Origin of the sequence: Bradyrhizobium sp., assembly GCF_052389815.1 — a bacterium.
Classification (GTDB): Bacteria; Pseudomonadota; Alphaproteobacteria; order Rhizobiales; family Xanthobacteraceae; genus Bradyrhizobium.
On sequence record NZ_JBQTHN010000072.1, the window covers coordinates 1 to 95,166 of the forward strand.

Below are 95,166 nucleotides of genomic sequence, written 5' to 3' on the forward strand. Positions count from 1 at the left end.
CGCGGAGAAGGCCGGGCGCCGGCTGCGCCCGCAGCACCGTGTGCAACGGTAGTAAGAAAACGCACACGGATTTGACAGGTACAGCCAGGACATCCCGACCTTCCCCGCGCAATGGTTTGGCGGCTTATACGTGATCTCCCCGGGGAACGGCCTTTTCTTGCCCCCGTTGCCGAGCCCGCACAGGCAGGCCGGATGGACGCCAGGGTCGCGGCGCCAGGACCACACGACTTCGCCGTCCGCTGCTGAACGTTTTCGCCCGGCGAGAATGAACCCGCCTGACGCCGCAACGGCCCATCGCAACCCGCACCACGTTTCGTGACGATCGCGAAACGTCCCTCACGGTGGTACGGGCTGCGGGGAAACTAGTTCTGATTTACGCAATAGTCAAGAGGCGTTCGGATTGTCGGCTCACAAATTCGTGAAAACGAAAGCTTCCGTCGCGCGGGCGAGATGACTTCCTTCGCCCAGCGGACGTGGCCGCCCTACGTCGCCGGGCGCGCTTTGCTTCACCGCAGAATTCACTACAATGGCGATTGGGTCCGACTTCCACCCCCGACGGACCCGTATCCTCGCCAGCGGACTATCTTGACGATCGATCAGAGAAGCCTTGTGACGGAAAAAGCTCGCGGTAGGGAACGATGAGACGGCTCCTCTCCCGGATTGCCTACGGTCTTTTCGTCACGGTAGTCGTGGTGGCCGGTTCGGAGCTGATGCTGCGGGCGGTTCGGCTGGATCCGTTCTATTACTGGAAATTCCGCTTCCAGTACGTGTCGCCGAAAGCCTATGTGAACCGGAACGAGGGGGTCTGGACTTACCGCCCCAACGCCGACCTGCGCGAGGTCGCCGTTTACGGCATGCCGTCGCCGCTGGCGCGCGAGCCGAAGCTGTGGGTGGAGTTCGATTGTCGCATGCGGTCGAACAATCTCGGCCTGCTGCAGAATGACGATGTCCAGCCGGGAAAGCCCACCACGATCGTCTTCGGCGACAGCTTCACGTCCGGTCAGGGCGGATGCCCGTGGTTTCACAAGCTGCAGGCCCGCCGGCCGCAGGACCGGCTGCTCAATGCAGGCCAGCTCGGCACCGGCTTCGGTCAGTGGTGGCGCATGTTCGAGTATCTGAGATCGCAGGGCGTGGTTGCCGAGCGCGTGCTGCTCATTGCGATCAGCAACGATTTCAAGCGCAAGACATGGGTCTGGCCGAGATCCGACTTCGAGTGCCTCGACCGTGGCAACTGCGTCTGGGACGGCGTGTACTCCTGGCAGCCGGTCCGCCCGGACGAGACCGACAGCGAACTGCTGGCGCGCACCCGCGCGCGCTACACCATGCGGTTCTCCAATTACAGCGCGGTCAGCTTCTGGTTCCTGTCGCTGGAGCAGTATTCCTACTTCCTGAAGTTTCTCCACATCGCCGTTGAGAATGTTGCCAACCTTGCAAAGTACGCAGCGGGCGGCATCCTCCCCGAGACCGAGGCCGCGCTGAAAGCGTTCAAGGCGCTCGGCGTTCCCGTCAAGGTGTTGCTGGTGACGCAGCGGGACGAGACGGGCACCATGGGAAACGAGGCCGATGCAACGGGTGCGGAAGCGGTCCTGAGGGCGTACGGCCTGTCTTACGACTGGTGTCGCCTGGACCACGACGATTTCCTGCCCATTGACGGCCATCCGCACGCGGCCGGCTACGACAAGCTCGTCGCCTGCGCGGACAAGGCGCTCGCCGAGAATTGACCCGGTGCATTCCGTTCAGTCGATCGCCTCGACGCCTTGCGCCTTGAGGCGTGCCAGATGGTCCCTCATTTCCTTCGGACGCTCGGGGGAGTGGCCCTGCCATACCGGGTGGCCCGAGCGCACAACATCCAGCCACCGATTGACGTATGTCATGCATTACCTTAAATTGACACATATGGAAAAGACCCAGGTTTATCTGCGCAAGGAAGAGCTCGAAGCCTTGCGCGAGGCCGCCGCCCGATCCGGCCGCAGTGTCGCGGACCTGGTTCGTGAGGCGATTCGTAAGGTCGTGCTGAAGCCTCAGTCCGCCGGGCCGGTGGCGCTGTGGGACGGCGAACCAAAGCGGACGTCGATCGAGCACGACAGCGTCCACGACGAACCCTGATGCGACAGAGAGAATCGGTGTTCGTCGATAGCGGAGCATGGATTGCTCTCGCGCTCTCGCGTGATCCGCTGCACGCGCAGGCGCGCGAGCAATGGGAGCTGTTGCAGGGAGCGGGCGCGAGACTTCACACGTCCATACCGGTCGTTATCGAGACGTTCACGTTTCTCGATCGGAACGCCGTGCGCGACGTGGCGCTGGCCTGGAAAGACTCCGTCTACAAGGCCGGTGCCATAACGATCCTGCCGTGCGAGCTGCGCGACCTCGAGCGGTCGTGGGATTACTTTCGACGCGCAGACTTGCACAAGCTGTCGTCGGTGGATGCAACGAGCTTTGCGATCATGAAGCGGGCACGCATACGCGTCGCCTACGCGTTCGATCATCACTTCGCTGTCGCCGGGTTCAGGCTCGTGGCATAGGCTGTCGAAGCGCCCCGGCACGGAACATGCTTTCCGGCATGCTTCACTTCACCGACACGAACGGCACGGCCGAGCCCGGCACCATGGTGGTCGGCAGCACGCCGTTCCAGCGTTCGGCCTGCACCAGGGTGACGAGGTTGGGGTTGCTGCCGAGCGCTTTCGCGCGGGCCTCGATGGCGGCGGCTTCGGCTTCGCCGGTGAGGCGGATGTTGGTGGCGCGGGCTTCGCCGTTCAGCTTGAGGGCGTCGGCCTGCGCCTGAGCTTCGGCGCGGACGGCGTTGGCCTTGGCGTTGGCCTGCGTGACCGTGATCTGGGCCTGCACCTTCTCGCGCTCGGCGTTCTGCTGCAGCTTCTGCACTTCGACCTCGGCCAGCATGCGCTGCTCGATCGAGTGCAGATAGTTGGCGGAGAATTCGATGTTCTCGAGCTGCACGCTCTCGACGATGATCATGGCATCGTCGCGCAGGCTCGCAATGATCGCATCCTTGATGGCGGAATTGAGGGGGCCGCGCTCCTGGATCGCCTTCACCGCGGTGTAGCGGCCGAACACGATCTTGACCTGCTGGTTGACGGCCGGGCTGACCACCTGGTTGACGGCGGTCTGCAGGCTGCCGAACTTGGCATAGAGCTCGCCGACCTTTTCCGGCGCCGCGCGCAGGGTGACGCTGATCTTCCGGTCGGCCGGCTGCTGGTCGAAGGAATAGGAATTCATCTTGTCCCAGGTGTAGGTGATGGTCTTGACGCTGATCTTCTGGACGCTGTCGATGAAGGGCACCTTGAAGCCGAGGCCCGGCTGCGCCGTGCCGATCACCGCGCCGGTGCGCAGGATGACGCCGCGCTCGGTCTGATCGACGGTGTACCAGCTGCCGAAGACGATGGCGGCGATGACGGCCACCGCGGCGACGATGGCGGCGATAAATCTGCTGTTCATGGGGGGCTCCTGGCCATGGTTGGCCGGATATACGTGAAGTGGCCTAACGATCATTGACGGGCGCGCGAACGCCCGCAGTGACCTGCATCACTGCGTCGCGCATTCGGGGCATTTGGTTCAGATTGGATGAGTAAAATCGTTAGAGTTTACGCCGTTGCCGCCGTCCACAGCATGGCGAAGCCGGCGGCGATCATGATGGCGTCCCTTGAGGAGCGCGTCTTCGCGCGTTTCCGGACGATGCTGCGAATCGCCGGAGAAGGATGAGGCCGCAGTGTGGCCTCATGGTTCGAGACGGCGCAAGCGCCTCCTCACCATGAGGGGCGACAGCTACTTCAACACCACCCAGGCCGGTGCGTGGTCGCTGGCACCTTGCTCGCCGCGGATGTTGCGATCGACGCCGGCCTTGTGCAGGCGGGGCGCCAGTGCAGGGCTGAGCAGGAGATGATCGAGCCGCAATCCCGCATCGCGCGGCCAGCGGTGCCGCATGTAGTCCCAGAAGGTGTACATCGGCTGCTTCGGGTGCCGCTCGCGGATCGCATCGAGCCAGCCCTGATCGACGAGTTTGGCGTACTCCGCACGGCTTTGCGGCTGGATCAGCGCGTCCTTGTCCCAGGAGCGCGTCGGATAGATGTCGAACGGCGTTGGGGCTACGTTGTAGTCGCCGGCCAGCACCACCGGGATGTCCTGCTTGATGAACTTCTTCGCGTGCGCGCGCAGGCGTTTGAACCAGGCGAGCTTGGTGTCGAATTTCGGCCCGGGCTGCGGGTTGCCGTTGGGCAGGTAAATGCTCGTCACGACGATGCCGCGCACGGCGGCCTCGATGTAGCGCGCCTCGCGGTCACTGGCGTCGCCAGGCAGGGCGTCGCGGATCAGGATCGGCTCGGCCTTGCGCGCGAGGATGGCGACGCCGTTCCAGCTTTTCTGCCCGCGCCACACCGCGCCATAGCCGGCCTTCTCGACGGCAGAGATTGGAAACTCGGCGTCGGTCGCCTTCAGTTCCTGCAGCGCGACGACGTCGGGTTTTGCGGCGCGCAGCCAGCGCAAGAGGTTGGGCAGGCGCTTGTTGACGTTGTTGATGTTGAAGGTGGCGACCTTCATGCCTTGTCGGCGGCTGCGGTCTCCGGGGGCACGGGCGGCGGGCCCGCCGCAGCTTGTGCCGCGTCAGGTGCAGGCGCATCAGCCGGCTCCACCTTGGCTTCGCCGCCCCTGTAGACGCGGGCGAAGCGGCGGCCGAGGCTGGTCAGCACCTCGTAGCCGATGGTGCCGAAATGATGCGCCAGCTCGTCGACGGTGATGCCTTCGCCGATCAGCGTCACCATTTGGCCGCGGCGAGCTAAGTTCTTGTCGAGATCGGTGACGTCGACCGCCATCAGGTCCATGGAGATGCGCCCCGCAATCGGACAGCGCTTGCCCGACACCACGACCTCGGCGCCACGGGTGCCGTCATTGGCGCTGGCCGCGCGGAAATAGCCGTCGGCGTAGCCGGCGGAGACGATGGCGAGGCGTGTCGGCCGCCGCGCCGTCCAGGTGCCGCCGTAACCGACGGTCTCGCCTTTCTCGATATTGCGGATCTGCACGATGCGCGCCTTGAGCTCGATCACCGGTTTCATCGGGTTGTCGGCCTCCGGCGTCGGGTTGACGCCGTAGAGCGCAGCACCAGGCCGGACCAGGTCGAACTGGTATTGCGGCCCCAGGAAGATGCCGGACGAGTTCGACAGCGCCGCCGGCACGCCGGAGAAGAGGTTTGCGATCTCGCGAAACGTGGTGAGCTGTCTGGGATTGACCGTGCTGTGGAGCTGCTCGGCGGAGACGAGATGGCTCATCACGAGGGTAATGCCGTGATCGCCGGCATTGATGCGGGGGATGATGGCCTGCGCTTCCGCGACGGTCAGGCCCAGCCGGTTCATGCCGGTATCGATGTGGATCGCCGCCCCGCCGTTCCAGCCGGAGCGGCGGCAGAACACGTCCCATTCCGCAAGCTCGTTGAGCTCGCCGATCACCGGCCGGCAGTCGATTTTCGCATAGGCCTCGCCGGAATTCTGGAAGAAGCCGTCGAGCACGTAGATGGCGGCCGAGGCGGGCACCGCACCGCGGACGACCTTCGCCTCGTCGAGCGTGGCGACGAAGAAGGTCTTGCAGCCGGCATTGGCCAGCGCCCGCGACACCTCGGCGGCGCCGCAGCCATAGGCGTTGGCCTTGACCACGCCGGCGCATTCGGCGGGAACCGCAGTTTTCTCCAGCTTGCGCCAGTTGGCGACGATGGCGTCGAGGTCGACGGTAAGGATGCCGGTCGCGGTGGCATGGGCCGCCGCGAGGTTGGCCTCGGGCGACAGCAGCGATTTCGGGTCGGAGGCGATGTTCATGCCGCATTTTAGGCGGCAGGGCGCGCGGGTTCAACCGCGCCCGACGTGGGTCAATAGCCGCGATCCGGCAGGTTACCGCCATGCGCGAGGTCGCCGAAGCGGGTGACGGAGGCGTCGAAGTGAAGCTCGACGGTTCCGGTGGGGCCGTGGCGCTGCTTGCCGATGATGACTTCGGCCCGCCCGAGCGCCCGCTCCATATCCTGTTGCCACTTCGAATGTTCTTCGGTGCCCGGCCGCGGCTCCTTCATGGCGAGGTAATACTCCTCGCGGAACACGAACATCACGACGTCGGCGTCCTGCTCGATCGAGCCGGATTCACGCAGGTCCGACAGCTGCGGTCGCTTGTCTTCGCGGCTTTCGACCTGACGCGACAGCTGCGACAGCGCGATGATGGGGACGTTGAGCTCTTTCGCCAGGGCTTTGAGGCTGGTGGTGATCTCGGTGATTTCCTGCACGCGGCTGTCGTTCGAGCGCTTGGCCGAGCCCGACAGCAGCTGGATGTAGTCGATCACGATGAGATCGAGGCCCTTTTGCCGCTTCAGCCGGCGGGCGCGCGCCATCAGTTGCGCAATCGAAAGGCCGCCGGTCTCGTCGACGAAGAAGGGCAGGGACTGCAGCTCGATGGCGTAGTCGCGGATCTTCTCGAAATCGGTTTCCGAAATGCCGCCGCGGCGGATCGAGCTGGAGGGAATGCCGGTGCGCTCGGCGATGATGCGGGTGGCGAGCTGTTCGGCCGACATTTCGCAGGAGAAGAAACCGACCACGCCGCCGTTGACCGCCCTGGTCGTGCCGTCGGCCTGCACCTCGCCGATATATGCCTTGGCGACATTGTAGGCGATGTTGGTGGCAAGCGACGTCTTGCCCATGCCGGGGCGGCCGGCGACGATGATGAGGTCGGACTGCTGCAAGCCGCCCATCTTGCTGTCGAGGTCGCGCAGGCCCGTGGCGACGCCGGACAGCTTTCCATCGCGCTGGAACGCCTTGGCAGCCATATCGACGGCTACCGTCAGCGCCTGGGAGAACTTCTGGAAGCCGCCGTCGTAGCGGCCGGACTCGGCGAGCTCGTAGAGCTGGCGCTCGGCATCCTCGATCTGGGCGCGCGGGGCGAAATCGACCGGCGCGTCATAGGCGACATTGACCATGTCCTCGCCGATCCGGATCAGGTCGCGGCGCAGCGAAAGCTCGTAGATGGTCCGCCCGTAGTCCTGGGCGTTGATGATGGTGGTGGCTTCGGCCGCAAGGCGGGCGAGGTACTGGCCGACCGTCATGCCGCCGATGTCGGTGTCGGCCGGCAGGAAGGTCTTTAGCGTTACGGGGGTTGCGACCTTGCCCATGCGGATCAGGCTGCTGGCGGTCTCGAAGATGGTCTGGTGCAACGGCTCGAAATAGTGCTTCGGCTCGAGGAAGTCCGAAACCCGGTAGAAGGCGTCGTTGTTGACCAGGATCGCGCCCAACAGGCTCTGTTCCGCCTCGATATTGTGCGGGGCGCTCCGGTAGACCGGGGTACCGGCATCGGGCGCAAGCTTGAGGACGTTCGAATCAGTCAAGGCCATGGACGAATTGTTCTGCGGATTTGGTCGTTATTGGGAATGCTTCAAGCCGGGCGGCGATAAAGCGCCTCCGGCGCGGCCGGAGGAAGGGTGTCCGTGCCTTATGCACGATTCCCACAAACGTCGGTGTGAATCCAATCCGGGCGACGTATTCGACTTGACGGGTTTTGACGGAAGTTGGACCGCGGTCGAACTCGATCGGGCCAGGTTTCGCGCCTGGGTTCCCGATTGCCGTCAGGCCGGCTGAACCTTTTCGCGTCCCGGCCGACCCACTCATGGGTGAGGGCGCGTTCGGGCAGGTCTTTCCCGCTTCGATCAGGTCAGGAGCAGATAGACCAGCGCGGCCAGCGCGGCACCCACCCCGACAGCGATCAGGATGTAATCGGTTCCGAGGTCGCGCTGTGGCTCGAGGTCGATCAAGGGATCATACGTTCCGTGGGCCATGGCCGACGTTTACGCCTTGGCGTGGAATCGTTTTGTGAAGCAGGTCACACCGAGTGCGTTTTCTTTGGTGTTGGGTGCCGGGAACGGTTTTCAGGCGCTGCAATTGGTTGAGCGGCGCCGGGACAGGGTCAGGTGAATGGGGCAACAGTTGCAGATTCCTCCTGGCGCGGCGGCCATGACGAGCGGCGCTGGCTGTCGACGTTGGTCGACGCCATGCAGGATGCCGCCGAGCCCGGCCGGCGTGCCGCGCCCTGCGACAGCCGGACGCTTGCCGCCCTGCGCAGCCAGCTCGCTTTGCCGGCACAGCCGCGCGGCGCATCGTCCCTCAGCTTGCGCAATTAAGCTCAGGTTCCGTCAGGCTTATTCGCCGGCAATCTGCAGCCGCGGACGGGAGTGGCGTTCCCTGCGGCGCAACCTGGCTTCCTCGTTGGCAATGTAATCGCGCGTGATCGGGACGACGCCCTGGCGCTTGCTGAGCTGGATCTGCATCACCATCAGGTTCTGCTTGCTGAACGCCATTTCCGAGCAGGCGAGATAAAACTCCCACATCCTCGCAAAGCGCTCGTCATAGAGCCGCACCGCTTCCTCGCGCCTTGCCATGAAGCGCTCGCGCCAGGCTTGCAGCGTCTGCGCATAGTGCAGCCGCAGGATCTCGATGTCACAGACCAAAAGGCCCGCGCGCTCGATCGCAGGCATCACTTCCGACACGGCCGGGATGTAGCCGCCCGGGAAGATGTACTTGGTGATCCAGGGGCTGGTGACGTCGGGACCCGTGGAGCGCCCGATCGAATGCAGCAGCATGACGCCGTCGTCGGTGAGAAGCTCGGCGCAGCGGCGGAAGAAGCTGTCGTAAAAGTCGACGCCGACATGTTCGAACATGCCGACCGACACGATGCGGTCGAAGGGGCCGGCGACGTCGCGATAGTCTTGCAGCAGGAAGCGCGCCGATCCCGCCAGGGTTTTCTCGACCGCGCGTGCATTGGCGGCCTGAAACTGCTCGGATGACAGCGTGATGCCGGTGACGTCGGCCTCGGTCATCTCGGCCAGATAGAGGCCGAGGCCGCCCCAGCCGGAGCCGATGTCGAGCACGCGGTGGCGGGGCCGTACCAGGAGTTTCGCGGCGATATGGCGCTTCTTGGCGAGCTGGGCGTCGTCCAGCGGTATGTCAGGCGCCTGGAAATAGCCGCAGCTGTATTGCCGGTCGGCGTCCAGGAACAGCGAATAGAGCCGCCCGTCGAGGTCGTAGTGATGGGCGACGTTCCTGCGGGCGCGGGTGCGCCAATTGAACTGCTTCAAGTGGCGCATGAAGTAACGCAGCCACCACCGCGGTTTTGCAAGGCCCGGCATGATTTCCGGCTGGTTCATCACGATGGCGAGCACGTCCGATATCGAGCCGTTCTCGACCACGAATGTGCCGTCCATCCAGGCTTCACCGAGTGCCAGCTCCGGATTGAGCAGAATCCGCCGCGCCGCGCGCGCGGTAGTGAAGCGCGCCGAGATCGGCTTGCCCGTGCCATCCCCGCAGGTGAACGTCGTCCCGCGCGCCGTGGTGAAGGTCAGACTGCCGCGGCGGATGAAATGACTAAGAACGGAACGCAATAAACGATCCATCGAAGCACCAACGGCGGGGCCAGTTGCCCGGCCGGCCCGATGCGACAACGAGCCTGACCCGCGCCGGTTCCAAACGATAATGGCAATCGAACCGGCGCGCTAGTGCGTTGTACTCAAAGCAGTTATTCGGGACTGGGGACTTCACGCAGATGCGTTACAAGTCGGCTTCCATTCGCAGGATAATCGGCTAAAAGGTGACCCGCTGCCGCCCACATCGCGTGCGATTGCGGGCCGATTGCGCTTGCTACGGAGAAGGACTGGGGATGTTGGGCCGAGCGCTCAGGTTGGCGACGGTGACGCTTCTGACCGGCTGTCTCACGGCGGTGGCGGTGCATGCGCAGGAAAATCTCGAGGCAGGCAAGTCGCCGGCACAGATTTTCGCCGGCACCTGCAATGCCTGTCACAAGTCGCCGCGCGGACTGCTGAAGAGCGTGCCGGCCTCCTCGCTGCCGAGTTTCCTGCGCCAGCATTATACGACCTCCATCGACATGGCCTCGGTGCTGTCCTCCTATCTCGTCGCCAATGGTGCTGCGGACACGCGCTACCAGAGTAAGGGCAAGGATGGCGCCAGAGACGGCACCAAGGAAGCATCGCGCACACCTGCCGAAGGCGCCAAGCATCGGCCGCCGCGGGCCGTCGAGACAACAGACCCGATGCGGCCCGACCTGATCCGGCCCGAGCCGCCGGCGCAGGCGGCCGTCGACAAGGGCAAGAAGGACAAGGGCAAGAAGGGCCGCCCGGAAGAGCCGGCGCGTACCGAGCCCGCCGCCGAGGCGCCGAAGGAAACCGCCAAGGGCGGCGAGGGCGAAAAGCCGGCGGGCGAGCCCAAGGTCGAATCCGCCAAGGTCGAACCGGCGAAGGAGGCCACCGGCGAGCCCGCCGCGAGTCGGCCCGATCCGGTTCCGGCCGTCACGCCTGCGCCCGCGACGAGTGCGGCAGCTCCTGCGACTTCGACGGCAACTGCGGCGCCGGGCGCATCCTCGGTGCCACCGGTGCAGCCGCTCGACGGACCATCCGAGCCGGCCGTCGAGCGGCCCAAGTCCATCATCGAGCTGCCCAAGCCGCCGGCCGTGGCGGCAGCGCCGGCGCTGCCGCCGGTGCCTCCGGCCGGGCCGCCGATGGTGCCCATCTCGCAATAGCCCGATGTCAGCTGCCTTGCGGTCGGCGCGACCGCTTGACTCCGACTAGAGTGATACTCTAGAGTGTTGATCTAGAGCTTGCCGGAACGATTCATGACCGCGACCGTACGGGACGATCTGTTGGCTGCCGGCCTTGCCGTGTTCGAACGCGATGGATTCGAGGGCGCAACGGTCGCGGCGATCCGCCAGCTCGCGCGCGCCTCCAATGGCAGCTTCTTCCATTTCTTCGGCTCGAAGAAGGAACTCGCCGGCACGCTGTTTCTGGAGATCCTGCAGCGCTACCACGCCAGCGTGGTGGCCGCGCTGGCTCCGGAGCTATCCGCGCGCGAGGGCATCGCGCGGCTGATCCGCGCCCATCTCGACTGGGTGGTGAACAACCGGCGCGAGGCGCGCTTTCTGTTCGAGATTTCGCGCGCCGAATGGAGCGAGCAGGTGCGCGACGCCCAGCGCAGCGAGAATTGGCGTCTGGCCGATGGCGTCGAGCGCTGGCGCGGCCCCCTGGTTGCGCGCGGCGAACTGTTTCCGATGAGCGCGACCCTGTTCTTCAGCCAGACAATCGGACCGGCGCAGGTGTTCTGCCGCGCCTGGCTGTCCGGCCGCGACCGGTCCGATCCGCGCGCGCAGGCGGACACGCTGATCGCCTGCGCCATTCGCGCGCTCGTCACGCCGGACAATAACGGAGAAGAACAATGACGCCGCAACCGGACGCCGAGTTCGCCCCGATCGCCACGCGAATCCGCGACAGCGTCGGCCGCCAGGGGTTCATGGCCCATGTCGGCGCGAAGCTGTCGGAGCTGGCGCGCGGCGCCTGCACGCTGGAAGTGGAGCGGCGGCCGGAGCTGCTGCAGCAGAACGGGCTGTTCCATGGCGGCGTCACCGCCTTTCTCGTCGACAATGCAACGACGATCGCAGCGGCCGCCTCGCGCGGCCAGGCGGCGCTGACGGCGGAGTACAAGCTGAACCTGTTGTCGCCCGCGGTCGGCGAGCGCCTGATCTGCCGGGCGCGCGTCATCAAGCCGGGGCGGCAGGTCGCTGTCGTGGCCGCCGACGTTTACTGCCTCACCGAGGGCGTCGAAAAGCACACCGCGACGGCGCTGGCCTCGATCGCGATGCTCGATGAAAAGGCGACCCCGCGAATCCAAAGCCCGGCCGCTTGAGGCAGCCGGGCCCGGACGGCAAACGAAAGAAGCGGCTCAGGCCTTCTCGGCGGGGGCTTCCGCCGGCGCGGCCTCCTCGTCGTGCTGGGCTTCCGGATCGAAGAACTCGCCGGCGGCTGCGATCGCTTCGGCGGCGGCGTCCTGATCCTCCTGGCGGGTCGAGATGTCCTCGCCGCGCTTGATGCGCTCGGCTTCATCGGCGCTGCGCGCGACGAAGACGGTGATGGAAGTCTCGACCTCGGGGTGAACGGCGATCGTCACCTTCTGCTGGCCGATCGTCTTGATCGGCGAATCCAGCCAGACCTGCGGACGGGAAACCTTGATGCCCTGGGCCTCGAGGCTATCGACGATATCGCGCACCGAAACCGAGCCGAACAGCTGGCCGGATTCGGCAGCCTGCCGGATGATCACGATCTCCTTGCCGTTGATCTTCTCGGCAACACTGCTGGCTTCCGACTTGGCCTTGATGTTGTTGGCCTCGAGTTCGGCCTTCATGCCGTCATACCTGGCGCGGTTTTCGGCGGTGGCGCGCAGCGCCTTGCCGCGCTTGAGCAGGAAATTGCGGGCGAAACCGTCGCGCACTTTGACGACTTCTCCCATCTGGCCGAGCTTGGCCACGCGTTCCAGCAGAATGACTTCCATTTTCGTTCTCCTTTGGATGATCGGTGAAAAAGGGGCAGGTTGAAACTCTATGCCGCCGGCAGCGGCGGCGGCCGCTTGCGCATGTAGCGCTCGCGGAATCCGAACAGGGCATCGGCAACGCCGAGAGCGGCCATCGCCAGCAACGGCCACATCAGCACGGCGACGACGGCGTAGGTGAGAACCAGCCATAGCGCGCGGTTGCTCACCGCCAGCGTCAGCGTGTGCAGCACGGCAAAACCGGTAAGCGCATAGGCCGTCAGCAGGGCGCCCGCGATCACCTTGGCGAGCACCGCGAGCAATCCGCCGGTGAAGCAGAATGCGAGCGCGACGCACAGCGCAACGAGCGTCATCGGCGGCAACGCGGTCGATTTCAGATCGGGCCAGGAACGATGCAACCGGCCGGAGGTCACCGCGATCTTGCCGGCCAGCCACAGATTGACCGTCATGACGATCAACGGGCCGGTCGGCACGCCTGCGGGGGCGAGGGCGGCCATCTTGTCGATGATGTCGTCGTCGACCGCTACTCCGCGCGCCGCAAACAGGCGGACCATCCTGGCGAAGCCCTTCTTCATCGCCGCCGCGATGGACTCGGCGTCGCTGCCGATCGACAGCAATGTCACGAAGGCGAGCAGGGCGGTGATGCCGGTCATCCACAGCAGCAGGCGGCCGGTCGGATACCATTCCATCGCGCTCGCCGGCGGCGCAGCGCCGTTGCCCGAGGATGCGGGGGCAGCCGGCCGTCCCAGCAGGGCGAGGTGACCGAGCCACCAGGCCGGCAGCGCGGCAGTCGAGGCAAAGGCAAAGGCGAACGGGAAGCCGAACAGCAGCCCGAACATCGCCGTGGCGGCGATGCTGCCGATCGCGGCGGTGAGCGGACCCCAGCCGATCGCTGCCACCATCAGCGGCAGCGGCGCGAGATTGAACAGGACGAGCGAGATCAGCGCGCCGGATTTGACCGAGGCGAACATCAGCGCCGAGGCGGCGCCGGAGGCGATGGCAATCAGAATAGTCGCGATCATCGGGTGTCCCGCTCCCTTCGAGCGGTTAGAGGCTTTTGGCCCCAACCATCGGCGACCGGACGACCCGGAAGCCTTATGAGGAAACCCCGCGGCGCGGACGCCGCGGGGAAGGAGGTTGTTAGTGGCGCATGATCTTTTCGGAAAACCGCTTCACACTTTTCCGGATCATGCGCGCTAGCGAATGACGTAAGGCAGCAGGCCGAGGAAACGCGAGCGCTTGATGGCGCGCGCGAGCTCGCGCTGCTTTTTGGCGGACACCGCCGTGATGCGGCTCGGCACGATCTTGCCGCGCTCGGAGACGTAACGCATCAACAGCTTGGAATCCTTGTAGTCGATCTTCGGCGCGTTGGTGCCCGTGAACGGGCAGCTCTTGCGGCGGCGGAAAAACGGACGGCGTGCACCGGCTTCAGCCATGGTTCTTACTCCTCAACCGTCGTCGTTTCGGCAGCATCTTCGCGCGGGCGGCGCGGGCCGCGATCGCCGCGGAAGCCGCCGCCATCACGATCGCCGCGGAATCCGCCGCCGTCACGGTCGCCACGGAAACCGCCTTCGCGGTCGCCGCGGAAGCCGCCGCCGCGGTCGTCACGCTCGCGGTCGCGATCGGCCTTGCGCATCATCGCCGACGGGCCTTCCTCGAGCTCCTCGACGCGGACGCTGAGATAGCGGATCACGTCCTCGCTGATGCGCTCCTGGCGCTCGATCTCGGCGATCGCCGCGGACGGCGCGTCGATGTTGAGCAGCACGAAGTGCGCCTTGCGGTTCTTGTTCATGCGGTAGGTGAGGGAGCGCACGCCCCAGTTCTCGGTCTTGGTGACCTTGCCGCCGGCCTGCTCGACAATGCCCGTCATCTGGGCGGTCAGTTCTTCCACCTGTTGGGTGCTCGCGTCCTGACGCGCGAGAAAGACATGCTCGTAAAGAGGCATGGAGTCCCTTTCCTAATGTTGGCGCGGCTCCCGGCGTCAAGCCCTTCGAGACCTTCGGAAAGGACTCGGGGGTAGCTCAGAAGGCGGGAACACGGGACGACGGACCGACTGGCCCTGCCACATCAACATCGCCTGAAAGGAGAGATTGCTGAGACCGTCCGTTCAGCTCCCGGCCGGGATCCACGGATGCGCGCCTTATAGTGATTTTGGCCGGGATGGCAAGGGAAAGGGGCCTTGGAGGCACTTTGGGTTCCATTCTCAAAAATATGGAAAACAACCCCATGCACCGTAGCGCCAGGCTCCGCGCCGGGGATACGAACATCAGCCTTGCAATAGTTGTTTGTATGACATACAAATAACCCAAGTAGGAAACAATGGCCCCGAAGCGGACCGAGACGGCTGCCGAGCCCGTTGCCGGCGATCCCAAGCACGCCGCCGGCGGTCCCAAGCACGCCGCAGGCGACCCCAAGCACGGCGCAGGCGACCCAAAGCACGCGGTGCGCGCCACGCGCACGGCCGGGCGCAGGATGCGCTCGTTGCTGCTGGACGGCGCCAGCCGGCTGTTCAAGGAGAAGGGGCTCGCCGGGACGTCGATCTCGGATATCGCCGCCGCCGCAGACGCTTTCCCGAGCCAGATCACCTATTACTTCCGCACCAAGGAGGCGCTGTTCGTCGAGGCCGCCTGCCGCGACATGCTCTATGTGGCGCGCGCCACCGAGCAGGCCGCGCTGCGGGCGCACACGCCGGGCGAATACACCCGCGCGCTGGTCGAGACGGTGACCGCAACCGATTCGGTTGCCTTCTTCGCCGAAGCGCTGGCGCTGACACGTCGGCGCCCGGATCTGGCGCCGCTGGTCGAGCGCACCATCGAGCGGCTGCATGCCGAGGGCATGCGCGCCTATGCCGATCAGATCGCGCGGCATGGCTGGCGCAGCCTGCGCGATCCCGATGCCTCGTCGCGGCGGTTCTGGGCGCTCGCCATCGGCGTGATGGTCGAGGGTTTTGCGATGGGACGCTCGCCTGAGGAAATGGCCTCCGAAATGCTGCGCGTGCTCGGCGATCAGGCCACCACGAAGGCTGCCGGCAGCGCCCTGCGTCTGGTCGGCAGCGGCGTCACCGAAGAAACGTCCGAAGGGGAGAGCGAGACATGACCGCGCTTCGCATGCGAGCCCGCGATTTCCTCAGCGAAGACGAACTGGTCGCCGTGCGCGAGCGTTTTACCTGGAAGGGCGTGGCGATGATCGTGCATGCCTGGGCGCTGATCATCGCGGCCATCGCGCTGGTGGCGTGGTGGCCCAACCCGCTGACTTACCTCGTCGCGGTCGGCATCATCGGCTCGCGCCAGCTGGGCCTCGCCATCCTCATGCATGACGGCGCCCATGGCTGCCTGTCGCCGGACGAGAAGACCAATCTGTTCCTGAGCCAGTGGTTCTGCGCCTATCCGGTGTTTGCCGAGACGCGCGCCTATCGCCGCTATCATTTGCAGCATCACGCGCGCACCCAGCAGGACGACGATCCCGACCTGATCCTGTCGGCGCCGTTCCCGATCACCAAGCTGAGCTATCGCCGCAAGTTCTGGCGCGATATTTCGGGCCAGACGGGCTACCAGCAGCGCAAGGCGCAACTCCTCAATGCGCTCGGACCTTCTGACTGGCCGCTGTCGCGGCGCGCGGCGCACTTCCGGGAAAAGCTCGGCCCGCAATGCGTGGTCAACGCCGTCATGTTCGTAGCGTGCGTCGCGGCCGGCGTCTGGTGGGCCTATCCGCTGCTATGGCTGGTGCCGCTGTTCACCTGGCAGATGGTGATCACCCGCATCCGCAACATCGCCGAACATGCCGTGGTGCCCGACTCTAGCGATCCCCTGCGCAACACCCGCACCACACACGCCAATTTCCTCGAGCGGCTGTTCATCGCGCCGTACTACGTGAACTACCATCTCGAGCATCACCTGTTGTTCTACATCCCCTGTTACAACCTGCCGCGCGTGCACGAGATTCTCTCGAAGAGCCCCATGGCCACGCGGATGGAAACCCAGCCCAATTATCTGGCCGTGCTGCGGCTGGCGACCGCCAAGCCCAATCATGACGACCGCCCGGGCCAGCTCGCGAGCAGCCAGCGCCGGGCGCGGGCCGGCGAGGCGGTCGGCGTGGACCAGAAGGCCGGCGGGTTCTAGGCGGGCGCCTATCACAATCGACAAGCGAGCGATGAACGTCTGACCCGAGCAATGCGACCAATCTCATTGATGAGCACCTGAGTTCGGGGCCCTCATAGAGATTGGAATCCGGCGATGAACCGTGGAACGAAAGGTGTTTTGCTCGTCGGCGGCCTAGCCGTCGCGATGGTCGCGACGTATGTCGGGCTGTCGGTGGCGTTCGCAAGGGCCGTTGATCCCAATCGCTATTGTGAGAGCGGTTTTTCTCCGTTGGTCGGTTGTACCTACCATTGGTCATCGACAAGCACCGGCCAAGGGACCCCGATATTCACCATCCCCTCGAGCTCGACGAGTACCCCGTCGAGTTCGCGTCACCCGTTCCGCACCGTCGAGGTAACGACGTGGGCCGTTGCCGATTGTCCGCAGAATTACATCGCCAGGCGCCTGCTCTGCGCCGTCCCCTCGGGCGCGACCACCGCACAGGCCGCAAGCGACGATCTCGCCACCGGTCTACCGCGGCCCAAGCCTTGGGTCCTCACCACGGGGAAGAAGACATCGTTCATCGAGGCGATTCACGTCGAGACGCCGCTCGATCTCGCAGGCACGCTCCGCTTCTATCGGGGCGAGCTCGGCAAGCGCGGCTGGATGGAAGATGGCGGTGCAGTCGTCGAGCCGGACAGGGCCGTGATCACGTTCACGACATCGGCTGGACCGGCGCTGCTCCGGCTTACCCATCAGCACGACAGGACGACTGCCGATCTGTCGCTGCGCAAGCGTGCCGCCGCTACGAGTGCCGACATCCTGCCCAAGCCGGGGCAGGTGAGACTGATGCTCGGCAACGCCACGGATGAAGAGGCCGTCATCACCATCAACGAACGGACCATCAAGTTGGCGGCTCGCGCCGGAAGCGAATTTATTGACTATCCCGAAGCCGGACGCAAATCGCCTGATAGCCCGGAGATCGATCTGCTGCCGGGCAAGTACAAGGTCGCCCTCAAGGTCGCGAGCGGCGCGGCGCAGAACCGGGAGTTCGAAGTCGCTGCCGACGAGACCTGGGGCCTGCTGGTCGGTCCGGCTGGTGTCCCGCTCCCCGTGCACCTTTATTGACGCGCGGAGGTCCGGGTTGCGCCGGAAGCTGGCCTGATCGCGCGCTCTACGTCACTGTTACAACCTGCCGCGCATGCACGTATTCTCTCGCGCAGCCCCATGGCCGCGCGGATGGAGGCCCAGCCCAACTATCTCGCCGTGCTGCGGCTTGCGCCCCCGCCAAGCCCAACCGCGAGGACCGGCCCGGTCAGCTCGCGAGCAGCAGCCGCGACAGACACCGCGAATGTTAGTCGCTTTCCTTACGCTGCGACAGGTTTGAAGGTGATATGGCCCCGCTGGGCCTTCTTGCCGCGTTTGTCGCGCGGTCGAGCGACTATCTCGATGTCGCGATCGAACGCTGTCAAAAAAGCAATCAGGCGGTCGACTGAGTATTCGCGGAAGTGGCCCTTAAACAGCCGCGAGACTTCGGGCTGGGAGATACCCATCAGGGCTCCTGCCTTTTGCTGCGTGAGCTTGCGTTCGGTGGTGAGCCGATGCAGCTCCGCGACAATCTGGGCCTTGAGGAAGTGATTTTCAGCATCGGGCAGCCCAACGTCCGCAAAGATGTTGCCACTGCCTTCGTAGACTTCAATCTTAGTCATTTCTTTGGCTCCCGTTTGGTTCGCGAAGCGTGATCGGCCTCTGCTGCTTTGAGGCGCCGCTTGATGAGATCAATATCGCTTTGGGGGGTCTTGATGCCGCGTTTCGATTTCTTCTTGAACGCGTGCAGCACGTAGACGGCTGCACCAAAGCGAACGGTGTATACGGCCCGGTAGGTGTCGCCGTCGAAATCCTCGACGAGTTCAACCATACCACTTCCGAGGCCCTTCAGCAGCTTCGCGGATGGGGGATGTTGTCCGAGCTGTGCAAGAAACAACTCAAAGCCGAATGAGTCTTGCACAGCCCGCGGAAAATCCCGGTAGTCCTTCCGGCTTGACCCGACCCAAAAGAGCGGGCGCGCTGGAGCAGGTAATATTTCCATTCTCGTCGTAATATGAGTATAAACTCATAATTTGTCAAACCCCAATCTGTGTAGCGGCCGGCGTATGGTGGGCCTATCCGCTGCTATGGCTGGTGCCGCTGTTGACCTGGCAGATGGTCATCACCCGCATCCGCAACATCGCCGAACATGCCGTGGTGCCCGATAGCCACGATCCCCTGCGCAACACCCGCACCACCCACGCCAATTTCTTCGAGCGGCTGTTCATCGCGCCGTACTATGTGAACTACCACCTCGAGCATCATCTCTTGTTCTGCATCCCCTGTTACAACCTGCCGCGTGTGCACGAGATTCTCTCGCGCAGCGCCATGGCCGGGCGGATGGAGACGCAGCCCAATTATCTCGCCGTGCTGCGGCTGGCGACCGGCAAGCCGAACCGCGAGGACCGTCCGGGCCAACTCGCGAGCAGCCAGCGCCGGGCGCGGGCGGGCGAGGCCGTGGGCGTGGACCAGAAGGCCGGTGGGTTCTGATTCAATTTGCCGACTCATCGATGGGGCCACGCGGAGCAGGGTGCTTGGGGGCTTACGTCTCTAAAGCGCGATGGCGTTTGATTGAATCGGTCGTCCGGCTGACTCAGTCCACCTCTCCCGTCGGGAGAGGTCGATTTGCGAAGCAAATCGGGTGAGGGGCGCCACTCCAACGAGGGACCGTAACCCCTCACCCGGCGCTGCGCGCCGACCTCTCCCGACGGGAGAGGTGATTCCCGATGCCGCTATAGTTCAACCTAACCCATCACGCTCTAGGCCGTGCTCTGAATCGCCAGACTCAAATGGTACCGCGTATGCCGCAGCTCGCCTGTCCTGGTAAGCGCCCCCTTCTCCACAAGGTCTTGCAGGTCGCGGGTCGCGGTGGCGCGGGAGGTCTTGCCGATCGTGATGTAGTTGTCGGCAGAGAGGCCGCCCTTGAAGCCGTCGATGCCCTCCTTGAACATGCGGGCGATTACCTTTTCCTGGCGTCCGTTGAGCTGGTCGCGGAATGTCTCGTAGAATTTGGCTTTGGCCACGAAGAAATCCACGCGGGCGATCGTGTTGCGCTGGGCTTCGAGGATCGTGCTGGCGAAGTAGGTCAGCCACGCCGTGATCTCCAGCTCCTTGTTGTTGCGCTCCAGCGCCGCGTAGTAATCCTTGCGCTTGCGTTCAATGGTGTAGGCCAGCGCAATCAGGCTCGGCCGGTTGAGGTTTTGCGCGAGTGATTTTTCTGCAAGAGCACGGCCAATGCGGCCATTGCCGTCTTCAAACGGGTGAATGCACACAAAGTAGAGATGCGCGATCCCGGCGCGCGTCAGTGGCGGCAGCGGCGTCTTCCCGCCTGGGCTCGTGTCGTTGAACCACGCGATGAAGCGGGTCATCTCGTCGTTCATGCGCGAGGCCGGCGGCGCTTCGAAGTGGACGCTGCGCTTGTAGTCGGGCCCGGAAACCACCTGCATTGGTTCCGCGTGTGTGCGGTAGCCGCCGATCGCGCCAATCTCGCGGTCACCCGAAAGCAGCATCCTGTGCCATGTGAACATCGTCGCATCGTCAAGGCTGTCGCCGAAGTTGCGGTAGAGATCGACCATCATCTCGGAGATGCCACGCTCCGCAGGATCGATGCCGGGCCTCTCCGCGCCAAGCCCAAGCTGGTGGCGAAGCGACGATTGCACGCTGTCCCGGTTCAGCAATTTGCCTTCAATCTCCGAGGTCTTGACCGCTTCCTCGCTGATAAGCTCGATTTTGAGGGTTTCCTGATCGTCAGCCCCCATGTGCTTACAGGCACCCACGAATTCTCCGGACTGGAGCAGGAATTGCTGCTCCAGAGGGACCAAAGCCTCTGATTTATATGAGAATTTTGGCCAGTCGGGCTGATCCCAATTCCACGTCATGAGCTATAGAATCCTCTTCTATAGCTCATTATAATACAATTTATGAGTTATAGGGCGGGATTATATCGCTCAGGACACTTTGGCTCTCGCGGACGGAGACGCCCCAGGCATCTGCCGCCATCCGGCTTCCACCACTCGTGCGAAAGGCAAGGAAGTGGCGCGTGCCGCCCCAAGCCGTTAAGGCGACCCTTCGGGCTAGACCCGCTGTCAGCGCCAGGCTTTTCCTCGGCAACCGTCAATGCCTCGTCCTGCATCTGCCACTGCCAAGCCCAACCGCGAAGACCGTCCGGGCCAGCTCGCGAACAGTCAGCGCCGGGCACGGGCCGGGCAGGCGGTCGGCGGCGACCGGAGGGCTGGCGGGTGTTAGGCTTTCTCCCCGATCATCATACCGCGGCGGCCTCTCGCCCGGGTCCGCCTGACTTTCCAGAGGCTTGAATCGCGACCGGACCTTGTCCAATTGTAGCCCATAGGTTACAATTGGGGAGGTTCGGGAGCGCGGATGGCGATAGTCAAAATCAATCCAATCAAAATAGACGGTCGCTGGAACTCAGGCGTTGCCTTGGATCTTCACACGACCAGCAGTACTCCGGTCGGATACAATGAGTTTGGCCATATGCAGTTCGACACCGTGCGACCGGAAATTGCCGAACTTCTCTATCGGCTGAAGAACCGCGCCGACAAGGGACGCGGCTGGGCCGATCATCGAGACCGCGGCCAACTTCCTCGCTGGGCATCGGGACAAGTTCGACAGCATCGTACCGGTCCCGCCGTCCCACCAGCGCGCATTGCAGCCGGTCATCGTCCTCGCCGACGGGATCGGAGCTGCGCTCGGGGTGCCGGTGCTGTCGTGCGTCACGACGACCCGCCCGACCACGCAGCTCAAGAACGTGACCGATCCGGAGGAGCGGAAGAAGCAGGTCGATGGCCTTTATCAGGTCGACGCGACGCAGACACAGGGCCGCAGTATCCTCCTCTTCGACGATCTCTTTCGGTCGGGGACCACCATGAACGCCATCACGGATCAGCTGCTCGGCCCAGGCCAAGCTGCGGTCGTCCGGGCCGTCACCATTACCAAGACACGGAGCAACCATTGAACACGATCTTCATAGGCGGCTCGCGACGCGTTTCCCGGCTTCCCTCCGAGGTTAAGAAGCGGCTCGACAATGTCGTCGCGAGCGGCCACCGCGTCATCGTCGGAGACGCCAACGGCGCCGACAAGGCTGTCCAGAAGCACTTTCACGACATACGTTATGACAAAGTCACGGTGTTCTGCTCGGGCGCATCACCGCGCAACAACCTTGGAACCTGGCTCACCCACCACGTCGACGCGCCCAAGTACGCGAAGGGTTTTCAGTTCTACGCGGCTAAGGATCGAGAGATGGCGCGTGAGGCAGACTTCGGCCTGATGATCTGGGACGGAAAGAGCCCGGGCACCGTGCTCAATGTGCTGCGCCTCGCCATCGCCGGAAAGATCGCAGTGCTGTTCAACGTCCTCGACAAGGACGTTGTCAACATCAGGTCCGTGGACGCGTTGAGGAACTTCATCGCACACTGCAGCGACGAGCTGCGCCGGGATATGAAGGAGCGCGCGACGCCCGACGAATGGCGGCTGGTCGAGGCCAGCGATCAGCCCACATTCCTGTCGGCGATGGAGAAAGCGCCCTCCGCTCAAAAAACCGAGGAAGGCTCGGACGAGACCGGCACCTCCTCGCCGGTCCAAGCTCCGGCGCTCGACGAGGTCGTCAAAATACTCAACGAAGCGCTCGCACGCTCGGATGCGACCGCGATCAAGGAAACGCTCGGCCAGATCGCGCGCGATCGCGGCATGAGTCAGGTCGCGCGCGAAACCGGACTCGCTCGCGAGAGCCTCTACCGATCGCTCGACCCCAAAGGGAATCCGGAATTCACCACGGTCCTGAAGGTGCTCTCGTCGATCGGCTTACGGCTCGAGGTCAAGCCCGAGAAGGCGGAGTCGAAGCGCGAGCCGGTTGCTTCGCACGGTTGAGCGCGGCGTGTCCTATCGGGCGCCGCCACGCGAGAGAGTTAGGGCGCGTACTCATAAGTAGGCCCTCCCGATGCAGGGTCGGACATCGGCGGAGGGCGAAGGTACATGATTGCCGAGCGCCACCTCCCGGGTCGAGTTTGTGGCGGCTTGACATAGCCGCCGCAGTCGGTGACTTACGCCCCCAATCTCAGGGATTTCGGGACGTTCAGGGAGCGCCGATGACGGCAGCATTCACATTTCCGGGGCAGGGATCGCAGGCGGTCGGCATGGGCAAGGCGCTGGCCGAGGCCTTTCCCGTGGCGCGCGCCGTGTTCGACGAGGTCGATGCGGCACTCGGTGAGAAGCTGACCGCCATCATCTGGGACGGCCCGGCCGAGACGTTGCAGCTCACCGAGAACGCCCAGCCGGCGCTGATGGCGGTATCGATCGCGACCTTGCGGGTGCTGGAGAGCGAGGCCGGATTTTCCGTGGCTAAGGACGCCGCCTTCGTCGCCGGCCATTCGCTCGGTGAATATTCCGCGCTGGCGGCGGCGGGCAGCCTCAGCGTCTCCGATACCGCGCGGCTGCTTCGCATCCGCGGCCTTGCCATGCAGAAGGCGGTGCCCGTCGGCGTCGGCGCGATGGCGGCGCTGCTCGGGCTCGATTACGAGACGGCGGTCGCCGTCGCCAATGAAGCTGCGCAGGGACAAGTCTGCCAGGCCGCCAACGACAATGGCGGCGGGCAGGTGGTGGTCTCCGGCGACAAGGCCGCCGTCGATCGGGCGGTCGAGATCGCGAAAACCAAAGGTGCAAAACGCGCGATGCTGCTGCCGGTGTCCGCGCCTTTCCATTGCGCGCTGATGCAGCCGGCCGCCGACGCGATGGCGAAGGCGCTCGCCGACGTCACGATCAACGCGCCGGCTGCGCCGCTGGTCTGCAATGTGCTGGCCGCGCCCATCAGCGATCCCGCCGAGATCCGCCGCCGCCTGGTCGAGCAGGTCACCGGCACCGTGCGCTGGCGCGAGTCGGTGGCCTATATGGCTGGCCATGGCGTGACGCGCTTTTTCGAGATCGGCGCCGGCAAGGTGCTGAGCGGCCTCGTCAAGCGTATCGCGGAAGGTGCGGTCGGCGTTTCCGTCGGCGGACCCGGCGACGTCGCCGCGGCTCGGGAAGCATTGGCGGCTGCGAAATAGGCCTGAGGGCCTGATCGGAGTCGGTTTTCGTCATGCCCGGCCTTGTGCCGGGCATCCACGTCTTTGTCGCCGCAAGTAAGAAAGACGTGGATGGCCGGGACAAGCCCGGCCATGACGACGAGTTGGTATAAAAGGCGCTGAAATTGGCAGCTTTTTGAGTCAGGTATTGAGGAGAGTTTTCATGTTCGATCTGACTGGCAGGACGGCGCTCGTCACCGGTGCAACTGGCGGCATTGGCGGCGCGATCGCATCGGCGCTGCACAAGCAGGGCGCGACGGTCGCGATATCAGGTACGCGCCGCGAGGTGCTCGACGGCTTTGCCGCCAGGCTGGGGGAGCGCGTCCACGTGCTGCCCTGTAACCTGTCGAAAAGCGATGAGGTCGAGGCGCTGGTGCCGGCGGCGGAAGCCGCGATGGGGCAGGTCGACATCCTCATCGCCAATGCCGGCGTCACCCGGGACAACCTTTTCGTGCAGCTGCGCGACGAGGACTGGGACGACGTCATCCAGATCAACCTGACCGCGACCTTCCGCCTGGCGCGCGCCGCCACCAAGCTGATGATGCGAAAGCGCTTCGGCCGAATCATCGCCATCACCTCGATCGTCGGCGTCACTGGCAATCCCGGACAAGCCAACTACACCGCGTCCAAGGCCGGCATCATCGGTCTGATCAAGACGGTCGGCGCCGAATATGCCAAGCGCGGCGTCACCGCCAATTGTATCGCGCCCGGCTTCATCAAGACGCCGATGACGGATGCGCTCAACGACAAGCAGCGCGAGACCATCCTGACCAAGGTTCCTGCCGCAAGGCTGGGGACGCCGGAGGATATCGCCGCTGCGGCGGTTTATCTCAGCTCCAACGAGGCCGGCTACGTGACCGGGCAGACCCTGCACGTCAACGGCGGAATGGCCATGTTTTGAGCCCGATTGCGCCCGGTTGCGGCCGCGCAGGAGGCGCCCGCGGCCCGGTTTGGCCCTTATAGTCAAGGGTTTGGAAGTATGATAACCGGACGGCGCAAGGGATGGGCAAAGAACGCCTTGCAGGAATTTGAAACCCTGTATATTGGCGGGGCAAATCCTGCCGACGTTTGCCGGGTCCTGAGGACAGACCGGGGCGAATCAGCACGCGATTGCGAAGGAAGCTAAACGACCACGATGGCTCTATCGTCTTCGGGATGTCTTGAGGGTGTTTTTGGGGTCGGGACCAATGGAACAAGCACGAGGTTGAACGATGAGTGAGATTGGCGAGCGGGTTAAGAAGATCGTGGTCGAGCACCTTGGTGTCGAGCCCGACAAAGTGGTCGACGGCGCGAGCTTCATTGACGACCTCGGCGCCGACAGTCTCGACACCGTCGAGCTCGTGATGGCGTTTGAAGAAGAATTCGGTTGTGAAATTCCCGACGATGCCGCGGAAACCATTCTGACCGTCGGCGACGCGACCAAGTTTCTCGAGAAGAACGCCAAGAGCTGACGCCCTCGCGGCGCTGACAAAGCCGGTGGGCCGAAAGCCCCCCGGTTTCTTGTTGTCGGCCGCCATTTCCAAGGCGCGGAGTTTGACATGAGACGGGTGGTCGTCACGGGGCTCGGCATGGTCACGCCGCTCGCATGCGGCGTGGAACCGACCTGGACGCGGATCCTTGCCGGCAAGAGCGGCGCGAAGAAGATCGACACGTTCGAGGCGTCCGACCTGACCTGCCAGATCGCCTGCATCATCCCGCGCGGCGACGGCTCGAACGGCAGCTTCAATCCCGACCAGTGGATGGAGCCAAAGGACCAGCGCAAGGTCGACGATTTCATCATTTATGCGATGTGTGCTGCACGGCAGGCGCTCGACGATGCCGACTGGCATCCGTCCACCGAGGAGGAGCGCTGCGCCACCGGCACGCTGATCGGCTCCGGCATCGGGGGCCTCTCCGGAATCGCCGACACCGCGATCGTCCTGAAAGAGCGCGGTCCGCGCAAAGTGTCGCCGTTCTTCATTCCGGGCCGGCTGATCAATCTCGCCTCCGGCTATGTCTCGATCGAGCACGGCCTGAAAGGTCCGAACCATTCGGTGGTGACGGCATGCTCGACCGGCGCGCACGCGATCGGCGACGGCGCCCGGCTGATTGCGCTCGGCGATGCCGACGTGATGGTGGCGGGCGGCACGGAATCGCCGATCTGCCGCATCGGCATGGCCGGCTTCTGCGCGGCGCGCGCTCTCTCGACCGGCTACAACGAAACGCCGGAAAAGGCCTCGCGCCCCTATGACAAGGGCCGCGACGGCTTCGTGATGGGCGAGGGCGCAGGCATCGTCGTCCTGGAAGAATATGAGCACGCCAAACGGCGCGGCGCGAAGATCTATGCCGAGGTGACCGGCTACGGCCTGTCGGGCGATGCCTATCACATCACCTCGCCGACGCCGGACGGCGACGGCGGCTTCCGCAGCATGTCGGCGGCATTGAAGCGCGCCGGCCTCACGGCTTCCGATCTCGACTACATCAACGCGCACGGCACCTCGACGCCGGTCGGCGACGAGATCGAGCTCGGCGCGGTCGAGCGGCTGCTGGGCAACGCCGCCTCCAAGGTGTCGATGTCGTCGACCAAATCGTCCACCGGTCATTTGCTTGGAGCGGCCGGCGCGATCGAGGCGATCTTCAGCATTCTGGCGATTCGCGATAATGTCGCTCCGCCGACGATCAATCTCGACAACCCGTCGATCGAGACGGCGATCGACCTCGTGCCCCACACGGCGCGCAAGCGCGAGATCAACATTGCGCTCTCGAATTCGTTCGGTTTCGGCGGCACCAATGCCTCCGTTATCCTCCAGCGCGTGGTCAACTAAAGAAGCAGCGTGGAGTTAATCCACGCTTTTGCCGTATTCGGCGCTGACTCCTAGTTGCGGGCGTATGCTATTGGCTGGGCAGTGATTTGCCGGCCACGATTGAACCGGCAGGAACCAGGTTGCATCGATGAGTGAGAGGCCGCCCATTTCGCCCCGCAGTCCGCGCGCCGCGCTCGAGCCCGAGCAGGTGCCGCCGCCGCCCAAGCGGAGCGATCGCGCGCGCAACCCGTTCGTGGTGGTCGGCAACGCGATCTTCACGATCCTGATCCTGCTGATGATCGGCGCCGGCGTCTCCTACTATTACGGCAGGCAGATGCTGGAATCGGCAGGACCCCTCAGGGAAGACAAGGTCGTCAACATCCCTGCGCGCGCCGGCAAGCGCGACATTTCCGACGTGCTGCAGAGAGAGGGCGTGATCAACGTCAATCCCTGGATATTCATCGGCAGCGTCTATGCGCTGAAGGCGAGCTCCGACCTGAAGCCGGGCGAGTATCTGTTCCAGAAGAATGCGAGCCTGCGTGCCGTCATCGCCACCATCGTCGAAGGCAAGGTGGTGCAGCATGCGGTCACCATTCCCGAAGGCCTGACGTCGGAGCAGATCGTGGCACGGCTTTCCGACAACGACATCTTTGCCGGCAGCGTGCGCGAGATTCCGCGCGAGGGCACGCTGCTGCCCGAGACCTACAAGTTTCCGCGCGGCACCACGCGCGAGCAGGTGATCCAGCGCATGCAGCAGACGCAGAAGCGCGTGCTGGCCGAGATCTGGGAGCGCCGCAATCCGGACATCCCGATCAGGTCGCCGGACCAGCTCATCACGCTCGCCTCCATCGTCGAGAAGGAAACCGGCAGGGCCGACGAGCGCAGCCGCGTCGCCGCCGTCTTCACCAACCGGCTGCGGCAGAAGATCAAGCTGCAGTCCGATCCGACCATCATCTACGGCCTGGTCGGCGGCAAGGGCACGCTGGGGCGGCCGATCAAGCGCTCGGAAATCAGCCAGCCGTCGCCCTACAACACCTATGTGATCGAGGGCCTGCCGCCCGGACCGATCTCCAATCCCGGCCGCGCGTCGCTCGAGGCCACCGCCAATCCGGCACGCACGCGCGACCTGTTCTTCGTCGCCGACGGCAGCGGCGGCCACGCCTTCACCGAAACCTACGACGCGCATCAGAAGAACGTCGCCAAGCTGCGCGCCATGGAAAAGCAGATCCAGAACGACACGGTCGAGCCGGCCGAAGAGGCCCCGCCGCCTGCCGCTGCCGGCGCGCCTCCCGCCGCCGACACCAATCCGACCGCCGGCACCGGCACCAGGCCTCCGGCGGCGAAGCGGCCGGCGCGGCCTCCGGCCCCCGCGCAGGCGCCGGCCCGGCAGGGTGCGGCGCAGTCTCCCGCCGCGCCGTCGGTGGTGCAGCGCTAGCCCTCGCATCGCGCACGGCCAAGCCGATTTCACTTGTCGTGAAATCGTCCTATGGTCGCGCGACCCCTTGAGTCTCTCATTCCCCGTTCGGAGAATCTATCGCGATGGCGCTGTCGAGCATGACCGGTTTTGCCCGCAGCCACGGCGCCAGCGGTCCCTATACGTTCGAATGGGAACTGAAATCGGTCAACGCCAAGGGCTTCGATCTGCGCCTGCGGCTGCCGCCCGGCTGGGACGAGATCGAGGCCCCCGCCAAGAAGCGCGCGGGCGAGCTGCTCGTGCGCGGCACGGTCTACGCCAATCTCAACGTCAAGCGGACCAACGCCGTGGCGCAAGTGCGGATCAACGAGGACGTGCTGGCTGCCGTGGTGAAGGTCGCCGGCCAGGTCGCCGGCAAGATCGATGCGGTGGCGCCCAGCGTCGACGGCCTGCTCGCCATCAAGGGCGTCATCGAGGTGATCGAGCCCGAAGGCAACGAGGAGGAAGACAAGGCCGCCAGGGCTGCCGCGATGGCGGCGTTCGAGCAGGCCTTGACCGAGCTCGTCGAAATGCGCCGTCGCGAGGGTGCGGCGCTCGGCCAGGTTCTGGGCGCGCGCGTTGACGAAATCGAGCAACTCGCCAAACGCGCCGAGGCCGCGCCCGGGCGCAAGCCGGAAGCCATCCGCGCGCGGCTTGCCGAACAGGTCGCAGCGCTATTGGAGGCGTCGGATCGTTTCGACCAGGACCGGCTCGCCCAGGAAGCGCTCCTGATCGCGACCAAGGCCGACATCCGCGAGGAGCTCGACCGCATCGCCTCCCACGTCGCGCAGGCGCGCGACATCCTCGGCAAGGGCGGACCGGTCGGCCGGCGGCTCGATTTCCTGGCGCAGGAATTCAACCGCGAGGTCAATACCTGCTGCTCGAAATCCAACGACATCGAGCTCACCAATACGGGGCTCGCGATGAAGAACGTCGTCGAGCAGTTCCGCGAGCAGGTGCAGAATCTGGAGTGAGGCGATGGCGGCGGGCAGCCAAAGTGCTGACGGGGTGGCGCGGCGCGGGCTGATGTTCGTGCTGTCGTCGCCGTCGGGCGCCGGCAAGACCACGCTGTCGCGCATGCTGATGGAGATGGTCGACGGCCTCCAGATGTCGGTCTCCGCGACGACGCGCGCGCAGCGGCCGGGAGAGGTCGAGGGCAGGGACTACTATTTCGTCGACCAGAAGCGTTTCGACGAGATGGTCGCAAGCGGCGACCTGCTGGAATGGGCGCTCGTGTTCGGCAAGAGCTACGGTACGCCGCGCGTGCCGGTAGAGACGGCGCTCGCCGAGGGGCGGGACGTCTTGTTCGACATCGATTGGCAAGGCACACAGCAGCTGCGCGAGAAGGCCGGCACCGACGTCGTCAGCGTCTTCATCCTGCCGCCGTCGGCCGCCGACCTCGAGAAGCGCCTGCACACCCGCGCGCAGGATTCCGAAGAGGTGATCCGCTCCCGCATGGATCGCGCCAGCCATGAGATGAGCCATTGGGCGGAATACGACTACATCGTCGTCAACCGGAACGTCGACGATGCCTTTGCCGAGGTGCATTCGATCCTCAAGGCAGAACGGCTGAAGCGCGCGCGGCGCGTCGGCCTAACCGGGTTCGTGCGCAACCTGCAGCGCCAGCTCGAGAAATGATGGCTCAAGCGGCGCGGCGGCCGCTTCCTTGCGCGCGCATCCGCTTTCTCTTGCGGTAGAGGTCGCCGGGCCGGCGCGGCGCGTCCGGCACCTCCAGCGTCGGCATCGGCGCGCTCGGTGTCAGGCGCGTGCGGCGGGAGGACAGCCAGGCGAAGAGCAGGCTGGCCAGCACGCCGAGGACCGACAGCCCGCCGGCGATGACGGTGATCAGCATCGGCAGCGACATCGGCTTTTCCGCGATGGGAACGGGCGGCACGACGCGCGGCATGACCGGCGGCTTTGCCGGCGCCGTTGCTGGAGCGGTGCGCACCTGCGCGGTCTGGTCGGCCGGTGCAGCCGGCGGATTCGCTGCGCCGTTCGCCATGGTCGACATCGGATCCGGCCAGCGCGTTGCGGCGGCCGGCGCCAGCATGTTGCCTGCGGTTCGTGCGGAAGCGGGATCGCCATTGTCGGTGACAGGCGCGCTTGCGGCTGGCGCGGGCGGGCTTTGCAGCGGCGCTGGCCTTGCTTCCTGCTCGACAGGCGCGCGCGAGAATTCGGCGCGCGCGTCGGAAACCGAGCGCGTCTCTGCCGGCTTCTTGCGCGGCGGGGCGGGAGCCGGTTCTTCCGTAGCGGCGGTTGATTGCTCGGCTGCCTTGCCTGCAGCCTTTTCGGTGCCGTCCTTCAGAAACCAGCAGTGACGGCCGGTGCCCCGTTCGACACGATAGCGCCAACGGGTGCCCGGCGGGGCGTACTCGCGGGGCGACGTCAGGCACGTATCGGCCTTCTGTTCGGCGCCTTCGGGAGCAGCGGTTTCGGGAGCGGCGAGGCCATTCGCGCTGGAAATAACGGAGGCGAGGATCGCCGCCACGAATTTAGCAGCGCGGGCTTTCATGAACACCTCCGGGACGCGACGCAACGCAGTTTACGCACCCCTTCTCTGCGAGAATCTGGGTGGCAATGAGCCGCAAATCCGGAGTCGTTAAGGCTTAATTAAGACCCCGCCGGCGTGTGCCGGCGGGGGCCGAAAATCGGGCGAAAAATGCGTGAAAAGGCCGTTATCCCTGGAGCATGATCTACCCGAAAACCGGTACCGCACTTTGCGGGATCACGCCCTAATTCTTCAACATGATGCGGCCGACGACGCGGCCGGCGCGCAGCTCGTCGATCCACTTCTGCACGTCCGCCATCGGCTCCTCGCGCATCGGCGTCGGCCTGATCTTGCCGGCGCGCGCCAGCGCCATCAGTTCCTTGCCCTCGGCGAGCGTGCCGACCATGAAGCCCTCGATGGTCATGCGCTTGTAGACCCACTGCACCATCGGCAGGCTGAAATTGCCGCCCATCAGGCCGGACACCACGATCTTGCCGCCGCGCGCGACAACCGACACGGCAAACGCCATCGACTTCTCGTTGCCCGCGAAATCGACGATCTCGTCGAACCCGCCCTCGGTCTCCTTGATCATGCGCTTGACCACGTCGGGCTCGGCGGGATCGTAGGCGACGGCTGCGCCGTTCTTCAGCGCGGTATCGCGCGCCGCCGCGCTGAGATCGGCAACCGCTATCGGCTGCTTGAACATCGCCTGCGCAAACGACAGGCCCATCATGCCGACGCCGCCGAGGCCGATCAGCAGCAAGTTGCGCTGCCGCGGCCGGTCCGCCAGCCGCTTCAGTGCGCCATAGGCGGTGACGCCGGAGCACATCAGCGTCGCCGCCTGGTTCACCGGCAGCGGATCGTATTCGAGCAGATATTTCGCGTCGGGCACCAGCACATGGCTGGCGAAGCCGCCGTCGATGGAGACGCCGAGGAAGCGCTGCTTGACACAGAGATTCTCGTCGCCATTGGCGCAATCGCGGCACTGGCCGCAGCCGATCCAGGGAAACACCGCGCGCCTTTCGCCGATCAGGCCCGCGGGCGCGTCGGGGCCGACTTCCTCGACGACGCCGGCGATCTCGTGGCCGAGCGTGAAGGGCAGCACCATGCCGCGGGTCGTATCCAGCTTCTTGCCGCCGCCGAGATCGGCATAGCCGTCCTGGATGTGCAGGTCGGAATGGCACAGCCCGCAGCGCTCGATGCGGACCAGCACCTCGGCCCCCTTGGGCTTCGGCGTGTCCACGATGGTCTCGCACAATGGCGCATCGAACTTGACCAATGATTGCCGCCGCATCAGCGCCATCTCGTTTTCTCCCTTCGGGCTAATCTTGTTTTGCGGCCCGTATATCGGCCAATTCGCGCGCCATGGCAACAAAGCCTGATATCGGGATGGTCTCGGCACGGCGCGTCGGATCGACCTGGGCTGCCGCTGCGAGCCGCGCCGGGTCGAGGCCGAGCGATTTCAGGCTCTGCCGCAGCATCTTGCGGCGCTGGCCGAACGCGGCGGCCGCGACCTGCTCCAGCGCGCGGCGGTCGCACGCTTCCGGCCTTTGGCGCGGCACCAGCCGCACCACGGACGAGGTGACCTTCGGCTGCGGCACGAACGCCGACGGCGAGATGTCGAACAGGATTTTCGTTTCGGTGCGCCAGTTGGCGAGCACGCCGAGCCGCCCGTAGGCTTCCTCGTTCTCGTGCGCGACGATCCGCTCGGCGACCTCGCGCTGGAACATCAGCACCATCATGTCGTACCAGGGCGGCCAGGGCTCGACGGTGAGCCAGTCGATCAGGAGCTGCGTAGCGATATTGTAGGGCAGGTTGGCGACGATTTTCGCGCGTTCGCCGGCAAGCATGGGACGCGGATCGAAGCGCTGCGCATCGGCGCAGACGATGTCGAGCCGGCCGGGATAGCGCCTGGCGATGGCCTCCAGCGGCGCCAGCGCGCGCTCGTCGCGCTCCACCGCAATCACGCGCCGCGCGCCGAGCGCGAGCAGGGCGCGCGTCAGGCCGCCCGGTCCGGGGCCGACTTCGATCACGGTGGCGTCTTGCAGCGGATCTGCCGCCCGCGCGATCCGGGCGGTGAGGTTGAGATCGAGCAGGAAATTCTGGCCGAGCGATTTGCGCGCGGAGAGGGAATGTTCGCGAATGACCTCGCGCAGCGGCGGCAGGTCGTCGATCGCGCTCATGAGGGATGCGCCGCCGCCATGCGGGCGGCGAGTTTAAGCGCGGCGATCAGGCTCGCAGGACTAGCCTTGCCGGTGCCGGCGATGTCGAAGGCGGTGCCGTGGTCCGGCGAGGTCCGTACGAACGGCAAACCCAGCGTGACGTTGACGGCCTCGTCGAAGGCGATGGTCTTGATCGGGATCAGCGCCTGGTCGTGATACATGCAGATCGCGCAGTCATAGGTTTGCCGCGCCGCCGGATGGAACATGGTGTCGGCCGGCAGCGGCCCGCGCGCCTGGATGCCGCGGTTGCGCAGGGCGGCGACCGCGGGCGCGACGATCTCGTCGTCCTCGGTGCCGAGCGTGCCGAACTCGCCGGCATGCGGATTGAGCCCGGAGATCGCCAGCCGCGGGTTGGCGATGCCGAAGCGCGATTTCAGGTCGGCCACCGCGATGCGGGCGGTTGCGACGATCATCTCGCTGGTGAGCCGGGCGATCGCCTCGCGCAAGGGGACGTGGATGGTCACCGGCACCACGGCAAGGCCGGGCGACCACAGCATCATCACCGGCTGCGGCACGCGGCCGTCGCGGCTGGCAAGCTCGGCGAGGAATTCGGTATGGCCGGGATGCTTGAAGCCGGCGCGATACAGCACGCTCTTGGCGATGGGATTGGTGACCACGGCGCTGGCGCGGCCGGCCGTGACGTCGTCCACGGCTTGGCGGATCGAGGCCAGCACGGCATCCGCGCTGCTGCCGTCGGGGCGGCCGGGCGCGGCGGTCGCCGTCTTGCCCGTCGCGACGACGGGCAGGGCTTTGGCAAAGGCCGCGCCCGCCTCGGCGGCGGCGACATCGGCGAAATCGGCCTTGAGGCCGAGATGCCTGGCGCGGTCGGCGAAATAGCCGCGGTCGCCAAGCAGGTAGAATGGCGGAAGGTCGGCCTCGCCGCGGCGCAGCCACGCCTCGATCGCGATGTCGGGTCCGATGCCGGCGGGCTCACCGGAGGTCAGGGCAAGGGGCTTTGCCATGATCAACGATATTCGATCATTGCCGCCTTGCGGACTTCCTGCAGGTAAGATTTCGATTTCGCCTCGTATTTCTCCACGAACATCTTTTCGCGGACCTCCCGCTTCTTCGGCGTATCGATCATCTTCTTGTTGCGCTCGCACAGGGCCACCATTTCGATGCCCTGCCTGGTCGTCTCGGGCGGCGTCAGGTGGCCGACGGGCGTCTTCTCCAGCATGTCGCGCAACGCTTCCGGCAGGTCGGCCGACGTCTTGGTGACGAATTCGCGGACCGCGGCACCACGCATCGACTTGAAGTAGTTGATGGCATCGGCGCAGCTCGTGACGCGTTCGCGCAGCGATTCGGCTTCCTTCCTGCGCTGCTGGTAGGCGGATTCGGGCGAGCCGCGCGGTACGATCAGCACGACCGGTCGCATCTTGTATTCGGAAGCCTCGACTTCGAGCTTCTCCTCGCCGGTGCCGCGCACGGCGGCGGCGACGTCCCGCTCGCCGACCTGCAGGCTTTCCTTGAAGCGGCCGCGCACCAGGCTGCCCCAGACCATGTCCGCCTTGATGCGCGAACGCAGCGTCTCGGGCCGCACGCCGCGCTTCTCCAGCACCTCGGTGAGCTGACTCGCGGACAGGCGCATGCGCTGCGCCATCTGGGCGTAGGATTGGTCGACGTCGCTCGTGCCGGGATCGACTCCGAAGCGCTTGGCTTCCTTGATCTTCACCTTTTCGTCGATCAGCTCGTTGAGGATGTCCTGGCGGTTCGGCTGCTTGTTGGTGGTCATCAGGTTGAGCTTGCCGCGCTGCTCGATGTCCATGCTGGTGATCGGCTCGCCGTTCACCATGACGACGACGGTCTGCGCGCGCGCCGGCGCGCCGCAACCGATCGCAGCAAGCAGGATTGCGGCAAATAGGGTTGAGAGGCGGAGCGAGGGCATGGCGATCATGTTCCTAAGCGCTGTTCGACCTGTTCGATCCGGGCCGCCATGGGCGGAAAGTCCATCCCCTGGGCAGATGCTACTGAAGACCGCTGCCGCTACTCGAGCCCGACGAGGTGGCAATGGTACGCAAGCCGATCTGCAGCATGAACGTATGGTTCAGGGTCGGCGGCGTGGAACCGGCGGAATAACTGTACGACGTCAGGTAGTTGGCGGCCAGCACGAAGCAGTCGTCGACGTAACCGGCGCCGATGATGTATTGGTTGATCTTGTTGGCTTCGAGATCCCAGCGCGCCCCGCCGGAGATCACCCAGTTGGTCGCGATCTTCACCGAGGCGTTACCGAGCAGACCTTCGCGTCGGGTCAGATAGCCGAGCTCCGGTTGTTCTGCATAGTTGCCGTACAACATCGACACCGACCAGCGGTCGAAGGTGGCGCGTCCCTCTGCCTCGAAGCGGTTGACGTTCATCGTCGCCTCGTCGAACCGCGCGCGGGTCGAGAAGGTGTAGGTGCGGTTCGGCGAGTAATTGACTCGCGCCACGTAGTCGGAGCGCTGGGTGGCGAGGCCGGAGTCGAGGCCGGTATTGGTCGCGTCCACCACCGCGAAGGAGTTGAGGCCGAACAGCTGGTAGGACTGGCCGAACAACACGTTGATCGAACCGCCGCGGTCGAACTGCGTCGTGGCCTGAACGCCGACATTGGCGCGACCGCCGCCTTCGATGCGGTCATAACCGGAGAACTTGTCGACCGCGAACAAATTGCTGGCGTCGAACACGAGGCTCTGCGCGTCCTCGTTGGGCAGCCGGCCGGCATAGCTCTCGTTCGGACGAAGAATGACCTGCGCGATCGGCTCGACGATCGTGGTGCCCCATGGCTGAACGTTGATGAAGGGGTAGCGGTACTCGAGACCGACGGTCGGCATGGCGCGCAGCGCCTGGGTGTCGCCGACCGGCAGGAAGTTGGAAACGCCCGGCTGGTTGGAGATCGAGGAATCGATCGCATCGGCGCGCAGGCTCGCGAACGGCGTCCAGATCTGGCCGATCGGATCGGTGATCGATTTGCGCCACTGCACCTCCGCCGTTGCGCGCGTGTAGGTGCCGGGCATGCCGCGCAGCAGGCACTGCGAAGGCAGCCGCGCCAGCGGATCGGCTGAGGCGTTGAGGCAAAGCCCGTTGGTATTGGCGAGAGTCGTGATCGGGTCGAACGCCGCGGTCGTGCGAGTGAGACTGGTGAAGTTGGTCCGGTAACTGAGCTCGCCGCCGAAGATGTTGTGGTTGACGACGTTGTTGTAGTCGATCACCGGGTGGATCACCGGAACCTTGTCCTGGTTGCCGGAGAAGCTCAGGAAGTAGATCGCGCGCGCGTCGAAAAAGCTGCGGTTGCCGACGCCGGTGAGATAAAGCTGCGAGATCGCTTCCGTCGGCAGGCTCATGAACGAGCCGAGCGGGTCGCGGTACTGGGCGAGGCGATAGTCCGAGAAGAAGTAGTAGTCGGACAGCAGCACGCCTTCCCAGCCCCAGACCCATTTGTCGTTGATCGCGAACTGGCCCTTGGTGTCGATGCCGCCGCGGAACTCGCGGTCGCCGGGCTGGCCGGCGTAGGCGCCGGGGTCGAGCTGGTAAATGCCATAGGCCCGGATCTGGTAGGAGCCGTCCAGCAGGCGCTGGCGGAATTCGGCCTGGCCCAGCACGCCCTGCCTGGTGGTGATGCGCGGTGTGATGGTCAGGTCGTAGTCCGGAGCGAGCGCCCAGTAGAACGGCGTGTCCACGCCGAAGCCGTAGCCGGTGGCCGAGTTGTAACTCGGCATCAGGAAGCCGGTCTTGCGCTTCACGGTCGGGTCGGGGGTCGCGAAATACGGCAGATAGGCCATCGGCACGCCGAAGAACTCGAGCTGCGCGTTCTCGAAATACAGCATCCGTTCTTCTTGGTTGTGGATGATGCGCGCGCCCTTGACCTGCCACAGCGGCGGCTTCTTCGGATCGTCCTTGCAGGGCGCGCAGGCGGTATACACGCCGTTCTCGAACACCGTGTAATTGCCGGCCGAGCGGTCGGCGCGGCTCGCCGCCATGCGCGTCTGGTCTTCGGTATCGACGCGCAGCGAATCGACGAAACCATCGCGGTAGTCGTCGCTGAGATCCATGACGTTGGCGTAGGTGATCTTGCCTTCCGCATCGGTCAGGCGGATGTTGCCCTCGGCATGCAGGCGCTTGGTCTTCTGGTCGTAGACGACCTTGTCGGCCTCGACGCTGGTGCCGTTGTAGTACATCTGCACGTTGCCGACGGCGGACACGCGCTGATTGTTGTAGTCGTAGTCGACCTCGACGGCCTGCACGAGCATCTGCCCGTCATTCGGCGCCGGCGGCCGCGGCGGCTTGGGCGGCCGCGGGTTGTAGGTGAAGCTCTGGGCTGAGGCGGGCGCGACCAGCGCAACATCGATCGCGCCGGCAAGAGTGAATCCGCCGATCAGGATCAGGAGCGCGGCCATGCGGCTACGTCGACGGCGCACGGGACTGCGCCGCCCGAACGCAGGCGACCTCAACTGGCGGGCGGCGACAACGGCCACTACCCGTCCTCCTGGTACAGCAAGGCCAAGAAACCGGTGAGGCCACCCACGCAGACGGGCAACCACGCCGCAGCGATGGGGTGCATCAGCTCAGCCTTGCTCAAATCTTCAGTTACTTTCGAGAGAACGTAGAGCAGAAAGCCCGCACCCACGCCACTCAAAACCATCTTCTGCACGCCGCCCATCCGGAAGAAGCGCAGGCTCACGGAAGCGGCCAACATCACCATTGCAGCCAGCAAAAATGGCTGTGCGATGAGCTTGTGGTACTGCAGGCGGTAGCCTGCCGTCGCAAAACCCGAACTCTCGGACGAGCGGATGTAGCTCGGGAGTTGCCAAAATGACACAGTTTCCGGGGTGGAAAAGCTGTTGCGGACCTGAGCCTGGGTGAGGGTGGTCGTGATGTAGAACGTGTCTTCCTCAACCGGCGGTGAGTCCAGCGAGAATCGGCGCGCCGATTTGAACACCCAGCGGCCCTCCTCCAGGGTCGCCTCGCGGGCCTCGATTCGTTCCTTGAACTCCAATTTGGTGTCGAAGCGGAACACCGTGAGGCCGGTCAGGCGGACGCCCTGCTGCTCGCTGCGCGCCGCGTTGATGATCCATTGGCCTTCGTTGTTGACCTGATTGAGCCAGAAGCCGGAGGCGTCCTGGATGCCGCCGCCGGGAGCGGAGCCGAACAGCTCGGCCTCCATCCGCTTGGACAATTCGCGCAAGGTCGCCGACATCGGGTTGTAGGCGACGGTGGCGAGAACGCCGAGCACGATCGAGCTCGCCAGCGCCGGTGCGATGAACTGCCAGGCCGACACGCCGGCCGCCCGCGCGACCACGAGCTCGAGCCGCCGCGACAGCGCGAGATAGCAGGTCATCGCGCCGATCAACACGCAGAACGGCATCATCTTTTCCAGGAGCTGCGGTACGCGGAACAGCGACGTCTGCGCCACCGTGATGGCGGATGCCGAGGCAAGTCCCGACGTCTTGCGCACCATCTCGATGTAGTCGACCAGCACCAGGAGCAGGAAGATCGACGCAAACACGCCCACCGCCGCGACCACGAAGCGGCCGGCGAAGTATCGCCCGAGCGTATTGGTCATCATGCTCATGCGGTGGCGGGCCTCCCAACGAGGCGCGTCATGCGTTCGACGGTCCTGTTGATCGCCTCGATCAGCGGCGCCGGCGCATCGATCACGTAGCCGCGCACGATGATGAACATGCCCACCGCGATCGCCGCCACCATCATCAGGTACTGCGCCAGCGCCGCCGACGGCGTCTTCACGGTCATGACCGAGCAGGCAAACCCGGCCATGCGCAGGCCGAACACCGCCAGCACCGCGCTCGTGATGGCGAAGCCGCGGCTCTGCCGCGTGGTGCGCGGCGTGCCGAGGAAGGCGAACGTCAGCACGGAGAAGGCGAAGGGATAGATCGGCGCGAGGAAGCGGTCGTGCAGCTCGGCGCGGAATTGACCGCCGAGCTGCTTGAACACGGGATCGTCCGCCGCGGGCGACAGCAATTCCCACAGATAGCGTTCGCGAATTCCGAGCGAAGTATCGCGGCTGCGGTTGGAGAACTGCGACATGTCGAAGGCGTAGCGGCCGAATGCGACCAGCGCGGGATCGCGTTTTCCCGCTTCGAAGCGCTCGAGGTTGCCGTCCTCGAGCACGAGGAAGGAGCCGTTCTCGTTGCGCAGGATGGTGCCGTGATCGGCGATGATGGTGACGCGCTCCTTGGGGTCGCGGCGATCGTCAACGAAGATGCCGGCAAGGACGCCGCCGGGCTGGCGCTCGCGAATCCGGATGGTGAGGTTCTGGTCGAGCTGGGCGAAGCGGCCCGGCTGCAGGATGTTGGTGAGCACGTCGGCGGTGATCTCGGCGTCCCACTGCTTGATCCTTCGCAGGCCGTCGGGGGCGAGATAGGAAGCGATGAACGCGACGATCAGCGACACCACACAGGTCGCGTAGAGGAACGGCAGGAACAGCCGCAGCGGCGAAAAGCCCGCGGCGTTCATCACGATGATTTCGGAATCGGTGGCCAGCTTGTTCAGCGTGTGCGAGATCGAGATCATCAGGGCGATCGGCGAGATGATCAGGATCAGCGCCGGGATGACGAGGCCGGTGATGCCGAGGAAGGTCAGGATGGTCTGGCCCTGGCTCGTCATCAGGTCGATGCCGCGCAGCGCCTGGGTAATCCAGATCACGCCGGTGAGGCTGACCAGGACCACCGCAAACGACGCCAGCGTCGTGCGGAATATATACCTGTCGATCGACCCCATCACCTAGGCACGTCCCCACCTCGCAGCCGAACGCACGGCGTCAACCATCCCGAATTCCGGGTTCCCCAATGGTCGCGCCGCGCACCGTCCAGCCGGCTTACTCTCTCACTACCATCCCGTTGATCTGTCAACAAAATGGCCGAGGGAAGGCACCCCGTTTCCGGATGGTAAATAAATCGCTTGACGTGGCCTGCCGGCCACGGTGGCGCTTGGCAGCGCCTTGCGCGGCAGGCCATAGTGCCGGCGTGCGCCCGGCGAATGCCCGTCGGCCGCCGAAGGCGGCATTTTGCGGCCCTTTCCGGCGGGTTTTTCGACCCGGCGACAACCCTGATCTGGAGGATTTACCTATGTCCGACGCCGTCAAGGTCGGCTTCGTTCCGTTGTCCACAGCCGCGCGCGGCGTCCTCGTCGCCTTTTGCGACGAATCGCTCAAGTTCGGCCCTGCCACGCGCAAGGCGCTGGGGGAGGCCGCCGGAACCGTCAAGCGGGCGGCGGCTGCCAACCAGTTCAAGGGCAAGAGCGCATCGTTGCTCGACATCCCGGCGCCCGAGGGAATCAAGATTCAGCGCTTGATCGTGGTCGGGACCGGCAAGGGATCCGGCCTCAAGGAGACCGATTTCCTCAAGTTCGGCGGGCTCATAGCAAGCAAGCTCAATGCTGCCAGCGACCACGTCACGGTGCTGGCCGAGCTGGCCGAGGGTGCCATGACCACGGAGCAGGCGGCGGCGGTGACTTCGGGCGTGCGGCTGCGGGCCTACAAGTTCACCCGCTACAAGACCAAGAAGAAGGACGGCGAGGATTCGACCCTGCGCGCCGAGGTTTCGATTGCGGTCGATGACGTCGGCGCGGCGCGGAAAGGCTACGCGCCGCAAGCCCACATCGTCGACGGCGTGATCATTGCGCGCGAGCTCGTCAACGAGCCGCCGAACGTGCTGTTTCCCGAAGAATTCGCCCGCCGCGCCTCGCAGCTGAAGAAGCTCGGCGTCGATGTCGAGGTGCTCGACGTCAAGGCGATGACCAGGCTCGGCATGGGCGCGCTGCTCGGTGTCGCGCAGGGCTCGGCGCGGCCCGGCCGCACCGTGGTCATGCGCTGGAACGGCGGCAAGCGCGGCGATCAGCCGGTCGCCTTCGTCGGCAAGGGCGTCTGCTTCGACACCGGCGGCATCTCCATCAAGGGCGCGGCCAGCATGGAGGACATGAAGGGCGACATGGGGGGAGCGGCCTGCGTGGTCGGTCTCATGCATGCGCTCGCTGCGCGCAAGGCCAAGGTCAACGCGATCGGCGCCATCGGCCTCGTCGAGAACATGCCCGACGGCAATGCGCAGCGCCCCGGCGATATCGTCACCTCGATGTCGGGCCAGACCATCGAGATCATCAACACCGACGCCGAAGGCAGGCTCGTGCTGGCCGACGTGCTCTGGTACGTGGCGAAGAAGTTCAAGCCGAAGTTCATGGTCGACCTTGCCACGCTGACCGGTGCTATCATGGTCGCGCTCGGCACCGAGCATGCCGGCATGTTCTCCAACAATGACGAGCTTGCCGAACGCATCGGCAAGGCGGGCGAGGCGACCGGCGAAAAGGTCTGGCGCATGCCGCTCGGTCCCGAATACGACAAGCTGATCGATTCGCAGTTCGCCGACATGAAGAACACCGGCGGCCGCCATGGCGGCTCGATCACCGCGGCGCAGTTCCTGCAGCGTTTCGTCGACGGCACGCCGTGGGCGCATCTCGACATCGCCGGCACCGCGATGGGGGCGCCGAAGTCCGACATCAATCACAGCTGGGGGTCCGGCTACGGCGTTCGTCTGCTGGAGCGGCTGGTCGCGGAGCATTACGAAGCGAAGAAATGACCGAGATCCTGTTCTATCACCTGCAGAGCATGTCGATCGAAAACGTGCTGCCGTCGCTGCTCGAGAAATCGCTGGAGCGCGGCTGGCGGGTCGTGGTGCAGTCGACCTCGCATGAGCGCGCCGAGGCGCTGGATGCGCACTTATGGACCTATAGCGACGATTCCTTCCTGCCGCACGCCACTGCCCGTGCCGGCGATGCGCAGGATCAGCCGATCGTCCTGTCGGTCGAGGACGACAATCCGAACGGGGCCAGCGTCCGCTTCCTGATCGACAACGCCGCACTGCCCACCGATACCGACCGTTATGAGCGGGTGGTGCTGGTGTTCAATGGCGACGATGTCGAAGCGCTGGACGCCGCGCGGCAGGCCTGGAAAGACTGCAAGGCGAGGGGCTTCGACGTGACCTACTGGCAGGCCGATGAACGCGGCCGCTGGCAGCGCCGGGAATAGCCGGAATAGGAATTCGGGCAATTAATGATATTCTGCGGTTTACGGCGACGGCCTTGCCGGTAGCCATGGTCGTGCCGCAAAGTGATGTTCGGACAAGAGCTTAATGGGTCGGGATAGCCGGTCCGGGGGAACCAGCTTCAACGTGCGCAACGGAAGACTTTGCCGGAACGGCCTGATCGCGCTGCTGGCGCTTGCCCCCGCTTTGGCGGGCTGCAACAGCTCGCTCGACCAGTTCCAGTCGGAATTCCTGTCCAAGGATGCGCAATGGTTTCAGCGCTCCGGGCGCCTGTTCATCCGCAATATCTCGATCGACTCGCCGCCCTTGACGCCCGAAAAGCCGGTGACTGCTGAAGAACTCGTCAGCGCCGACGGCGCCGGCCCGGGCATGGCGCCGCCCGCCATGGCGCGGGCCGACACGGCGGCGGGCGCGCCGCCGCCGGTCGGCGGTACGGTGGCGCTGCTGCATACCGAGTGCGACGTCATTCGCGGCATCGGCGCGCCCGACAGCGTCGACATTTCGACCGCCCCGGGCGGCGGCCGGATGGCGGTCGTGACGTATCTGCGCGGGGCTCGCGCCGGCATCTACACCTTCACCGGCGGGCGCCTGACTTCCGTCGAGGCCGCACCGGAGCAGCCGGCGCAACCCAAGGCCGCCAAGCCGAAGGCCAGGAAGAAACCGGCCTGACCGTTTTCGTCTGGAGCGCGATCGTGCTTGGTTGAATCGGCTGTCCGGCAGACTCGGTTCAGTTCAACCTAATCTCATCACGCTTTCAGCCCGCCGCCTGTTCGAGCAGGGAGCTCGCCTCCAGCCACTCTTCTTCCGCGCGCTGCAAGGCTTCGGCCGCGCTCGCACGCGCTTTTGCGAGTTGCGCCGCCTGTTTCGGATCGCGGGTGAAGAGGTCGGGCAGTGCAAGCGCGGCGTCGATCTTCTCGATGATGCCGCCGATGCGCGCGACCTCGGCTTCCGCGTTTGCCACCTTCTGCTTCAGCGGGATTCGCTTTTCGCCGCGATTGCGCTGCGGCTTTTCGCGTTCCTCGACGCTGCGCTCCCGCGCCCCATCCGCCTTGCGGTCGGCCGAGAGCACGAGGCGCCGGTAGTCTTCGAGGTCGCCGTCATAGCTCGCCACTGTGCCGTTCGCGACCACCCAGAGCCGCTCGGCGCAGGCCTCGATCAGGTAGCGATCGTGCGAGACCATGATGACGGCGCCATCGAAGTCGTTGACGGCTTCGGCGAGCGCCGCGCGGCTGTCGATGTCGAGATGGTTGGTCGGCTCGTCCAGGATGATCATGTTGGGGGCGTGGAAGGTCGCGAGGCCCAGCAGCAGGCGCGCCTTCTCGCCGCCGGAGAGGCTTTTCACCAGCGTATCGGCGGCCTTGCCGGAAAAGCCGATGGCGCCCGCGCGTGCGCGGATTTTCGATTCCGGGGCGTCTGCCATCAGCCGCCGGATATGGTCGTAGGTGGAGCCCTCGAGATCGAGCTCGTCGAGCTGATGCTGGGCGAAATAGCCGACCGACAGCTTGTCGGCGCGGGTGACCTGGCCGGAGAAAGGCGCGAGCTTGCCGGCGATGAGCTTGACCAGCGTCGACTTGCCGTTGCCGTTGGCGCCGAGCAGCGCGATGCGGTCATCGGTGTCGATGCGCAGGGTGACGCGGCCCAGCACGGGCTTGCCGGGTTCGTAGCCGACCGCGACATTGTCGAGCGCGAGGATCGGAGGCGAAAGCATCTTTTCCGGCTTGGGAAAGCCGATCTCGTGCACGTCCTGCGTGACCAGCGCGGTCACCGGCTTCATCCGCTCCAGCATCTTGACGCGCGATTGCGCCTGCCGCGCCTTGGAGGCCTTGGCCTTGAAGCGGTCGACGAAGGCTTGCAGCCGCTTGCGCTCGTCGGCCTGCCGCCTGGCCTGCTTGGCGTCGAGGATTTCCTTCGCCGCGCGCTGCTCCTCGAAGGAGGAGTAGGTGCCCTTGTAGAGTGTGAGCTTGCCGCGATCGAGGTGCAGGATCTGGTCGACCGAGGTGTCGAGCAAATCGCGGTCGTGGCTGATCACGATCACGGTGCGCGGATAGTTGGCGAGGTGATCTTCCAGCCACAGCGTGCCTTCGAGGTCGAGATAGTTGGTCGGCTCGTCGAGCAGCAGCAGGTCGGGCGCGGCAAACAGCGTCGCGGCGAGCGCCACGCGCATGCGCCAGCCGCCCGAGAACTCCTGGCAGGGCCGCGCCTGATCGGCCGTCGAGAATCCCAGACCGGACAGAATGGCGGCGGCGCGGGCAGGGGCCGAGTGCGCGTCGATGTCGACCAGCCGGGTCTGGATCTCCGCGATCCGGTGCGGATCGTGCGCGGCCTCCGCCTCGGAGAGCAGCGCGTCGCGTTCGATATCGGCCTCGAGCACGGTGTCGATCAGGCTCTGCGGTCCGTCGGGCGCTTCCTGGGCGAGGCTGCCGATGCGCCAGCGCGGCGGCAGCGCGATGGTGCCGCTCTCGGTCGGCACCTCGCCGCGTATCGCGCCGAACAGCGTCGACTTGCCGACCCCGTTGCGGCCGACAAAGCCGACCCGCGCTCCGGGCGTGATCTGCACGGAACCGTGGTCGATCAGGAGACGCCCGGCGATACGGACGGAGATGTCGGTGAGGGTCAGCATGCGGCCTTGTCACCGGAGCCGCAGGCAAACGCAACCTGTTTATGGCCGAAAAGCCGTTCAGGTTTGGTCAGGGCCGGCCGCGGAGGTCGCGCCGGCGCAGCTCGTCGAGCAAATGCTTCAAGTGGTCCGAAAGCGCGGTCTCGGGCTTCATGTTTTGCTGAAGGCGTTCCCCGATGGCGTCGCAAATCGACCTTGAGGTCCTGTGATCGATCTTCTCCTGGTCGTCATCCCATTTGGCAATCATCGCGAGTCTCCACGTCGCTCTCCCTGAAGTTGAAGGTTCGCGGTTTCATGCAAACTCAAGTCACGACCGCGCGAATTGTTTCCGCCTGCAGAGCGCCATGCAGCCGGTCCCGCGGCAATTGTTCGAATGGTTCCATCGCCGTCAAAAAAAAGCCCCGGCACGTGGCCGGGGCTTCGCACTCGACGGAGCCGTCGAATCAACGGCAGCGATTGACCAGCCGCCACTGCGCGCCCCAGGGGGTGGCGACCAGGCGCCGAACGTAGCAGCCGCCATAGGCATGGCTGCGGTAGTAGGCGGGACCGCCGATCACGACGCGGGGGCCGCCCCAGCGGTGCCAGCCGCCGTGCCCGTCGCCGTGCCCGCCGCCAAAGGCGGAGGCTGAGGTCGGCGCCAGGGCGGCCGCGCCGAGCGTGGCCGCGGCGATGGCGACAAGCGAGAGTTTGCGTAACATTGGTCCACTCCTTCGAAAGCTGGCGCAGCCAGTGCCGCGCGCTAAATTCGTCGTCCCGCGACAGCTCGGGCCGGGTTGGCCCAAAATGTCCGATTGGTCGATAGGCTATGCTTATCAGGCTGAACGGCGCCGGCACGGCTGTGTCAGAAGCGGTTCATCACGGTGAAATCGTCGTAACCCGGTTCATTCCGGGCGCGTCACCGGGTCGCTTGCCCAAGGCGGGGGCCGCCGATATAAGCCGGCAAACTCCCGTGGCATCCCAAGGAAACATTATGGCGACCGAACGCACTTTTTCGATCATCAAGCCCGACGCGACTGCGCGCAATCTCACCGGCGCGGTCAACGCCGTGATCGAGAAGGCGGGCCTGCGTGTCGTGGCGCAGAAGCGTATCCGCATGACCCGCGAGGAGGCCGAAACCTTCTATGCCGTGCACAAGGCGCGGCCGTTCTTCGGCGAGCTCGTCGAGTTCATGACCTCCGGTCCGGTCGTGGTACAGGTGCTGGAGGGCGAGGGCGCGATCGCCAGATATCGCGACGTGATGGGGGCGACCGATCCGTCGAAGGCGGCGGAAGGCACCATCCGCAAGCTGCATGCGAAGTCGATCGGCGAGAATTCGGTGCACGGTTCCGACGCGCCGGAGACTGCGGCGATCGAGATCGCGCAGTTCTTCTCCGGTAACGAAATCGTCGGCTGACCGGGCCGGCATCGATCCGAAGGCCGTATCAGACGGCCGTTCAACTCAAGGAGAGGGGCGCGCTTTGGACTGGCTGTTGCAGATTTTCGATCCGGCGAACATCGGCGCGTTCTTCTCCCAGTTCAAGAACGAGATGGCGACCGGCGCTTTCTGGGTCGCTCTCGGCAAGATCATGTGGATCAACATCCTGTTGTCCGGCGACAACGCGCTGGTGATCGCGCTCGCCTGCCGCGGTCTCGAGCCCAAGCAGCGCTTCTGGGGCATGATCCTCGGCGCCGGCGCCGCCGTGCTGCTGCGCATCATCTTCACCTTCATCGTCGTGACGTTGATGGCGCTGCCGTATCTCAAGCTGATCGGCGGATTGGCGCTGCTGGTGATCGCGGCCAAATTGCTGGTTCCCGAAGGCGAGGACGAAGAGGGAGTCGAATCGGCCTCGCATCTGTGGGCAGCGGTGCAGGTCGTCGTGGTCGCCGACATCGTGATGAGCCTCGACAACGTGATTGCGGTCGCCGCCGCCGCGCAAGGCAGCGTGCCGCTCCTGGTCATCGGTCTTGCGGTCTCAATTCCGCTGATCGTGGCCGGCGCAGCGCTCATCATGGCGCTGCTGACGCGCCTGCCGATCCTGGTCTGGGCCGGTGCGGCGCTGCTCGGCTGGATCGCGGGCGACGTGATGGCGACCGATCCGGCGATCGCGCCCCAGCTCAACGCGCTGTTCTCCGGTCCAGTCGGCAACAAGCTGGATTCGATCCTTGCCACGCTCCGTCTCGCTCACGGCCACAGCGCCGAGTTCGTGATGGCCGTGCTCGGTGTCGTGGTCGTGCTGGTGGCCGGCGGCATCTGGCGCAAGCGCGCGCTGGCAAAGATGGCCCATCCGGAAACGGCGATCTAGCGCCGCACGATCGATCCGGAGCGGCCGACCAGCCGCGCAAGCTGCTTGAAGCGGCTGCCGACGCGGTCGGCGACGAGATCGACCATCTGGTGCTCGAACACCAGCATCAGATTGCGGCCGCGGCTGCGGAAATGGGTGGCGGGCAGCACGCCGGGCCGCGCTGCCGAGATCAGATGGGCGACGCGGAAGGCTGCACCCAACAGCCGCGCGCGTTCGTCCATCGCCGGCGGCAGCAGGTCGCGGATGGTTTCCGGCGGCTCGTTCTGCTCGGAGAGGCCGGCGTAGCGGTAGAACACGGCGAGCGCGACGAAGGCGCGGCCCTGGTGGCTGATCGAACCGAAATTGCCGTTGGTGATCAGGCTCAGCGTTTCCTCGCCGCGATGATCCGGATGCACCCGCCATCCGATGTCCGATAGAAGGCAGGCCGCGTGGCGCAGCCGGCGATCTTCCGCGGTCTCGCGCAGATGGATGACCCGCACCAGCCGGTCGGTCCAGGCGATCAGCTCCTCGGCATGGCGCGCCGAGCGCGACAGCAGGCGGTTGAGGTTCTGCGCGGCGCAGATCAGGCCGTCATCGGCGCGATCCTGCGGCGGCAGCATCTCGTAGAACAGGCCTTCGCGCACGCCGAAGGTGGAGAACACGATGGTTTTGGGCCTGGCGACCCGGATGACGTATTCGAGCACCAGCGCGGCATAGGTGAGCAGCGGCCGCCGCGCGTCGGACACCACCTCGATATCGGCGAGCCGGTTGGAGGCCGCCAGCCGGCGCAGCCGCTGCGCGAAATCGAGCGCGTCGGGTGCGGGAATCGAATAGCCGTGCATCACCTTGAGCGGGTAGCCGCTCTGCACGATGTGGATGCGCGCCAGCGCGCGCCAGGTGCCGCCGACCGCATAGAAGGTGCGGCCGCGGCCGCCCTTGAGCAGCTCGACGCCGGAAATTGCGCTACGGACGATGTTCTCGGCGCGCTTCAGCGATCTGTGCGAGGAGTCCTGGAGGGCGAGGCTACCGAGCGGCAGCGTCACGCCGTTACGCACGCGGTTGCCTCGCACGTCGATCAGTTCGACCGAGCCGCCGCCGAGATCGCCGACGATGCCGTCGGGATTGTGGATGCCGGAAATGACGCCGAGCGCCGACAGTTTTGCCTCGCGCGGGCCGGAGAGAATTTCGATCGGCACGCTGCAAATGCGCTCGGCCCTGGCGATAAACTCGGCGCCATTGGTGGCGTCGCGGCAGGCTGCGGTGGCGATCGCGTGGACTCGGCCGACCTTCTGGATGCGGCACAAGGCGCGGAAGCGGCGCAGCGAAGTCAGCGCCTTGGCCACCGCATCGGGGGCGAGCAGGCCGGTGCTCTGCACCTCACGCCCGAGACCGCAAAGCGCCTTCTCGTTGAAGACCGGGACGAGGCTGCGGCTTAGCTGCTCATAGACGACGAGGCGCACCGAGTTCGAGCCGATGTCGATGACGGCGACGCTGGAAGCGCGCTTGCGCGGCCGCTTCACGGCCACAGCTCCTTAAGGGGATTGCTGACGCTCGGTGCGGCGGGTGAGCCGGCGCGGCGAAGATTCCTTGAGCGACTTTCCACGGCCGGACAGACTCGGATTCGTCATGAAATAGTTGTGCAGGTTGAAGGGCTCTTCGCCTTTCGCGGCCTTCATACGCGTTGACGACCCGTCCGGCAACAACTGCCAGCTCTGCTCGGTATCCTTCAGGTTGGCGACCATGATCTGCTCGAGAACCTGCTGATGCACCGTGGGATTTTGCAGCGGGCAGAGCACCTCGACGCGGCGGTCGAGGTTTCGCGGCATCATGTCGGCCGACGAGATATACACAGCCGCCTTGGCGCCGGGCAGGCCCTGACCCATACCAAAGCAGTAGATGCGGCCATGTTCGAGGAAGCGCCCGATCACCGACTTGACGCGGATGTTGTCCGAAAGGCCGGGAAGGCCGGGCCGCAGGCAGCAGATGCCGCGCACCACGAGCTCGACCGGCACGCCGGCCTGCGAAGCCTGGTACAGCGCGTCGATGATGTCGGGGTCGACCAGCGAGTTCATCTTCATCCAGATCGCGGCCGGTCTGCCGTGCTTGGCGTGATTGGTCTCGCCGCGGATATGTTCGAGGATGCGCTCGCGCAGCGTCAGCGGCGAGACCGCCATCTTCTCGATGTCGATCGGCTCGGCGTAGCCGGTGATGTAGTTGAACACCCGCGCTGCGTCGCGCCCGATCGCGGCATCCGACGTGAAGTAGGACAGGTCGGTGTAGATGCGGGCGGTGACCGGGTGATAGTTGCCAGTGCCGGTATGCACATAGGTGGTGAGATTGCCGCCTTCGCGGCGTACCACCATCGACAGCTTGGCGTGGGTCTTCAGCTCGATGAAGCCGTAGACCACCTGCACGCCGGCGCGTTCGAGGTCGCGCGCCCAGCGGATGTTGGCCTCCTCGTCGAACCGCGCCTTCAGCTCGATCAGCGCGGTGACGGACTTGCCGGCTTCGGCGGCTTCCGCTAGTGCGCGCACGATCGGCGAATTGTTCGAGGTGCGGTACAGCGTCTGCTTGATCGCGACCACGTCGGGATCGCGCGTCGCCTGCTGCAGGAACTGCACGACGACGTCGAACGACTCGTAGGGGTGATGGACGATCAAATCCTTCTGCCGGATGGCGGCAAAGATATCGCCGCCATGGTCGCGCACACGCTCGGGATGACGCGGCACGTAAGGCGGGAATTCCAGATCGGGCCGGTCGAGCCTGGTGAGCTGCGACAGCTCGTTCATCGCCAGCACGCCGTCGACCAGGAACACCTCGTCGTCGGCGGCCGACAAAGCCTGCTGTACGAACAGGCGCAGCTCTTCCGGCATCTTGGCGTCGATCTCGAGCCGGATCACCGACCCGCGGCGGCGGCGCTTCAGCGCCGTCTCGAAGGTGCGGACGAGGTCTTCCGCTTCTTCCTCGATTTCGATTTCGGAGTCTCTGACGATGCGGAACGCGCCCTGGCCCTTCACGGTATAACCGGGGAACAGGCGGCCGATGAACAGCGACGTGGCCTGCTCCAGCGAGATCAGCCGCACTTGGCCTTCCTTGGCCGCGGGCATGCGGATGAAGCGGTCGATCTTGCCGGGCATGCGGATCAGCGCGTTCATCGGCTTGCCGTCGGCGCTGCGCACCAGCTGCAGCGCGACGGTGAAGCCGAGGCTCGGGATGAACGGGAAGGGATGCGCGGGGTCGATCGCGAGAGGGGTCAGCAGCGGGAAGATGTTGTGGAGGAAATGGTCCTCGACCCACGTCCGCTCGGTCTTGGTGACGTCGCGGCCATCGACCAGTACGATGCCGACTTCTGCGAGCGTGTGATGTAGCTCCGCCCAGATCGCCTGCTGATCCTTGGCGAGCTTCGACACCGTCTCGTCGACGAGGCGGAGCTGCTCCAGCGGCGTGCGCCCGTCGGGGCTGCGTTCGGTGATGCCCTCACGGACCTGCGCCTTGATGCCGGCGACACGGACCATGAAGAACTCATCAAGGTTATTGGCGGAAATCGACAGGAACCTGACCCGCTCCAGCGCCGGGTGACCCGGATTGACCGCCTCCTCGAGCACCCGGCGGTTGAAATGCAGCCAGGAAAGCTCGCGGTTGATGAACCGTTCCGGGCTCGCAGCGATCGACGGGGGCGTCTGGACCTCCGGTTCTTTCTCTTTAGTTACAATGGTTTCTGCGGAGTCCATCAGATTCGATCCGAGCTTGGGAACGGTGCGCCGCAATATGGGGGACACGTCCCCCGGACCATGTGATATTGCGATGACGTTTAGATGACATTGACGTTCCGACCGCGCATGCCGTCAAGGCGCGGATTGCCCCATCGTCAGGCGTTGCGCAGCAGCTCCGCCGCCAGCGCCCGGGTCACCGGCCGGCCGAGCCGCAGGGCCTCGCTGTCCAGCAGGTCGATCGCCCGGCGGGCTGCGCCATAGGACCGCTCGATCCGGCTGGCGAGATAGCCAACCAGGCTTTCATCGACGGCGAGCTGGCGGTCGGCGCAAAACTTGACGATCAGGGCGCGGAACAACAGATCGTCGGGAGCAGCCAGCATCACGACGGGCACCGCGCGCAGCCGCGAACGCAGGTCGCGCAATTCGATTTCCAATGCCGACGGCGCGACGCGCCCGGTCATGAGCACGAAGGCCGCGTCTTCCCGCGCCAGGTTCATCAGGTGAAACAGCGCGCGCTCGTCGAATCCGCCCGCCTTCAAATCTTCCACAACCAGCGCGCCGGTGGCGAGTGCGTTGGGCACGGAGGCCGCGGCGAGCGCATGCGCCGAGATGGTTCGCGCGCCGGATTGTTCCGCCCAGATCGAGGCGAGGTGGCTTTTGCCGGAGCCTTCCTCGCCCGAAAGCCACATGATGCGGTTGGGCCAGTCCGGCCAGCGCTCGATCAGCGCGAGCGCAGCTTCGTTGGCGGGCCCTTCGAGGAAATTGTCGCGCGTCAGGCTTTCCGCATGCGGCAGCACAAACGCAAGCTGTCGGGGTTGAACGCTACCTGCCACGCGGTCGCTCCATGCCGGAATACCGGCAGTGCCTATTTGGGCGCTTCGATCGTGCTCATGTGCCGCACCCACTCCACGAGATAGAGCGAGACGGAAACCAAAGTAAAGACCGTGACGAATCCCATCAGGATCACGTCGTAGGGTGCGCTTGGACGATCGAAGGCGAGCGATCCCAAGATCAGCGCCGCGAACGCAACCTGCGCGACCGTATTGAGCTTCGACACCATCGAGGGCTTCATGGGCACGGGCTTGTCGAACAGCCAGGACACGATCACCGCCGCCACGATCATGATGTCGCGCGACACCACCAGGATGACGATCCAGCGCGGCACCGCGCCCCAGATGCCGAGCGCGACAAAGATCGAAACCAGCAGAGCCTTGTCGGCGAGCGGGTCGAGCAGCGCGCCGAGCTCGCTCGCCATATTGAAGCGCTTGGCCAGAAAGCCGTCGACGGCATCGCTGACGCCGGCAACGACGAACACCGCGAACGCGATCGCCATCTGGTTCGAGGCGATGGCCCAAACGATAACCGGCACCAGGATGATGCGGCCCAGGGTGATGATGTTCGGAATATTCAACGCGGAGCTTCCCGGCTACCGGCCGGGTGACCCCCGGGCGGGAGCCAACCGGCTGTTATCTACATAGTACATCGGCCTGACGCTTGCGAGCCATTGCACCGGGCCTGAATCCGACGTAACCAGCCGCCAACACTCGGGAAATGGCATGGCGGACCGCAAGAACGGGCTCACTTACGCGGATTCGGGCGTCGACATCGACGCCGGCAACCGGCTGGTCGATCTGATCAAGCCGATGGTCCGCGCCACCGCCCGCGCTGGCGCCGATGCCGAGATTGGCGGCTTCGGCGGGCTGTTCGATCTGAAGGCTGCCGGCTTCAAGGACCCGGTGCTGGTCGCCGCCACCGACGGCGTCGGGACCAAGGTCAAGATCGCGATCGACACGGGACTGCATGGCGGAATCGGCATCGATCTGGTCGCGATGTCGGTCAACGACCTCGTCGTGCAGGGGGCCGAGCCGCTGTTCTTCCTCGACTATTTTGCCTGCGGCAAGCTCGATCCGGAAGCGACCGCCTCGATCGTCGCCGGCGTTGCGGAAGGATGCCGGGAAAGCGGCTGCGCGCTGATCGGCGGCGAGACCGCGGAAATGCCGGGTCTCTACAAGGATGGCGACTACGACCTGGCGGGCTTTGCCGTCGGCGCCGCCGAGCGCGGCACGCTGTTGCCGCGGCCCGACATCGCCGCGGGCGATGCGGTGATCGGCCTTGCTTCTTCCGGCGTGCATTCCAACGGCTTTTCGCTGGTGCGCAAGATCGTCGAGAATTCCAAGATCGCCTGGGACGCGCCGGCGCCGTTCTCGCCGGTGATGACGCTGGGCGGCGCGCTGCTGACGCCGACGAAGCTATACGTCAGATCCTGCCTGCGTGCGATCCGCGAGACCGGCGCGGTGAAGGGGCTTGCCCACATCACCGGCGGCGGCTTCACCGACAACATCCCGCGCGTGCTGCCAAAGCACCTCGGCGTCGGCATCGATCTGGCGCGGCTGCCGGTGCTGCCGGTCTTCAAATGGCTGGCGGCGCAGGGCGGCATAGCCGAGCTGGAACTGCTGCGCACCTTCAACTGCGGCATCGGCATGATCGCGATCGTCAAGCCCGACGCCGTGGAGAAGGTCGTCGAGGTCTTCGCCGAGAGCGGAGAAACCGTGGCGCAACTCGGCGAAGTGATCGAGGCCAAAGGCGAGCATCGCGTGGTCTATAGCGGTCATCTCGATCTGGCGCCGTGATGAAACGCCGCGTCGCCATCCTGATCTCGGGACGCGGATCGAACATGGCCGCGCTGATCGAGGCCGCCAGCGCTGGGGATTTTCCCGCCGAGATCGCCGTGGTGATCTCCAACCGTGCCGATGCGGCAGGACTGGAACGGGCGAAGGCGAGCGGGATCGCGATCGAGATCATCGAGAGCAAGCCGTTCGGCAAGGACCGCGCCGCGTTCGAGACGACGCTCGAGGCGAAGCTCGGGCAGTATCGCATCGACCTGATTTGCCTGGGCGGCTTCATGCGCCTGTTCACCGCCGAATTCGTGCAGCGCTGGTACGGCCGGATGCTCAACATCCATCCTTCGCTGCTGCCGTCGTTTCCCGGCCTCGATCCGCACGGTCAGGCGCTCAAGGCCGGCGTGAAGATTTCCGGCGCAACCGTGCACTTCGTGATCCCGGAGACTGACGCCGGTCCCATTGTGATTCAGGGCGCGGTGCCCGTGCGAGACGATGACACGGCGGAGGCGCTGTCGCAGCGCATCCTCACCGTCGAGCATCGCATCTATCCGGAGGCGCTGCGGCTGCTCGCGAGCGGCAGGCTCAGGCTGGAAGGCGAGCACTGCCGGATCGCGGGTGGGGCGGCAAGCAGCGACCCCCTGATCTCGCCACTGGCGAAGTGACGGCTTCCCACAAAAGGAAATCCCTCGGCAAAGCCGAGGGATCATCAGAACCTGCGCGGATCGTGATAGTTAGGAGACCTTGAGGTTTTCCGCGGACTGTTTGCCGCGGTTTTCGACAAGGTCGTACTCAACCGTCTGGTTTTCATTGAGGGTGGTGAGCCCGGCACGCTCCACGGCGGAGATGTGGACGAACACGTCCCGATCGCCACCCTGAGGCTTGATGAACCCATAACCCTTGGCCGGGTTGAACCATTTCACGGTGCCTTTGAAGTTCGGCATCGCCAGTCTCCTGATCTGGACGAAAAAAGACGCGGTCACGTTTCCCAACGTGCCACGCCACAAACGGCTTCCGGGTGTTGTCTTGTATTTCGAAGTCGCGAAAACGCACAGTCGAGCGGCCTAGATCCGATTGTAAGGACAATTGCAACACGAAACCCGCGCATAAGCAAGCACATGGCCGGCTGTTCCAAACCGCCGTATCGCCTGAACAACCTGTGGCAGACGCACCACAATGCCTGCCATTCGGGTCGCAGAGGGGCTCCCAAGATTGACGCCTCCGGCGAACTGGGGGCAAATCGGCCGCGGAACGGCAGGAATCCGGCGTCGCTCAGGCCGGCGCGTCCGGTAGGAATGGAATTGATGCACTGCGCATTGCGGCCTTCGCAAGCAGGGTGGACCGGGGCCGGCCGCGGAGTGGCCCGGGTCATTGCGGTCGCCTTTGCGTTGCTCGTGGGGGCGATGTCGTCGGCGGAGGCTCAACTGGTGCCGACGCCCGCGCCCACACCCACGCCGGGAATCACCATCGTCAGCTCCGACATTTCTGCCGGTCAGGCCGCGACCAATCTCGGCAGCAATTTCCTCGAGCGCCTCGCCAATCAGGCAACCAATGGCTCCGACCGTATCGGGCGAAACAATCCCTGGGGCGGCGGCGCATCCGAAGCGGCGGAAGCGCCAAAGTTTCGCGCCTGGGTCGAGGGCTACGGCATCTCGTCCAGGACCGACGTGCAAGGCGATTTTGCCGGCGATCGCCGCACCACCAGGGGCGGCGTCGTGGGCCTCGGTGCTACTCTGGCGCCCGGCGTCAATGTCGGCTTCTCCGCGGATTACAGCCGCAGCAAGATCGACGTCCCGCTCGCGTTTCAGTGGGCCACGCTCGACCTGACGCAGGTGGGCGGGAGCCTTTCCATCGACAAGGGACCGTGGACGTTTGCCGGCGCGATCGTGCACGGCTTCGGCCAGATCAATTCGAACCGCGATACCGGTTTCGGCATTGCCACCGCCAACTACGGCGCTCTCGTCAACGGGGCGCTGGGCGAGGTGAATTATTACTGGACGAAGGACCAGTTCCGCATCGTTCCGAAACTCGGGATCGAATATGTGCGTTCCTCAACGGGCGCATTCACCGAACAGGGCACGAACTTCTTCCTGGTGACGGCGACCGGAGCATCGGCCGATCGGGCCCGCGTGCTCGCGGGCGCCGAGGTCGGACATTACTGGATCTTCGATCGGACTATTCTTGATCTCTCGGCCTATGGAAAGTTCATCGATAATTTCCATCAGGGATTCAGCGCAGTGACTGTCAGCATCCCGGGCTTCCAGCCCGTCAGCGTGCAAGGCATCGGCGAAAGCCGCTATGGAGCGGATGCGGGCGCGGCGGCCTCACTCAGCCTGACGAACAATTTCCGCCTCTACGCCAGGTATGACGGCAAGTTCCGCGAGCACTTCGAATCTCACCAGGGCACGGCGGGCCTCGAAGTGAGGTGGTAGCGGGCGCTGATCATGCGCTACCGGGCCCGGTCGCCGCATAGCCGCGCAGGCCAAAATTCTCCCTCGTTTCCTTCATCATCGGCACCAACTCGTTCGGGTGGATGAATTCGTCGCGGAAGCAGGGATGGATCGTTGGATCGAAGATCTTCCTGAGCCAGTCGATGACGATCTTGTGGCGCTCGGAGCTGCGGAACTCCTTGTGGTAGGTGATCCAGAGGTCGGTGTGATGGCTGACGCCCATGTCGACGGGGACTAGCGGCGCGCCGAGCGCGATCGATGCCGTCGGCAGGAAGCCGACGCCGGCACCGCGCTCGACCGCATACAATACGCCGATCGAGGAGTTGGTCTTGATGCCGACCACGCCTTCCAGCGAGGTGAGGCCGAGGACGCGCGCATAGGCGGTGTCGTCGACCTGCGGCGCATTCTGCTTGATGATGCGATGGTCCTTCAGCTCCGCCAGCGAGGCCGGCACGCCGAACAGCTTGCGGTAGCCTTCCGACACGAACGGGTAGATGTGGAGGCGGCCGATCCGCGCCGCGATCAGGTCCGGATTGGCGGGCCGCTCGAACTGGATCGCAATGTCGGTTTCCAGCCGCGCGACGTCGGCCTGCTCCATGGTGCAACGCAGGTCGACCGTGATCCTGCGATAGGTCTTCTGGAAATCGATCAGCCGCGGCAGGATCCAGAAATTGCCCGGCCCTTCGGTGACCGCGACCCGTACCGTTCCCGCGGTGCTGCCGGACGAACGCTGCGCATGGCGAAAGATGTTGAAGGCATGCCGCTCCATTTCCGTCAGATCGGCGATCATCGCGAGGCCTTCCTCGCTGATCGTCAGTCCGCTCTGGTCGCGCAGGAACAGCCGGCATCCGATCCGTTCCTCGAGCCGGTCGATCCGCCGCATCAGCGTGGTGCTGGTCACGCCGAGGAGGTCGGCTGCGTTGCGGAAGCTCCTGTGACGTGCGCAGGCCAGAAACGACTTCAGGTCATCCCAGGATGCGTCCAGGGCGTCTTCGGATCCGCGCTGCGTGGACGCAGCACCCCGGTGCAATACTTGCTGCATACCCCAAATCCCCGCACGCGTACGTTGCTCAACGAGGGCTGGAGCAACGATAGAGGCGCAACCTGGTCATGGAAAGGCCCTGTTTTACCGCGCGGCACGAATTCGATTCCCTGCCGGCCACCGCCAAGGTCGAGGTCCGGCCGGCGGCCTACGTAGAAATACCGGCCATATCCGCGATGGCGCGCAGCATGGTGCCCGGGGTTCAAGTCGGGGAACAGGGCTTGCTGCGGCATCACCTCCACGACCGCGAAAGCATCCTTGTCTTCGCGAAGCAGGGCCGCCTGCTCGGCGGCATGGCGTTCCTCTATCTCGGCGCTCGCGGCCATGAAGCGCTGATGTCGGGCGAACTGACGCCGACGCATCCGGATTTCGATCTGCTGGCCAAGCGCGATGAGCAGGTCGCCGCCATCTACATCTGGGGAATGGGTGCAATCGGCCGCGGCCTCGCCGGGCTCGGCAAGATGTCGGCCTTTCTGCGCCAGCCGCGCTACGCCAATGCGAACTGCTTTGCTCAACCGTCGACCGCCGCCGGCCGCGATCTGATGATCGCGACGGGCTTTCGGCCGATCGCGAGTTTTCAACCGGATCTCTGGTGCTACGAACGGCCGTGGAAACGGCTGCCGGTGGATACCTGCGGATTCAATTTGTCACGAGGGAGCATTTCCGATGCACGGCACCAGACCGCCTAAGCCGCCCGCACGCGCCATTTCCGTTCGACTCGCGCGCGATCCCAACGACCTCATGACGGTGACCGCAATCCGCTCGGCGGTCTATCTTGCCGAGCAGGATTGCCCGATCGAGGAAGAGTTCGACGGCAACGATCTCTGTGCGGCGCACTTCCTCGGCTATATCGGCAATGAGCCGGCGGGATGCCTGCGCGTCCGCTTCTTCGGCGAGTTCGCCAAGATCGAGCGGCTCGCGGTTCGCCACCAGTTTCGCCGCACCCGCGTCTCGTTCAAGCTGGTGCAGGCCGCCGTCGACTACATCAAGCGCAAGGGATTCAAGAAGATTTACGGCCTCGCGCAGGACAGGCTGGTCAATTTCTGGGCGCATTTCGGCGGCCGGCCGCTCGAGGGCGGGCGCAAGGTCACGTTCTCGGATTTCTCCTATACCGAGATGGTATTCGACATCGAGCCGGGTCCCGACGCGATCACGCTCCAGAGCGATCCCTATGTGATCATCCGCCCCGAGGGCGACTGGGACCGGCCGGGCGTGCTGGATTTGTCGGCCGAGCGCGAGGTGACGTCGCCCTTGCGCAATCTGGCCGGGGCATGATTCCGGGCGCCCCGGCGCTGAACCCAGCGGATCCGCCGATCCTTGTCTGCGCCGACCTGCAGGTCCAGCATCTGTGCGGCCACGGCAGTGCGGGCGACGCAGTTGCGCGCTGCCTGGCGCTGCTCGAATTGTGGCGGGCGCAGTGGTGGCCGGTGCTGCACCTGAAGCGGATCGCGCAGGCCGCATGGTTCGATCGGGGCTCCCAGCTCACCGAATGGGCCGCCGAGTTCCGGCCGCAGCCGGGCGAGATGGTGTTCGAGCATCCGCTGCCGTCGGCCTACAGCTCCTCGCGCTTTGCCGACTACATGGCGAGCATGCGGAGCGTTCATTGCCTGGTGGCGGGATGTTCCCTCGACGAAACCATATTGGCGACCGTCATCGAAGGATATCATCGCGGTCACCGCTTCTGCGTGGCCGGTGACGCCGTGACCTGCGCGCATTCGGCCGCTGATGGTGCCGAAGAGCATTGCGCATCGATGCTGCGGGCGATCGGCAAATTCGCATGCATCGAGCGTGGCGTCGACCTGATCGAGGCGGCAGCGAGCGAGGCCTGACGCGCCGGTGTCAGTGCTGCCGGTCGACCCTGACGACGCGTCCTTTTTCGATCGCCAGCGCCAGCTTGCCATGCTTCAGCGACAAGGCCGCTTCGCCGAACAGCTCACGGCGCCAGCCGTGCAGGGCGGCGACCTCGGCCTGGTCGTCGGCCGCGATCTGCTCGAGGTCGTCGACGGTGGCGATCACCTTGCTTGCCACCGCATGCCGCTCCGAAGTCATGCGCAGCAGCACCTTCAGGAGCTCGACGATCGCAGCGCCGTTGGAATTGTTGCGCGGCTTTTCCAGCTTCGGCAGGGAGTGCGGATCGCGGGCGAGGCCGCGCTGCACGGCGGCGATGATGTCGCCGCCCCATTTCGAGCGGTCGAAGCCTTTCGGCAGCGAGCGCAGGTTGGCTAGCCTTTCGATCGATGTCGGGGCGTGGGTGACGATGTCGCCGATCGCATCGTCCTTCAGCACGCGGCTGCGCGGCACGTCGCGGCTCTGCGCCTCCTTTTCGCGCCAGGCCGCGACCTCCATCAGGATCGCCAGCTCTTTCGGCTTGCGCACCCGCGTCTTCAGCCGCTCCCACGCCCGTTCGGGGTGGAAGTCGTAGGTGCGCGGCGAGGTCAGAACCTCCATCTCTTCGCTGACCCAATTGTTGCGGCCGCGCTTGCGCAAGTCGTCATCGAGCCTGGCGAAGACGTCGCGCAGATGGGTGACGTCGGAGACCGCGTAGTGCATCTGCTCCTTGCTGAGCGGACGGCGCGACCAGTCGGTGAAGCGATGCGTCTTGTCGGGCCGGTGCCCGGTCACGCGCTCGACCAGCTGGTCGTAGGCGATGCTGTCGCCATAGCCGAGCACCATGGCCGCCACTTGCGTGTCGAAGATCGGGTGCGGGATGATGCCGGCGAGGTGAAACACGATCTCGATGTCCTGCCGGGCCGCATGAAACACCTTCAGCACGGCCTCGTTGGACATCAGGTCGAAGAACGGCTTGAGGTCGATCCCCTCGGCCAAGGCGTCGATGACGACGGCCTCGTCGGGGCTCGCCATCTGCACGACGCAGAGCAGGGGGTAATAGGTCGACTCCCGCAGGAACTCGGTATCGACGGTGATGACGCGGTGTTTGGCGAGCCGCCCGCATGCGTCCGCGAGCTCCGAAGTCGTCGCAATCAGATGTTGATCCATGCACAGTCCATGACGCTCCCGGCGCTGCCGGCCGGTCCGTCAGCGGAACCCGCAGCGGGCGGGGCCGGACAGGCGGACCGAAAGGCAGCGCTGGAATTTGCCTTCCTGTGCCCAACGGTTTCCGAAGCGCGTGTCGGGACGCCCGAGGCGGGCTTCGGAAACCGGGGCACAGACCAACGCGTCGGCCGAAAGCGCTGATAAGTCAAGGGCCTTTGGGGAAATTTGTGAGGATTGCATGCGGTCCGGCCGGCTTTCTGCCCGGCCGGACCGAGGCATCGCGTCCGCCGATGGCGGCCGCAATGTTCGCGAGCGGATTGCTGTTGCGCGTGATCAGTAGTGGCGGACGTGCCTGGACGGGCGGCGTCCGGAAGGGACGGCCAGCACCGCAAGGCAAAGGGCGATCATCATCAGACCCATGAATTCGAAGGCAAGCGCGTCCATGGAAATTCCCCCAACAGCGTCGCTAGACTTGTCGGGGTCGCGTTGAGCGTTCCTTAATTTGCCGCCTTGGCCGAGGCGCGCGCGATTCGATGGTGCACGCTCCCTTAACAAGCGCGGTTAATGCTTCAGGTGCCGCAGAAGGTCTGCGTCACGCGCTGGTCCGCCTCGGGCGGCTCGGCATATGCCGCAAAGGCGGCCTGGTCTTCGAACGGCATCGACAGCACGGTCAGAAGCTCCTCGAAGGGGGCGTAATCGTCGTCCCGCATGGCCGCCTGGATCACGGCCTCGACGCGATGGTTGCGCGGAATGAAGGCCGGGTTGACCCGGTGCATCGCATCGCGCCGCTCCGCCGGCGCTTGCTGCTCAAGCGCGGTGCGCTGGCGCCATCGCGCGGCCCACTCGTCGAACATGGTGGGATCGATGAAGAGGCCGCGGACGTGTTCGTCATTGTCGGCATCAAGCGCGGCATCGCCGAGGCGGCGGAATGTGTTGGTGAAGTCCGCCTGGTTCCTGGTCATGGAGTCCAGAAGATCCTGCACCAATGCCTCGTCGCCGTCGCGTTGCGTGAACAGGCCGATCTTGGCGCGCAGACCCGCCTGATAGGCGGTGGTGAACTTGTCGGCGAATTCGCCGAGCGCAAATTGCGCCTGCTCGATGGCCTTGTCCTGTTCGTCGGAGAACAGCGGCAGCAGGCATTCGGCGAGCCGCGTCAGGTTCCACAGCGCGATGCGCGGCTGGTTGCCATAGGCGTAGCGGCCCATCTCGTCGATCGAGGAAAACACCGTCGCCGGATTGTATTCGTCCATGAAGGCACAGGGGCCGTAATCGATGGTCTCGCCTGAGATCGAGGTGTTGTCGGTGTTCATCACGCCGTGGATGAAGCCGACCAGCAGCCATCGGGCGACCAGATCGGCTTGCCGCGCAATCACGGCGTCCAGCAGCGCGTGGTAGGGACGGTCCACCCCGGCGAGCTCCGGATAGTGGCGGCCGATCACGTGGTCAGCAAGATGGCGTACGCCGTCGGTATCGCCGCGCGCGGCGAAGAACTGGAAGGTGCCGACGCGGATATGGCTTGCCGCAACGCGAGTCAGCACAGCGCCCGGCAGCACGGTCTCGCGTATTACGCCTTCGCCCGACATCACGGCGGCAAGGCAACGCGTGGTGGGGATACCGAGCTTGAACATAGCTTCGCTGACGACGTATTCGCGCAGGACCGGCCCGAGCGCCGCGCGCCCGTCGCCGCGGCGTGAGAACGGGGTCGGGCCGGAACCCTTGAGCTGGATGTCGCGGCGGATGCCGTCCCTGTCGATGACCTCGCCGAGCAGGATGGCGCGGCCGTCGCCGAGCTGCGGCACGAAATGGCCGAACTGGTGGCCGGCATAAGCCATGGCGATGGGTTCTGCGCCCTCGGGCAGGCGTTTTCCCGAGAGGATCTCGGCGCCCTCCGGCGTCGACAGCTGGTCCGGATCGAGCCCGAGCTGGATGGCAAGCTCCCGGTTCAGCTTGATCAGGCGAGGGGCCGCAACGGGGGTTGGCGCCACGCGGGCGAAGAAATTCGCCGGCAGGGCCGCGTAGGTATGCTCGAACGGGAAATGCAGCGTCATGGGCTGAAGATAGGCGCGGGAGGGGCCTTTTTCGAGCCCAAAACAGGCCCCTCATTCGGTTGCCGCACCCCGTTCCGTCGGGTAAACCCTCCCGCAATTCGGGACCGGCTTTAGCCCCCGATTCGATCCCTCCGACAGCTGTTTTCTGGAAATTCCATGCATCGTTACCGGTCCCACACCTGCGGCGCGCTCCGCGAGAGCCACATTGGCGAACAGGTCCGCCTGTCCGGCTGGTGCCACCGCATCCGCGACCATGGCGGTGTGCTGTTCATCGACCTGCGCGACCACTACGGGCTAACGCAAGTCGTCGCCGACCCGGACTCGCCGGCGTTCAAGACCGCCGAAAAGCTTCGCTCGGAATGGGTGGTGCGGATCGACGGCAAGGTGCGGCGGCGTCCCGAGGGCACCGACAATCCGGAACTGTCGACCGGGACCGTCGAGATCTACGTCAGCGAGATCGAGGTGCTGGGCGCTGCGGACGAGTTGCCGATGCCGGTATTCGGCGAGCAGGAATACCCTGAAGACATCAGGCTGAAATACCGCTTCCTCGACCTGCGCCGCGAGAAGCTGCACCAGAACATCATGACCCGCGGCGCGATCATCGATTCCATGCGCAAGCGGATGAAGGAGGCCGGCTTCTTCGAGTTCCAGACGCCGATCCTGACCGCGTCCTCGCCGGAAGGCGCGCGCGACTTCCTGGTGCCCTCGCGCATCCATCCCGGCAAGTTCTACGCGCTGCCGCAGGCGCCGCAGCAGTACAAGCAGCTCCTGATGATGTCGGGCTTCGACCGCTACTTCCAGATCGCGCCGTGCTTCCGCGACGAGGATCCGCGCGCCGACCGCCTGCCCGGAGAATTCTACCAGCTCGACGTCGAGATGAGCTTCGTCACGCAGGACGACGTGTTCGCTGCGATGGAGCCGGTCGTCACTGGCGTGTTCGAGGATTTTGCCAAGGGCAAGCCGGTCACCAAGGGCTGGCCGCGGATTCCCTTTGCCGAGGCGATCCGCAAATACGGCACCGACAAGCCCGACCTTCGCAATCCCATCCACATGCAGGAAGTCTCCGAGCATTTCCGCGGCTCCGGCTTCAAGGTTTTTGCGCGCATGCTGGAAGATCCGAAGAATCAGGTGTGGGCGATTCCGGGCAAGGGCGGCGGCTCGCGCGCATTCTGCGACCGCATGAACTCCTGGGCGCAGGGCGAGGGCCAGCCGGGTCTCGGCTACATCATGTGGCGCGAAGGCGGCGAGGGGGCAGGTCCGCTCGCCAACAATATCGGGCCCGAACGCACCGCCGCGATCCGCGATCAGCTCGGCCTGAAGGAAGGCGATGCCGCGTTCTTCGTCGCCGGCGATCCGGACAAGTTCTGGAAGTTCTCCGGCCTTGCGCGCACCAGGCTCGGCGAGGAGCTGAACCTGATCGACAAGGACCGGTTCGAGCTCGCCTGGATCGTCGACTTCCCGATGTACGAGTACAACGAGGAAGACAAGAAGGTCGACTTCTCGCATAATCCGTTCTCGATGCCGCAGGGCGGCCTCGAGGCGCTGCAGACGCAGGATCCGCTCACCATCATGGCGTTCCAGTACGACATCACCTGCAACGGCTACGAGATCGCCTCGGGCGGCATCCGCAACCACCGGCCCGAGGCGATGGTGAAGGCGTTCGAGATTGCAGGCTATGGCGAGAAGGACGTCGTCGAGCGCTTCGGCGGCATGTACCGCGCGTTCCACTACGGCGCCCCGCCGCATGGCGGCATGGCGGCCGGCGTCGACCGCATCGTGATGCTGCTCTGTGGCACGACGAACCTGCGCGAAATCTCGCTGTTCCCGATGAACCAGCAGGCGGTGGACCTGATGATGGGCTCACCCTCAGAGGTCGCGCCGAAGCAGTTGCGCGAGCTTCACATCCGGCTCAATCTGCCGCAAAACTAAGACAAATCTCCGATATCTTGCATCGGGGCGGAGGAAGTCCGCGGGGGAAGCGTGCATGTCGTATTCTGATGAACTCCATGCCGCGGCATTGGCCTATCACCGGCTGCCGCGGCCGGGCAAACTCGAAATCCAGGCCACCAAGCCGCTCGCCAACCAGCGCGACCTGGCGCTGGCCTATTCGCCGGGCGTGGCCGCCGCCTGCACCGAGATCGCGAAGAATCCTTCGGAAGCAGCCTCCCTGACCGCGCGTGCCAACCTGGTTGCGGTCGTCTCCAACGGCACCGCCGTGCTGGGCCTCGGCAATATCGGCCCGCTTGCCTCCAAGCCGGTCATGGAAGGCAAGGCGGTGCTGTTCAAGAAGTTCGCCGGTATCGACGTCTTCGACATCGAGATCGCCGCCGATACCATCGAGCGCGTGGTGGAGACCGTTGCGGCGCTGGAGCCGACCTTCGGCGGCATCAACCTGGAGGACATCCGCGGGCCCGAATGCTTCGAGATCGAGGCGCAGCTGAAAGAGCGCATGAAGATTCCGGTCTTTCATGACGACCAGCATGGTACCGCAATCATCGTCACGGCTGCGATCGTCAATGGGCTGCTGCTCAACGGCAAGAAGCTGGGCGATGTGAAGATCGTCGCCTCCGGCGCCGGCGCCGCTGCGATCGCGACCCTCAACCTCCTCGTCTCCATGGGCGCCAAGCGCAGCAATATCTGGGTCTGCGACATCGACGGCGTCGTGCACGAGGGGCGCAACACCCAGATGGACCGCTGGAAGGCCGTCTATGCCCAGAAGACGGACAAGCGCACGCTCGGTGATGTGATCGGCGGCGCGGATATCTTCATCGGCTTGTCGGCGCCGAACGTGCTCAAGCCCGACATGGTCAAGCAGATGGCCGACAAGCCGCTGGTGATGGCGCTCGCCAATCCCGTGCCGGAAATCATGCCCGAAGAGGCGCGGGCGGCGCGCCCGGATGCGATGATCTGCACCGGGCGATCCGACTTCCCGAACCAGGTCAACAACGTGCTGTGTTTCCCCTTCATCTTCCGCGGCGCGCTCGACGTCGGCGCCACCGCGATCAATGAGGCGATGAAGCACGCGGCAGTCGACGCCATCGCCCAGCTGGCGCGCGATCCGCCGTCCGATGCGGTCGCGCAAGGGTTCGATACGGGGGAGACGCAAGGCTTCGGTCCGGGCTCGCTGATTCCGAGCCCGTTCGATCCGCGCCTGATTTTGCGCATTGCGCCGGCGGTGGCAAAGGCGGCGATGGATTCCGGCGTCGCGTCGCGGCCGATCAGGAATTTCGAGGAATATTCCGCGCAGCTGCAGCGCTACTCGTTCCGCTCCGGCCTCACCATGAAGCCGGTATTCGCCAAGGCGAAGGCCCAGCCGGTGCGCGTGGTCTACGCCGAAGGCGAGGACGAGCGCGTGCTGCGCGCGACGCAGGTGGTGCTGGAAGAGAAGATCGCGCGGCCGATCCTGGTCGGACGTCCGTCCGTGGTCGAGGCGCGGATCGAGCGGTTCGGCCTCTCGATCAGGTCGGGCCGGGATTTCGACCTCGTCAATCCCGAAGACGATCCGCGCTACCGCGCCTATGTGCAGTCCTATATCGACATTGCGGGCCGGCGCGGCGTCACGCCCGATGCCGCGCGCACGGTGGTGCGGACCAACAACACGGTGATCGCCGCGCTCGCGGTGGCGCGCGGCGAGGCCGACGCCATGCTCTGTGGCGTCGGAGGCCGCTATATGAGCCATCTGCGCCATGTCCGCGACATCGTCGGATTCCTGCCCGGCGTCAGCGAATATGCGGCGCTGGCGCTGCTCATCACCAGCAAGGGCGCCTATTTCATCGCCGACACCCAGGTGCGGCCGAATCCGAGCGCCGAAGAACTGGCGGAGGTGGCCTCGCTCGCCTCGCTGCATGTGCAGCGATTCAACATCAATCCGAAGATTGCCTTCGTGTCGCATTCCGATTTCGGCAGCTATGACACGGAATCGTCACGTAAGATGCGGCGGGCGACGCAGCTGCTGAGGGAGAAGCATCCGGAGATCGAGGCCGACGGCGAGATGCAGGGCGATACCGCGCTGTCGGCCGCGGCGCGGACGCTGGTGTTGCCACAGTCCAATCTGGAAGGCGACGCCAACATTCTGATCATGCCGAACCTCGATACGGCCAACGTTGCCTATCAGATGATCAAATCGCTGGCCGACGCCTTGCCGGTCGGCCCGATCCTGATCGGGCCGGCGCGACCGGTTCACATCCTGACCAAGTCGGTGACGGCGCGCGGCATCCTCAACATGACGGCCGTCGCCGCCGTGGAGGCCCAGGAGCGGGCGGGCCGCCAGCAGCCGAGCTTGTTTGGCTGAACAATGTCCGAACCGGGGAGCGATTTGCGGATTCATTGATGATTTGAAAAGCGGAAGCGGAACGCCCATAATCGTAGCCGCGACGTCCGCTTTTGAATTTTGAGAGGCCTGTCATGCCAGCGTTGATTACTTTCGGGCGGATTTTGTTTGCAGTGCTGTTCGTCTATACCGGCGCCACAAAGCTGTTCGCCGTCCAGGCTACCTCCGATTTCATCGCCTCCAAGGTACCGATCCCGGCGCTGTTCGCGCCCTACATGGCGCAACTCGAGAGCGTGACCGGAATGACCACGCCGCAAATGCTGGCGATCGGCGTCGGTGCCTTCGAGGTCATCGCGGGGCTGATGATCGCGCTCAATTTCCTGGCGCGGTTCTTTGCGATCCTCATGATCATTTTCGTGCTGGTGGCGACCTTCTACTTCCACGATTTCTGGAACCAGGCGCCGCCCGAGAACGGCAAGACGCTGATCGAAGCGCTGAAGAACCTCTCGCTGATCGGCGCGCTGTTCATCATTGCCGGCTACGGCAAGGGCCCGCGCTCGGTCGAGCCGGCTTACGGGGACGTATAGCGACTAGCCGCGCCGCCACGGTGTGACGCTGACGCCGTCGGCGGGATCGAGCATTTGGGCTTCGCCCGGCTTCAGCCCATGTGAGCGAAGGACTTGCTGCGGCGTCCGAGGGCCGACGCCCGGGAAACAGGGCTCACCGCCGGGCAGCCGGACGTTGACTGCCACCGAAAGCCAGAACGCATCGTAGCGGTCCATGAACATGTCGAACACGGCGGGACCGCCGATGATGGCGATGGTTCCGGCGGTGACACCGATGCGCTCGCTGGCCTGCTCGAACGCGATGCCCGCCGGGTTCCAGAGCAGGGCCTTCGGATTCGATGGATCAGGCTCGGTCGAAGCAACCCTGCGGGTCAGGATGATTCGCTTGCGCTTCGGCGAGTTCGGCTGATCCTCATGGGAATTGCGTCCGTGCACGATCAGCGCGGCGCGGTCGAGGGCGGCGGTGAAGAAGCGCTTGTCGCCCTCGAACTTCAGTTCGTCCGGCATGACGTTCTGCGCGTTGGCCAGCATGCCATCGCCGGAGACGATGACATAGCCTTCGAAACGCAACGCCGGCATCGCGGATGCTGGGTGCGTGACTATTCCGAGACCGTCGTCACGACGCTGCTGAGCGGGCGAGAGCTCATGGTCGGCAGCTTGAGCTCCTTGATGACGGCTTCGTCATATTGCGGCAGGGTCTGAACGGGCGTCTTGGCGCGCATGGCGACGACCTTGTAGCCGCCCTCCTTCAGCCGCTTCAGGAGGTCAGGAAGTATTTCCGCGGTGTGCTTCTGATAGTCGTGCATGAGAAGGATGCCCTTGCCCTTCTTCTCGAGCCCCTTCATCACGAGATCCATGGGCTTCGATCCGCGGTACTTGAAGTCGAAGGAATCGATATCGCAGGAGAAGCTCGCAATGTTGCGCTCGCCGACATAAGTGAGCATTTCCGGCGGGTGCTGCAGGGCGGGGAAACGGAAGAAGGGTGCCGGCGAAGCGCCGCCCAGCGCCCATTTCACCGCGCTGAAGCCCTTCTCGATTTCCTCCTTGCGCTGCTCCTCGCTGAGCTTCTTGTTGACCAGCGGTATATGCGACCACGTATGCGTGCCGACCGTGTGGCCGGCCGCGTACACTTGCTTGATGATCTCCGGATAGTAGGTCGCGTGCTTGCCGATGGTGAAGAAAATGCCGGTGGTGCATTCCTCGGCAAGCGCCTTGAGCACCGCGGGTGTGTTGTTGAGCCACGGCCCGTCGTCGAATGTCAGCACCACTTCCTTCTCCTTCAGGAAGTCGAGTTCCTTGAAGTGCTCGAAGCCGAACCCCGGACCGCCTGTGGTGTCGATCTCGACGGTACGGCTGACCCCGAGCGCGTTGGGATTGGTGCAGGCCGCGCGTGCGGGCTGTCGCGGTTGTGCTGCTGCCGCGGCCGGTGCCGGGGCGGTTGCGGCGGCTGGCGCTGCAGCAGCGGCCGGCTTGGCTGGCAGCGCTTGCGACCACGCAGCGCTGGAGGCGAGCAACGAGACCATGCTCGCAACTATGAGACCTGCCGCAATACGCATGTTGTTTTCCCTGAGTTTTCCCTTTGCCGGGGCGACTGGCGTCAGCCGGCCCGGTCAATTCCTGCCCCCGTCGGATACTAGCCTAGTTGGAGAGGCTCCGCCAACGCAACGACGCCGAAGACACAGCGAAGAATTTGTCGGCAGCCCGGTTAACTACGGGACCTCAGGAAGCCGCGAGCGCCCGGGCGACCGAGGTCATCACGCGCGTGTCCGTCGGCTCGACGTTCTGGGGAAAGACCTCGGCAATATATCCCGCGCGGTCGATCAGGTATTTGTGGAAGTTCCAGCGCGGAACCTCCCTGGGCCGCGCCTCTGCCGCCCATTTGTAGAAGGGATGGGCGTTCGGTCCCTTCACGACGACCTTGCCCGCGATCGGGAAGGTGATGCCGTAGTGATGCTGCGCGGTCTCCGCGATCTCCCTGGACCCGCCCGGCTCCTGTCCGCCGAAATCGTTGGAAGGCACGGCGATGATGACGAGGCCGCGGTCGCGAAACTCGCTCCACAATTGCTGCAAGCCCGCATATTGCGGAGTGTAGCCGCATTGCGAGGCGGTGTTGACGATGAGCAGCGGACGGCCGGAATATTCAGCGAGCCTGATGTCGCCGCCCGACAGCGCCGGGAACGAGAACGCATAGGCAGATACCCTGCTCATATTGTCCTGGCTCACGTTGCCTTGGGCTCGCGCAGTACGGGAGCAGGAGGGCTCGGCGGCTGCGACCAGCGCTGCGGCAATGAATGTCCTGCGATCGATCATGGCCATCCCCAAACAGGATTGACGGGTAGCGAACATAGCGCGCCGGCGTGCCGGCGGCCTTCAACAAGCCGTTACGATCTGGCCGGGCACCAGGGCAGCGGGAGCAACGGCATGTAGTGGTTGTTCCACTCGCAGATCGACTGCGGACCGGTGCGCTTGAAGGCGAATTTCGCTGGCTCGGCCTGGCCGATGGCCAGATGCAGGCCGAACAGGGCCATCGCCGTCGCGTAGGTCCATCTGGCGAAGCGCAGGTCGCTTAGCCGATCGAGCAGGATGGCGCCGGACAGGATGATCAGGGGATCGGTGAAGATGAAGTATTCCGACTTCAGACCGCGCCGCACGCCCAGCGTATCGATTCCGATGGCGGCAAGCAGCAGCGTCAGCGCCTGCAGCGCAGTGAGGCGTTCGCCGCGCCGCCAGGCCATCACGATGCCGGGTACGATCAGCCAGGTCAGGAAAACGGTCGGACGCGCCGAGGAATGCAGCACGAAGGTGTAGCGGGCGAGCACCGAGCCGATACCCTCGATCAGCAGGCGGACGATGCCTGAAATTCCCGCACCGCTCGCGACGTCGCCGGTCGCGGCGTCGGCGAAGGTCAGCATTTTCTCCAGGGGATTGGCGATCGCGATCACGTTGCGGCTGTCGTGGGCGAGATAGAGCAGCAGCAGCGTGAGTGAGGCGCCCGTGACGATCGCAAATGTCGAGGCGAGCGTTTCGGCGGCACTGACCCGCCAGAGCGCGGCATAGGCGATCATGCAGGCGCCGATCAGCAGCGCCAGCGCCAGCTGATAGACGCCGTAGCGCCCGAGCAGGAGCGGGCGGAAATGCGCGGCATCGATCAGTGTGCGGTCGAAGCCGGTGGCGATCAGCGGCCAGGCCATGGCGACGGCGATGCCGGCGATGACGGCGCTGGCCGCCGTGACCAGCCACGCGGCCGGGCCGCCGCGCCAGAACGCGACGCTTGCGCTATCCCGGCTGCCGAACGGCAGGATCATGAGCGGCAGAGCGCCGATCGCCAGGATCGCCTGCACCTTGTTCTCGAGGCCGAGCATGCACAGCACCGCGGCAAGTCCGAGCGCGAGCGGGCGGCCGAGGCTGGCGCGCCGTCCGGCGGCGATGAGGACCATCAGCGCGAAGATCACCGGCAGCGCGGCAATCAGCTCGCTGCGCAGGATCCGCGAATGCACGGCCATCCCGCCGGAAAACGCGAACGCCAGCGTCGCCAGCAGCGCAACGCGCCTGTCGCGCACCATGGCGCGCATCAGCGCGGCGAACAGGAGCACGCTGCCCGCCGCGATCAGGAACGCCAGGACGCGTCCGGCGCGCACGGCACGCGTCATCGCGGCATCGAAGGCTGCGACGTCGGTCGCCGATGGCATTGACGACAGCGACCACGCATCGAGCAGGCCGAGGGCGTGCAGAAACCCGAACCAGTGCTTGACGGTGAGGATCGTGAGGTAGGCGGTGTGGTCGAAGAAATGCTGCGGCTTGCCGTCGTTCATGGCGAGCGCGTTGTAGATCACCATGAAATCCATGTCGGCGTTGCGCCAGTAGACGATGGCATAGCCGAACAGGAAGAACGACAAGGCAAGGCCGGCGACGATGGCGATGAGCCCGCCGCGCCAGCCGAGGAAGGTCAGCCGGTCGAACGCATCCTTGCGCGCGCCGGCCGAGGCTGCCGTTGCAACGGGAGAGAGCTCATCCATGGCGGCGGTTTAGCACAGAAGCCAAAGCCCGCCAGATGAGCGCTAGCGCAGGCGGACGATGAAGTCGGTGCCTTCGCCGGTTTCACCCTGGTTGATGCCGTGGTCGGAGACCATGATCGAGCCGCCGGTCGTGAGCGCCTCGGCGATCTTTGCCATGACATCCGGCGGGATCGTGATGCGGTCCAGCGCCTCGGCCGGGCTGTTGGCGTTCGGCACGGCCGGCTTGACCGTCGGCGGAACCGCTCGGGCGACCTTGCGGCGCCGCGTGGCGCGCTCGTCCTCGTCGGCCCGATGCGCGTTGCGCGCGGTGACCGGCAGCGACACCACCGACCAGCGCAGCGCATTCGGGTCGCTCTTGTCGACCTCCGCGGTGAACACATGCGTTCCCAAAAGCTTGTCGCTCGGCGCGATGGTCACCGGCACGTCGAACACCGGCTTGAAGTTCTGCCGCACATAGAGCTTGCCATCCTTGCGGCTGATGAAGACGGCGACCTGGCCCTCGCGCTTGAGCTCAGACTTGGCTTTCTCCACGCCGGGCAGGCGTGAGGCATCCTTCTTTGCCGGCGCCTCGGTGACGGCCTTCTCGGCCGGCGCGGCAGCCGCGGCGGGTTCGGCCGGCTTCGGCTCGATGGTCTTGATCGGCTCGGCTGCGGCCTCGGCCTTCGGCTCGGCGAGCTTCTGCTCGGCATTCGCGCTTACCGAGGCCGGGCTGGACTTAACCTCGCCGGTCACGATCTCGGCGGGCTTGGCTTCCGCCGTGTCGTCGGAAGTCGCCGCATCTGCCGCGTTGGCGGTTGCCGGCTTTGCCTCCACGGCCTTTGCGACCTCCTGCTTGATCGCAGTCTCGGCCGCGCCGGACGCGCCGGCGGGCGAAGCGTCCGACATGGTCACGGCCGCGTTGGCCGTCAGCACGCCGCTGGCGTCAGCCGTGTGCAGGCGCGCGTGCCCGACGGTCGAGCGAAGCTCGAGCCGGGCGTCGGCGGTATCGGCGGGCTTGCCGGCTTCGTGCGCGGCGTCGGCGCCCTTGTCGGACTTTACGCCGAGCGGCGCTTCGACCTGGGGAGCCTCCTCGACGACCGGTTGCGGCACGACCTTTTGCGTGACCAGCAGCGGGTGAGAGAAGGGCGCCGGCGTGATCTCGCCCGGCGTGACCAGCACCCGCGCGCCCATCCTGGTCCAGACCCACATCTTCTGCGCGAAGGCCATCGGCATGCGTATGCAGCCGTGCGAGGCCGGATAGCCCGGCAGCACGCCCTGGTGCATTGCCACACCCGACCAGGTGATGCGCTGCATGTAGGGCATCGGCGCGCCGCTATAGATGTTGGAATGATGCATCTTGTGCTTCTGGATGATGCTGAACACACCCATCGGCGTCGGATGAGACTTGGTGCCGGTCGAGACCGGGCCCTCGGCGAACAGGCCGTTGGAATCGTAGACGCGGATCTTCTGCTGCTCGATCGAGATCGAGATGATGAGCGGGCCCTTCGGCTTGGCGCCGGCAGCGTTTTCCTTCTCCGCGGCCTGGGTCTTCTTGTCGATGATCGTGCGCTTGACCTTCGGCTTGCGCGGCTGCGGCGGGTAGTAGTAGCCCGGGTTGAAATCATTCCAGTAGTACAGCGCAGCTTCAGCTGGGGAGGCGCCGGCGATTGCGCCGGCGGCGGTCAGGATAATGGCGACGCTTGCAGTGGAAATCCGATGTCCGCTCACGCGAGTAATTCCCTAGAATCCGATCGCAGTCTTGCAGTTTGTTGTCGCAGACGCCATCCGCGTTCACCAGCGTAAGGCTTAAAATCGCTGCGGTTTTCGTTCCAAGCGTAGCAGAAAAGCCTCACATTCTGTTAAACCACCACTGGTAGCAGGCAACCTTCGCTCTTCCGATGCGGCACCGCAGCACTACATAGGCCGCGAGCATCACCCTTGGAGCGTTTCATGCCAGCCGAAGCTACCTGTCCAGATGACAACCTGCCGAAGGAGAGGCGCCCGTTTGCGGTGGCCTTCGCCCTTATCCTGACGGCACTCTCCGCATCGGGCCTCGCGGCACCAGCGCAGGCTGCGGACGAGCCGGACCTCGTGTTCCGCCGCTCAACGGTGTTCAAGCTGCTCAGCCCCAACGACAAGCTTGCGACGTATGGCGTCGACGACCCCGAGGTCGAGGGCGTGGCCTGCCACTTCACCGTGCCGGAAAGGGGCGGCTTCAAAGGCTGGCTGGGCCTGGCCGAGGAAGTCTCGGACATCTCGCTGGCATGCCGCCAGATCGGTCCGGTCCGCTTCAAGAACAAGCTGGAGCAGGGCGACGACATGTTCCGCAAGCGCCGCTCGCTGTTCTTCAAGAAGATGCAAATCGTTCGCGGCTGCGATGCCAAGCGCAACGTACTGGTGTACATGGTCTATTCGGACCGGTTGATCGAAGGCTCGCCGAAAAATTCCACCTCCTCGGTGCCGATCATGCCCTGGGGGGCCGCCGACGCCGCGGTGCAGAAATGCGGTGAATTCGTCCAGTAGGTTAGGACCGGACGCGAAGATCTTGCTTTAGCGCTGCTGCGGCGCCTTGCGGGTCCGCGGTCCGGCGCGCACCCTTGTGTCGCGGCAGCCCACGAGGTGCAGCAGCTGCTGCGGCGAGGAGACATTGCCGTGGTAGCTGAAGCTGCCTTGCTGCGACATGGCCCCGCAATCGGTCGGTTGCCCTGCCTGCATCTGCTTGGCGATACCCACGCCCGACGAGCCCTTACCCTGCATCTGCTCAACAATCGGCTTGCCGATCTTGCGCGAGGTCTTACTGCCAACATCGTTGTTGCCATTGCCCACGACGGCGATCCCTGTGCTGATAAAGAGATGTTGTTGACGAACCGGATGTAACGCGCAGTCTGCCCACAAAGTTGCACGCTATCTCTTAGGTCGCTCGGGAATCGGATCGGGTTCAGCGCTGTCCACAGCAAGTCACAATTCGCTCGGCCATTGACCCAGCCGGTTTGGCCAATGGCCGACGACGCAAATGTCATCATGCGCATTCTCTGAAATCATTGGATTTTTTGCCGCAATATTTCGTCGTGGCCGCGGCGACGAAACAATTCTCCCCGTCACGAAACCATTTTCCCCTTGTGGTGCAGATATCCGGAAACAGCCCTTGGCTATCAAGCTGCCCAACCAAGCGGCGCCGATCGCCGGACCCGGAGACAGATCGATGCGGACCCTCAGCTTCATCCTTGCCTTCGCCTTCGTGCTCGCCGGTCCCTCGATGGCTGGATCGGCGGACGATTTGCCGGCTGCCGGCGCCTTCGCCTATAACGGCGCGCCCGCCGCCAATTCCGCGCCGCTCGTGCTTGCAGCGCGCCACTAGGTCCGAGCCGATCAAGTAGAGTCCAAGGCCATCATGCTCCTTCGTTCCTGCATCGCCGCGATCGCCACTTCGCTCATCCTCATCGGCTCGGCACAGGCGCAGATGCGCTCCCAGCCAAGGCTTCCCGATCCGCGCGGCGAGTTCGTGCGTCAGTGCGCGCCTCACATGGTAGGCCGCTGGGCGCATCCGGAATCCGTATGCGGCTGCCTGCACGACTATGCCGCCGCCACCGTCGAGGACAACGACCTGCGCGAAGCGCTGTTGCGCGGTATCAGCGAGACCGGCGTGCCGACCATCGAAACCCACTGGGTGCCGCCGGCCAAGCAATCGCAGATCGCGGCGACGTTCACCAAGATCGCAAAGCCCACCTTGCAGTGCATGTTCGAGCCCGCCCTGCCGCAGGCGAGCTCCGGCGGCTAGTCCGCTCGACATCCCCACAAGCCCTGCTGTAACCGTTGCCCCGACGCCGCGCCGATGCGTGCGGCCGAATCGAGGGAACGCGCATGTGGCGGGTGAGGATCCTCGCGCCGGTTCTGGCGCTGCTCGCCCAGTCGTTCGCCGCGCACGCCGCGCCGGACGAGGAGCTGCTCGGCAAGTCCGCCGGCTATCCCATCGGCACCCGCGCAACATGGTTTTACGACGAGCGCGTGCGAGTCGGTTCGTTCAGCCGGCTCGATGAAATCCTTCCCTACAACACGCTGCTGAAATCGGCGGTGCCGATGCCCTTGCCGAAGGCGGCCGACGCGCCGGCAATCGAGTATCTTTTCGCGGGCAGGGTGTATTCGATCGACGACTTCCTCATCCGTCAGCGCGTCACCGGCTTCCTGCTGATCAGGAACGGGGAGGTCATCGCCGAGCGCTATCAGTACGATCGCCGGCCGCGCCTTTGGCGAGAGTACCATCCGCAACATGCTGCGCATGGCCGCCGGCGTGAAATTCACCGAGGTGTATGACGGCAACGACGACCTGGCGCGTTTCACGCGGATTCGGGTCACGCAAGGCTCCGTGGCGGCGCTGAAAGCATTCGATGCCCGCGAATCGGCGCAGGGCGCGCGCTTCCATTATGCCTCCAGCCAGACCGTGGCGCTGACGGTGCTGCTTCGCGCGGCGACCGGAATGTCGCTGAGCGAATATCTGACGGCACGGCTGTGGCAGCCGATGGGCGCCGAGGCCGATGCGACCTGGGTGAGAACCCGTGACGGCACCGAGGCCGGCTCCGGCAATTTCAACGCCGGCCTGCGCGACTACGGTCGCCTCGGCATACTGCTCGCCAACGACGGCGCGCTTGACGGCAAGCAGATCGTTCCGAAGGACTATCTGCTGGAGGCGACCGACTGGCACCGCCAGCCGGATGCGTTCAAGCCGGGGATAGCGACGCCGTTCTTCGGCTATGGCTATCAGTTCTGGACGTTCCCCGGCGAGAAGCGCAAGTTCGCGCTGCTCGGCGTCTACGGGCAGTCGATCTTCATCGATCCCGGGCTGAAGCTCGTGATGGTCATCACAGCGGCGGCGAAGAACGCCAGCGTCGGCAAGGAATCGTTTGCCCGCGAGCGCGGCGCGCTGTGGCGCGGCGTCGTCGCGAAATACGGCAGCTGGTAGGCTCAGCGCGTCTTCGGCCCCAGCCGCGGCACGCATTTGCGGGTGCGCATCACGCCCGATGTCGTCATTTGCGCGCCCTTGATTTCCTTGATCTGGCCGGTCGGGCAGGAGCCGTCATCGACCATGACGCGCTGGCCGAGCCTGAGGTCGGCGATGTCCTGCTCGCGCGAGACGATGGTTTGCTGCGCCCACGCCTCCGTGCAGAAGGCAAGGCCGCCGAGCAGCGCGAGTGCGATACGCGAGTTCGTCATGTTCACTTGTTCTGGATCTTCAGGCCGTCGGGTCCGACATTGATCTGCAATCCATCCGGCTGCTTCTTGGCCTGGTAGAGGTTGAAGCCGAGCACGGCCACGGCGACGGCGAGCACGCCGATGATCAGATAGAGCACGTTCTTGTTGTCCGACACCCGGTTGTCCGCCATCCGGCCTCTCCGCGAGATGCTGCGGCGAATTGTATGGGCACGTCTGTGATTCTGAAAGGCGGCGCGGTCTCCACAAGGTCGGGGCAAATGTGCTTTGATCGCCCGATCGTGCCGCGAAGGAAAACAAACGAAAATGAACGCCGATACCCAACAGCGAATCCTCGATGCCGTCGACGCAGGTTTCGACGCGCAGCTTGCCACCACGGCCGACTTCGTCGCCATCCCCTCGACCCGCGGCGCGGAGGGGCCGTGCCAGGACATGATCGGCGACCTCTTGCGCCAGCGCGGCTATGAGGTCGACGACTGGCACATCGACATCGACGAGTTGAAAGATTTGCGCGGCTACGGCCCGATCGCGCATGATTTCTCCAGGGCGCGCAGCGTGGTCGGAACGTACCGGCCTGCGACCAACGCCGGCAAGTCGCTGATCCTGCAGGGCCATTGCGACGTGGTGCCGGCGGGGCCGCTCGACATGTGGGAGACGCCGCCTTTCTCTCCCGTCGTCAAGAACGGCCGGATGTACGGCCGCGGCGCCTGCGACATGAAATCGGGCACCATCGGCGCGCTGTACGCGCTCGATGCGATCAAGGCGGCAGGCTTGAAGCCGACCGCGCGGATTCACTTCCAGAGCGTGATCGAGGAGGAGTCTACCGGCGTCGGCGCGCTCTCGACCCTGCAGCGCGGCTATCGTGCCGACGCCTGCTTCATCCCGGAGCCCACCGGCGGGAAGATGGTGCGCTCGCAGGTCGGCGTGATCTGGTTTCGCCTGCGCGTGCGCGGCATTCCCGTGCATGTGGCGCAAGCGGGCTCGGGCTCCAATGCGATCATGGCGGCCTATCACCTCATCCACGCAATCCAGAAGCTCGAGATCGACTGGAACGAGCGCGCCAAGGCGGACAAGCATTTCAAGACGCTGGTGCATCCGATCAACTTCAATCCCGGGATCATCAAGGGCGGCGACTGGGCTTCCAGCGTGCCGGCCTGGTGCGACGTCGATTGCCGCATCGCCGTGCTGCCTGGCTGGTCGATCGCCGAATGCCAGAAGGAAATTCTGGCCTGCGTTTCCGCCGCCTCGCGCGATCACCGCTTCCTCTCCAACAATCCGCCCGAGGTCGAGTGGTCCGGCTTCCTGTCGGAAGGCTACGAGCTGACCAATTCCGCCGAGCCGGAGGCCGCGTTCGGCAAGGCGTTTTCCGCCGTCTATGGCGGCCAGGTGCAGGACCTCGCCTTCACCGCGCTGACGGACACGCGCTTCTACGGCCTCAACTACAACATCCCGAGCCTGTGCTTCGGCGCCAGCGGCGAGGCGATCCACGGTTTCAACGAATTCGTCGATCTGGACTCGCTGCGGAAGTCGACGAAGGCGACCGCGCTGTTCATCGCGGAATGGTGCGGCGTGGAGAAGGGATAGAACGCCGGAGCACCTGAGCCGCCGTGGAAAAGTAAAAGGCCTCCGCAAAACGCCGGAGGCCTTCACTTCACGAGGGGTACATCCGCCCTCGCTACACTCGATTATGCCTTTGCTTCTCTGGCGAGGCGCTCGGCTTTCAAGCGCGCATAGTTCGCGCGGAATGCAGCCTCGGCCCGTCTGCGTTCTTCCAGTGCCTGTCTTGCTTCGACGCGTTGCTTTTCCCGCCTCGCCTCCCGCTCCACGCTGGAGGCGGCTGGCTTCACCCGTTTTTCATAGGTCATGTCTGTCAACGCATTGTGACAAGAAAAGTTCCCTGCGGCAGCAGCTCTGCTGCCGCGCTATCGAGCCCAAGCTTGTTGAAGTTGGCGTGCTAGCGAACCGACTTCGAGCGTTGCCTCGCGCAATCTCGCGATCTCAAATCAGCCGACATTCAGCGCCTGGACCGAAGACTGTTTCACGACGGAGAACGGCTTCCGAGCGGTGCGTGGGGTGAAGTGGCAGTTGACGACGATGGGGTCGTGATCGCCGAGCGATTCCTTCTCGCGAACCAGGCCGGCCATCACCGCGCGCATGTTGAGCAGGTCCTGCGCCACGAAGGTGCAGTCCCGGTCATGGTTTATCTGGTCGCGCATGGCGGCCTCAGCCTCCATCATGCTGACCCTTAGGGCTTTGATCATTTTCCGTATTTCGTTGACGCGATTGTTCATGTCGGCCTCCATTTCGCAGGGAGCGCAGCATAAGAACAAATCGTGAACAGTTGGTCAAGAGGGCAATGCCGGAAAACGTTGCGCGCAGCTAGGAGGTCGCCGGCCACAACGCCTTCACGATCGCATCGAGCCCGTCCGTCAGCGCGGCCGGTCCCGGCTGCAGGATCAGCGCCGACTTGATCTCGACGATGCGGTTGTTGGCGACCGCCGGGATGTCGCTCCAGCCGGGGCGTCGGCGGATGCGGTCGGGCGCGACCTTCTTGCCGCACCAGGAGGCGAGGATCACGTCGGGCGCGGCTTCGCGCACCACATCTGGCAAGATGATGCGGTCCCTGGCGGCCTGCTGCAGGCGCAGCTTCGGCAGTGCGTCCTCGCCGCCGGCGATCTCGATCATTTCGGAGACCCAGCCGATGCCGGAGATCAGGGGATCGTCCCATTCCTCGAAATAGACCTTTGGCTTCGGCCCGGGGCGCGGCGTCGCGGCGATGTCGGCGAGTCGCTGCTCGAAGCCGCGCGCAAGCTGCTCGGCGCGCTCGGCCGCGCCGACCATTGCGCCCAGCGTGCGGATCATCGCCAGAATGCCGGCGACGTCGCGCTGGTTGAAGACGTGGATAGCGATGCCGGCGCGGACGAGATCGGCGACGATGTTTGCCTGCAGGTCGGAGAAGGCGAGCACGAGGTCGGGCTCGAGGGCGAGGATCTTCGGGATGTCCGCGGAGATGAAGGCCGACACGCGCGGCTTCTCGCGCCGCACCTGCGGCGGGCGCACGGCGTAGCCGGACACGCCGACGATGCGGTCCTCTTCGCCGAGCAGGTACAGCGTCTCCACCGTCTCTTCGGTGAGGCAAACGATCCGGCGGGGAGGGAACTGGCGCATCGATGGACCCGGAAGTATCGCCGCCCCGTCACGGCGGCCATTACCTCCGACGTCATTGCCTGATTTACCCGCGCCGTCCATCCTGCGGCTACGGTCGATCGAACAAGAAGACGGGAGGAACGATGTCGCTGCTGGAGAAGCTCAATTCGATGAAGATGCCCTTTGCCGAGCTGAAGGGCGTCAAGTTCGTCGAAGCCGACAAGGACCGCGTCGTCGCCAGAATGCTGGTGCGGCCCGACCTCTGCACGCTGCAGCACACCATCCATGGCGGCGCCATCATGGCGCTGGCGGATTCGGTTGGCGCCGCGGCGACCGTGATCAACCTGCCTGCGGACGCCAAGGGCACCACGACCATCGAAAGCAAGACCAATTTCATCGGCGGGGCGAAGGAAGGCGCAACCGTGATTGCGACGGCCACCCCGGTGCACCGGGGCAGGCGTACCCAGGTCTGGCAGACCCGGCTGGAGACCGAGGACGGCAAGCTGGTGGCGGTCGTGACGCAGACCCAGATGGTGCTGTGATGCGGGTTCCCTGTGTGTCACAAATATGAATGAATCATTAATCCATTTTTGCCGAAAATTAAGGCATTACAGGCACTTGAATCAAATGATGCGCCGCACAATATTGGGGTCCTAGGGATTCGAACGCCTCCTCGAGGGCCACCACGAGGAGTTTGAACTATGAGACACCAGACGTTGGCCGATTTGACGCGTCCCAGCGGGACCGTTCGAACCCTGAGCCAGCACGAAGAACTACCCCTTCTGCGCGACCATCTCCTGCGGCTGGACCGAACCAGCCGCCATGACCGCTTCCACGGCTTCATGGACGACAGCTTCATCAAGCGCTACGCCGAAAAATGCGCCAATGACGGCACGGTGGTGATCGCTTATCTCGAGGACGGCGCAGTGCGCGGCGCGGCCGAACTGCATCCGCCGGAGCAGTCGGGCGACGGCATTCCCGAGATCGCATTCAGCGTCGAGAGCAAGGTGCGCCGGCAGGGCGTCGGCACGGTGCTGTTCCGCAAGCTGATCTCGGTGGCGCGCGCCAAGGGCTACAAGAGCCTGCGCATCACCACCGGCGCCGGCAACGACGCGATGCGCGCGCTCGCCAACAAGTTCGGCGCGCATTTGAGCTTCAGCCACGGCGAATCCACAGGAGTGATCGACCTGAGCCGGCCGAGCCAGCTGGAGCTTGCGCCATCGCTGGTGGTGACGCCGATCGAGGCGGCGCAGGCGATCGCGAATTTCAACCGCGCCTACTGGCGCATCCTGTTCCGCATGTATGGCTGGGGCCGCGAACGCGCGGCCTGATGCGAGGACGCGCTCTGAAATTGGTCATGCCCGGCCTCGTGCAGCCTCGTGCCGGGCATCCACGCCCTTGTCCAGATCAAGCAAGAAAGACGTGGATGGCCGGGACAAGCCCGGCCATGAAAAAAGGGCCATTCGCCGATCTGGCGGATGGCCCCTTTCGTTGAAGCTTCGAATGAAAGCTTAAGTCACGACGCGCTTGCGGATGACGCGGCGCTCGACGACGATGGCGCGCTGCGCGCCCTGTTCGCCGGCAAAGACCCGCGTGGTGCCGGTGCGCGCGGCAATGCGGGTGGTCTTCTTCACCTCGGCCAGGACCGGCTCGTAGTCCATGCCCATGAGGGAGGCCGCAATCTCCGCCTGTGCTTCCTGGTCCTCGGTGATGCCGGCAGCGGCAAAAATGGCTTCCTCCAACGTTGGCGGATCGCGCCGCACGCGTCGGGGGCCGTATTTGGTTTGCCAGTCTTCGCTCATCGGGGCCTCGCAAATCGATCGCCGATATCTAGGGAGCCATATGTTGCATTGCAATATGAATTTGGCGTGGCAACGCTGCCATGCGCTGAAGCTTCGGCTCGCAGAGCCGAAGCTCCAGATTCTTGATTTGACGCGTTTTCTTCACGCGAACCGGTCTCCACTTCGCTCGAAAACGCTCCTAGAGCTTTTCTACTTTAGTCGCATCGTAGATATCGATCGTCGTGGGGCCGGCTGCGAGCGCGTGCAGCGCGCGGACGAAGTCGCGTGAGGCGGGGACGGCGAAATGCGCGAGCAGAGCGGCGCGATCGGCCCATTGCTCGAAGAAAACAAGCTTCAGCGGATCCTCGCAATCGACATGCACCGCATGCGAGATGCAGCCGGGCTCGGTGCGCGAGCGATGCACATGCTCGAGGCTGAGCCGTCGCACCTCGTCGAGCGTCTCGGGTCTTGCTGTCACACTGCCGGTCACCACGATCATTTGTTCCCCCATATCATCGCGCCGCGCCGGCAGCTTGCGGCAGGTCAACCGACTGCTGCGGCCATCGCTTCAGCGCCGCGCGTCCGGCGTCGGTGAGCCCGTAGATGCCGCGCTCGGCGCGGTCGAACCATCCATAGACATTGTGCAGCAGGATCTTGCCGGCATCGGGAACGTGGACGCGCAGGTCCCGCACGCGCTGCGGTCCTTCGGACAGCGCGGAGGCACAGGCCAGCGCCTGCTGGCGATAGGCGGTCATGATCGGTGCGCGCGTGCTACCGCCGATAGCGGGATCGCCGATGCGCTTGGTGTGCTCGGCGACGAGGCGCGAGCGCTTCTTCAGGTTCCGGCGCGGGGCTGATGTCGGCGGCTTGACGATCACCTCGACGCCGCCGCCGGCTGTCACCGCCAGCATGCCGAAGCCGAGCCGGCGGCAGAGATTGCGATAGCGCGCATCGCTCTCGCGGCCCTTGCCGCGCGCCGAGAGTCTTGCGGCGAGCCACACCTCGTCGGCGGCGCCGGCGCGGTCGACCGCCTGCAGGATCAGTTCGAGATTGAACGACTGCTTCAACTCGCCGATCACGACGATAGGCGGGTCGCCGCCGCTCAGCGCCACCAGATCGCAACCGCCGACCTCGCCCTTGACGGTGAAGCCGAGCTTTTCCAGGAAGCGTTTGACGGGAAGGTAAAGCGCAGTTTCCAAGGCGAGCTCCGGTGGCGGCGCGACTCACTGGAGGCGATTCTAGCGGAAAATTGCCGAAACCGTTGCCCCGGGGGCGTCTCTCCTTCGGTCGTACCGGAAAGCTGGGACGCCTACCCGATTATTCGATCATAGTCAGCGTGCGGTCCGATCCAGAACCACACGTAGGCGTCGTCGGTTTGGACCGCTAATGCGCGGTACCGCAACCCAACGCGAACCGACCAGTATTTTCCAACCCTCTTGAATTGGAGAGATGGGTGGCGGGGGTCGCGCTTCAGAAGGTCGAAGTTTGCATCGGCCACCGTTCGGATCGCGGTCGGCAAAGCCTCGTAGGCCGCCCAAAACTTCCTAGAAGCGGTGTGCTTCACAGATCCCGCGTGCGCCCGGCGCGATGGTCGGCGAGCGCTTCTTCGGCGAGTGCATCAAGCTTTCCAGCTTGAGCGTCGCGCTCGATGGCCGCGTCGAAACGTTTGGCTTCGAACGCCTCGAACCAGGCGCTAAAGCGCGCCAATTCGCGCGGGTCCAACCGTTCGACAGCCTTTTCAATTTCTTCAGCGGTGGTCATTCACGCAATATAACATTCGCCTCGGCTGCCGGAAAGACGCAGCTAGTACCCTCTATCGTCGAAAGGTGATTCAGAATTCGTTGGTACGTCCAGCGCTTAACCGTGTCACTTAGCTCTGATTCCGGGTACTAGACCCGACCCGTCACCGGGATCAGCGCGCCCGTCACGGCGCTCGCCGCATCGCTCGCCAGGAACAGGATCACCTCAGCGAGTTCCTGCGGGCTCACCCATCTGGAAAAATCCGCCTTCGGCATGCTCTCCCGATTGGCGTTCGTGTCGATGATCGAGGGCAGCACGGCGTTGACGGCGATCCTGCCCTTGTGCTCGGCGGCCAGCGCCTCGGTGAGGCGATGAACGCCGGACTTGGAGGCGGCGTAGGCGCCCATGCCGCTTGCTGCGTGCAGCGCGCCGAACGCGCCGATGTTGACGATGCGCGCGGCGGGCGAGGACAGCAGGTGCGGGACCGCGGCGCGAGAGGCGTTGAGCGCGGTGGTCACGTTCAGCGCGTACATGCGAGCCCAGGTTCGGGGATCGCCGCCTTCGACCGTCTCGAAGGCGAAGCCGCCGGCGATGTTGATCAGCGCGTCGAGCCTGCCGAAATGCGAGGCCGCCGTATCGATCGCCTGCTTCGCCTGCGCCGCGTCGGTGAGGTCGACGCCGCCGAGATCGAGAAGCTGCGAGGTCGGGGCGGCCTGCGCAGCGGCATAGTCGACCGCAGCGACGCGCGCACCGCGTGCCAGTGCGATTTCGGCGACGACCTTGCCGAGCGCGCCGGACGCGCCGGTCACCACGATTGTCTTTTCCTGCAGCATGACGTCCCCGGCCGGAGTGTGAGAAGGCTTGCCAGCCGCAAGTCTCGCCGATTGCGGGCATGCGATCCATAAAATTTGCCGGAGTTTTGTAAGCCGACGGCAGAATCGAACCGGTATAGCTCGTGGTCCATCACGTCAGGGGACTGGTAGCGTCATGATGAGAAACTTGCCCGACCACGGCCTGCCGCTGGTTCAGCTCAAGGAGCAGCGCCGCGACCTGGTGGTCGCACTGCAGAACCGCAATGGTCCCGTCAGCGGCTGGGAGCTGATGCAGATCGCCGCGATTCAGCAGGCCATACAGGCGTTCGAGGAGGTCATTGCCGACCTCGATGCCGAGCTGGAAGCCGCCGCCTGATCCAGGGCGGAGCCCTCAGGTCTCCAGATAAAGTTCCCGCAAAACCGCGCGTTCGGCCGGGCCTATGCCGAGGCCATCGCGCAGATAATTGTCGAGGCTGCCATAGCCGGCATCGATGGTCTGGAAGGCCGCGGCCAGGAACGAGGCCTGGACCGTGCCGAGGACCTGCCGCACTTCGACGGGCAGATCGCTGCTGACTGTGGGATCGCGGCGATAGAACTGGTTGGTCAACAAATAGTCTTGCGCGATGACGTCGTCGGAGACGCCGAGCGTGTGCAGGATCAGCGCGCAGGCAAAGCCGGTGCGGTCCTTGCCGGCGGTGCAGTGGATCACCAGCGGTGCGCGGTCTTGCAGCAGGTGCGAAAACAGTGCGCGGAAGCGCGGCGTGTTGTGCGCGACATAGCCGCGATAGGATTCCTGCATCACCTCCAGCGCATCGTCGGCCGTCGACATCCGCCCCGAGGCATGGATCGCACGCAAGGCCGCGACCACGGTCGGCTCGACCGGCAGCGAATGCGTCTCGATGCCGTCGAGGCCGCAGAGCGCCTCGACGCGCTCATCCTTGCCGCGGAAATCGAAAGCGCTCCTTACGCCGAGCTGGCGCAGCACGGCGACGTCGGCTGATGTCAGATGCCCGAGATGGTTGGAGCGGAACAGCTTTCGCCAGCGCACCATGCGGCCGTGCTGGCCGGCATAGCCGCCGAGATCGCGGAAGTTGCTGGCGCCGGCAAGGTTGAGATGGCGGGCAGGGGCTTCTTGCATCGAATGGAACTTGATGGATGGCCGAATGACGCGTCGGGCAATTGTACCGAGTGCTCCGATCTGGTCTATACTCGCTGCACGCAGGGGGAAATATGAATTCCGGCTGGACGACCATTCCCGGCGCGCTGCTTGCGCTCGCCATCATGTTCGGCGCACCGGCGGCATCGGCGCAGGGCACGACGTGGAAAAATTATCGCTGTGCCGACGGCACCGAGTTCATCGTCGGATTTTTCGGTTACGACAAGCGCGCCCACATGCAGGTCGACGGCAAGGCGGTGACGCTGCAGAAGCGGGTGGCGCTGGGCGGATCGCGCTATTCCGGCGGCGGCGTGACGCTGAGGGTCACCAAATCGGGCACCACGTTCAAGATTGGAAAACGGCCGGTCACGAGCTGCGAGCTGACGTGAAAAAGGGCCGAAACCTCGCTGTTTCGACCCTTTTTATCTTGCGTATCGCGCCTGAATTTTCACGCGCGGTTTGACGGAATGTGCTGTCGGCATCAATGGTCGCGTCCGGGCTTGGATTCTTCGATCGCCGCCTGATGGTACCAGCTGTCGCTGCACAGGGCTTCGTTGACCCGCGGAGCGCTGGCGAGGTCGGCCTTGGCATCGGCATAGCGGCGGCCGCCGAGGGCAGCGCGGCCTCCTGATGGAAACTGGTAGATCGTCGCAGAACTCTGACTTGAATCTGGATTCAACATTCGGTCTCTCCTTTCGTGAGACGCTGGGTGGATGATGGTGCGCCCGACTCGTTCGTGAGTGGTTACCGATTCCGATATCGTTCTGGTCCTCCGCTGGCGCAACCTGCTGAAGAAAAAGTCACTCGCTGCTTAAATCATGTGCGGTCGTCTGCTTGCTTCCTGTGAGGCAGATCAAGGCTTGCCAACGCCCCAGGCATGTCAGCGGTTGCGGGCCGGGCCGTCATACCGAAATGGGTTGCGCCGCGACTGCCGCGCCATTGGGCGGGAAGGGCGGTCGAAGAGGCGGATGCCGCCAAAAGCGGCGGCTTTCGGCCGCTATCGGCATGATTTCGGCCGCGAAATTTGAGATGCGCCGCGCCGCTATGTCGCAGCGCAAATCTCGGAAGGTGCGTCGACGTGGCTGTGGACAAGCGCTGCCGCAGTGCAGCGGCTGGCATTTTTATTGCTTTGAACGGACTGGCCGATGGTGGCCGGGTACACCAGTGGGGGCCAACGCTTCGGTCCCCATCTAGATCGCTTCATCAACAGGAAGGCTCAATGACCAAGTACAAGCTCGAGTATATCTGGCTTGACGGATATACGCCGACACCGAACCTGCGCGGCAAGACGCAGATCAAGGAATTTGCTTCGTTCCCGACGCTCGACCAGCTCCCGCTGTGGGGCTTCGACGGCTCCTCGACGATGCAGGCCGAAGGCCACAGCTCCGATTGCGTGCTGAAGCCCGTTGCGATCTATCCCGACGGCGCGCGCACCAACGGCGTCCTCGTGATGTGCGAAGTCATGATGCCCGACGGCAAGACGGCGCATCCCTCGAACAAGCGCGCCACCATCCTCGACGATTCCGACGCCTGGTTCGGCTTCGAGCAGGAGTACTTCTTCTACAAGGACGGCCGTCCGCTCGGCTTCCCGACAGCAGGTTATCCGGCTCCGCAGGGCCCGTACTACACCGGCGTCGGCTACTCGAACGTCGGCGACGTCGCCCGCAAGCTGGTGGAAGAGCATCTCGACCTCTGCCTGCATGCCGGCATCAACCATGAGGGCATCAATGCCGAAGTCGCCAAGGGCCAGTGGGAATTCCAGATCTTCGGCAAGGGCTCCCGCACCGCCGCCGACCAGATGTGGATGGCCCGCTATTTGATGCTGCGCCTGACCGAGAAGTACGGCATCGACATCGAATTCCACTGCAAGCCGCTCGGTGACACCGACTGGAACGGCTCGGGCATGCACGCCAACTTCTCGACCAAGTACATGCGCGAGGTCGGCGGCAAGGAATACTTCGAGAAGCTGATGGCGGCGTTCGAGAAGAACCTGATGGATCACATCGCCGTCTACGGTCCGGACAACGACAAGCGCCTGACCGGCAAGCACGAGACCGCGCCCTGGAACAAGTTCAGCTATGGCCTGGCCGACCGCGGTGCTTCGATCCGCGTGCCGCACTCCTTCATGAACAACGGCTACAAGGGTTACCTCGAAGACCGCCGTCCGAACTCGCAAGGCGACCCCTACCAGATCGCCTCGCAGATCCTGAAGACCATTTCCGAAGTCCCGACCGCTGCCAAGTCGGCGGCGGCGTAAGCTCTCCGCGCGGGGGCTTTCCGGCTGCAACATGATCCGCCAGGGCGACCGCCCTGGCGGATCATTGCTTTTTGCGGCGGCGCAAGCCGTTTCCTCTTTCGGGCCAACCGCGCTATGTACGGTTGCGCTCAATTGCCGGGGACACGGCAGGTGTTTGCGGGATTTTATGCCGTCAGGTTTCAGCTCAACGATGCGGTCGGCCGCAGCGTGATGTATGCGCATGACGGCAAGCTGCTCGGCGGCAATTCGGCCTTCGCCCATATCGGCTCCTATGAGGAGAGGGGCGAGGAGATCGACATCGAGGTCAAGACCGTCCGACACAACCCCGATCCGAACTACCGGGCCATGGCCGGCACCGACGAAGCGACGCTGATCGCCAAGGGGCTGGCGGACGGCGAGCGCTACCGTTTCAAGGGCGCGCTGAAGGAAGTGCCGGGCGCCGTGTTCCAGTCGGTGATGACGCCGGTCACGGAGGAGGCGCTGCCGGTCGCCGGCGGGGTCGGCGAGGGCGGCATCGTCAACGGGCTCTACTCCATCCACCTGCGCATGCTCGACGGCGTCGAGGGCGGGCTGACCGGCGTGATGCTGCTCAGCAACGGCCGCATACTCGGCGGCGATGCCTCGTTCTACTATCTCGGCACTTACACCTCGCAGAACGGCCGCTGGAAGGGACAGATCCTCAACCAGGAGCACACGCCTGCGCTGGGCGAAAATCCGGTGTTCGGCGGCCATGAGGTCGGCATCGGATTTTCCGGCACTTGCGACGAGGCGGGCGCGCTGGTCGAGGCGACCGCGCTCGCCGGCAAGCGCAGCCTGCGCCTCACCGCGGCGCTGAAACTGATGCGGCGGGCGTAGACGCGATGGCCGCGATCCGCGTGCTCGCGACGCTGGCGGTGAAGGGCGCTTTCGCCGAGCTCGCAGCGCGATTCCAGGCCGCCGACGGTGCGCAGGTCGAGGCGGATTTCGCGCCGACGCTTGCGTTGCTCGTTCGCCTGCGCCGCGGCGAGGCCGCCGACGTCGTCATCCTCACCCGCGAGGGATTGAGCGAAATGCTGGCCGAGCACCGCGTGGCGGCGGCAAGCTACGTCGATCTCGCCAGGTCCTGGGTCGGCATCGCCGTGAAGGCGGGCCGCACGCATCCGGATATTTCGAGCGAAGCTGCGCTGCGCACGGCCTTGATGCAGGCGCGCGCGGTCGCCTATTCGCGCATCGGCGCCAGCGGCATCCTGTTCGCGGAGCTGATCGTGCGGCTCGGCATCGCTCATGTCGTGAACGCGCATGCCGTCGTCATCCCGCAAGGCCTGACTGCCGAGCGGCTCTTGACCGGAGAGGCCGATCTCGCCGTACAGCAGATCAGCGAATTGAAGCAGGTGGCCGGCGTCGAGATCGTGGGCCCGATCCCGCGCGAGCTGCAGGTGCCGGCCGTCTTCTCGGCCGGGTGCATGATGGCAACGGACAATGTGGTGCCGGCGGAGCAGTTCCTGAAATTCCTGCGCTCGGGCGAGGCCGCTGCCGTGCTGCGCGAAGCGGGGCTTGAGCCTTGAATTTGCCGGTGCCACGACGCAACCTGCGTTGCATGAAGCGGGCTCTTCGTCGGATATTGTTTTGCGCCGCGCTGGCGGCGGTCGTGCCGGCGCCCGCGCATGCGCAGTCGGCCGATCTCGTGCTGTGCGATCGCCTCGCGGCCGATCCCTCCGATCCCGACAAGCCGGCCGACGTGAAGGGCGTGGCGGAGGTGGCCGCCGCCGACATCGCGACCGCCATCAAATATTGCGCCGTCGCCGCCAGGTCGCAGCGGCGCGCGATGTACCAGCTCGGCCGCGCCTACGCCGCCAAGGGACAGATCAATGAGGCGACGGCCGCCTGGCGCAAGGCTGCCGACAAGGGATCGTCCTCGGCGATGGTCGAGCTCGGCGTCGCCTATGGCACCGGCACCGGCGTCGCCAAGGACGAAGAGCAGGCGCGCAAGCTGTTCGAGCGTGCGGCGGAAGCCGGCAATCCCCGTGGCGTCTCCAATCTCGCCGCGCTTGGCGGCGGCGGTGCGCCGGCCGATCCCGCGCGCTCCCGCGAATTGCTCGGCCGGGCCGCGCAGACCAATGCGCAAGCGCAATACCAGCTCGGCATGATGCTGTCGGAAGGCTCGGGCGGCGCCAGGGACGACGTCGGCGCGCGCGCGATGTTCGAGAAGGCGGCTGCGCAGAATCACCCCGCCGCGCTGGAGCGCATGGGCGCCTTCGCCGCCGAGGGCCGCGGCGGGTCGAAGGATGCCTCCGCCGCAAAGGCCTATTACGAGCGCGCCGCCGCGCTCGGCGACGAAGACGCCAGGAAGGCGCTGGAGAAGCTGCGCTGTCCCTATGTCATCAAGGACAAGCGCGGCGGCGTGGTGACGACGCTCTGCTTCTGAAATCTTTCGCCGCTATTTGTAGTAGTAGGAAACGTCGTTGGCAGCCTGTCGGTAGGTGCTTTTCGAGCGCTGCCGCCACGGCGGATACGCGGCGGCGAGTAGCGGCAACGGCGCCGCTTCGGCAATGATTCATGCCCCACCCGAATTATATCTCGTCGTCGTTGCCGGATTGCAGCTCCTGCTTTGGCCGCGACAACGGCCGGTGGCGTGGCAATGGGCCTTGTTGCCCTTGCATCCCTCGCCAAGTATGGATGATATGCGAAATCCGCGCGCCTCGACGGTTCCGAGGCGGTGTCGGGCAAGGCGGCGCGATCGAACGCGCCCGCGTGTTGATGGAGAGGAAGGCGCATGTCCGCGGGCGGACCGTTGAATACGTTCCCCAGGCTGCTGCGGCGCAATGCGTCGCAGTTCGGAAGTCATGCCGCCATCCGGCACAAGGATCTCGGCATCTGGCAGACATGGACCTGGGCACAGGTGCTGGAGATCGTGCGCGCCTATGCGGTCGGCCTGCAACGGCTTGGCCTCGAGCGGGGCGACACCATCGCCATCGTCGGCTCCAATCGTCCGAAACTGTACTGGACCGTGATGGCCGCCCAGATGGTCCGCGCGATTCCAGTCCCGGTTTATTCGGACGCCGTAGCCGATGAATTGTCCTATGTGCTCGGCCATGCCGACGTGAAGTTTGTCGCCGCGCAAGACCAGGAACAGGTCGACAAGGTGCTCTCCGTGCAAGAGCGCGTGCCGCACCTGCAGAAGATCGTCTACGACGAGCACCGCGGCATGCGCGACTACGACCATGCGCGCCTGGTGAAGATCGACGACGTGATTGCCGACGGCCGCGCGGCACTGGCCGGCGACGATTCGCTTGCCGCAAGGCTCGATGCGCTGATCGATGCCGGCGAGGGGGCCGACACGTCGATCATCCTCTACACATCGGGAACGACCGGCGCGTCGAAAGGCGTCATGCTGTCCGCCGAAAGATGCATCGAGGCCGCGACCGACACCGCGAAATTCGACAAGCTGACCGAGAACGACGTGGCGCTGGCCTATCTGCCGCTCGCCTGGGTGGGCGACCACTATCTGAACTACGCGCAGGGGATCGTGGCGGGCTTCTGCATGGCCTGTCCCGAAGGCCCCCAGACCGTCGAGCAGGATCTGCGCGAGATCGGGCCGACCTTCTACTTCGCCCCGCCGCGCGTGTTCGAAACGATGCTGACCCGGCTGATGATCCGCATGGAGGATGCCGCGGCGATCAAGCGCGGCATGTTCCACTACTTCCTCGAGGTCGCGCGCAGGCATGGCGAGGCGATCCTCACCGGCAAGCCGGTACCGCTGTCGGGACGACTGCTTTATGCGATCGGCAGACTGCTGGTCTACGAGCCGCTGAAGAACGTCCTCGGCCTGACGCGGGTGCGCGTCGCCTACACCGCGGGCGAGGCGATCGGTCCCGATCTGTTCGTGTTCTTCCGCTCCATCGGGCTGAACCTGAAGCAGCTTTACGGACAGACCGAGGCGTTTCTCTACGTGACCTGCCAGCCGGACGGCGAGATCTTTGCCGATACCGTCGGCCCGCCGGCGCCCCACGTGGACATCCGCATCGCGGAGAACGGCGAGGTGCTGTTCAAGTCGCCGGGCATGTTCGTGCAATATTTCAAGGATCAGGCAAAGACCGCCGAGACGCTGACGCCGGACGGCTATGTGAAGACCGGCGACGCCGGCTTCTTCGATGAGAAGACCGGGCACCTGAAGATCATCGATCGCGCCAAGGACGTCGGACGGCTGAAGGACGGCACGATGTTCGCCCCGAAATATCTGGAGAACCGGCTGAAGTTCTATCCCAACATCAAGGAAGCGGTCACATTCGGCGACGGGCGCGACTTCGTCACCGCGATGATCAACATCGACCCCACTGCCGTGAGCAACTGGGCAGAGCGCAACAACGTCGCCTACGGCTCGTATCAGGAGCTGGCGAGCCATCCGCAGGTCTACGAGATGGTCGCAAGGAACATCGCCGAAATGAACGCGTCGCTCGTTCAGGAAAAGGTGATGGCCGGTGCGCAGGTGCGGCGCTTCATGATCCTGCACAAGGAGCTCGATGCCGACGATGGCGAGCTGACGCGCACGCTGAAGGTGCGCCGCGGCTTCGTCGCCGACCGCTACGCCGCGTTGCTGACGGCATTCTACAACGGCTCGAAGGAGGCGGATATCTCCACCGAAGTCACCTTCGAGGACGGGCGCAAGGGCCGGATGTCGGCCCGGCTGAGGATTTACGATCTACCGACGCAGGTCGCATCGGGCCTGGAGAAGGCGGCATGAGGTCGCCCGACGTGCAGGACGTGCTGCTCAGGGTCGAGGGCGTTTCGCTCGTCTTTGGCGGCGTCAAGGCGCTGACCAATGTCTCGTTCGACGTGCGCAAGGGCGAAATCCGCGCGATCATCGGCCCGAATGGCGCCGGCAAGACGTCGATGCTGAACGTCATCAATGGCTTCTATCATCCGAACCAGGGTTCGATCACCTTCAAGGGCCAGACTCGCGCGCGCATGCGCCCGTTCGAGGCCTCGCGCGGCGGCATCGCCCGCACGTTCCAGAACGTCGCCCTGTTCAGGGGCATGAGCGCGCTCGACAACATCATGGCCGGGCGGACGCTGAAGATGCGCTACGGCCTGTTCTGGCAGGCGTTGCGGGTTGGCCCGGCGCAGCGCGAGGAGATCGAGCATCGCCACCGCGTCGAAGAGATCATCGACTTTCTCGAAATTCAGGCCATCCGCAAGGTGCCGGTGGCGCGCCTTCCGTACGGATTGCAGAAGCGAGTCGAGCTCGGCCGCGCGCTCGCCATGGAGCCGGACCTGTTGCTGCTGGACGAACCGATGGCCGGCATGAACCTCGAAGAGAAGGAGGACATGTCGCGCTTCATCATCGAGGTGAACGATCACTACGGCACGACCATCGCGCTGATCGAGCACGACATGGGGGTGGTGATGGACCTGTCGAACCGGGTCGTGGTGCTGGATCACGGCGTAAAGATCGCCGACGGCACGCCGGACCAGGTAAAGAGGGATCAGGCGGTGATCGACGCCTATCTCGGCGTAGCGCACTGACGACGCGGTGAATTGAGGAGAGTTGCTTGGTTCTGTTCGGACAATTCCTCGAAATCCTGATCGGCGGCCTGCTGTCGGGCGTGCTTTATTCGCTGGTCGCGCTCGGCTTCGTGCTGATCTTCAAGGCGTCCGGCGTGTTCAATTTCGCGCAGGGCGCGATGGTGCTGCTGGCCGGCCTTGCCCTGGTGCGCTCGCTCGACCTTCTGGTCGCGAAGGGATTCCCGTTCTGGACCGCGATTATCCTCGGGCTTGTGTTCGCAGGCGTCATCATGGCGGTGACGGCCTGGCTGGTGGAGCGGTTCGTGCTCGGGCCGCTCGTCAATCAGGATGGCCTGACCCTGTTCATGTCGACGATCGGCGCGACCTTCGTGCTCGAAGGCGCGTCGCAGATGATTTTCGGCTCGGACGTCTATCCGCTGCGGCTGTTTCCGACCGACGCCTGGTTCCTGTTCGAGAACGCGTTTCCGGGCGGCATCCTGGTCAACAAGCTCGACGTCTGGGGCGGGCTCATCGCAGGCATCCTCGTCGCGGGTCTCGCCGTGTTCTTCCAGCGCACCAAGACCGGCCGGGCGCTGCGTGCGGTCGCCGACGATCATGCCGCCGCGCAGTCGGTCGGCATTCCGATCTCCTGGATCTGGTTCGTGGTGTGGCTGGTTGCGGGTCTCGTCGCGCTGGTGGCGGCAACCGTCTGGGGCACCAAGCTCGGCGTGCAGTTCTCGATCACGTTCCTGGCGCTGAAGGCGCTGCCGGTGCTGATCATCGGCGGCTTCACCTCGATCCCGGGCGCGATCGTCGGCGGCCTCATCGTCGGCGCCGGCGAGAAGCTCGCCGAAGGCTTCCTTGGGCCGCACATCGGCGGCGGCATCGAGTATTGGTTCGCCTACGTGCTGGCGCTCGCCGTGTTGCTGGTGCGGCCGCAAGGGTTGTTCGGCGAACGCATCATCGAGAGAATCTGAGAGGACGTCAGGTGTTCTACCGCGAGGCAGGCCAGTTCAAGACGACCTATTCCGACGACATGGCGATCTTCCCGATCCGCCAGGACCGGGTGACGCTCGGCGTGCTACTGGCCTTTGCCTTCATCGGCGTGCCGCTGCTCAGCTCCTTTCACATCTGGCCGTTCGGCCAGGACTACCTGCTGCGCGCGATCCTGCTGCCGTTCCTGATCCTCGCGCTGGCGGCGATCGGCGTGAACATCCTGGTCGGCTACTGCGGACAGATTTCGCTCGGCAGCGGCGCCTTCATGGCGATCGGCGCCTACTCCGCCTACAAGCTCGGCACCGGCGTGCACGTTCCGCTCGCGTGGCTCGGCTTCGACATTTCGATCCCGGCGCTGCCGGTGCTGCCGTCGATCCTGCTGGGCGGTCTGGTGTCGGCCGTCGTCGGCATCCTGTTCGGCGTTCCGAGCCTGCGCATCAAGGGCCTTTATCTTGCGGTGGCGACGCTGGCTGCGCAGTTCTTCTTCGACTGGGTGTTCCTGCGCGTGCCGTGGTTCACGAACTACGCGCCATCAGGCTCGGTGAATGCGCCGGAGCTGAATTTCCTCGGCTGGGTGGTCGATACGCCGATCGAGCGGTACCTCCTGTGCCTCATCTTCGTGACGGTGTTTGCGCTGATGGCGAAGAACCTCGTGCGCGGCAACATCGGCCGGCAGTGGATGGCCATCCGCGACATGGATATCGCCGCCGAGCTGATGGGTATCCGGCCGCTCTACGCCAAGCTGACCGCGTTCGCCGTCTCGTCCTTCATCATCGGTGTCTCCGGTGCGTTGTGGGCCTTCGTGTACCTCGGTTCGTGGGAGCCCCTGGCGTTCGACATCAACCGTTCGCTTCAGCTGCTGTTCATGGTCATCATCGGCGGGCTCGGTTCGATCCTCGGGCCGTTCATCGGCGCGGCGTTCATCCTGGTCCTGCCGATCATGTTGAATCTGGTGCCGAGCGAACTCGGCGTGCCGCTGTCGACCGAGACGATCACCCACCTCGAGTTCATCATTTTCGGTTCGCTGATCTGCTATCTCCTGATCAAGGAGCCGCACGGGTTCGCGCGGCTGATTTCGCTTGCCAAGGAGAAACTCAGGCTCTGGCCGTTCCCGTATTGAGCCAGAGGGACCAGGGCCGAAGGTCGCAAAGCGGAGCGGCGGCTTTTGGCCTAAGATCAGTCGTTCAAGTCCGCACAATGAAATGCCGCGGCGGCAAAGCCGGGCCGAATGAGGAGGAAGTCGCGATGTTGAACAGGAGACTTTTGTTTGCGGCTGCCGTCGTTTCCGGAGTGGCGTCTGTGACGCCCGCTTCGGCGCAGAACGAGCAGTTCATCCCGATGCTGTCCTACCGGACAGGCGCCTATGCCGTGAACGGCGTGCCGTTCGCCAACGGCATGCACGACTACTACAACATGATCAACGAGCGTGACGGCGGCATCAATGGCGTCAAGCTGCTGGTCGAGGAGTGCGAGACCGGTTACGCCACCGACAAGGGCGTGGAATGCTACGAACGCCTGAAGGGCAAGGGCCCGACCGGCGCGGCGTTCGTCAACCCGCTGTCGACAGGCATCACCTTCGCGCTCACCGAAAAGACCTCGGCCGACAAGATTCCGATCATCACGATGGGCTATGGCCGCGCGGATTCCAAGAACGGCGCGGTGTTCGCCTACAACTTCCCGCTGCTCGGCACCTACTGGTCGGCGGCCGACATCGCCGTCCAGCACATCGCCAAGGAGATCGGTGGAGCCGACAAGCTGAAAGGCAAGAAGATCAGCCTCGTCTACCACGACAGCCCCTATGGCAAGGAGCCGATCCCGACGCTCGAAGTGCTGGCGAAGAAGCACGGCTTCGAGTTCACGCCGATTCCGGTCACCCATCCGGGTGTCGAGCAGAAGTCGCAATGGCTGGCGATCCGCCAGAACCGGCCCGACTACGTGCTGCTGTGGGGCTGGGGCGTCATGAACGGCACGGCGGTGAAGGAAGCCGCGGCCGTCGCCTATCCGCGCGACAAGATGATCGGTGTGTGGTGGTCGGGTGCCGAGCCTGACGTGACCCCCGCCGGCGACCAGGCCGCAGGCTACAAGGCACTGATGCTGCAGCACGGCGCCGGCAAGTACCCGGTGCATGCCGACGTCGAGAAGCATGTCTATGCCAAGGGCAAGGGCCTGGCTGAGCCGGCCAAGGTCGGCGAGGTTCTTTACAACCGCGGCCTCGTCAACGCCATGCTCGGCGTCGAGGCGATCCGCAAGGCGCAGGAGAAGTTCGGCAAGAAGCCGCTCAAGGGCGAGGAGGTCCGCTGGGGCCTCGAAAATCTCGACCTGAGCGCGGCCCGCCTGAAGGAGCTCGGCTTCGAAGGCATGATGAAGCCCGTCAAGATCTCCTGCGCCGATCACGAAGGCGCCCGTGACGGACGTGTCATGCAGTGGGACGGCAAGGGCTGGAAGGTAATCTC

104 protein-coding genes and 1 pseudogene are annotated in these 95,166 nt (G+C 64.9%); 53 read left to right on the top strand and 52 right to left on the bottom strand.

The genetic code is table 11. The annotated features are described in order from the left end of the window. Positions 1-638 precede the first annotated feature (638 nt). Entirely contained in the window at positions 639-1,721 is a 1,083-nt protein-coding gene (locus ACT4OC_RS12480; RefSeq protein ID WP_444839300.1) for a hypothetical protein, read from the top strand. Between the two features lie 15 nt (positions 1,722-1,736). Here the strand turns inward: ACT4OC_RS12480 and ACT4OC_RS12485 are convergent, their stop codons facing one another. Next, entirely contained in the window at positions 1,737-1,874 is a 138-nt protein-coding gene (locus tag ACT4OC_RS12485) for a hypothetical protein (protein ID WP_444839301.1), read from the bottom strand. Between the two features lie 22 nt (positions 1,875-1,896). On the opposite strand from ACT4OC_RS12485, the gene ACT4OC_RS12490 reads away from it, so the two are divergent. Both ACT4OC_RS12490 and ACT4OC_RS12495 read left to right on the top strand, forming a co-directional pair. Then, complete coding sequence (locus ACT4OC_RS12490; RefSeq protein ID WP_444839302.1) at positions 1,897-2,106, top strand: ribbon-helix-helix domain-containing protein; 210 nt, start codon at positions 1,897-1,899, stop codon at positions 2,104-2,106. Between the two features lie 17 nt (positions 2,107-2,123). Further along, entirely contained in the window at positions 2,124-2,522 is a 399-nt protein-coding gene (locus ACT4OC_RS12495) for a type II toxin-antitoxin system VapC family toxin (RefSeq protein WP_444839303.1), read from the top strand. Between the two features lie 43 nt (positions 2,523-2,565). Here the strand turns inward: ACT4OC_RS12495 and ACT4OC_RS12500 are convergent, their stop codons facing one another. The 5 genes from ACT4OC_RS12500 to ACT4OC_RS12520 form a co-directional block, all read right to left on the bottom strand. Continuing rightward, positions 2,566-3,453, bottom strand: coding sequence for a prohibitin family protein (locus tag ACT4OC_RS12500; protein ID WP_444839304.1), 888 nt, complete (start codon positions 3,451-3,453; stop codon positions 2,566-2,568). 327 nt (positions 3,454-3,780) lie between these two features. Beyond that, the gene (locus tag ACT4OC_RS12505) at positions 3,781-4,551 is read right to left on the bottom strand and encodes an exodeoxyribonuclease III (RefSeq protein ID WP_444839305.1); all 771 of its coding nucleotides are present in this window, start codon (positions 4,549-4,551) and stop codon (positions 3,781-3,783) included. Then, positions 4,548-5,816, bottom strand: coding sequence for an alanine racemase (alr, locus tag ACT4OC_RS12510; RefSeq protein WP_444839306.1), 1,269 nt, complete (start codon positions 5,814-5,816; stop codon positions 4,548-4,550). Before alr ends, ACT4OC_RS12505 begins: the two co-directional genes overlap by 4 nt. 50 nt (positions 5,817-5,866) lie before the next feature. Further along, complete coding sequence (locus tag ACT4OC_RS12515; protein ID WP_444839307.1) at positions 5,867-7,369, bottom strand: replicative DNA helicase; 1,503 nt, start codon at positions 7,367-7,369, stop codon at positions 5,867-5,869. Between the two features lie 312 nt (positions 7,370-7,681). Then, entirely contained in the window at positions 7,682-7,810 is a 129-nt protein-coding gene (locus ACT4OC_RS12520) for a hypothetical protein (RefSeq protein WP_444839308.1), read from the bottom strand. Positions 7,811-7,942: 132 nt separating this feature from the next. On the opposite strand from ACT4OC_RS12520, the gene ACT4OC_RS12525 reads away from it, so the two are divergent. Continuing rightward, positions 7,943-8,152: a hypothetical protein gene (locus ACT4OC_RS12525; protein WP_444839309.1), complete on the top strand. Its 210-nt coding sequence runs from the start codon at positions 7,943-7,945 to the stop codon at positions 8,150-8,152. Between the two features lie 18 nt (positions 8,153-8,170). Here ACT4OC_RS12525 and ACT4OC_RS12530 read toward each other — a convergent pair whose 3' ends face one another. Further along, on the bottom strand, positions 8,171-9,421 hold the full coding sequence (locus tag ACT4OC_RS12530) for a class I SAM-dependent methyltransferase (RefSeq protein WP_444839310.1): 1,251 nt from the start codon (positions 9,419-9,421) through the stop codon (positions 8,171-8,173). Positions 9,422-9,714: 293 nt separating this feature from the next. Here ACT4OC_RS12530 and ACT4OC_RS12535 point away from each other — a divergent pair, with 293 nt between their 5' ends. From ACT4OC_RS12535 to ACT4OC_RS12545, 3 genes are all read left to right on the top strand, one after another. Further along, positions 9,715-10,560: a hypothetical protein gene (locus tag ACT4OC_RS12535; RefSeq protein ID WP_444839311.1), complete on the top strand. Its 846-nt coding sequence runs from the start codon at positions 9,715-9,717 to the stop codon at positions 10,558-10,560. A 93-nt stretch (positions 10,561-10,653) separates the two neighbouring features. Then, positions 10,654-11,253 (top strand): TetR/AcrR family transcriptional regulator, encoded by a 600-nt coding sequence (locus ACT4OC_RS12540; protein ID WP_444839312.1) that lies wholly within the window; start codon positions 10,654-10,656, stop codon positions 11,251-11,253. Then, the gene (locus ACT4OC_RS12545; protein ID WP_444839313.1) at positions 11,250-11,717 is read left to right on the top strand and encodes a PaaI family thioesterase; all 468 of its coding nucleotides are present in this window, start codon (positions 11,250-11,252) and stop codon (positions 11,715-11,717) included. The genes ACT4OC_RS12540 and ACT4OC_RS12545 overlap by 4 nt, the downstream gene beginning before the upstream one ends. A gap of 36 nt (positions 11,718-11,753) precedes the next feature. On the opposite strand, the gene rplI is transcribed toward ACT4OC_RS12545, so the two are convergent. From rplI to rpsF, 4 genes are all read right to left on the bottom strand, one after another. Beyond that, positions 11,754-12,359, bottom strand: coding sequence for a 50S ribosomal protein L9 (gene rplI / locus ACT4OC_RS12550; RefSeq protein WP_444839314.1), 606 nt, complete (start codon positions 12,357-12,359; stop codon positions 11,754-11,756). Between the two features lie 47 nt (positions 12,360-12,406). Then, positions 12,407-13,378 (bottom strand): hypothetical protein, encoded by a 972-nt coding sequence (locus tag ACT4OC_RS12555; RefSeq protein WP_444839315.1) that lies wholly within the window; start codon positions 13,376-13,378, stop codon positions 12,407-12,409. A gap of 174 nt (positions 13,379-13,552) precedes the next feature. Continuing rightward, positions 13,553-13,792 (bottom strand): 30S ribosomal protein S18, encoded by a 240-nt coding sequence (gene rpsR / locus ACT4OC_RS12560; RefSeq protein WP_291609819.1) that lies wholly within the window; start codon positions 13,790-13,792, stop codon positions 13,553-13,555. A 5-nt stretch (positions 13,793-13,797) separates the two neighbouring features. After that, a complete protein-coding gene (gene rpsF / locus ACT4OC_RS12565; RefSeq protein ID WP_444839316.1) occupies positions 13,798-14,301 on the bottom strand; it encodes a 30S ribosomal protein S6 in 504 nt (167 codons plus the stop codon). 374 nt (positions 14,302-14,675) lie between these two features. On the opposite strand from rpsF, the gene ACT4OC_RS12570 reads away from it, so the two are divergent. From ACT4OC_RS12570 to ACT4OC_RS12580, 3 genes are all read left to right on the top strand, one after another. Then, positions 14,676-15,452 carry a TetR/AcrR family transcriptional regulator C-terminal domain-containing protein gene (locus tag ACT4OC_RS12570; protein ID WP_444839317.1) on the top strand — a complete coding sequence of 259 codons (777 nt, stop codon included), beginning with the start codon at positions 14,676-14,678 and terminating at the stop codon, positions 15,450-15,452. Beyond that, positions 15,449-16,474, top strand: a complete 1,026-nt coding sequence (locus tag ACT4OC_RS12575; RefSeq protein WP_444839318.1) for a fatty acid desaturase family protein — start codon at positions 15,449-15,451, stop codon at positions 16,472-16,474. The genes ACT4OC_RS12570 and ACT4OC_RS12575 overlap by 4 nt, the downstream gene beginning before the upstream one ends. Positions 16,475-16,588: 114 nt before the next feature. After that, entirely contained in the window at positions 16,589-17,560 is a 972-nt protein-coding gene (locus tag ACT4OC_RS12580) for a hypothetical protein (RefSeq protein ID WP_444839319.1), read from the top strand. A gap of 239 nt (positions 17,561-17,799) precedes the next feature. On the opposite strand, the gene ACT4OC_RS12585 is transcribed toward ACT4OC_RS12580, so the two are convergent. Next, positions 17,800-18,141, bottom strand: a complete 342-nt coding sequence (locus ACT4OC_RS12585; protein ID WP_444839320.1) for a helix-turn-helix domain-containing protein — start codon at positions 18,139-18,141, stop codon at positions 17,800-17,802. Beyond that, on the bottom strand, positions 18,138-18,521 hold the full coding sequence (locus ACT4OC_RS12590; protein ID WP_444839321.1) for a type II toxin-antitoxin system RelE/ParE family toxin: 384 nt from the start codon (positions 18,519-18,521) through the stop codon (positions 18,138-18,140). Before ACT4OC_RS12590 ends, ACT4OC_RS12585 begins: the two co-directional genes overlap by 4 nt. 53 nt (positions 18,522-18,574) lie before the next feature. On the opposite strand from ACT4OC_RS12590, the pseudogene ACT4OC_RS12595 reads away from it, so the two are divergent. Next, positions 18,575-19,009, top strand: a pseudogene (locus ACT4OC_RS12595) (fatty acid desaturase); the annotation flags it as partial. Positions 19,010-19,278: 269 nt separating this feature from the next. On the opposite strand, the gene ACT4OC_RS12600 reads toward ACT4OC_RS12595, so the two are convergent. Further along, positions 19,279-20,397 carry a Fic family protein gene (locus tag ACT4OC_RS12600; protein WP_444839322.1) on the bottom strand — a complete coding sequence of 373 codons (1,119 nt, stop codon included), beginning with the start codon at positions 20,395-20,397 and terminating at the stop codon, positions 19,279-19,281. A 785-nt stretch (positions 20,398-21,182) separates the two neighbouring features. Between ACT4OC_RS12600 and ACT4OC_RS12605 the strand changes: the two genes are divergently transcribed. The 9 genes from ACT4OC_RS12605 (at position 21,183) to gmk (ending at position 29,466) form a co-directional block, all read left to right on the top strand. Beyond that, a complete protein-coding gene (locus ACT4OC_RS12605) occupies positions 21,183-21,491 on the top strand; it encodes a ComF family protein (protein ID WP_444839323.1) in 309 nt (102 codons plus the stop codon). A 170-nt stretch (positions 21,492-21,661) separates the two neighbouring features. Next, positions 21,662-22,402 carry an addiction module antidote protein gene (locus ACT4OC_RS12610; protein WP_444839324.1) on the top strand — a complete coding sequence of 247 codons (741 nt, stop codon included), beginning with the start codon at positions 21,662-21,664 and terminating at the stop codon, positions 22,400-22,402. A 218-nt stretch (positions 22,403-22,620) separates the two neighbouring features. Beyond that, the gene (gene fabD / locus ACT4OC_RS12615; RefSeq protein ID WP_444839325.1) at positions 22,621-23,574 is read left to right on the top strand and encodes an ACP S-malonyltransferase; all 954 of its coding nucleotides are present in this window, start codon (positions 22,621-22,623) and stop codon (positions 23,572-23,574) included. 181 nt (positions 23,575-23,755) lie between these two features. Next, positions 23,756-24,493 (top strand): 3-oxoacyl-[acyl-carrier-protein] reductase, encoded by a 738-nt coding sequence (gene fabG / locus ACT4OC_RS12620; RefSeq protein ID WP_444839326.1) that lies wholly within the window; start codon positions 23,756-23,758, stop codon positions 24,491-24,493. 310 nt (positions 24,494-24,803) lie between these two features. After that, the gene (locus ACT4OC_RS12625) at positions 24,804-25,043 is read left to right on the top strand and encodes an acyl carrier protein (RefSeq protein ID WP_291609825.1); all 240 of its coding nucleotides are present in this window, start codon (positions 24,804-24,806) and stop codon (positions 25,041-25,043) included. An 87-nt stretch (positions 25,044-25,130) separates the two neighbouring features. Beyond that, positions 25,131-26,396 carry a beta-ketoacyl-ACP synthase II gene (fabF, locus tag ACT4OC_RS12630; RefSeq protein WP_444839327.1) on the top strand — a complete coding sequence of 422 codons (1,266 nt, stop codon included), beginning with the start codon at positions 25,131-25,133 and terminating at the stop codon, positions 26,394-26,396. A gap of 127 nt (positions 26,397-26,523) precedes the next feature. After that, entirely contained in the window at positions 26,524-27,810 is a 1,287-nt protein-coding gene (gene mltG / locus ACT4OC_RS12635) for an endolytic transglycosylase MltG (RefSeq protein WP_444839328.1), read from the top strand. Between the two features lie 104 nt (positions 27,811-27,914). Next, positions 27,915-28,802, top strand: coding sequence for a YicC/YloC family endoribonuclease (locus ACT4OC_RS12640; protein WP_444839329.1), 888 nt, complete (start codon positions 27,915-27,917; stop codon positions 28,800-28,802). A 4-nt stretch (positions 28,803-28,806) separates the two neighbouring features. Then, the gene (gene gmk, locus ACT4OC_RS12645; protein ID WP_444839330.1) at positions 28,807-29,466 is read left to right on the top strand and encodes a guanylate kinase; all 660 of its coding nucleotides are present in this window, start codon (positions 28,807-28,809) and stop codon (positions 29,464-29,466) included. Between the two features lie 4 nt (positions 29,467-29,470). Here the strand turns inward: gmk and ACT4OC_RS12650 are convergent, their stop codons facing one another. From ACT4OC_RS12650 to lptF, 8 genes are all read right to left on the bottom strand, one after another. Further along, complete coding sequence (locus tag ACT4OC_RS12650) at positions 29,471-30,340, bottom strand: hypothetical protein (RefSeq protein ID WP_444839331.1); 870 nt, start codon at positions 30,338-30,340, stop codon at positions 29,471-29,473. A gap of 220 nt (positions 30,341-30,560) precedes the next feature. Then, positions 30,561-31,619 carry an alcohol dehydrogenase gene (locus ACT4OC_RS12655; protein ID WP_444839332.1) on the bottom strand — a complete coding sequence of 353 codons (1,059 nt, stop codon included), beginning with the start codon at positions 31,617-31,619 and terminating at the stop codon, positions 30,561-30,563. 19 nt (positions 31,620-31,638) lie between these two features. Continuing rightward, complete coding sequence (gene rsmA, locus ACT4OC_RS12660) at positions 31,639-32,499, bottom strand: 16S rRNA (adenine(1518)-N(6)/adenine(1519)-N(6))-dimethyltransferase RsmA (RefSeq protein WP_444839333.1); 861 nt, start codon at positions 32,497-32,499, stop codon at positions 31,639-31,641. Then, complete coding sequence (pdxA, locus tag ACT4OC_RS12665) at positions 32,496-33,500, bottom strand: 4-hydroxythreonine-4-phosphate dehydrogenase PdxA (protein ID WP_444839334.1); 1,005 nt, start codon at positions 33,498-33,500, stop codon at positions 32,496-32,498. The genes rsmA and pdxA overlap by 4 nt, the downstream gene beginning before the upstream one ends. A 2-nt stretch (positions 33,501-33,502) precedes the next feature. Next, positions 33,503-34,423, bottom strand: coding sequence for a SurA N-terminal domain-containing protein (locus ACT4OC_RS12670; RefSeq protein WP_444839335.1), 921 nt, complete (start codon positions 34,421-34,423; stop codon positions 33,503-33,505). 79 nt (positions 34,424-34,502) lie between these two features. After that, on the bottom strand, positions 34,503-36,908 hold the full coding sequence (locus tag ACT4OC_RS12675; RefSeq protein WP_444839336.1) for an LPS-assembly protein LptD: 2,406 nt from the start codon (positions 36,906-36,908) through the stop codon (positions 34,503-34,505). A 77-nt stretch (positions 36,909-36,985) separates the two neighbouring features. Beyond that, positions 36,986-38,083, bottom strand: a complete 1,098-nt coding sequence (lptG, locus tag ACT4OC_RS12680) for an LPS export ABC transporter permease LptG (protein WP_444839337.1) — start codon at positions 38,081-38,083, stop codon at positions 36,986-36,988. Beyond that, a complete protein-coding gene (gene lptF, locus ACT4OC_RS12685; protein WP_444839398.1) occupies positions 38,080-39,249 on the bottom strand; it encodes an LPS export ABC transporter permease LptF in 1,170 nt (389 codons plus the stop codon). The genes lptG and lptF overlap by 4 nt, the downstream gene beginning before the upstream one ends. A 347-nt stretch (positions 39,250-39,596) precedes the next feature. Between lptF and ACT4OC_RS12690 the strand changes: the two genes are divergently transcribed. The 3 genes from ACT4OC_RS12690 to ACT4OC_RS12700 all read left to right on the top strand — a co-directional run bounded on the left by ACT4OC_RS12690 (position 39,597) and on the right by ACT4OC_RS12700 (position 42,233). Next, on the top strand, positions 39,597-41,099 hold the full coding sequence (locus tag ACT4OC_RS12690; protein WP_444839338.1) for a leucyl aminopeptidase: 1,503 nt from the start codon (positions 39,597-39,599) through the stop codon (positions 41,097-41,099). Further along, positions 41,096-41,548, top strand: coding sequence for a DNA polymerase III subunit chi (locus ACT4OC_RS12695; RefSeq protein WP_444839339.1), 453 nt, complete (start codon positions 41,096-41,098; stop codon positions 41,546-41,548). The genes ACT4OC_RS12690 and ACT4OC_RS12695 overlap by 4 nt, the downstream gene beginning before the upstream one ends. Positions 41,549-41,729: 181 nt before the next feature. After that, entirely contained in the window at positions 41,730-42,233 is a 504-nt protein-coding gene (locus ACT4OC_RS12700) for a hypothetical protein (RefSeq protein WP_444839399.1), read from the top strand. Between the two features lie 85 nt (positions 42,234-42,318). Here the strand turns inward: ACT4OC_RS12700 and ACT4OC_RS12705 are convergent, their stop codons facing one another. The 3 genes from ACT4OC_RS12705 to ACT4OC_RS12715 all read right to left on the bottom strand — a co-directional run bounded on the left by ACT4OC_RS12705 (position 42,319) and on the right by ACT4OC_RS12715 (position 44,879). Beyond that, on the bottom strand, positions 42,319-44,184 hold the full coding sequence (locus ACT4OC_RS12705; RefSeq protein ID WP_444839340.1) for an ABC-F family ATP-binding cassette domain-containing protein: 1,866 nt from the start codon (positions 44,182-44,184) through the stop codon (positions 42,319-42,321). 67 nt (positions 44,185-44,251) lie between these two features. After that, a complete protein-coding gene (locus ACT4OC_RS12710; RefSeq protein WP_444839341.1) occupies positions 44,252-44,428 on the bottom strand; it encodes a hypothetical protein in 177 nt (58 codons plus the stop codon). A gap of 196 nt (positions 44,429-44,624) precedes the next feature. Beyond that, complete coding sequence (locus tag ACT4OC_RS12715) at positions 44,625-44,879, bottom strand: sulfur globule protein precursor (protein WP_444839342.1); 255 nt, start codon at positions 44,877-44,879, stop codon at positions 44,625-44,627. A gap of 272 nt (positions 44,880-45,151) precedes the next feature. Between ACT4OC_RS12715 and ndk the strand changes: the two genes are divergently transcribed. Together ndk and ACT4OC_RS12725 are read left to right on the top strand one after the other, a co-directional pair. Then, the gene (ndk, locus tag ACT4OC_RS12720) at positions 45,152-45,574 is read left to right on the top strand and encodes a nucleoside-diphosphate kinase (RefSeq protein WP_444839343.1); all 423 of its coding nucleotides are present in this window, start codon (positions 45,152-45,154) and stop codon (positions 45,572-45,574) included. 64 nt (positions 45,575-45,638) lie between these two features. After that, a complete protein-coding gene (locus ACT4OC_RS12725) occupies positions 45,639-46,463 on the top strand; it encodes a TerC family protein (RefSeq protein WP_444839344.1) in 825 nt (274 codons plus the stop codon). Here the strand turns inward: ACT4OC_RS12725 and ppx are convergent. From ppx to ACT4OC_RS12745, 4 genes are all read right to left on the bottom strand, one after another. Then, entirely contained in the window at positions 46,460-47,962 is a 1,503-nt protein-coding gene (gene ppx / locus ACT4OC_RS12730) for an exopolyphosphatase (protein ID WP_444839345.1), read from the bottom strand. The genes ACT4OC_RS12725 and ppx overlap by 4 nt on opposite strands. Before the next feature lie 12 nt (positions 47,963-47,974). Beyond that, on the bottom strand, positions 47,975-50,173 hold the full coding sequence (locus tag ACT4OC_RS12735; RefSeq protein ID WP_444839346.1) for an RNA degradosome polyphosphate kinase: 2,199 nt from the start codon (positions 50,171-50,173) through the stop codon (positions 47,975-47,977). Positions 50,174-50,310: 137 nt separating this feature from the next. Continuing rightward, a complete protein-coding gene (locus ACT4OC_RS12740; RefSeq protein WP_444839347.1) occupies positions 50,311-50,988 on the bottom strand; it encodes a chromosomal replication initiator DnaA in 678 nt (225 codons plus the stop codon). A gap of 32 nt (positions 50,989-51,020) precedes the next feature. Further along, entirely contained in the window at positions 51,021-51,566 is a 546-nt protein-coding gene (locus tag ACT4OC_RS12745; RefSeq protein WP_444839348.1) for a CDP-alcohol phosphatidyltransferase family protein, read from the bottom strand. Positions 51,567-51,711: 145 nt separating this feature from the next. Between ACT4OC_RS12745 and purM the strand changes: the two genes are divergently transcribed. Both purM and purN read left to right on the top strand, forming a co-directional pair. Then, a complete protein-coding gene (gene purM / locus ACT4OC_RS12750) occupies positions 51,712-52,785 on the top strand; it encodes a phosphoribosylformylglycinamidine cyclo-ligase (protein ID WP_444839349.1) in 1,074 nt (357 codons plus the stop codon). Then, the gene (gene purN, locus ACT4OC_RS12755; RefSeq protein WP_444839350.1) at positions 52,785-53,438 is read left to right on the top strand and encodes a phosphoribosylglycinamide formyltransferase; all 654 of its coding nucleotides are present in this window, start codon (positions 52,785-52,787) and stop codon (positions 53,436-53,438) included. Before purM ends, purN begins: the two co-directional genes overlap by 1 nt. 69 nt (positions 53,439-53,507) lie before the next feature. On the opposite strand, the gene ACT4OC_RS12760 is transcribed toward purN, so the two are convergent. Beyond that, positions 53,508-53,717, bottom strand: a complete 210-nt coding sequence (locus tag ACT4OC_RS12760) for a cold-shock protein (protein ID WP_444839351.1) — start codon at positions 53,715-53,717, stop codon at positions 53,508-53,510. Positions 53,718-54,131: 414 nt separating this feature from the next. Here ACT4OC_RS12760 and ACT4OC_RS12765 point away from each other — a divergent pair, with 414 nt between their 5' ends. Next, entirely contained in the window at positions 54,132-55,205 is a 1,074-nt protein-coding gene (locus tag ACT4OC_RS12765; protein ID WP_444839352.1) for an autotransporter outer membrane beta-barrel domain-containing protein, read from the top strand. Between the two features lie 10 nt (positions 55,206-55,215). Here the strand turns inward: ACT4OC_RS12765 and ACT4OC_RS12770 are convergent, their stop codons facing one another. Further along, positions 55,216-56,265, bottom strand: coding sequence for a LysR family transcriptional regulator (locus tag ACT4OC_RS12770; protein WP_444839353.1), 1,050 nt, complete (start codon positions 56,263-56,265; stop codon positions 55,216-55,218). 68 nt (positions 56,266-56,333) lie between these two features. On the opposite strand from ACT4OC_RS12770, the gene ACT4OC_RS12775 reads away from it, so the two are divergent. Genes ACT4OC_RS12775 through ACT4OC_RS12785 form a run of 3 tightly spaced genes read left to right on the top strand, consistent with a single transcriptional unit; the run spans position 56,334 to position 58,094 of the window. Then, positions 56,334-56,954: a hypothetical protein gene (locus tag ACT4OC_RS12775; RefSeq protein ID WP_444839354.1), complete on the top strand. Its 621-nt coding sequence runs from the start codon at positions 56,334-56,336 to the stop codon at positions 56,952-56,954. Next, on the top strand, positions 56,932-57,540 hold the full coding sequence (locus tag ACT4OC_RS12780) for a GNAT family N-acetyltransferase (protein ID WP_444839355.1): 609 nt from the start codon (positions 56,932-56,934) through the stop codon (positions 57,538-57,540). Before ACT4OC_RS12775 ends, ACT4OC_RS12780 begins: the two co-directional genes overlap by 23 nt. After that, on the top strand, positions 57,537-58,094 hold the full coding sequence (locus ACT4OC_RS12785; protein WP_444839356.1) for an isochorismatase family protein: 558 nt from the start codon (positions 57,537-57,539) through the stop codon (positions 58,092-58,094). The genes ACT4OC_RS12780 and ACT4OC_RS12785 overlap by 4 nt, the downstream gene beginning before the upstream one ends. Positions 58,095-58,104: 10 nt before the next feature. Here the strand turns inward: ACT4OC_RS12785 and rnd are convergent, their stop codons facing one another. Then, positions 58,105-59,262, bottom strand: a complete 1,158-nt coding sequence (gene rnd, locus ACT4OC_RS12790) for a ribonuclease D (protein WP_444839357.1) — start codon at positions 59,260-59,262, stop codon at positions 58,105-58,107. Positions 59,263-59,828: 566 nt separating this feature from the next. Then, positions 59,829-61,307, bottom strand: coding sequence for a protein adenylyltransferase SelO (locus ACT4OC_RS12795; protein ID WP_444839358.1), 1,479 nt, complete (start codon positions 61,305-61,307; stop codon positions 59,829-59,831). 156 nt (positions 61,308-61,463) lie between these two features. Between ACT4OC_RS12795 and aspS the strand changes: the two genes are divergently transcribed. The 3 genes from aspS to ACT4OC_RS12810 all read left to right on the top strand — a co-directional run bounded on the left by aspS (position 61,464) and on the right by ACT4OC_RS12810 (position 66,164). Next, positions 61,464-63,236, top strand: coding sequence for an aspartate--tRNA ligase (aspS, locus tag ACT4OC_RS12800; RefSeq protein ID WP_444839359.1), 1,773 nt, complete (start codon positions 61,464-61,466; stop codon positions 63,234-63,236). A gap of 55 nt (positions 63,237-63,291) precedes the next feature. Then, positions 63,292-65,598, top strand: a complete 2,307-nt coding sequence (locus tag ACT4OC_RS12805) for an NADP-dependent malic enzyme (protein WP_444839360.1) — start codon at positions 63,292-63,294, stop codon at positions 65,596-65,598. A 113-nt stretch (positions 65,599-65,711) separates the two neighbouring features. Then, entirely contained in the window at positions 65,712-66,164 is a 453-nt protein-coding gene (locus ACT4OC_RS12810) for a DoxX family protein (protein WP_444839361.1), read from the top strand. 3 nt (positions 66,165-66,167) lie between these two features. Here the strand turns inward: ACT4OC_RS12810 and ACT4OC_RS12815 are convergent, their stop codons facing one another. The 5 genes from ACT4OC_RS12815 to ACT4OC_RS12835 form a co-directional block, all read right to left on the bottom strand. After that, positions 66,168-66,722, bottom strand: coding sequence for a dihydrofolate reductase (locus ACT4OC_RS12815; protein ID WP_444839362.1), 555 nt, complete (start codon positions 66,720-66,722; stop codon positions 66,168-66,170). A 20-nt stretch (positions 66,723-66,742) separates the two neighbouring features. Continuing rightward, positions 66,743-67,699 carry a polysaccharide deacetylase family protein gene (locus ACT4OC_RS12820; protein WP_444839363.1) on the bottom strand — a complete coding sequence of 319 codons (957 nt, stop codon included), beginning with the start codon at positions 67,697-67,699 and terminating at the stop codon, positions 66,743-66,745. Positions 67,700-67,862: 163 nt separating this feature from the next. Continuing rightward, positions 67,863-68,453: a glutathione peroxidase gene (locus ACT4OC_RS12825; protein WP_444839364.1), complete on the bottom strand. Its 591-nt coding sequence runs from the start codon at positions 68,451-68,453 to the stop codon at positions 67,863-67,865. A gap of 71 nt (positions 68,454-68,524) precedes the next feature. Then, complete coding sequence (locus ACT4OC_RS12830) at positions 68,525-70,159, bottom strand: hypothetical protein (RefSeq protein ID WP_444839365.1); 1,635 nt, start codon at positions 70,157-70,159, stop codon at positions 68,525-68,527. A 42-nt stretch (positions 70,160-70,201) separates the two neighbouring features. Next, positions 70,202-71,866 carry a L,D-transpeptidase gene (locus tag ACT4OC_RS12835; protein WP_444839366.1) on the bottom strand — a complete coding sequence of 555 codons (1,665 nt, stop codon included), beginning with the start codon at positions 71,864-71,866 and terminating at the stop codon, positions 70,202-70,204. A 297-nt stretch (positions 71,867-72,163) separates the two neighbouring features. On the opposite strand from ACT4OC_RS12835, the gene ACT4OC_RS12840 reads away from it, so the two are divergent. Next, entirely contained in the window at positions 72,164-72,661 is a 498-nt protein-coding gene (locus tag ACT4OC_RS12840; protein ID WP_444839400.1) for a CreA family protein, read from the top strand. A 27-nt stretch (positions 72,662-72,688) separates the two neighbouring features. Here the strand turns inward: ACT4OC_RS12840 and ACT4OC_RS12845 are convergent, their stop codons facing one another. Then, positions 72,689-72,964, bottom strand: a complete 276-nt coding sequence (locus ACT4OC_RS12845) for a hypothetical protein (protein WP_444839367.1) — start codon at positions 72,962-72,964, stop codon at positions 72,689-72,691. 376 nt (positions 72,965-73,340) lie between these two features. On the opposite strand from ACT4OC_RS12845, the gene ACT4OC_RS12850 reads away from it, so the two are divergent. From ACT4OC_RS12850 to ACT4OC_RS12865, 4 genes are read left to right on the top strand one after another with little or no spacing between them, the layout of a single operon-like run. Continuing rightward, positions 73,341-73,496, top strand: a complete 156-nt coding sequence (locus tag ACT4OC_RS12850; protein ID WP_444839368.1) for a hypothetical protein — start codon at positions 73,341-73,343, stop codon at positions 73,494-73,496. Between the two features lie 33 nt (positions 73,497-73,529). Next, positions 73,530-73,916 (top strand): hypothetical protein, encoded by a 387-nt coding sequence (locus tag ACT4OC_RS12855; RefSeq protein ID WP_444839369.1) that lies wholly within the window; start codon positions 73,530-73,532, stop codon positions 73,914-73,916. 35 nt (positions 73,917-73,951) lie between these two features. Further along, on the top strand, positions 73,952-74,449 hold the full coding sequence (locus ACT4OC_RS12860) for a hypothetical protein (RefSeq protein ID WP_444839370.1): 498 nt from the start codon (positions 73,952-73,954) through the stop codon (positions 74,447-74,449). Then, complete coding sequence (locus ACT4OC_RS12865) at positions 74,406-75,095, top strand: serine hydrolase domain-containing protein (RefSeq protein WP_444839371.1); 690 nt, start codon at positions 74,406-74,408, stop codon at positions 75,093-75,095. The genes ACT4OC_RS12860 and ACT4OC_RS12865 overlap by 44 nt, the downstream gene beginning before the upstream one ends. Before the next feature lie 2 nt (positions 75,096-75,097). Here ACT4OC_RS12865 and ACT4OC_RS12870 read toward each other — a convergent pair whose 3' ends face one another. Together ACT4OC_RS12870 and ACT4OC_RS12875 are read right to left on the bottom strand one after the other, a co-directional pair. Further along, complete coding sequence (locus ACT4OC_RS12870; protein WP_444839372.1) at positions 75,098-75,346, bottom strand: DUF6719 family protein; 249 nt, start codon at positions 75,344-75,346, stop codon at positions 75,098-75,100. A gap of 2 nt (positions 75,347-75,348) precedes the next feature. Then, complete coding sequence (locus tag ACT4OC_RS12875; protein WP_444839373.1) at positions 75,349-75,516, bottom strand: hypothetical protein; 168 nt, start codon at positions 75,514-75,516, stop codon at positions 75,349-75,351. Positions 75,517-75,649: 133 nt separating this feature from the next. On the opposite strand from ACT4OC_RS12875, the gene ACT4OC_RS12880 reads away from it, so the two are divergent. Then, positions 75,650-76,927, top strand: a complete 1,278-nt coding sequence (locus ACT4OC_RS12880) for an ArgE/DapE family deacylase (protein WP_444839374.1) — start codon at positions 75,650-75,652, stop codon at positions 76,925-76,927. Between the two features lie 101 nt (positions 76,928-77,028). On the opposite strand, the gene ACT4OC_RS12885 is transcribed toward ACT4OC_RS12880, so the two are convergent. The 3 genes from ACT4OC_RS12885 to ACT4OC_RS12895 form a co-directional block, all read right to left on the bottom strand. Beyond that, entirely contained in the window at positions 77,029-77,208 is a 180-nt protein-coding gene (locus ACT4OC_RS12885; protein ID WP_444839375.1) for a hypothetical protein, read from the bottom strand. Between the two features lie 138 nt (positions 77,209-77,346). Further along, on the bottom strand, positions 77,347-77,634 hold the full coding sequence (locus ACT4OC_RS12890; RefSeq protein WP_444839376.1) for a hypothetical protein: 288 nt from the start codon (positions 77,632-77,634) through the stop codon (positions 77,347-77,349). 88 nt (positions 77,635-77,722) lie between these two features. Then, on the bottom strand, positions 77,723-78,511 hold the full coding sequence (locus tag ACT4OC_RS12895; protein WP_444839377.1) for a cobalamin-binding protein: 789 nt from the start codon (positions 78,509-78,511) through the stop codon (positions 77,723-77,725). A gap of 122 nt (positions 78,512-78,633) precedes the next feature. Between ACT4OC_RS12895 and ACT4OC_RS12900 the strand changes: the two genes are divergently transcribed. After that, complete coding sequence (locus tag ACT4OC_RS12900; RefSeq protein ID WP_444839378.1) at positions 78,634-79,032, top strand: PaaI family thioesterase; 399 nt, start codon at positions 78,634-78,636, stop codon at positions 79,030-79,032. A 159-nt stretch (positions 79,033-79,191) separates the two neighbouring features. Further along, positions 79,192-79,821 carry a GNAT family N-acetyltransferase gene (locus ACT4OC_RS12905; RefSeq protein ID WP_444839379.1) on the top strand — a complete coding sequence of 210 codons (630 nt, stop codon included), beginning with the start codon at positions 79,192-79,194 and terminating at the stop codon, positions 79,819-79,821. Positions 79,822-80,001: 180 nt separating this feature from the next. On the opposite strand, the gene ACT4OC_RS12910 is transcribed toward ACT4OC_RS12905, so the two are convergent. The 6 genes from ACT4OC_RS12910 to fabG (ACT4OC_RS12935) all read right to left on the bottom strand — a co-directional run bounded on the left by ACT4OC_RS12910 (position 80,002) and on the right by fabG (ACT4OC_RS12935) (position 82,844). Next, complete coding sequence (locus tag ACT4OC_RS12910) at positions 80,002-80,292, bottom strand: hypothetical protein (protein WP_444839380.1); 291 nt, start codon at positions 80,290-80,292, stop codon at positions 80,002-80,004. A 178-nt stretch (positions 80,293-80,470) separates the two neighbouring features. Continuing rightward, positions 80,471-80,770 (bottom strand): putative quinol monooxygenase, encoded by a 300-nt coding sequence (locus tag ACT4OC_RS12915; protein WP_444839381.1) that lies wholly within the window; start codon positions 80,768-80,770, stop codon positions 80,471-80,473. A 13-nt stretch (positions 80,771-80,783) separates the two neighbouring features. Further along, complete coding sequence (locus ACT4OC_RS12920) at positions 80,784-81,470, bottom strand: DUF2161 domain-containing phosphodiesterase (RefSeq protein WP_444839382.1); 687 nt, start codon at positions 81,468-81,470, stop codon at positions 80,784-80,786. Between the two features lie 110 nt (positions 81,471-81,580). Further along, entirely contained in the window at positions 81,581-81,835 is a 255-nt protein-coding gene (locus ACT4OC_RS12925; RefSeq protein WP_444839383.1) for a ParE family toxin-like protein, read from the bottom strand. Then, positions 81,832-82,032 carry a hypothetical protein gene (locus ACT4OC_RS12930; protein WP_444839384.1) on the bottom strand — a complete coding sequence of 67 codons (201 nt, stop codon included), beginning with the start codon at positions 82,030-82,032 and terminating at the stop codon, positions 81,832-81,834. Before ACT4OC_RS12930 ends, ACT4OC_RS12925 begins: the two co-directional genes overlap by 4 nt. Positions 82,033-82,160: 128 nt before the next feature. Beyond that, complete coding sequence (gene fabG, locus ACT4OC_RS12935; protein ID WP_444839385.1) at positions 82,161-82,844, bottom strand: 3-oxoacyl-ACP reductase FabG; 684 nt, start codon at positions 82,842-82,844, stop codon at positions 82,161-82,163. Positions 82,845-82,998: 154 nt separating this feature from the next. Between fabG (ACT4OC_RS12935) and ACT4OC_RS12940 the strand changes: the two genes are divergently transcribed. Continuing rightward, the gene (locus ACT4OC_RS12940; RefSeq protein WP_291609881.1) at positions 82,999-83,199 is read left to right on the top strand and encodes a hypothetical protein; all 201 of its coding nucleotides are present in this window, start codon (positions 82,999-83,001) and stop codon (positions 83,197-83,199) included. 15 nt (positions 83,200-83,214) lie between these two features. Here the strand turns inward: ACT4OC_RS12940 and ACT4OC_RS12945 are convergent, their stop codons facing one another. Beyond that, positions 83,215-83,961 (bottom strand): tyrosine-protein phosphatase, encoded by a 747-nt coding sequence (locus ACT4OC_RS12945; protein ID WP_444839386.1) that lies wholly within the window; start codon positions 83,959-83,961, stop codon positions 83,215-83,217. A gap of 92 nt (positions 83,962-84,053) precedes the next feature. Here ACT4OC_RS12945 and ACT4OC_RS12950 point away from each other — a divergent pair, with 92 nt between their 5' ends. Beyond that, entirely contained in the window at positions 84,054-84,368 is a 315-nt protein-coding gene (locus ACT4OC_RS12950; protein ID WP_444839387.1) for an MliC family protein, read from the top strand. 92 nt (positions 84,369-84,460) lie between these two features. On the opposite strand, the gene ACT4OC_RS12955 is transcribed toward ACT4OC_RS12950, so the two are convergent. Beyond that, positions 84,461-84,661 carry a DUF2735 domain-containing protein gene (locus ACT4OC_RS12955; RefSeq protein ID WP_444839388.1) on the bottom strand — a complete coding sequence of 67 codons (201 nt, stop codon included), beginning with the start codon at positions 84,659-84,661 and terminating at the stop codon, positions 84,461-84,463. Between the two features lie 537 nt (positions 84,662-85,198). Here ACT4OC_RS12955 and ACT4OC_RS12960 point away from each other — a divergent pair. The 9 genes from ACT4OC_RS12960 to ACT4OC_RS13000 all read left to right on the top strand — a co-directional run. After that, positions 85,199-86,236: a glutamine synthetase beta-grasp domain-containing protein gene (locus ACT4OC_RS12960; RefSeq protein WP_444839389.1), complete on the top strand. Its 1,038-nt coding sequence runs from the start codon at positions 85,199-85,201 to the stop codon at positions 86,234-86,236. Positions 86,237-86,386: 150 nt separating this feature from the next. Then, positions 86,387-87,091, top strand: a complete 705-nt coding sequence (locus ACT4OC_RS12965) for a GrlR family regulatory protein (RefSeq protein ID WP_444839390.1) — start codon at positions 86,387-86,389, stop codon at positions 87,089-87,091. A 5-nt stretch (positions 87,092-87,096) separates the two neighbouring features. Continuing rightward, positions 87,097-87,780 (top strand): substrate-binding domain-containing protein, encoded by a 684-nt coding sequence (locus ACT4OC_RS12970; protein WP_444839391.1) that lies wholly within the window; start codon positions 87,097-87,099, stop codon positions 87,778-87,780. A 32-nt stretch (positions 87,781-87,812) separates the two neighbouring features. Then, entirely contained in the window at positions 87,813-88,640 is an 828-nt protein-coding gene (locus ACT4OC_RS12975) for a tetratricopeptide repeat protein (RefSeq protein WP_444839392.1), read from the top strand. Positions 88,641-88,988: 348 nt separating this feature from the next. Next, on the top strand, positions 88,989-90,956 hold the full coding sequence (locus ACT4OC_RS12980) for an AMP-binding protein (protein ID WP_444839393.1): 1,968 nt from the start codon (positions 88,989-88,991) through the stop codon (positions 90,954-90,956). Then, the gene (locus ACT4OC_RS12985) at positions 90,953-91,738 is read left to right on the top strand and encodes an ABC transporter ATP-binding protein (protein WP_444839394.1); all 786 of its coding nucleotides are present in this window, start codon (positions 90,953-90,955) and stop codon (positions 91,736-91,738) included. Before ACT4OC_RS12980 ends, ACT4OC_RS12985 begins: the two co-directional genes overlap by 4 nt. A gap of 26 nt (positions 91,739-91,764) precedes the next feature. Next, positions 91,765-92,694: a branched-chain amino acid ABC transporter permease gene (locus ACT4OC_RS12990; protein WP_444839395.1), complete on the top strand. Its 930-nt coding sequence runs from the start codon at positions 91,765-91,767 to the stop codon at positions 92,692-92,694. An 11-nt stretch (positions 92,695-92,705) separates the two neighbouring features. Beyond that, positions 92,706-93,833: a branched-chain amino acid ABC transporter permease gene (locus ACT4OC_RS12995; protein WP_444839396.1), complete on the top strand. Its 1,128-nt coding sequence runs from the start codon at positions 92,706-92,708 to the stop codon at positions 93,831-93,833. Between the two features lie 125 nt (positions 93,834-93,958). Next, on the top strand, positions 93,959-95,166 hold a 1,208-nt coding region (locus ACT4OC_RS13000), incomplete at its 3' end, for an ABC transporter substrate-binding protein (protein ID WP_444839397.1).

Excerpts from the sequence above, each read along its gene's own strand:
- ACT4OC_RS12480 (WP_444839300.1), top strand. The coding sequence starts at position 639 with ATGAGACGGCTCCTCTCCCGGATTGCCTACGGTCTTTTCGTCACGGTA.
- ACT4OC_RS12485 (WP_444839301.1), bottom strand. The coding sequence starts at position 1,874 with ATGACATACGTCAATCGGTGGCTGGATGTTGTGCGCTCGGGCCACCCG.
- ACT4OC_RS12490 (WP_444839302.1), top strand. The coding sequence starts at position 1,897 with ATGGAAAAGACCCAGGTTTATCTGCGCAAGGAAGAGCTCGAAGCCTTG.
- ACT4OC_RS12500 (WP_444839304.1), bottom strand. The coding sequence starts at position 3,453 with ATGAACAGCAGATTTATCGCCGCCATCGTCGCCGCGGTGGCCGTCATC.
- ACT4OC_RS12505 (WP_444839305.1), bottom strand. The coding sequence starts at position 4,551 with ATGAAGGTCGCCACCTTCAACATCAACAACGTCAACAAGCGCCTGCCC.
- alr (WP_444839306.1), bottom strand. The coding sequence starts at position 5,816 with ATGAACATCGCCTCCGACCCGAAATCGCTGCTGTCGCCCGAGGCCAAC.
- ACT4OC_RS12515 (WP_444839307.1), bottom strand. The coding sequence starts at position 7,369 with ATGGCCTTGACTGATTCGAACGTCCTCAAGCTTGCGCCCGATGCCGGT.
- ACT4OC_RS12520 (WP_444839308.1), bottom strand. The coding sequence starts at position 7,810 with ATGGCCCACGGAACGTATGATCCCTTGATCGACCTCGAGCCACAGCGC.
- ACT4OC_RS12530 (WP_444839310.1), bottom strand. The coding sequence starts at position 9,421 with ATGGATCGTTTATTGCGTTCCGTTCTTAGTCATTTCATCCGCCGCGGC.
- ACT4OC_RS12540 (WP_444839312.1), top strand. The coding sequence starts at position 10,654 with ATGACCGCGACCGTACGGGACGATCTGTTGGCTGCCGGCCTTGCCGTG.
- ACT4OC_RS12545 (WP_444839313.1), top strand. The coding sequence starts at position 11,250 with ATGACGCCGCAACCGGACGCCGAGTTCGCCCCGATCGCCACGCGAATC.
- rplI (WP_444839314.1), bottom strand. The coding sequence starts at position 12,359 with ATGGAAGTCATTCTGCTGGAACGCGTGGCCAAGCTCGGCCAGATGGGA.
- ACT4OC_RS12555 (WP_444839315.1), bottom strand. The coding sequence starts at position 13,378 with ATGATCGCGACTATTCTGATTGCCATCGCCTCCGGCGCCGCCTCGGCG.
- rpsR (WP_291609819.1), bottom strand. The coding sequence starts at position 13,792 with ATGGCTGAAGCCGGTGCACGCCGTCCGTTTTTCCGCCGCCGCAAGAGC.
- rpsF (WP_444839316.1), bottom strand. The coding sequence starts at position 14,301 with ATGCCTCTTTACGAGCATGTCTTTCTCGCGCGTCAGGACGCGAGCACC.
- ACT4OC_RS12570 (WP_444839317.1), top strand. The coding sequence starts at position 14,676 with ATGGCCCCGAAGCGGACCGAGACGGCTGCCGAGCCCGTTGCCGGCGAT.
- ACT4OC_RS12575 (WP_444839318.1), top strand. The coding sequence starts at position 15,449 with ATGACCGCGCTTCGCATGCGAGCCCGCGATTTCCTCAGCGAAGACGAA.
- ACT4OC_RS12580 (WP_444839319.1), top strand. The coding sequence starts at position 16,589 with ATGAACCGTGGAACGAAAGGTGTTTTGCTCGTCGGCGGCCTAGCCGTC.
- ACT4OC_RS12585 (WP_444839320.1), bottom strand. The coding sequence starts at position 18,141 with ATGACTAAGATTGAAGTCTACGAAGGCAGTGGCAACATCTTTGCGGAC.
- ACT4OC_RS12590 (WP_444839321.1), bottom strand. The coding sequence starts at position 18,521 with ATGGAAATATTACCTGCTCCAGCGCGCCCGCTCTTTTGGGTCGGGTCA.
- ACT4OC_RS12600 (WP_444839322.1), bottom strand. The coding sequence starts at position 20,397 with ATGACGTGGAATTGGGATCAGCCCGACTGGCCAAAATTCTCATATAAA.
- fabD (WP_444839325.1), top strand. The coding sequence starts at position 22,621 with ATGACGGCAGCATTCACATTTCCGGGGCAGGGATCGCAGGCGGTCGGC.
- fabG (WP_444839326.1), top strand. The coding sequence starts at position 23,756 with ATGTTCGATCTGACTGGCAGGACGGCGCTCGTCACCGGTGCAACTGGC.
- ACT4OC_RS12625 (WP_291609825.1), top strand. The coding sequence starts at position 24,804 with ATGAGTGAGATTGGCGAGCGGGTTAAGAAGATCGTGGTCGAGCACCTT.
- fabF (WP_444839327.1), top strand. The coding sequence starts at position 25,131 with ATGAGACGGGTGGTCGTCACGGGGCTCGGCATGGTCACGCCGCTCGCA.
- mltG (WP_444839328.1), top strand. The coding sequence starts at position 26,524 with ATGAGTGAGAGGCCGCCCATTTCGCCCCGCAGTCCGCGCGCCGCGCTC.
- ACT4OC_RS12640 (WP_444839329.1), top strand. The coding sequence starts at position 27,915 with ATGGCGCTGTCGAGCATGACCGGTTTTGCCCGCAGCCACGGCGCCAGC.
- gmk (WP_444839330.1), top strand. The coding sequence starts at position 28,807 with ATGGCGGCGGGCAGCCAAAGTGCTGACGGGGTGGCGCGGCGCGGGCTG.
- ACT4OC_RS12650 (WP_444839331.1), bottom strand. The coding sequence starts at position 30,340 with ATGAAAGCCCGCGCTGCTAAATTCGTGGCGGCGATCCTCGCCTCCGTT.
- ACT4OC_RS12655 (WP_444839332.1), bottom strand. The coding sequence starts at position 31,619 with ATGGCGCTGATGCGGCGGCAATCATTGGTCAAGTTCGATGCGCCATTG.
- rsmA (WP_444839333.1), bottom strand. The coding sequence starts at position 32,499 with ATGAGCGCGATCGACGACCTGCCGCCGCTGCGCGAGGTCATTCGCGAA.
- pdxA (WP_444839334.1), bottom strand. The coding sequence starts at position 33,500 with ATGGCAAAGCCCCTTGCCCTGACCTCCGGTGAGCCCGCCGGCATCGGA.
- ACT4OC_RS12670 (WP_444839335.1), bottom strand. The coding sequence starts at position 34,423 with ATGCCCTCGCTCCGCCTCTCAACCCTATTTGCCGCAATCCTGCTTGCT.
- ACT4OC_RS12675 (WP_444839336.1), bottom strand. The coding sequence starts at position 36,908 with ATGGCCGCGCTCCTGATCCTGATCGGCGGATTCACTCTTGCCGGCGCG.
- lptG (WP_444839337.1), bottom strand. The coding sequence starts at position 38,083 with ATGAGCATGATGACCAATACGCTCGGGCGATACTTCGCCGGCCGCTTC.
- lptF (WP_444839398.1), bottom strand. The coding sequence starts at position 39,249 with ATGGGGTCGATCGACAGGTATATATTCCGCACGACGCTGGCGTCGTTT.
- ACT4OC_RS12690 (WP_444839338.1), top strand. The coding sequence starts at position 39,597 with ATGTCCGACGCCGTCAAGGTCGGCTTCGTTCCGTTGTCCACAGCCGCG.
- ACT4OC_RS12695 (WP_444839339.1), top strand. The coding sequence starts at position 41,096 with ATGACCGAGATCCTGTTCTATCACCTGCAGAGCATGTCGATCGAAAAC.
- ACT4OC_RS12705 (WP_444839340.1), bottom strand. The coding sequence starts at position 44,184 with ATGCTGACCCTCACCGACATCTCCGTCCGTATCGCCGGGCGTCTCCTG.
- ACT4OC_RS12710 (WP_444839341.1), bottom strand. The coding sequence starts at position 44,428 with ATGATTGCCAAATGGGATGACGACCAGGAGAAGATCGATCACAGGACC.
- ACT4OC_RS12715 (WP_444839342.1), bottom strand. The coding sequence starts at position 44,879 with ATGTTACGCAAACTCTCGCTTGTCGCCATCGCCGCGGCCACGCTCGGC.
- ndk (WP_444839343.1), top strand. The coding sequence starts at position 45,152 with ATGGCGACCGAACGCACTTTTTCGATCATCAAGCCCGACGCGACTGCG.
- ACT4OC_RS12735 (WP_444839346.1), bottom strand. The coding sequence starts at position 50,173 with ATGGACTCCGCAGAAACCATTGTAACTAAAGAGAAAGAACCGGAGGTC.
- purM (WP_444839349.1), top strand. The coding sequence starts at position 51,712 with ATGGCGGACCGCAAGAACGGGCTCACTTACGCGGATTCGGGCGTCGAC.
- purN (WP_444839350.1), top strand. The coding sequence starts at position 52,785 with ATGAAACGCCGCGTCGCCATCCTGATCTCGGGACGCGGATCGAACATG.
- ACT4OC_RS12760 (WP_444839351.1), bottom strand. The coding sequence starts at position 53,717 with ATGCCGAACTTCAAAGGCACCGTGAAATGGTTCAACCCGGCCAAGGGT.
- ACT4OC_RS12770 (WP_444839353.1), bottom strand. The coding sequence starts at position 56,265 with ATGCAGCAAGTATTGCACCGGGGTGCTGCGTCCACGCAGCGCGGATCC.
- ACT4OC_RS12775 (WP_444839354.1), top strand. The coding sequence starts at position 56,334 with ATGGAAAGGCCCTGTTTTACCGCGCGGCACGAATTCGATTCCCTGCCG.
- ACT4OC_RS12780 (WP_444839355.1), top strand. The coding sequence starts at position 56,932 with ATGCACGGCACCAGACCGCCTAAGCCGCCCGCACGCGCCATTTCCGTT.
- ACT4OC_RS12785 (WP_444839356.1), top strand. The coding sequence starts at position 57,537 with ATGATTCCGGGCGCCCCGGCGCTGAACCCAGCGGATCCGCCGATCCTT.
- rnd (WP_444839357.1), bottom strand. The coding sequence starts at position 59,262 with ATGGATCAACATCTGATTGCGACGACTTCGGAGCTCGCGGACGCATGC.
- ACT4OC_RS12795 (WP_444839358.1), bottom strand. The coding sequence starts at position 61,307 with ATGACGCTGCATTTCCCGTTCGAGCATACCTACGCGGCCCTGCCGGCG.
- aspS (WP_444839359.1), top strand. The coding sequence starts at position 61,464 with ATGCATCGTTACCGGTCCCACACCTGCGGCGCGCTCCGCGAGAGCCAC.
- ACT4OC_RS12805 (WP_444839360.1), top strand. The coding sequence starts at position 63,292 with ATGTCGTATTCTGATGAACTCCATGCCGCGGCATTGGCCTATCACCGG.
- ACT4OC_RS12810 (WP_444839361.1), top strand. The coding sequence starts at position 65,712 with ATGCCAGCGTTGATTACTTTCGGGCGGATTTTGTTTGCAGTGCTGTTC.
- ACT4OC_RS12815 (WP_444839362.1), bottom strand. The coding sequence starts at position 66,722 with ATGCCGGCGTTGCGTTTCGAAGGCTATGTCATCGTCTCCGGCGATGGC.
- ACT4OC_RS12820 (WP_444839363.1), bottom strand. The coding sequence starts at position 67,699 with ATGCGTATTGCGGCAGGTCTCATAGTTGCGAGCATGGTCTCGTTGCTC.
- ACT4OC_RS12825 (WP_444839364.1), bottom strand. The coding sequence starts at position 68,453 with ATGATCGATCGCAGGACATTCATTGCCGCAGCGCTGGTCGCAGCCGCC.
- ACT4OC_RS12830 (WP_444839365.1), bottom strand. The coding sequence starts at position 70,159 with ATGGATGAGCTCTCTCCCGTTGCAACGGCAGCCTCGGCCGGCGCGCGC.
- ACT4OC_RS12850 (WP_444839368.1), top strand. The coding sequence starts at position 73,341 with ATGCGGACCCTCAGCTTCATCCTTGCCTTCGCCTTCGTGCTCGCCGGT.
- ACT4OC_RS12855 (WP_444839369.1), top strand. The coding sequence starts at position 73,530 with ATGCTCCTTCGTTCCTGCATCGCCGCGATCGCCACTTCGCTCATCCTC.
- ACT4OC_RS12865 (WP_444839371.1), top strand. The coding sequence starts at position 74,406 with ATGCTGCGCATGGCCGCCGGCGTGAAATTCACCGAGGTGTATGACGGC.
- ACT4OC_RS12870 (WP_444839372.1), bottom strand. The coding sequence starts at position 75,346 with ATGACGAACTCGCGTATCGCACTCGCGCTGCTCGGCGGCCTTGCCTTC.
- ACT4OC_RS12875 (WP_444839373.1), bottom strand. The coding sequence starts at position 75,516 with ATGGCGGACAACCGGGTGTCGGACAACAAGAACGTGCTCTATCTGATC.
- ACT4OC_RS12880 (WP_444839374.1), top strand. The coding sequence starts at position 75,650 with ATGAACGCCGATACCCAACAGCGAATCCTCGATGCCGTCGACGCAGGT.
- ACT4OC_RS12885 (WP_444839375.1), bottom strand. The coding sequence starts at position 77,208 with ATGACCTATGAAAAACGGGTGAAGCCAGCCGCCTCCAGCGTGGAGCGG.
- ACT4OC_RS12890 (WP_444839376.1), bottom strand. The coding sequence starts at position 77,634 with ATGAACAATCGCGTCAACGAAATACGGAAAATGATCAAAGCCCTAAGG.
- ACT4OC_RS12895 (WP_444839377.1), bottom strand. The coding sequence starts at position 78,511 with ATGCGCCAGTTCCCTCCCCGCCGGATCGTTTGCCTCACCGAAGAGACG.
- ACT4OC_RS12900 (WP_444839378.1), top strand. The coding sequence starts at position 78,634 with ATGTCGCTGCTGGAGAAGCTCAATTCGATGAAGATGCCCTTTGCCGAG.
- ACT4OC_RS12905 (WP_444839379.1), top strand. The coding sequence starts at position 79,192 with ATGAGACACCAGACGTTGGCCGATTTGACGCGTCCCAGCGGGACCGTT.
- ACT4OC_RS12910 (WP_444839380.1), bottom strand. The coding sequence starts at position 80,292 with ATGAGCGAAGACTGGCAAACCAAATACGGCCCCCGACGCGTGCGGCGC.
- ACT4OC_RS12915 (WP_444839381.1), bottom strand. The coding sequence starts at position 80,770 with ATGATCGTGGTGACCGGCAGTGTGACAGCAAGACCCGAGACGCTCGAC.
- ACT4OC_RS12930 (WP_444839384.1), bottom strand. The coding sequence starts at position 82,032 with ATGACCACCGCTGAAGAAATTGAAAAGGCTGTCGAACGGTTGGACCCG.
- fabG (WP_444839385.1), bottom strand. The coding sequence starts at position 82,844 with ATGCTGCAGGAAAAGACAATCGTGGTGACCGGCGCGTCCGGCGCGCTC.
- ACT4OC_RS12940 (WP_291609881.1), top strand. The coding sequence starts at position 82,999 with ATGATGAGAAACTTGCCCGACCACGGCCTGCCGCTGGTTCAGCTCAAG.
- ACT4OC_RS12945 (WP_444839386.1), bottom strand. The coding sequence starts at position 83,961 with ATGCAAGAAGCCCCTGCCCGCCATCTCAACCTTGCCGGCGCCAGCAAC.
- ACT4OC_RS12950 (WP_444839387.1), top strand. The coding sequence starts at position 84,054 with ATGAATTCCGGCTGGACGACCATTCCCGGCGCGCTGCTTGCGCTCGCC.
- ACT4OC_RS12955 (WP_444839388.1), bottom strand. The coding sequence starts at position 84,661 with ATGTTGAATCCAGATTCAAGTCAGAGTTCTGCGACGATCTACCAGTTT.
- ACT4OC_RS12960 (WP_444839389.1), top strand. The coding sequence starts at position 85,199 with ATGACCAAGTACAAGCTCGAGTATATCTGGCTTGACGGATATACGCCG.
- ACT4OC_RS12970 (WP_444839391.1), top strand. The coding sequence starts at position 87,097 with ATGGCCGCGATCCGCGTGCTCGCGACGCTGGCGGTGAAGGGCGCTTTC.
- ACT4OC_RS12975 (WP_444839392.1), top strand. The coding sequence starts at position 87,813 with ATGAAGCGGGCTCTTCGTCGGATATTGTTTTGCGCCGCGCTGGCGGCG.
- ACT4OC_RS12980 (WP_444839393.1), top strand. The coding sequence starts at position 88,989 with ATGTCCGCGGGCGGACCGTTGAATACGTTCCCCAGGCTGCTGCGGCGC.
- ACT4OC_RS12985 (WP_444839394.1), top strand. The coding sequence starts at position 90,953 with ATGAGGTCGCCCGACGTGCAGGACGTGCTGCTCAGGGTCGAGGGCGTT.